The following is a 113,619-nucleotide window of genomic DNA, read 5'->3' on the forward strand; positions in this document are numbered from 1 at the left end:
TCCTACCGGCCGCCCTTTTTCTGTCCGGAGTTCCGGTTTATGCCTGTGGCCGTGGTTATCGAGGTGGGTCTTCATGCGTTTCTTTCTGGCTGTCTGTGTCGGCGTCCTTCTCGTTGCTGTGGGGTTTGTCTTCTTCATTCTGCCGGCCCGGATCGATGCCAACATGAATGTTGTCACGCCCCACGAGCCCTATGTTCTGACCGCTGAGGCCGAGGCGCTGCACGGCACGCTCCGGGTCGGCGACCTTCACTCCGACATGTTGTTGTGGATGCGTGACCCGACCCGCTGGAATGATCGCGGTCATACCGATCTGCCGCGCCTTCGGGCCGGGCAGGTCGCCTTCCAGGTCTTCTCCAGCGTGACAAAGACGCCCTCTGGCCAGAATTACGATAGCAACACCGCTGACAGTGACGACATCACGGCGCTTGCCATCGTTCAGCGCTGGCCGATGCGGACCTGGGATTCGATCCTGGAACGCGCGGTCTATCATGCGGATCGCCTGAACCGTCTGGCAGAGCGCGATGACAGCTTCACCGTGGTGCGGACCCGCGCTGATCTCGAAGCGGTTCTGGCTGCGCGCGAAACCGATCCGGACGCCATGGCGGGCCTGCTTGAAACGGAGGGGGCCCATCCGCTTGAGGGTGAGATCGGGAATGTTGATGTGCTCTGGGATGCCGGCTATCGCATGCTCGGCCTGCAGCATTTCTTCGACAATGCGCTAGGTGGCTCCCTGCACGGTGTGTCCGATGCCGGGCTGACAGATTTCGGTCGCGAGGTCATTCACCGCATGGATGAGCGTGGCCTCATCATTGATGTTGCGCACTCGTCCCCGCAAGTGGTCGAGGATGTGCTGGCCATGACGGACCGCCCTCTCGTGGTTTCCCATACCGGCGTGCACGGCCACTGCGCAGTGAAGCGGAATATTCCCGACGCCCTCATGCAGCGGATCGCAGCGGGTGGCGGCCTGATCGGGATCGGCTTCTGGGCCGATGTCACCTGTGATGACAGTCCCGAAGGCGTGGCGGCGACATTGCTGGCCGCGATCGATCTGGTTGGTATCGACCATGTCGCGCTTGGCTCCGACTATGACGGTACGGTCACGACAACATTTGACGCGTCTGAGTATGCCGTTCTCACCGACCGGCTGCTCGCCGCCGGTCTGGGCGAGGGAGAGGTGCGCCAGGTCATGGGCGAGAACATGATCCGCTTCTTCCTTGAGAATCTGCCGGCCGAATAGGCGCCAACCGAACGGGCGCGAACCCAACGGGCAAGGGCGGCGTCTACTCCGCCGCCACCGCCTCGGCCTCAAGGCGTTCCACCAGTTTGACACCGGCCTGCGAGCAACTGAGCGTTCCGCCCAGATCACCTGTCCATTCGCCGGCTTCATGCATCGCATTGACCGCGTCTCTCAGTCGTTTCGCCGCCCCGGTTTCGTCGAGGCTTTCCAGCAATTGTGCGGCGGCCTCGATGGCCCCGAACGGGTTGGCCTTGTCCTGTCCGGCGATGTCCGGCGCGGAGCCATGGATGGGCTCGAACAGGCCCGGCTTGCTGTCGCCCAGCGACGCCGATCCCAACAGTCCGATCGAACCGGGCAGCATGGAGGCTTCGTCGGAGAGAATGTCACCGAACATGTTTTCGGTGACGATCACATCAAAGCTCGCCGGTGCACGCAGCATGTGCATGGCGGCGGCATCGACATACATGTGGTCGAGCGCGACATCCGGGAAATCGCGGGCGCCCATCTCGCTGACGACATCGCGCCAGAGACGGCTGGTTTCCAGCACATTGGCCTTGTCGACCGAGGTCAGCTTGCCGCGGCGCAGTCGGGCCTGCTGAAAGGCGATGCGCGCCACCCGCTCAATCTCGCTGCTTGAATAGGTGCATTTGTCGCTGGCCGTATCGGCAGTCCGTTCACGTTCGCCGAAATAGATGCCACCGGTCAATTCGCGCACGATCAGCACATCCGTGCCCGCGACGAGGTCCGGGCGCAGGGGTGATTTTCCGGCCAGAGCCGGGTGCACGGCGGCAGGACGCAGATTGGCAAAGACGCCCAACGCCTTGCGCAGGGACAGAAGACCGGCTTCCGGCCGGGCATCGGCCCGGTCCCATTTCGGCCCTCCTACCGCGCCAAGAAAGACCGCGTCGGCCGCCCGGCAGGCCGACAGTGTCTGGTCTGTCAGGGGCTCCCCAAACGCATCGATGGAGGCGCCGCCAAAGGCGCAGGTCTCAAACTCAATCCGGAAGCCTTCCAGCGCGGCGACATGTTCGAGCACGGCGCGGGCGACTGCGGTGATTTCCGGTCCGATCCCGTCGCCGGGCAGGAGGGTGATGCGATAGCTCATGCGATGTCAGCCTCGTAAGCGTCGATGGCGTCGGAATGGCTCATCAGGAAGCCGAGCGGGTCCGTGCCTTCCATCAGGCAATGTTTGGCAAAGGGTTCGATCTCGAAGTCGAAACTCGGGCCATTGCCCAGATCGACATGTTGGCTGGCCAGATCGATCTTGATTGAAATGCCGGGATTGGCGAGCAACCAGTGATGAGCGGCCTCCGGCGCCACGATCGGAAGCAGTCCGTTGCGGGCAGAGTTCGAGCGGAAAATGTCTGCGAACTCGCTGGAGATGACGGCCCTGAAGCCGAAATCATGCAGGGCCCAGGGCGCATGTTCGCGCGATGAGCCGCATCCGAAATTGCGACCGGCAACGAGAACCCGACAGGCAGAGGTGTCGAGGCTGTTCAGCGAAACGGCGTCTAGCGGCTTGCCGTCTCCGTCATAACGCCAGTCATGAAAGGCCAGCCTGCCAAGCCCATCCCGTGACGTAGTGGTCAGGAAACGGGCCGGAATGATTTGGTCGGTATCAATGTCCTCCTGATCGATGACGAAGGTTCGACTGTCGATCTGGCGGATATCATCCTGAGTCTGTGGAGCAGGATCAGGCATGGGCGGGCTCCATCAATTCGGCGGGTTCGATGACATGCCCGGCAATCGCGGCCGCGGCGGTTGTCGCCGGGCTTGCCAATATGGTGCGGACGCCAGGACCCTGACGGCCTTCGAAATTCCGGTTCGAGGTCGAGACGACCAGCTGGCCGGGTTCGCCCCGGTCGCCGTTCATCGCGATACACATGGAGCAGCCGGGCTGGCGCCATTCGGCGCCGGCCTCGATGAAGATCCGGTCGAGACCTTCCGCCTCGGCCTGGGCCCTGACCGCGACCGAACCGGGCACGATGAGCGCGCGAATTCCGTCCGCCACCCGTCGACCGCTCATGATGGCCGCCGCCTCGCGCAGATCGGTGATGCGGGAATTGGTGCAGGAGCCGATAAAGACCTGATCAACGCGCGCGCCGGCCACCGGCTTTCCGGCCTCGAGGCCCATATAGGCGAGCGCCTTCTTCTGGGATGCGGTGCGTGGCGCCGGAATCGGTGTGTTGACGGCGATGCCGGTATCCGGCGCCGTGCCCCAGGTCACCATCGGCCGGATTGATGCTGCGTCAATCATGACCTCCTGGTCAAAGCGGGCTCCCGGGTCGCTGCGCAAAGTCGCCCACTTGGCGACCGTGGCGTTCCACTCGGCACCTTTCGGACAGTGATCGCGGCCTTTGAGCCAGTCGAAAGTTGTTGCGTCCGGCGCGATCATGCCCGCACGGGCGCCAGCCTCGATTGACATGTTGCAGACCGTCATCCGGCCTTCCATGTCGAGAGCTTCGATCGCGCTGCCCGCATACTCGATTACGCACCCGGTGCCGCCATCGACACCGAGTTCGGCGATGATGGCGAGGATGATGTCCTTGGCCGAAATGCCCGTCGCGGTCTCGCCATCAACGGTCACGCGCATGGATTTCGGCTTGCGCTGCAGAAGGCATTGCGACGCCAGGACATGGCCGACTTCCGTTGTGCCGATGCCGAAGGCGAGGGCCCCGAAGGCGCCATGAGTGGCCGTATGGCTGTCACCGCACACAATTGTCATGCCCGGTTGTGTCGCACCCAGTTCCGGCCCGATCACATGCACAACGCCGCGATGACCGCTGCCCCAGCCGTGCAGGGTGATGCCGTGCTTTTTCGCATTGTCCTGCAGCCGCTCGACCTGGCTCTGCGCAGCTTTGGTCGCATAGGGCGGCGTCTCGCCCGGCGCAAAGTCGAGCGTCGGCGTGGCATGGTCGATCGTTGCCAGGGTCCGGTCGGGGCGACGCACGCTCAGCCCGCGCTCATCGAGCACGGAGAAGGCCTGGGGTGAGGTCACTTCATGCACGAGATGCAGGTCGATATAGAGCAGGCCCGGCGTCTCCGCCGTTTCGTCCCGAACCTGGTGCGCTTCCCAGACCTTGTCGAACAGGGAGCGCGGGGCCTCGACCGAGCGCTCAGTCTCAGGCGACATGCTGAACCTCCATCGCATTATCCTGGACCGGCTGCAGCCAGCCATGCCGATCCGGCGTATCGCCGGAGAACAGGCCGAAGAATCGCTCCTGCATCAGTTCCGCTATCGGCCCCCGACCGCCTGCGCGAACGACATGCCCGTCGACCGAGCGGACCGGGGTGATCTCTGCGGCTGTGCCGGTGAAGAAAATCTCGTCAGCGAAATAGAGGCTCTCGCGGGACAGGGTCTGCTCACGGACATCGAAACCTTCCGCCTCGGCCAGTTTCATCACCGAATCCCGGGTCAGGCCTGACAGGATGGAGGCAGAGCTCGGCGGGGTACGAATGACGCCATCGGAGACGACGAAGATGTTCTCACCGGCGCCTTCCGACACCAGACCATTGACGTCCAGACCAATGCCCTCGTCGAAGCCACGCGAGTGGGCCTCGTGGCTGATCAACATGGACGACAGATAATTTCCGCCCGCCTTGGCCCCGGTTGGAATGGTGTTCGGGGCCGGGCGGCTCCACGAGGAAATGCAGCAATCCACGCCCTTGGTCAGCGCTTCCTCACCGAGATAGGCGCCCCAGGGGAAGGCTGCGATGCAGATTTCAGGCTTGCTGTCGGCACCTGGCAGGACACCGATCCCGCCATAACCGAAGAAGGCGACCGGGCGAATATAGGCGTCCTTCAGATGATTGGACCGGATCACCATCCGGCAGGCTGCTTCGACCTCCGCTTCGGTGTGCTCGATCGGCATGTGATAGACCTTGGCGCTGTTGAACAGTCGCTTGATGTGGTCGGTCAGCCGAAAAATGTGCGGGCCGGTCGGCGTGTCGTAGCAACGGATCCCCTCGAAGACGGAGGAGCCGTAATGCAAAGCGTGGGAGAGAACATGCGTCTGGGCTTCATGCCAGTCGATCAGTTCGCCATTGCGCCAGATGAAATCGGTTTCCTGGATAGCCATTTTACTGTGTCCTGTCAGACGGCCTGAGCCGGTTGTTTCTGGGTCATGTCGGCCCGGCCATAGGCCTCACCGCGATCGAGTGTGAAGAGCAGCGAGTCGATGGCCGCGGTGACGACATCCGGGCCGCGAGCGCGCCCCGAGAAAGCTTCACCATTGATGTCCACGCTAATGTCGGCGACGAATTCCCGACCTGTCGTGGTCGACCGCATGCGCGTTTCCAGGCCGATCACTGTCGCATCCGTACCGGTGATCCGCTGGACAGCCGCGAAGGCTGCAGCCATGGGACCGTCGCCGGAGGCAATGTCGGAGACGCGGCCACGATCGGGATGTTCCAGTTCGACCCGCGCAAACTGTTTGGGCTGGCGCCCGGCGGTGGTGCGCAATTCCGTCCGCAGAACGGTCCAGCGCGAACCACTCGGCGAAAAGCCTTCCATCATGGCGACCAGGTCGGCGTCATTCACCTCGCCGAGTTCGTCGGCCAGATGTTTGAAGTCCTTGAAGACGGTGTTCAGTTTCTCGGGGTCCGGCTGATAGCCGAGCTTGGCCAGTCGCTGGACCAGGGCGTGCTTGCCTGAGTGCTTGCCCAGCACCAGGGCAGAGCCTGGCGCTCCGACGCTTTCCGGTGTCATGATCTCATAGGTCCGGCGGTCGGAAATCATGCCGTGCTGATGGATGCCGGCCTCGTGGGCAAAGGCATTCTTGCCGACGACGGCCTTGTTGGGCGCGACCGCGGTGCCGGTCACCCGGGCCAGGCGCTGGCTGGCCGACCAGATCTTGGTGGCGTCGACATGGCTGACAGCCGGGAAGATGTCGGCCCGGACCTGCAAGGCCATGACGATTTCCTCCAGCGAGCAATTGCCGGCGCGCTCGCCGATCCCGTTAATCGCGCATTCGACCTGGCGGGCCCCGCCCTTTACGGCGGCGAGCGAATTGGCAACGGCCAGTCCCAGATCATTGTGGCAATGGGCGGAGAAGATCACATGGTCCGGGCGTTTGACCTGGGCGACGAGTTTCTCGAACACGGCGCGGATCTCGTCCGGTTCGGAATAGCCGACCGTGTCGGGAACGTTCAGGACATCGGCGCCATGGGCGGCTGCACAGGCCATCGCCTCGACCAGGAAATCCGGCTCGGTGCGCAGGGCATCCTCGGCGGAGAATTCGATTTCATCGAACGTGCCGGCGGCGTGCCGGAGGCAATGCTCGATCGTTTGCAGGACTTCGCGGCGCGACATGCGCAGCTTGGCCTCGCGATGGATGGGACTGGTCGCGATGAAGATATGGAGGCGTTTGCGATGAGCCGGTTCGAGCGCATGGGCAGCCGCATCTATGTCTTTCTCATTGGCGCGCGCCAGCGAGCACAGGGTGGAATTGCGGATCTCCGACGCAATCAGGCGAATGGCCTCGCTGTCGCCGGGCGAGGCCGCAGCGAAGCCGGCCTCGATCGTGTCGACCCGCATGGCCTCGAGCAGGCGTGCGATTTCCAGTTTTTCCGCCGGGTTCATGGAGAAGCCCGGAGCCTGTTCACCATCGCGCAGCGTGGTGTCGAAGATATGCAACCGATCTGGCTGCGGGGCGTTCACAGATGTCAGTGTCGGGGCGGGCATGCTTGCCTCCATCGATGGGGCGTCCCGGCTGCTTGGGCAGCGATTTCCGGGGCAATCTGGGGCTCGATATCGGGCGTGAAGACGCCGCGCACGTCGAGCAGGCGCGCGACCTGACGGGCCAGCACGTCCATATTGCGAGCGTCATCGCGGGCATCGAGCGACATGGTCACTGTGGACTGACCGTTCAGTGAGGCCGCCTTGTCGAGCGTGGCAATGGTGAAGCCGCGGCGTTCGACAAGACCGATAAGGCGCATCAGGGCGCCCTCTGCGTCAGCGATATCAATACGAAGCAAAGTGCGCATGATCAGTTCTCCATCATGTCGGCATTGGACGCGCCCGGCGGCACAAGCGGCCAGACATTCTCACGCGGGTCGATCAGGACGTGCGCCAGTATGGGGCCGCGTGCCTTGAGCAGGCGGTCGATCGCCGCGGGAACTTCCTCGCGGCTGTGAACGGTGAAGGCCTCGATGCCGAAGGCATGGGCAACTTCCGCGAAATCGGGGTTGTCGTAGAGGTCGATCTCGGAAAAATTCTGGTCAAAGAAATATTCCTGCCACTGCCGGACCAGACCCAGCGAGGCGTTGTCCAGCAGCAGGATCTTGACCGGCACGCCATAGCGGCGGGCGGTGGCCAACTCCTGGATGTTCATCATGATCGAGCCGTCGCCGGTGATGGTGACGACCTTGGCATCCGGCCGCGTCATCGCAGCGCCGATCCCGGCAGGCAGGCCATAGCCCATCGCGCCCAGGCCCGCTGAGGTCAGATGGTGTTCCGGGCGCGAGAAACGGCAATGCTGGGCCACCCACATCTGGTGCTGGCCGACATCGCAGGCGGCGATGAAGTCATCGCCAGCGACTTCCGACAATTCCTTCAGCATGGCCGGGGCGTAAACGCCGGAGCCTGGCGCGTCATAGCGGAAGGCATGACGGTGCTTGCGCTCGATACAGGTGTCGCGCCACTCCGCAATATCCAGCCAGTCATTGGTGATGCCGGCGAGGATTGCCGTGATGTCGCCGGCCAGGCCGATCTCGGCCCGGCGCAGCTTGTCGATCTCGGCTGCATCGCCGTCGATATGAATGATCCGAGCGCCGGGTGCGAAACTGTCCAGACGGCCTGTCGCCCGGTCATCGAAGCGCGCTCCGCAACAGATCAGCAGATCGCTTTCATCGACCGCCACATTGGCCGCCCGCCCGCCATGCATGCCCAGCATGCCCAGATAGGTCTCGCTGTCGGGGTGAGCACAGCCCAGGCCCTTCAGTGTGGCGACTGTGGGTATGCCGGTGCGCGCCATGAAGTCGCGCACGGCGTCGACGGCACCGCCCAAAGCAACGCCGCCGCCGATGTAAAGAACAGGGCGTTCCGATTGAGCCAGCAGGGCCGTCGCGCTCGCCAGGTCTGATTCTGACGGGCTCGACGGCCCGGCCTCAGGCCGAGACCCTGGGGGAAAGGTGGGGTACGCCTCGGCTTGTAGGACATCCTTCGGCAGATCGATCAGGACCGGGCCGGGGCGCCCGCCCTCCGCAATCTGGAAGGCTTCCGCGATCATCTCCGGGATCCGCATCGGATCGCGGATAATGATCGAGTGTTTCACGACCGGCATGGACATGCCGAAGACATCGACTTCCTGGAAAGCGTCGGTTCCCATCAGTCCGGACGGAACCTGGCCGGTGAGGATGATCATCGGGACGCTGTCCAGATAGGCATTGGCGATGCCGGTCAGGAGATTGGTGGCGCCGGGCCCGGACGTAGCCAAACAGACGCCGGCCTTGCCGGTCAGGCGCGCCTGGGCATCGGCCGCAAAGGCGGCGGCTTGTTCGTGGCGGACCAGGATATGCTTCAGGGACGAGCCGGTCAGCGCGTCATAGACCGGCATGATGGCCCCGCCCGGATAGCCGAAGACCCGGGTCACACCCAGCGCTTCCAGTGTCCGTACGACCGCATGCGCCCCGGTCTGGCGGGTACGCGTCTGTGCGGTGTCGGCAGCGGAGGTCGTGTCGTCGATCTCGGTGGCGGGCAGGGCCGTCATCACATCTCGTCCTTCTTCTCGTCGTGCGCCGGTCAGGCGTTCGCGCCGGGCTGCAGCCACGGCATGTCGGCGCGCAGGGCAGCGCCGGTTTTCTCGATCGGATGCTCCAGGTCCTTGCGCAGAAGGGCCTGGTATTGCGGCTTGCCGGCCTGGTTTTCGGTGATCCAGTCGCGCGCAAATGTGCCGTCCTGGATGTCCTTGAGAACCTCGCGCATGCGCGCGCGGGTTTCGTCATTGATGACGCGGGGCCCCGAGCGCAGATCGCCATAAATGGCGGTCTCCGAGATGAATTCATGCATCTTGGCCATGCCGCCTTCATAGAGGAGGTCGACGATCAGCTTGAGCTCGTGCAGGCATTCGAAATAGGCCACTTCCGGCTGGTAGCCGGCATCGACCAGGGTCTCATAGCCGGCCATGACCAGCTCGGTTGCGCCGCCGCACAGGACGGCCTGCTCCCCAAACAAATCGGTCTCGGTTTCTTCGGCGAAGGTCGTCTCGATCACGCCGGAATTGGCGCCGCCAATACAGGATGTGTAGGCCAGTGCGCGTTCCCGGGCTTCGCCCGTCGCATCCTGCTGGACGGCGAACAGGCAAGGCACGCCGCGGCCGATTTCGTATTCGCGGCGAACCAGATCGCCCGGACCTTTCGGGGCGACCAGCATGATGTCGACGCCTTCCGGCGGGGTGACTCGGCCGAAATGGACCGAGAAACCGTGTGCGAACAGAACCGCATCGCCGGGAGAGAGATTGGGTGCGATGGATTCGCGGAACAGGGCTTCATGGCTCATGTCCGGGGTCAGGATGGCGATCAGCTTGCCGGCTTTGGTGGCTTCTTCCGGCGTCGCTGTCTTCAGGCCGTCAGCCTTGGCTTTCTTTTCGCCGGCACCGCCGGGGCGAACACCGACCGTGACGTCGCAGCCGCTGTCCTTGAGGTTCATGGCATGGGCGCGGCCCTGGCTGCCATAGCCGATAACGGCGACCGGTTGGGCCTTGAAGGCTGTGGTGTCGACCTCGAAAGCGGCACGGCGGGACGGGGTGGAGGCAGTCATGCGGGCATCTCCTGCTTGGATGATGTGTGTGTGGGGCGCACCGTCGCAGCAGGCGGCGGAGCAATGAGGGTGGTGGCACCGCGCGCGGACGAAGAGACCAGGGCGGCATATTTGGCGAAGACCCCGGTCGGCGCAGGCCGGCCGGACGAAGAGGGTGGGCGGTTGGCGAGGTCTGCCTCGACATCAATGCGGCGCGCGGCTACATCGATGCGGATGATGTCGCCATTGCGGATGCGGCCGATCGGCCCGCCATCGGCAGCTTCGGGGCTGACATGGCCGATGACGAAGCCTTTGGAGGCACCGGAAAAACGGCCATCCGTGATCAGGGCCACATCGCCAGCCAGACCCTGGCCAACCAGGGCAGCGGTGACCCCCAGCATTTCACGCATGCCGGGACCGCCCTTGGGGCCCTCATTGCGGATGATGAGGATGTCGCCGGCCTTGACGGCATTGGCTTCGACTGCGGCGAAGGCATCCTCCTCGCATTCAAACACCCGGGCCGGACCGGAGAATTCGGTGCGGTCATGACCGGACAGTTTGAGCACGGCACCTTCGGGTGCCAGGTCACCTGTCAGCACCCGGAAGCCGCCGTCGGCCTTGACCGGCCTGGCGACCGAATGGATGACACGCTGATTGAGGCTTTCCTCCGCACTTGCGCATTCGGCGTGCAGGCTTTTTCCGGTGACGGTCGGTGTGTCAGCCAGCAGGCCGCCGTCGATCAGGCGTTGGCCGAACAGGCGGGAGCCGCCGGCCAGAAACATGTGGTGGGCCAGGAAGCGGCCGCCCGGTTTCAGGTCGGTGATCACCGGCGCGGTGCTGGAAATCCGGTCGAAATCGGCAATATCGAAGTCCAAGCCTGCCTCCGCGGCGATCGCGGCGACATGCAGGACGGCATTGGTCGAGCCGCCCGAGGCCGATGCGGCGATAACCGCATTGCGCAGGGAGTCTTCGGTGATGAAGCGACGCGCGGTTGTGCCCGCTTTGGCCAGCTCGACAGCCAGCCGGCCACAGCGCGCGGCCGCCTCCGGCTTGTCCGGATGCGGGCCGGGGATATCGTTCACCCCCATGGGAGACAGGCCCAGCATGGTCAGGATCATCGCCATCGTATTGGCGGTGAACTGGCCGCCGCAGGCGCCCGCGCCAGGGCAGGCGGCCTTCTCGACTTTCGCCAGACCGGCATCATCCAGTGTTCCGGCGGCATGGGCGCCGACGGCCTCGAACACATCCTGGATCGACAAGGCCTGGTCGCCCAGCTTGCCCGGCATGATCGTGCCGCCATAGAGGATGCAGCCGGGCACATCCATGCGCGCCAGCGCCATGGCTGCGGCCGGGATGGTTTTGTCGCAACCGACCAGGATGACCACGCCATCCAGGCTGTGGCCGCGGGTCGCCAGCTCGATCGAGTCGGTGATGACCTCGCGCGAAATCAGCGAAGCGCGCATGCCTTCGGTGCCCATCGAGATGCCGTCGGAGACGACGATGGTGTTGAAGTCGACCGGGTGGCCGCCGGCGTCACGGACCGCCTCGCGGACCGGTTCCGCCAGGTCAGCCAGATGCATGTTGCACGGGGTGACAGTGGTCCATGTGTTGATGACACCGATCAGCGGCTTGTCGAAGTCGGCGTCCTCCATGCCGGTGGCACGCATCATCGCGCGGGCCGGCGCGCGGGCCGGTCCGGCAGTGATGGCATCTGAGGTCTTGCGGGTGTCGTGGGTCATTTGGTGTTCCGTGGCTCGAAACACAAAAAACCCCGCTCCGGGTTCCGGGAGCGGGGTTTTTTGTGTCTGCCGGTTGGCGAGGTCTCTCGTCAGGCAGGCGCGTCTACCGCTCCCGTTATGGTCGGGATAATAAGTACAAGTACGAGGAGGAGTAGGCCGAGCGCGTTCACCCGCTCGCCCGTCAGGGCAGCGGCCGGGGCAACCGGCAGGGCGTACGCATTGATCATCAGATCGGCTTTCCAGAACTCTATTGCGGTGCAACGTGACCCGGCTTTTTGGTTAAGGCAACCCCGGCTTGGAAAAAAACTGCATCAAAAAGCAGGTTTCGGTGATGTCGGGCATAATTATCTCGCAGCGCAGGGTTTTGCGCACAAGAATACTACGCGCTCGCGCGCGTGAAACAGTCTAGCTTGGCCGTATGTGGATGAAGCGACTGATTTGGCGGGTGTTCGGCCTGGTGTGTGTCGGCCTGGCAGTTGCCGGTGTGGCCTTACCGCTGGTGCCGGCCACGCCTTTCCTCTTGCTGGCGACCTTCGCCTTCGCAAGGTCCTCACCCCGGCTTCATGCCTGGCTCCTCGCCCACAAACGTTTCGGTCCCTTGATCCGGAACTGGCAGGCGAATGGCAGTATCGATCGCAAGTCCAAGCTTCTGGCCGTTGTCGCCATGCTCATGGCGTTGGCGTTGAGTATCGCCATGGGCGTGAGTTTGATGGTTATCGTGATCCAGATCCTCGTCCTCTCCTGTGCTGCCCTCTTTATCCTGACCCGTCCGGATGGCCCTTGAGCTGACGCCGGACGCGGTGTTTGAACCCGATGTCACCTTGCTCCATCACCGGGCAGGGGCGCTCAATTCCGTGCAGTCTGACGGCTCCGGCCAAAAAACGTCATGAAGCGGTTGACGGAAATTTGTGCGCGCGCAGCAAATTTTCCGGCGACATCCGATCATGTCGCGACTCTGTGGATTGAACTGCTGGCGGCGGCCGACGCCAGCCTCTTTCACAGGCAAAAAATTCCAGATCGGATCGATATCGGGACTCCCGATGAAATAAAATGCCGCCCAAGGCGCACTGAAAGAAAATTGTTGCGATGCAGCAAAGTGCGTCCTAGGCTCTCGAAATCAAGAGTCGCCACAAGGTGACCTGACCGCAGAGCGCAATTGATTGGATCCGCCGTCACACCTGTGTGACGCGGATCGTGAGTGATCGACCGGGCATCATGTTCCGGTCAGGGCGCCCCGCGTGGCGACCGCTACCTCATTGATCCTGAAACGAGTTTTCAAGTGCTGCAGGAAGTCTGCAGCCCTGTTCGCGACCTGATGACAGGCCGGATGGTGAGGGGCAGTTGCCAGAAACGGGGGGATCCCAATGATTGGCAAGACACAAATGAACAAGACACTGGCTCGAGGCGCGCTGTGCGCTGTGGTGGCAGGCGTCGGTTTGACCGGAGCCGCACAGGCTCAAGTGTCAGAGGAAACAGCCTTTGTTTTCAATACGCTGTTATTCCTGATCGGGGGTTTCCTGGTCATGCTCATGGCGGCCGGGTTCGCCATGCTGGAAGCCGGTTTCGTGCGCACCAAGCACACCGCGGCCATCTGCCTGAAGAATATCGCCCTCTACTCGATCGCCGGCATCATGTTCTACCTGGTCGGCTACCAGGTCATGTATGGCGGGCAGACACCGTATTTCGGAATGCCCGCGATCTGGGCGCCATCCGAACTCGCGAGCGACGAGGCGATCGATCTGGGGACGGGCTATGCCGCGGCCTCGGACTGGTTCTTCCAGATGGTCTTCGTGGCCACCGCAGCCTCTATCGTCTCCGGTACCATTGCCGAGCGCGTGAAGCTCGGCCCCTTCTTCATCTTCGTGGTTATCCTTACCGCGTTGATCTACCCGATCCAGGGTAGCTGGGAATGGGGCGGCGGCTGGTTGGATGCCGACTTCGGCTTCTCTGACTTCGCCGGCTCGACCCTCGTTCACTCAACCGGTGGCTGGGCCGCCCTTGCCGGTGCCATTCTGATTGGCGCGCGTTCCGGTCGCTTCGGCCCGGACTCCAAGCCAATGACCCCGGGGTCATTGCCGCTGGCAACGCTGGGTACCTTCATTCTCTGGTTCGGCTGGTTCGGCTTCAATGGCGCTTCGCAACTCGCACTGGGTTCCTCTGCTGATGCGGTCGCCATCTCGCAGATCTTTGCCAACACCAACATGGCGGCGGCCGGTGGCGTCGTGACGGCCTACCTCCTGTCCATGCTGCTCGGGGGCGGCAAGGCCAATCTCGCCTACTGCCTCAATGGGGCCCTGGCCGGACTGGTGGCCATCACGGCCGAGCCGCTCACGCCGACAATCCTGCAGGCCATTGCCATTGGTGCGGTGGGTGCAGTGATCGCAACCTTCGGCGCCAAATTGCTCGAAACTGTCCGGATCGATGATGTTGTCGGGGCTATCCCGGTCCACCTCTTCGCCGGCATCTGGGGCACGATGGCCGTGCCGCTGACCAATTCCGACGCGACCTTCTTCGGCCAGGCCGTGGGCGTCGGTGCCATCGGTGCCTTCGTCTTTGCAACCAGCTTCGCTGTCTGGCTGATCCTCAAGATCACGGTCGGTATCCGACTGTCGCCAGACGCCGAAAATGTCGGTGGTGACCTGTCCGAGCTCGGACATGATGCCGGCTCCATCTTCGCCAGTGACGTGGGAAAGACTTCAGCCCCGGCGCAGTAACGGCTCAAGCGGCCGGATCCGGAAAGCCTGCCTTTCCGGATCCAGGCCCGCCGCCGGACGGGGCCGTCCCGGAGCCAAGCCAGACTACGTTATCAACCGGTGAGCGTCGGTCTTCGCCGAGCCACCCACAGACACTGAAATCCGCACCGGTCATCACGCGGTCAACGGGGGAGCTGCGCTCCCGTCCTGCCGACCGGAGCTTCAGGAAATCCAGACCATCCACACTCGATCTTCCACCCAGGAGTAAGTCATGAAAATCAAGTATCTCGCATTGGGCCTCGCTGCCTGCGCCTTCACCGCCCCGGTTGCCGCCCAGGAAGTTACCGGCAATGTCGCGCTCGGTTCGGACTATGTGTTCCGCGGTATCACCCAGACGGACGGCGGCCCGGCAATTTCCGGCGGCTTCGACGTTGAGGCCGAGGGCTTCTATGTCGGTGTCTGGGGCTCGAGCGTCGACTTCTCGGACGACACCACGATGGAGCTCGACCTCTATGGCGGCTACGCCTTCTCCGGTGCCGGCTTCGATTATGATATCGGCGTGATCTATTACGCTTACCCCGACAGCCCGAGCGCTGGCGGAGACCAGAATTTCGTCGAATTCTATGGCGGTATCGGTCGCTCCTTCGGCCCGGTCGGCTGGGATGCCAAACTGTCCTATTCGCCGGAATTCTATGGTGAAACCGGTCAGGCCTGGTATCTGGAAACCGGTCTCGGAATGGAAGTGTTCGAAGGTATCAGCGTCGACGGCCGCATTGGGGCGAGCCGCTTTGATGACTTCCCGGGCGCCGACTATGAAGACTATCAGCTTGGCGTGTCCGGCACGGTCTTCGGCAATGTCGGTTGGGACCTGCGCTATCATGATCTCTCCGACGGCGGAGATGAGAGCGTTGTCGTGACCTTCTCGCAGAGCTTTGGCGACTGATCATTCGTCAAACTGATTGTTGTGGTGCGTGAACGGGCCCGGCGGTTAGCCGGGCCCGCTTTCATTGGGGCCTTGCCCGCCAGATGCCGCCATTCGCACCGATGATCCAGGCGCTTTCGCCTGAGGGTGAGAAGGCGATCGCATTCGGCGCTTCGACCGGCCAAGCGCTCGCCTGCCAGCGGATCTGGTCGTCCTGCAGCACACCCGTGTCGATGCCATTGGTGCCGACTGTCAACCAGCGGCCCGCGCTCGCGACAACGTCCGAGCGGTAACCACCGGGCGCGGCGAGGGCTGGAGCCCAGCTGTCCCCTTGGTCATGCGACAGCGCGAAATTCCCTATCGTGGCGTCGGGTTGTTGATAGTCACCGCCGCTGATGGCGAGCAGGCCGTCCTCGCTGATCGCGACGCCGAATATGCCTGCACCGCCGCTTCCAGCGGCCATCGGCGTCTCGAGCGCGGTCCAGCTGTCGCCGAAATCGCAACTGCGCAATATCCGGGCGACGGCACCGCCTCCGGTCCCGATATAGGCGCATCCATCGGCGCTCAGAGCGATCGAGGAGTTGGAGGCCGCAAATCCCGCTTCACCTTCCAGCGGAGTGGGCATTGCCGGCAGCGCTGCCCAGCTCATGCCGCCGTCGAGCGTTCGCAGGACCAGGAATGCGCCGTCGACCGGATCGGAAAAGGCCAGGCCGCGCTGGTCATCCCAGAAAGCGAGGCTGTCAAAGAAGGCGGATCCCGTTTCATCCTCCCAGATCAGCTGGAAAGACGCGCCGCCGTCTGCGGTACGCAGGATCCGTCCCGGTTGGCCGGCGGTGACGAAGAGGGCTGTTTCGGCGTCGAAGCCATGCGCCGAGCGCAGGTCGGCGCCTTCGGCGAAGTCGGTTGTCAGAACCTGCCAATGCGCGCCGCCATCGACCGTACGCAGGATTTGCCCGTCCGGGGCACCAATCCAGACGACGTCATCGGACACGACGCTCAAACCTCTCAAGGAGGTAGAAACGCCACTCTCCTGGAGCGTCAAAGACCAGGATGCCGGGGCCGGTGTCCCCTCTGGTGCCGTGCAGGCCGCCAGCACCAGAAAAGAGCCGGCTCCACCGGCAATGCGAGCCGTGTCCGTCATTCGAGGCCGAGCAGGCTGGCGCTGTCGCAATGCCAGCACGTGTCCGCCCCGATCGGGCTGCCCGGCGGGATACGCGTCTCGACCAATTCCGGTGTCTCTCCCGCATCGTGGCGATCCAGCCCGGCTTGAGCCGCCCGGGCCAGCCAGAGCTGGTGTGCCGCTGCGGCGTCGTCACGCCGGCGGGAGGGCTCATTGCGGGCAATGGCCTCAAGCCGCAGCCGCGCCGCGGCTGCCGGGACGGTCGGGTCAGCGGCCATGATTTCCATCAATTGAGCGACATATTCCGTCTGCAGGGCGTGCCGGATCGGGGCCAGTCGGGCCGCCTCATCGCGCGGCGCCTCGAACAGCTGACCCTCAACGGCGTCCAGCAGCCGGGCGAGGTCCATCCGGCTGTTGTCCCGGGCTGCCTGTTCGGCCAGGCGTGATAGCCGGGCCGGGTTGAGCAGGGCCTGCAGCGTGATGCGCCCGGATGCGGCCGCCGCGCCGCTGCGGGAGAAGGCCGGATAGTCATTGGAGCGGAAGAGCTCGCGGGTCGCTGCGGCGTCGTAATCGGCGAAAGCGGCCGGCATCATCAGCGCCAGGATATCGTCTGAAAGATCGAGAGCCTGAGGGTCAAGCGTGGAGAGCAAGGCCGCAAGCGCCCGGTCCTGATCACCGGCGGAGACCGGCTCCATCCGGACCAGGTCAGCGCGGTTGAGGCCGTATCCGAAGGTGACGCCGCCAATGGATTTTGCCGCCGCTTCAACCTGGTAGCGGTGATAGAGATAGATGGGCGAAAGGACCTGGCGCAGCGAGCTGGCCGGTTGGCCATGGGCGAGCACATTCTGCCCGAAACCGGCGAGTGCCCGCTCGCGCACCGCCATCGTCTCGATCAGCATGTCGACCGGATCGGCGCCATTGTCCCACAGATTGGCCAATGGATGCCCGCTGGCATTGCCGCGGGCATGACGGTCAGTGATGTAGAGAAGGCCGTTGGCACCGGCGTCGGTGAGGATGCGGTCGAGCGCGGCGGCTTCGGCCGGACCGTCGCCGAATTCGCCATAGAGCCAGGAAATGGCGGTGCTGTCCCAGGCGCCAATGCCGGTGTCATAGGCCTGGCTGGTATCGATCTCACCATCGCCATCAAGGGTGACCAGCGGGGCAGGATAATCCATCACCGAGGCCCGGTCCGAAATGCTGGCCGCGAAATTGTGTGCAAGACCGATCGTGTGCCCGATCTCATGCGCGGAGAGTTGTCGGATTCGGGCCAGGGCCAGTTCAAGGGGGTCATCAGCGCTGCCACTGCCCGTATTCTCGACCCCGACCAGTCCTTCGAAAATCATCCGGTCCTGGCGCACGCGTTGGGAGCCCAGGATGACATGTCCCTTGAGGATCTCACCTGTACGGGGGTCGACGACGGAGCCGCCATAGGACCAGCCGCGGGTCTGCCGGTGCACCCATTGAATGACATTGTAGCGAACATCGAGCGGGTGAGCGCCCTCGGGCAGAAGTTCGACACGGAAGGCGTCTTCATAGCCGGCGGCCTCGAAAGCGTCAGTCCACCAGTTTCCGCCCTCGATCAGGGCGTCGCGGATCAGGGGTGGTGTGCCGCGATCGAGATAATAGATGATGGGTTCGACAACCGGGCCGGATTGTGCTGACGGATCAACGCGTTCGAGACGATGACGCAGGGCGAGGGAGCGCCGGACGGGATCGGTCAGAGGGGTCGCCATGTCGTAGAAACTGCGCGTGATCGCGCCGGATCGGTCATCCGCCTCGCGCGGTTCATACCCGCCATCCGGCAGGGCAACAAAGGAATGATGGACGGTCAGGGTCACGGAATTCGGGGCTGGGGTCACGGCCCGGACTTCGGATCCCGGACTGGATCCTGTCAGCGTCAAAAGCGTATCAATTTCAACATTTTCCGGGAAAACGAAAGTGCTGTCTGTGATAGGTGCGGACCGATCCTCTGCGATCGAGAAACTGCCCTGCCCGCTAGTGCTCAGCCGGCTGATCGTGCCGACCGGGTCGCGCTTGAGAAAGCCCGACAGATCAATGAGAATCTGCCCGTCTTCCTCCGCGAGTATGGGGGTCGACCAGACGATGGAACGGGCAAAGGAATTGCGGGTGGCCGCCGCTTCTTCCGGACCGGCGCCGTCGGCGCGGTAGCCGGTGTTTTCAAACTCGGCGAAGACCTGGTCGTTCACACGGAAAAAGCGAAGGATTTCAGAGCTTGAGCCCAGGCCGCGATCAATTCCGATCGGGTTGGAACCGAGCCCGGAAGTCATGCGGGCCGTATAGATCATGCGGCCCAGATCATCGCCTTCCCCGGTGCCCAGACGGGCGAGAATGCGGCCGTCGGATGCATCGATGTAAAGCGGGATAAACCCCTCGCGCAGCTCAAGATTTTCTGTCGTCTCCGCCCAGCTGGCGGTGTCCTGGGCGGCCGCGATCGGGGTCAGGGCCGAACAGGCCAGCGCGCAGGCGGCGATCATCGTCAGCATCTTCGTGGTGGTCTTCATGGTGGTCATCTTCCCCTTCTTTGTGGCGACGCTAGACGAGCTTGGCGGGAGTGTCACCCGACCGGCTTGACCAAATTGGATATTGTATCCAATTTGGGAATCATTCGATTTCCACCGCCGGGAGTGACAGGCTGAAAGTGATCGGGCCGGCTGTCAGTCGGACCCGGGCCAGAACAAGGCGGGACAGGGATCAGGGCGCGGCCTAAAGGCCGGCTCCGGGTCGAGAAGGGACACACCATGACCACAGCAAACTGGAGCGGCGTCTTTCCGGCGGCGACAACACAATTCTCCGAGGACTTCTCGGTTGATCTCGATGCGACGGCCGCGGTGGTGGCCGGCCTTGTCGAGGACGGTGTGCATGGCCTCATCGCCATGGGCACGGTCGGCGAGAACAACTCCCTTACGGCCGAGGAAAAGCGTCAGGTTCTCGCCCGGATCGTCGACACGGTCGATGGCCGCATTCCGGTCCTGACCGGGGTGTCCGAACTGACCACTGACCTCGCCCGGAGCTATGCCGTGGACGCAGCCCGCATCGGCGCCGACGGGTTGATGCTGCTCCCCGCCATGGTCTATGTCCCGACCGAGGCCGAGCTGGAAGCGCATATTCGCACCGTCGCCGGCGCCACTTCCCTGCCGGTCATGCTCTACAACAATCCGCCTGCCTATCGCGTTTCGATCTCCCTCGACACGCTGGAACGGCTGGCCGATGTCGAGACTCTGGTGGCGATCAAGGAGAGCGCCCCCGATCCACGGCGGATCACCGATATTCTCAATCGCTGTGGCGATCGCTATCTCGTCTTCGCCGGTCTGGACGATGTGGCGCTGGAGGAGATTCTGCTTGGCGCGGTGGGATGGGTATCCGGCCTGACCAACGCATTCCCGGCCGAGTCGATCGCCCTCTGGGAGGCCGTGGAGAGCGGTGATCTGGAAACCGCCCGCGCCATCTATCGCTGGTTCATGCCGCTGCTTCATCTCGATGCCGAACATGATCTCGTGCAATCGATCAAACTGGCTGAACAGGTAATGGGTCGCGGTTCGGAACGGGTCCGCATGCCGCGCATGCCGCTGACCGGCGACCGCCGGGCGGCGGTGATCGGGATGGTCGAGACCGCGCGCGACACCCGACCGCTCAAACTGCCATCAGTCCTGGCCCACTAGGCCCGGAGCGGAGCGCCCCATGCGCCATGTCTTTCAATGCCTGGACGGTCATGCCTGTGGCAATCCGGTTCGTCTGATCACCGGCCCGCTGCCCTTCCTCAAGGGGGAGGACATGGCCGCCAGGCGCGTGGACTTCATGGCACGCCATGACTGGATCCGCCGCTCGCTCATGTTCGAGCCGCGCGGTCATGACATGATGTCCGGCGCAATGTTCTATCCGCCCTGCTCCGAGGATGCGGACGCCTCGATCCTGTTTATCGAGACGTCCGGCTGTCTGCCCATGTGCGGCCATGGCACGATCGGCGCGCTGACCCTGGCGCTGGAAAATGGCGTTATCACCCCCGCTGACCGGCAATACGTGAAGCTCGACGCTCCGGCCGGGCGGGTCGAGGCCGAGATTGACTGGCAAGGCGACCGCGTCGCCGGCGTGCGGATCCGCAATGTCGCCTCCTACCTCGCCGTCACTGGTCTGCTCCTGGACATTCCTGGCTGGCAGCCCGTCACTGTCGATATCGCCTATGGCGGGAATTATTACGCGATCATCGAGCCCCAGCCCGGCTATGCCGATCTCGACGAGATGAGCGTCGCCGACATCTTGCGCCTCAGCCCACTGGTCCGCGCCGCCGCCAATGAGGCGGTCTCGCTGAGCCATCCGGACGATCCCCGTGTCGGCGGCGTGAGCCATGCCTTGTGGACAGGGCGGCCGCGCGACCCCAAAGCCCAGGCCCGCAACGCCGTCTTCTATGGCGAACGCGCCATCGATCGCTCGCCCTGTGGCACGGGCACCAGTGCCCGCATGGCCCAGCTGGCCGCGCGCGGCGACCTCAAGCCTGGCGACGCCTTCGTCCATGAAAGCATTATCGGCAGTCTGTTCGAGGGCCGCATCGAAGGCACCACCACAGTCGGTGGCCATGCCGCCATCATCCCCAGCATCAAGGGTTGGGCCATCCAGACCGGCATCAACACGATCTGGGTCGATGATCGCGATCCCTATGCGGACGGCTTTTCGGTGGGGTAGGGGCGCTGATGTCTCCTCCCTGGTGAAGGCGGACAAAAAAGCCGCCGCCTCTCCGTCACCGCGTTCTCAAACCGCGCCACATTTTTCCCGGCCGGAGCCCCGCGAAGGCGGGGTTGAGAACCGGGATCGACCTGACTATCCGGCATGGGAGGATTGTCCTTCAGGTCCGGGACGGCGCTGTGCGCCGGCATTCCTGCGCCAGCCGCCCCTAGCCCGCGAACGCCTTTTCCAGCGCCTGCCGCGCTGTTGCGATGTGCTGGACCATGCGGTTGGCACCGGCGATCGGGTCGCGGCTTCTCAGCGCGTCCAACAGGCCATCATGCTCGCTATTGGCGGTTCTGCGGGCATTGGCGCCGAGCGAGAGCTGGAGGCGGACATAGCGATCGATATGCTGATTGAGGGAGCGCACGATGGCCTGGGTGCGCGGGCGGTCTGCCGGGGCGTGCAGGGCAGCGTGGAATTCGCGATTGAGGGCGCCGAGCCTGGCCGTGTCGCCATCAGCCAGGGCCGCGGTTTCGCGGGCCCGGATCGCCTCGACCGCCGCGACATCGCTGGCGCTGGCGCGTTCGATGGCCCGGGCGAAAAGGCCCGGTTCCAGCTGTTGTCGGATGTCGAAGAGTTCGGACATCTCGGCCGCAGACACTTCCGAAACGGTGACACCGCGATTGGGGTGAAAGACGACGAGGCCTTCCACTTCCAGCCGCCGCAGCGCTTCGCGGATCGGCATCCGGGAGATCTTGTAGGCGTCGGCGAGAGCTTCCTGCCGCAGGGCTTCGCCAGGCTTGAACTCATTGCCCAGAATGCGGGCACGAATCCGCGCCGCCAGCTGGTCGACAACCGAAGCCGGAGTGATGGGGTCGGAAAACTGGATGTCGGTGCCGGGCACGCGGCGCTCCGAATCTGACGTGGGACAAGCCGCCAGACTAGGCGGGCCTGCTCTCGCTGTCATGCGGCCCCTGCCATGCGGCCTGTGAACGGGCTCAGTCGAGGACAAGAATATCGACCGGTTCGCCGGCTTGCAGTGCCGGGGCATCGATCGGGCGCGGGATGAGGAGTTCAGCCCTTGCGAGGGCCGAGACGAGCCCGCTTTCCTGCCGGCCGGCCGGGCGAACCCCGCCTGTTTCGGCATCGAAACGACCGCGTATCCAGGTTTCACGCGGACCATTGGCGGCCAGACCGGCAGCCAGTCGGGCCGGCCGCAGCCGGGCTCGGGGCGTCTCGCCCGACAGGGTCTCGACAGCGGGTCTCAGCACCAGCTCCGCGACGACCAGAGCCGAAACGGGATTGCCGGGCAGACCGAGGACAGGCGTGTCAGGCAAGTGTCCGAACCAGGTCGGCTTGCCGGGTTTGAGCGCGATTTTCTCGAAGGCGAGCGAGCCGCCCATCTCGGTGAAAACCTGGCGCAGATGATCATGATCGCCGACCGAGGCACCGCCGATGGTCACCAGGAGATCGAGATCACAGGCCTGCTCCAGCGATGCCCGGACCGCGTCCGGTGTATCGCGGGCAATGCCCAGATCGACCGGCTCGGCACCCCATTGGGTCAGGAGCGCCGCCAGGGCCGGCGCATTGGAATTGATGATCTGTCCCGGGCCCGGCGGGGCGCCGGCCGGGACCAGCTCGTCGCCGGAGGCCAGGACTCCGACGCGTGGTCGTCGGGTGACGCTCAGCCCGGTTGCACCACCGGCTGCAGCCAGGGCCAGGCGGGCCGGTGTCAGCCGGGCGCCAGCATCCAGCAGTGTGTCGCCATCGATGAAGTCCTCGCCCATGGCGCGAACATGCCGCATCGGTTGGGGCGTGTCGTTCAGCGTGATGATGTCATGCTTGCGGACGGTGTTCTCCTGGATGACGACTTGGTCGGCGCCTTCGGGCAGGGCCGCGCCGGTGGATATCCGGACCGTGGTCCCGCCGCGAATGGCCCGGTCGAGGCCGTGACCTGCCGCAGACTCGCCATCCAGGGTCAGATTGACCGGAGTCTCGCCCAGATCACCGGACCGGACGGCATAGCCATCCATGGCCGAGGCGTGAAAGGGCGGTTGGGTGAGCCGGGCTTTCACGGGTTGCCAAAGGACGCGGCCAGCGGCCTCGCCCAGGCCGATGGTTTCAGGTTCACAGGCGGTCAGACCGCTGCGGACGCGGGCTATCGCGTCCGTCAGGGGGATCACGTCGCGCCCTCGCGCTGCCAGTCGCCGGACTTGCCGCCCTGCTTCTGCTCCAACTGGATCGTCGTGATGCGCATGGCCTTGTCGAGTGCCTTGGCCATGTCATAGAGCGTCAGCGCAGCGACCGAACAGGCGGTCAGCGCTTCCATCTCGACGCCGGTCTTGCCGTCGGTACGCACAGTGGCTGTGATTGCAAAAGCGGCCTCGCCTGCGACGGGTTCGATCGTGACCTCTGCCTTGGTGATCGGCAGGGGGTGGCAGAGCGGGATAAGGTCTGATGTCTTCTTTGCGCCCATGATGCCGGCGAGCTCGGCGGTCCGGCAGGCATTCCCTTTCGGCCCCTGGCCGTCGCGGACGGCGACAAAAGCCTCGGTGCTCATCTCGATGCGGGCGCTGGCCGTCGCGGTGCGGCGGGTGACAGTCTTGTCGCCGACATCGACCATGCGAACGCGACCCTCCGCGTCCTGATGGGTCAAATTGCTCATCAGCTTTCTCCGAGGCGCGGCAGGATCTCGACCAGATTGCAGGGCTTGTGCGAGGCGTCGAACTCCTGTCGCAGAATGCCGTTCCAGGCATCCTTGCAAGCGCCCATCGATCCCGGGATGGCGAACACATAAGTGGCCTTGGCGATCCCTGCGAGCGCCCGCGACTGCAGGGTCGAGACGCCGACCGACTGGAAGGAAATCTGATGGAAGACGACCGAGAAACCGTCGATCTCCTTGTCGAGCATCGGCCTGACCGCCTCCGGTGTGACATCGCGACCGGTCAGGCCTGTTCCGCCCGTGGTGATCACGGCATGGATCGCCGGATCATCGAGCCAGGCCTGCAGCTGCGCGCGGATGGTCTCGACCGTGTCGGGCACGATGGCATGGTCGATCACGGCATGGCCGGCATCGCCGATCTGCTCACGCAACCAGGGCCCGGTCTTGTCGCTGGCGGCGTCTCGCGTGTCGGAAATCGTCATAACGGCAAAGCCGAGTTGCCGGTCGGGCATCAGGCATCCTCCTGGGCGATCTGGTCGCGCCAGTATTGCGACGCGGTGGTGTCGCTGTCACGGGCCTCGACCCAGTGGCGACCGCTTGCGGTGTGAGCGCATTTCCAGAACGGCGCTTCGGTCTTCAGGCGATCAATCAGGAAGCTGACCGCTTCCAGGGCGGCGCGGCGGTGGGGTGCGCTGGTGGCGACAAGCACAATGGTGTCGCCAATCTCCATGCGGCCGACTCGATGATGGATGATGGCCTGGCTGAGTGACCAGCGCGCTATGGCCTGCTCGCGCAGGGCGCTCAACGCGGCTTCGGTCACGCCGGGATAGTGTTCGAGTTCCAGCGCGACCAGGTCGCCATCGGCCCGGACCTGGCCGACAAAGCTGGCGACAGCCCCATCATGCGGGCTCTGGCCGGTGAGGGCGGACAGGCATTCGGCGGTGACAATCGGTTCCGCACTGACCTGAATACCCCACAGCATGGCTCAGCCTCCGGTGAAGGGCGGGCAGAAGGCCAGGCGGTCGCCATCTGCCAGTGCGCTGGGGCGGGTGACGATGCGGTCATTGCGGATCAGGCGAATCTCCGGCGCCGCCAACGCCGCCGCGGCGGCATCGGATCGGGTCAGGTGCGCGATCAGGGATTCGCTGTCGGTCACGTCGGCCGGCAGGTCGTGAGCGGTCTCGCCATCGCCAAGGCGGTCGCGCAGGGCGGCCATATAGCGGATGTGAATCTGCATGATGTCAGCCCCCCGTTGTCGCCATGCTGCGTGTCACGGACGGCGCGGCGCCGGGACGAACGTCGAAATCATGGGCTTCCGGCTTCTCGGCCACGGCCTGGTCCAGTGCCGCATGGAGGCCCGCCAGGCCGCGCTCGCGCAGGGCGCTGCGCAGATCGACGGAACCCTCCTGGCCCAGACAGGCATGCAGCTGACCGGTGCAGGTCAGGCGGACGCGATTGCAGCCGGCGCAGAAATTACCGGTCAGCGGCGTGATCAGGCCCAGCTTGCCGCCGGTTTCCTCGACCCGGTGGTAGCGCGCCGGTCCGCCGGTCGTCTCGGCCAGCGGGGTCAGGGTCCAGTCTTGCTCGAGGCGCTCGCGCACCGCGGTCAGTGGCAGGAATTGAATGGCGCGGTCCAGGCCGACATCGCCGATCGGCATGACCTCGATCAGCGTGACATCATGACCCTGGTCATGGGCCCAGGCGATGAGATCCGGCAATTCGTCCTCATTCTCGCCCTTCATGGCGACTGCATTGAGCTTGACCTTGAGACCCGCCCGGCTGGCGGCGGTCAGTCCGGCCAGCGTGTCTCCAAGCTGCCCGCCGCGTGTCAGGCGACGGAAACGGTCCGGATCGAGCGTATCGAGCGAGACATTGATGCGGCGCATGCCGGCGCTGGCCAGGCGGTCGGCAAAGCGGGGCAGCTGGGTGGCATTGGTGGTCAGGGTCAGTTCGTCCAGCCCGTCCGTCTCACCGAGACGCCCGCCGAGGCGTTCGATCAGGGTGACCACATCGCGCCGGACCAGGGGCTCGCCGCCGGTAATACGGATCTTGGAGACGCCGCGATCAACAAAGGCTCCGGCGACCTGCTCGAGCTCTTCCAGACTCAAGAGCTCGGATTTCGGCAGGAAATCCGGCTGCGCCTTCATGCAATAGACACAGCGCAGGTCGCAGCGATCCGTCACGGACAGGCGTAGATAGCGAATCTGGCGACCGAAGCTGTCGATCAGCGGCTGTCTTGTGGCGGCGGGGCTCATGGGGTGAATTTGGGGGGTGTGCTGCTGCTGGGCAAGCCGTTTTGGCGGAGCAGGCTGGTCCGCCACGCGATTGTGACCGGCCGGGAGCCGTCCGCCGGGCTGACGTCCTGCGACTTTCCCGATCGGCGCATGCTGTCCCCAGCTCGGGCGAGTATCAGGCGCAAATCTGCGGCATTCGCGAGCAGGCATGCACCATTCTTGCGCGTTGCCGCTTTGGCTCGCGGGCCAATTGAGCGAAGTATTTGCGGGATTGGCGTTATCGGCGCTATTGTTTGGCAATGACATTCCCTGAAATGCTGTTTCAGGGCATAAAATCCCATTTCGCCGCAGGGTCGCCGACTTGTGCGAGTGCGAAGTGTGTGCTGCATTAGCGAACTTTTGAAACTGAGACGGGGGCGGGATTGCTCAGATTTGTGGACATCGACCAGGCCTATCCGGACAAGCGCTCGGAGAGCGAACGGCGTAAGGATTTCAATGAGATCTATCGCGGTTTCTCGACCGATGCCGCGGCCGACCAGGCTTCGCGCTGTTCGCAATGTGGCGTGCCCTTCTGCCAATCCGGCTGTCCGCTCCAGAACAATATTCCCGACTGGTTGATGCTGGCCGGAGAGGATCGTCTGCGCGAAGCCTATGACGCCTCCGCGGCGACCTCGACCATGCCGGAGATCTGTGGGCGAATCTGTCCGCAGGACCGCCTCTGCGAAGGGTCCTGCGTGGTGGAGAAGTCCAAGCATGGCGCCGTCACCATCGGCGCGGTCGAGCAATACATCACCGATACAGCCTGGAAAGAGGGGTGGGTCGAGCCGCTCAAGCCGGGCCCGGAACGGGGCCAGAGTGTCGCTATCATCGGATCCGGTCCGGCCGGTCTCGCCGCCGCAGAACGACTGCGCGAAGGCGGTTTCGCCGTCACCGTCTATGAACGCGCCGACCGCGCTGGCGGGTTGCTGATGTATGGCATTCCCGGCTTCAAACTGGAAAAACACGTTGTCCAGCGGCGGCTCGACCGGCTCTCCAGGGGCGGGGTTGTGTTCAAGCTCGGCTTCGAGGTCGGCCGGGATGCCAGTCTCGACGACATTCGCGAGCAACATCATGCGGTCCTGCTGGCCACAGGTGTCTATCAGGCCCGCCAACTGACCTGTCCGGGCTCAGGCGATGGTGTGCTGGCAGCGCTCGACTATCTCACCCGCTCCAATCGCGATGATCTGGGCGATCCGGCTGCCAATGACAGTGAACTGGACGCCGGTGGCAAGGATGTGGTCGTGGTCGGAGGCGGCGATACCGCCATGGATTGCGTGCGGACCGCAGTGCGACAGGGCGCCAGGTCGGTGACCTGCCTCTATCGCCGTGACCGCGCCAACATGCCGGGCTCGGCCCGCGAGGTGAAGCATGCCGAGGAGGAGGGCGTCGTCTTTGAATGGCTGTCCGCGCCGCTCGCCGTGCTGACCAGGGGCGAGGCGATCTCCGCCGTTCGCGTCCAGGGCATGCGTCTGGGGGCTCCCGACGCTTCTGGCCGACGCGCTCCGGAGGCTGACCCCGGCAAGACCTGGGATCGTCCGGCTGACATGGTGATCTCTGCGCTCGGCTTCACGCCGGAAGACTTGCCCGTCCTCTTCGATGCGCCGGACCTGTCCGTGCATCGTGACGGTCGTGTCGAGGCGGATCGCGATACCCGCATGGCCAGTCTCGACGGCGTCTTTGTCGCCGGTGACCTGCACCGTGGCGCTTCGCTGGTGGTCTGGGCGATCAAGGACGGGCTCGATGCCGCGCACTCGATTGAGTCCTACCTCGACAATCGCATCCGTGTTCTGGGAGCGGCCGAATGACAGACAAGACCTGGTCCGAAGCCGCCCATCGCCAGGGGCTGAAAACCCTCACCCATGCCGGTCTGATCGACCCGCGTGACGAGCGTGACGCCTGCGGTGTCGGCCTCATCGCGGACATGAAGGGCCGCGCCCGCCGCGATATCGTCGAGCTGGCCATCGACGCGCTCAAGGCGGTCTGGCACCGCGGGGCAGTGGATGCCGATGGCCTGACCGGCGACGGTGCCGGTCTGCGGGTCGGCGTGCCTCAGGATTTCTTCAAGGCGGCAGTGTCGCGCACGGGTCACGAGCCGGAGCGGGGCGATGTGATTGTCGGCATGATCTTCCTGCCGCGGACTGACTTCGCTGCCCGCGAACGGGCGCGCGCCATCATCGAGGCGGAAATCCTGCGCGAGGGTTTCGCCTTCTATGGCTGGCGCCAACCGCCGATCGACACGTCTGTTCTGGGTGACAAGGCCCGGGCGACACTGCCGGAAATCGAGCAGGTCCTGTTCCGCGATCCGCGTGATCGCGACAGCGAAGCCGTCGAACGCGTTCTCTACATCGTGCGCCGCCGCATCGAGCGCCGGGCCCGAGAGGAAAACCTGCGCGATCTCTATGTCTGCTCCCTGTCCTCGCGTGACATCATCTACAAGGGCTTGTTCCGGGCCGAGGATATCGACGCGTTCTATCGCGACCTGCAATCGCCGGATTTCGTCTCGCCTTTTGCGATTTTCCACCAGCGCTACTCCACCAATACCTTCCCGGAATGGCGGCTGGCCCAGCCCTTCCGCATGCTGGCGCACAATGGCGAGATCAATACGATCCGCGGCAATATCAACTGGATGCGCAGTCATGAGGTCCACATTGCGGAGACGGCCTTCGCCGACGCCGAAGCCGATGTGAAACCCGTCATCCAGCAGGGCGCTTCTGACAGTGCGGCGCTTGATCAGACCTTTGAAATCCTGGTGCGGGCCGGGCGGTCGGCACCAATGACCAAGACACTCCTCATACCGGAAGCCTGGTCCAAGCGGGCCGATGTCATGCCCGAGGGCTGGAGCCGGATGTATGAGTATTGCAATGCCGTGATGGAGCCCTGGGACGGGCCGGCGGCAATTGCCGCCTTTGACGGACGCTGGGCGATCGCCGGTCTGGATCGCAATGGCCTGCGCCCGATGCGCTATGCGCTGACCAATGATGATGTGTTTGTCGCCGGCTCGGAAACCGGGATGGCACCGGTTGATCCGGTCACCGTCACCGAGCGTGGTTCGATCACGCCGGGTCGCCTTATCGCGCTGGATATCGTCGAGGGAAAATTCTATCGCGAACAGGACATTCTCAACGAGCTGTCCGAGCAACATCCCTATACGCGCTGGTTGGGCGAGATGGAGGATCTGGAGACGGTCGTTGGTCCGGGCGCGGAAGACCAGGTCTTCTCCGATGCCGACCGAACGCGGCGTCAGGCGGCGTCCGGTTTTACCTTCGAGAATATCGAGCTGGTCATCAAGGCCATGGCCGAGGATGGCAAGGAGGCCGTCGGCTCGATGGGGGATGACGCGCCGCTGGCCGTGCTTTCGGAAAACTACCGTCCGCTCTCCCATTTCTTCCGCCAGAATTTCTCCCAGGTCACCAATCCGCCAATCGACCCGCTGCGCGAAGGCCGGGTGATGGGGCTGAAGACCCGTTTCCGCAATCTCGGCAATATCCTCGGTCAGGGCGAAGCGCGCGCCAGCGTGCTCGTGCTCGACAGTCCGGTTCTGTCCAATGGCAGTTATGAGCGCTGGCGCGGCCATATGGGCGGCGCGGTCAAGGAGGTCGATTGCCTCCTGCCAATCCGGGACGCCTCGGGCGACGGCCAGACCCTGCGCCAGGCCATCGATGACGTCATCACACAGTGTGTCGCAGCTGTGCGGGATGGCGCCGCCCATCTCGTCCTTACCGATCATCGTCAGGACAGCGAGCATGCGGCCCTGCCGATGATCCTGGTGGCCGGGGCCGTCCATTCAACCCTGACCCGCGAGGGTCTGCGCAATTTCTGTTCGCTCAATGTGCGCGCGGGCGAGTGTTTCGACGCTCACTACGCCGCCGTTCTGATCGGGCTCGGTGCGACGACGGTGAACCCGTATCTTGCCTTCGACACGGTCACGGCCGGTCGCGAGAAAGCCGGGGGCGAGAACTGGGCCCGTGCCCAGGCGGCGCGCCTGAAAAATGCGCTCGACGGTGGCCTGCTGAAAATCCTCTCCAAAATGGGAATTTCAATCATTTCCTCGTATCGGGGCGGCTGCAATTTCGAAGTGCTCGGCCTCTCTCGCGCGCTTGTTGAAGCCTATCTGCCCGGCGTGGTCAGCCGGATATCCGGCATCGGCCTGCCGGGGCTGGAAGCCCGCACGCTCGATCTTCATCGCAAAGCCTGGAATGGCGAGGCGCGCCTGCCGATCGGCGGCTTCTACCGCCAGCGCTCCAGTGGTGATCGCCACGCCCTGAACGCGCCGGTGATCACCGCATTGCAAGGCGCGGTCCGTGATAATGACCCGGTCGCCTGGAAGTCCTACCGCGAAGCCGTAAAAGCCCAGGGTCCCATCCATTTGCGTGACCTCATCGACATGCGTCCGCTCGGGCCGTCAGTCGGTCTGGACCGGGTCGAGTCAATCAATGGCATCCGCCGTCGCTTTGTGACGCCGGGCATGTCACTCGGCGCGCTGTCGCCAGAGGCGCACGGTGCGCTCAATGTCGCCATGAACCGGATCGGCGCGAAATCCGTGTCGGGTGAGGGCGGGGAGGACCCGGTCCGCTACAGGCCGATGCCGAATGGCGACAACATGAATTCGGCGGTCAAGCAGATCGCCTCGGGACGCTTTGGCGTCACGGCGGAATATCTCGGCCAGTGCCGCGAGATGGAGATCAAGGTCGCCCAGGGCGCCAAGCCCGGCGAGGGCGGGCAATTGCCCGGTTTCAAGGTCACCGACTTCATCGCCCGCATGCGTCTGGCGACTCCGGGCGTCAGCCTGATTTCACCACCGCCACATCATGATATCTACTCGATCGAGGATCTGGCCCAGCTCATCTATGACCTCAAGCAAATCAATCCGACGGCCCGGGTCGGGGTGAAACTGGTCGCGGCCGCCGGTGTCGGTGCCGTGGCGGCCGGCGTGGCCAAGGCCAATGCTGATATCATCAATATTTCCGGTTCGGTCGGCGGGACCGGGGCTGCGGCGTTGTCCTCGATCAAATTCGCCGGTGGACCGCTCGAGCTCGGCCTCGCGGAAGCGCATCAGATGCTGTCTCTCAACGGGCTGCGCGAACGTGTGACCCTGCGCGCTGATGGCGGTATCCGGACCGGTCGCGATATCGTCGTTGCCGCCATGCTGGGGGCCGAGGAATTCGGCGTCGGCACCGCCTCGCTGATTGCGCTGGGCTGCCTCATGGTGCGCCAGTGTCATTCCAATACCTGCCCGGTCGGGGTCTGCACCCAGGACGATGATCTGCGTGCCCGTTTCGGTGGCGCGCCCGACCATGTTGTCAATCTGATGACCTTCCTGGCCCAGGATGTCCGTGAGATCCTCGCTGGCCTTGGCGCCACCTCGCTGGAAGATGTGATCGGGCGGGCTGATTTGCTCGACCAGGTCTCGCGCGGCTCGGAATCGCTCGACGATCTCGACCTCTCCGCGATCATGTCGCGGGCCGATGCGGTGGAGCGGCCGGCCCGCTCGACCCGCATGTTGCGCAATGATGTGGCGCCCGCCCTCGACGAGCAGATCATCACCGATGCGGCGCCCGCTTTCGATCGCGGCGAGAAGATGCAGCTGGATTATGGCGTCAAGAATACCGATCGCGCTGTCGGGACACGGACCTCGGCCGAGATCGTCCGCCGCTTCGGTCCGGACGGGCTGGGGGCTGACCATCTCACCCTGCGCCTGCGCGGTTCTGCCGGCCAGTCGCTGGGGGCCTTCTCGGCCAAGGGCCTGCGTATCGAGCTCGATGGCGATGCCAATGACTATGTCGGCAAGGGCCTGTCTGGCGCTTCCATCATTGTCCGCCCCTATGGTGGCGCGACCGAGGCCAATGAGGCACACGCGATTATCGGGAATACCTGCCTCTATGGCGCGACCGCTGGCCGCCTTCTGGCGGCCGGCCGTGCCGGGCAGCGTTTCGGGGTGCGCAATTCCGGCGCTGACGCGGTGATCGAGGGCTGCGGCACCAATGGCTGTGAATACATGACGGGGGGGACGGCGGTGATCCTGGGGCCGGTTGGCGATAATTTCGCGGCCGGTATGACGGGCGGCGATGTCTTCATCCATGACCCGAGCCGGCGCCTCGACGCCCGCCTGAACCGCGAAACCGTTCTGGCTTTCGAGTTGGAAGGCGAGGCCGAGCGACGTTGCCTGGCCATGATCGAAGCCCATGCGAAAGAGACCGGATCGCGCGTGGCGGCCCGTCTTCTGGCCGCCTGGTCGACGGAGCGGGAGCATTTTGTGCACTTGCGTGGCGAGGAAGTAGTCAAGCGTGAACGGGCAGCCCTCGCAGCGGCCAATGACAGCCAGACGGCCTGATTGGTCCAGTTTTCGCACCTCAAGAATTGATATTGCGGCGCAACACAGGCATTGGTCGCGCCAGAGATCGGGCGTAAGACATCGCCCGGACCAGTCGCAAGGAGCATGTGATGCGGATCGACAAAATCTCCGCGGGCGAAAATCCGCCTGAAGACATCAATGTCATCATCGAAGTCCCGGTCGGCGGCCAGCCGGTCAAGTACGAGATGGACAAGGATGCGGGCACGCTCTTTGTGGACCGTTACCTGCACACGCCGATGAGCTATCCGTGCAATTACGGCTTCATGCCGCACACCCTGTCGGAAGACGGTGACCCGATCGATGTGATGATTGTTGGCCACACCACGCTGGTGCCCGGCTGCGTCGTGCGCGCCCGTCCGATCGGCGTGCTGCTGATGGAAGACGAGAGCGGCATGGACGAGAAAATCCTGGCTGTTCCGCATCCCAAATTGTCGCCGCTTTATGGCAAGGTCAACGAGCCGGACGACATCCCGGAACCGCAACTGATGCGCATCAAGCACTTCTTCGAGCACTACAAGGATCTCGAGCCCAACAAGTGGGTCAAGGTGATTGGCTGGGGCGATGCGGCCAAGGCGCGCGAGCTGATCGTCGAATCGATCGAGCGTGAGAAGGGCTAGACCCGCTTGCTTCGCTGACATGAAGAAGCCCCGGACTGGCTGGTCCGGGGCTTTTCTGTGCGCCGGCGCGCCTATCCCATCCGCTTGCCGAAATCCTTCAGGATTTCACGGGCGGCATTATGGCCGGGCGCACCGGTGACTCCGCCGCCGGGATGGGTGCCGGAGCCACATTGATACAAGCCCTTGATCGGACTGCGATGGTCGGCATGACCGAGCACCGGGCGTGCCGAGAAGAGCTGGTCCAGGCTCAGGGCACCGTGGAAGATGTCACCACCGACCAGACCGAATGTGCGTTCCAGATCCTTCGGCGTCAGGGCCTGGTATCCCAGCACGCTATCCTTGAAGCCGGGCGCCCAGCGCTCGACCGTGTCGAGCATGACCCGGGCGACGTCGTCACGATGATCATCCCAGTCGCGCCCGCCCGACAGCTCCGGCGAGACGTGTTGACAGAACAGGCTGGCGACATGTTGGCCATGCGGTGCCAGGGTCGGGTCCAGCGTTGAGGGGATCAGCATCTCGATGATGGGGGCCGTCGACCAACCATCGCGGCGGGCGTCGACATAGGCCTGTTCCATATAGGCGAGGGACGGCGCCATGATGATGCCGGCGGTGAGATGATCGCCCTCGCCCGGCAGGGCTGTGAAGCTCGGCAGCCGGTCCAGCGCGACATTCATCCGGAATGTGCCCGACCCGCAGCGATAATGGCGGATGCGCTCGCTGAAATCATCGGGCAGGGCCGCCGGGTCGATCAGTGATCCGAAGAGGAGTTTGGGGTTCAGGTTGGAGACGACCGCCCGGGCGCTGAGCGTCTCGCCGCTTGCCAGTCTGACCGCGCCCGAGCGTCCGGCGTCATCGACCAGGACATCGTCGACCGCGCATCCGGTGCGGATCTCGACGCCGCGGGCCTCGCAGCAGCGCGCCATGGCCTGGGTAATGGCGCCCATGCCACCGATGGCATGACCCCAGGCGCCCTTCTTGCCATTTACCTCGCCGAACAGATGGTGCAGCAGGACATAGGCACTGCCCGGGGTGTAGGGGCTGGCGAAATTGCCGACAATGCTGTCGAAACCGAACAGCGCCTTGATGGCGTCGCTCTCGAACCAGCCATCCAGCCAGTCACCGGCCGATTTGGAGAAGAGGTCCAACAGGTCACGGCGCGCCGTCATCGACATATTGCCCAGTTTTCCACCCAGATTGGCGGCCTTAAGCAATTCCGGAATGGCGCCCAGGAAACTCCCCTCCGAGAGGTTGGGCGGGGTCTCCAGGACCAGCGCGCGCAGCGTGTCGGCGACGACTTCAAGGCGTGCTTCATACTCCCCCAGCCGTTCGGCATCGCGGGGCGAGAACTTGGCGAGATGCTCGCGGGTCAGTGCGTCACCGGCCAGCAGATAACGATCGTCTTCCAGCGGCAGGAAATTGCCGATCCGGCGTTCGACGATCTCAAGGCCATGCCCGTGCAGATCGAGATCGGCGATCACTTTCGGGTTGAGCAGCGAGACCGTGTAGCTGGCGACGGAATTGCGGAAACCGGGATGGAATTCTTCGGTGACCGCGGCGCCGCCGACCGTGTCGCGGCGTTCCAGCACGGTCACTTTCAGCCCGGCCTTGGCCAGATAGGCGGCACAGACCAGACCATTATGGCCGCCACCGACGATGATGATGTCACGGTCGGGACGGGCGCCGCCGGCAGGGGTGTGGGCGGTTTTCTTGAGGGCGTTCATGGCGCAGGAGATTGGCCGCGAACCGGAAAAAGCACAATGCAGAGTGAAAGTTGTGTCGACGGGCCTTGGCTCAAGCCGTGTTTGCAAAGGCGCCGGCAACATCACGGGCAAGCACGAGGGCGCGCCCTTCGGCGATGATTTGTCCGCTTTTGGTGACGCAGGTTGTGGCCAGATCGACGAGATGCTTGTCAGCGCGCAGGCGCGTAATCTCGATTCGGGCCGTCAGTTCGTCTCCCAGCGGCGCCGGCGCCAGGAAGCGGGTTTCCTGCTTGAGATAATTCGTACCTTCACCCGGCAGGTCGACGCCCAGAAGATAGGAGAAGAGACCGTTGATCAGGGCTTCCGGCACGGTGTCGCGGGCGAGCGGAGCGCCGGTGAGTGTGTGCAGGGCGTCAGCATCCTGCGGCGAGAAGGTGCGCCGTGTGATCGCGCTCTGACCGATCGCGAGTGGTTGAGTCATGCCGTCACCTCGGTCTGGCCGAGGCAGGTGATGACGCCGTCCGAGAGGCGTGTGACTTTCAGTGCGATCACGACGCCGTGGTCTGTTTCGGCCACCGTTTCGGCCTCGAAATGAAGGACCTCGCCAGCTGGGCTGGGTGCCGGGTATTGCGTGGTCTGACTCAGCTGGCGTCCACCGGGCATGATCGTCTCCACCAGGCCGCGCAGGACAGAGCACAAAAGCGCGCCATGGGCGACGGTTTGACCGAAACGGGTCCGGGCCGAGAATTCCGGGTCGACATGGATCGGGTTGTCATCGCCCGACAGGCGGGCGAAAGCGTTGAAATCGGCCTGGCTGAAGGTCCTGTCCAAAGCCGCATGATCACGCGCCGGGACTGGTTTCGGGGCCGTCATTCAACCCCCTCCGGTCGAGGCAGGAGATGCTTTTGGACCTTGCCGGCGGCGGTGCGCGGAAAGTCGTCGGCGCGCAGGAAGTGTCGGGGCATCTTGTAGCCTGCCAGCCGTTCCCGACACCAGGCGCGCAGGGCCTCGTCGGTCACGGACTTTCCCGTGTGCAGGATGAGATGGGCACAGCCGACCTCACCCCATTTCTCGTCCGGCACGCCGGTCACCGTGGCTTCAAGGATGGCGGGGTGTTCGTCGAGGACATTCTCGACTTCGGCCGGATAGACGTTTTCGCCACCGGAGATGTACATCTCCTTGATCCGGCCTGCGATGAAGCAGTAGCCATCGGCGTCGAAACGGCCCAGATCGCCGCTCTTGAGCCAGCCATCGGCGGTGAAGAGCGACGCGGTTTCGGCTTCGCGATGCCAATAGCCCGGCGTCAGGCCCGGTCCGAAGAATTGGACCTCACCGGTCTCGCCCGTGGGCAATGGCGCACCGTCTGGTGTGGCAATGCGCGCTTCGATGAGGAGTTGCGGCTTGCCGACAGAGCCAATCTTCGCCAGCGCATGTTCGCGATCCATCAGAAAGGCGGTCGGACCGGTCTCGGTCATGCCGAAACCGTTGCAAACCACCGCCCCGCGGGCAGCAAAGGTCTCGATCAGCACGTCCGGCATGGGCGCACCGCCACAGGCCCAGTGGCGCAGGCGCGTCAGGTCCGCGCTCTCGAAGGCCGGGTGGACGGAGAGTTCGCGATAGACGGCCGGAACACACAACATGACATCCAGGCGGCCCTCATCGATCAGTTTGAGAACCGCGCCGGCATCGAAGCCGGACAGGATGTGATTGAGCCCGCCTGCCATCAGCACGGGCAGGGTGTGAAGATTGATGCCCGCCGTGTGGAAGAGAGGCAGGAAATTCACCGTTGCATCGCCGTCACGCAACCCGATCGCCTGGGAGATGTTGACGTAGTTCACCAGCGCCATGCGATAGGTCTGGATCACGCCCTTGGGGCGACCGGTCGTGCCGGATGTATAGATCAGATACCACGGCTCATCACCGGGCCAGGCCGGGCGCCCCGGGTGCGGCGGCGCTGCATTGCGCGCGCTTGGCCAGTCCTCTTCCAGATCGACGCAGGTCAGCCCGGTCGGAGCCGCAGCCTCGGCGGCCGCTTCGGCATCCTCCGCACCGGCCAGAAGCAGGACCGGATCACAATCGGCCAGCAAGTCGCTCAATTCACGCGCCGGCATGCGCCAGTTGAGCGGTGCGAGAATGGCGCCCAGCTTGGCACAGGCAAACAGCGCCTCGAAAAACTCCACCCGGTTGCGGCACAGGATGGCGACGCGGTCCTTGGCTTTCACCCCGCGTCCTGCCAGTACGCTGGCTGCGCGTGCGCAGCGGTCTTCAAGGGCGGCAAAGCTGACCGTCTCGCCGGTTTCAACCCTATGGAAGGCGGCCCGGTCGGGCGTCAGCGCCGCGCGCCTTGCGGTGATGTCGGTGATCATATCCATCAGCCGGCCTCCGCTCTCGGGCCGAGGAAGGCCGCCATCCGCTCACGCGTTTCGGGGCGGATGAGGAGGCGGGTGAACGCCGCCAGCTCGCGGTCGAGACGGGTCGACAGCGGGTCCCGGACATCGCGCGCTTCGAGCAGGCGGCGGGCGGTCACGGCGACGACCGGGTCGTGGCTGGCCAGTCCGGCGAGGAGTGTTTGCACGCCGTCAGTGAAGTCAGCGGCCGGGTAGAGCTTGTCGGCCACGCCCATCTCGAATGCCGCCAGAGCGCTGACACGGTTGTCGAGCGCAAGCCAGCTGGCCGTCCGTGCCGTACCGATCCGCTCCGGCAGGAGCGCGGTCCAGCCGCCATCGGGCGCGAAACCCATTTTCGCGTAGTAGGGCTGGATGAAGGCATCCTGGCTCATCACCGTGATGTCACAGGCCAGCATCAGGCCGATCGCCCCGCCGGTCACCGGTCCGTTGACCGCGGCCACGGTGGGGCATGGCAAGGCGCGCAGGGCCAGAATGGTGTGGTTGAGCGCTGAGACAACGGCCGTGCCGAACGCCTCAAGCGCCGCCGGATTTTCGGCGCGGGCGTGAAATTCGCGGATATCACCGCCCGACGAGAAAGCCCGGCCTTGCCCGGTGAGCACAACCGCGCGGGCATCGTCACAGCGCGACAGCGTTTCGGTGAGGGCGTCGAGCAGCTCGGGCGTCAGGGCATTGCCGCGGCCGGGACGGTTCAGGCGGATCCAGGCCGTATCGCCGTCCCGATCGAGAATGACCGGCGTGATGTCGGGCATTTCATTCATGGTTTCAGGCCATTGGCGATGAGGTCGGAGACAGTGCGGGCGACCTCTTCCGGGTCCCGATCGCCTTCCCAGATACCGTATCGGAGTCCCATGAAAACGCTCATCCCGATCAGGGCCCAGGCGCGTGTTCCCTGGTCACCGGCCCGGACCTCGCCCCGCGACGCGGCGTCTTCCAGATTGCGCTGATAGCGTTCCAGAAAGACGTCGTAGTGAGCCTTGTAGGCGTCAGGCGCGACGAATTGGCTTTCTTCGATGATCCGGTAGAGATTCGGGTGGGCGCGGGCGAATTCGATATAGGCGACCAGACCGCGATGCTCGGTCTCCAGACGGTCTGGCGCGCCCTTGACCCGTTCGGCGATCCAGCCACGCGTCATGTCGCCCATATGCGCCACCAGGGCGCGGAAGATTTCGTCCTTGGAATCGAAATAAACGTAGAAAGTCCCCAGAGCCACCGAGGCGCGGCGCGTAATATCGCCGATCGAGGTGGCATGAAAACCATTCTCCCCGAAAGCGCCTTCAGCCGCATCCAGCAACCTGTTCCGGGTCCTTTGACCGCGTGCGGTCTTGGGTCGTTTATCGACCGTGCTCGTTTCAGAAGTTGACATATGATTCAGTTTTCACAAAATGGATCCTAAATCAATATGGCACGATCCAGCGAAAATTGGACGGTCGAGGGGAGTTTGAGTTTTGGCCAACCCGCAACCGCAAGGTCCGGAAGACGGTGAGCGCTTGACGCATCACCTCACCCTGCGTGACGGGACGGTTCTGGCCTATCGCGATATCGGGAGCGGCCCGGTGCTCCTCCTGGTGCATGGCTGGGCGGCGTCGGGTGTCTTCTTCGAAGACATCGCGGCCCGACTGGCTGACGAGTTCCGCGTCATCATTCCGGACCTGCGCGGTCATGGCGATACGCCAGCCGGGCCCGGGAAGGCCACAATCACCGACCTTGCCGACGATATGGACGAGCTGATCGCCATGCTGGGCATCGCCCCGATAATTGCGCTCGGCTGGTCAATGGGGGCCACGGTTCTGTGGTCGATGATCGAGCGCCATGGCCATGACCGGCTGGCCGGCATGGTCATTGAGGATATGAGCCCGCGCATTCTCAATGATTCGAGCTGGACGCTTGGCATGTCCAGCGGCATGGATGTCGAGGCTTCGGTCCGTGCAACCGCCGCCATGCGAGCCGACTGGCCTGCCTATGCCGCCGCCTTTGCCCCGCGCATATTTGCCCGCGACCGTGCCGCTCGCGAGCCGCAAATCGTCGCGGAAGCCCTGACACTCCTGGTCGCCCGAAACGCCAATGCCATGGCGGATCTGTGGGCGTCCATGGCGCAGCAAGACCTGCGCGCAACACTTCCGGGAATGGCCATCCCGGCGCTGATCGCCTTTGGCGAACGCAGCGATGCCTATGGCCCGGAGACGAGCCGCTATCTCGTCGAAACCCTGCCCGCCGCAACGGCGCACGGGTTCGCCCACTCCGGGCATGCACCGCATCTCGAACAACCGGAAGAATTTGTCGACGCGGTTAGAAACTTCGCCCGCCAGGCCCTGGCGCAGGCGGCATCCAACGACACCATCGAGGGGAGTACCCAATGAAAAAGTTCAAGACCCTGACGGGCAGCGCGCTCTTGCTGAGCACTGTTGCCACTTCAGCCCTGATCACGGCTCCGACCGTGGCCCAGGACAATGGCGCGTCCCAGGACCGCGAAGTCATCACCGTGACGGCTCGCCGTCGCGAGGAAACACTGCAGGACGTGCCGTTGTCTGTCTCGGCCATGTCCGGGGACGATCTCGAGCGCATGGGCGCGCTCGACATTGTCGCCATTGCCGACACCACACCGAATATCACGCTGGAAGTTTCCCGCGGCACCAATTCGACCCTGTCCGCCTTCATCCGCGGCGTCGGTCAGCAGGATCCGGTTGCCGGTTTCGAAGCTGGTGTCGGCATTTATGTCGACGACGTCTATCTCAACCGGCCTCAGGGCGCTGTGCTCGATATCTATGATGTCGATCGCATCGAAGTCCTGCGCGGCCCGCAGGGCACGCTTTATGGCCGCAACACAATCGGTGGTGCCGTCAAATACGTGACCCGCCGCATCGACCCTGATGAGCCGACCCTGTCGACCCGGGTCAGCGTTGGCAGCTATGGTCAGCTCGATACCGTCCTGTCCGGCAGCGCACCGCTCGACGACACGTTCCGCATCGGCGCGACAATCGGCCGTTTCACGCGCGATGGCTTCGGTGAGAACCTGAATACCGGCGAAGAAAACTACGACAAGAATGTCTTCGGCTACCGCGTCTCTGCCGAATGGGAACCGACCGACACCTTCTTCGTTCGCCTCGCCTATGACAGCGTCTCTGACACATCGAATGCGCGGGGCGGTCACCGCCTCATTCCGGGCGCCCTGTCCGGTGCACCGGTCCTGTCGAATGTCCATGACACCCGCGCCGGCCTGAATGTCGTCGACCAGGAAGTCGAAGGCGATGGCGTCGCCCTGACTGCTGAATGGGAGATCAATGAGAACTGGACGATCCGCAATATCCTCGCCGATCGCTCCGACACCTCGATCACCCCGATCGATTTCGACAACCTGCCTTCCGGCGACCTCGACGTGCCGGCGATCTACGAGAACGAGCAGTTCTCCGAAGAGTTCCAGCTGCTCTACTCCGGTGAGCGTCTGAACGGCCTGGTCGGCTATTACTATCTCGACGCCAATGCGACGACGGTTTTTGATGTGCTGCTCGAAAACCTTGGCGCCGCGATCGCCCTGCCGGGCCTGAACGCCCAGACGTTCGGCGATGTCGACACCAAGACCTGGTCGGTCTTTGCCAACTTCACCTATGACCTCACCGATGAGTTCTCGCTGACACTCGGCGGCCGTTATACCGAAGACGAGCGGACATCGACCGTTCTGCGTCGGACCTATATCAACGGCTTCTCCGAGTTCTTTGGTGGTGCGGGCATTCCGATCGCCACGACTTCGGACTTCACCGGCACCAATTCCTGGGATGATTTCTCGCCGACCGCTTCGCTTGCCTGGCAGCCGAATGCCGAGAACAATTTCTATGTGACCTACTCCCAGGGTTTCAAAGGCGGTGGTTTCGATCCGCGCGCCCAGACGACGGGCACGCCGGACTTTGACCAGAACGGCACGATCGAGGCCGATGAAGTCTTCCAGTTCATGAGTTTTGATCCGGAGACGGTCGACAGCATCGAGATCGGTTGGAAATATCAGGGCAATGGCTATCGCCACAGCCTGGCCGTCTTCAACATGGACTATACCGACATCCAGGTGCCGGGTTCTGTGGGTATCGATACCGATAATGACGGTATCAACGACACCTTCACCGGCGTCACCACCAATGCCGGCGCCGCCACCATTCGCGGTATCGAATATGAAGGCTCGCTGGATCTCGGTCAGGATGTGTTTGCCCAGGGCGACATCATGACCCTCGGCTGGGCCATCGGCCTGCTGGATGGCGAATACGACCAGTTCATCAATGCCTTCGGGGTTGATGTCTCTGATCAGGTCGTGATCCAGAACACGCCGGACACCACGGCTTCGGCCACGCTGACCTACATCACGCCGCTGCATGGTGGCGATCTGTCGGTCATCAACACGATCAGCCATCGTGGTGACTCCAGCCAGTTCGAATTCCCCTTCCCGCTGCTTGACCAGGGTGCCTACACCCTGTGGAACGCATCAATGGTCTGGGAAGGCGAGGACGGTCACTGGCAGTTCGGCCTGCATGGCCGCAACCTGACCGATGAAGAGTATCGGGTCTCCGGCTATGACTTCGTCAACAACACGACGCTGGCTCCGGAACTTGGCCTTGAAGGTACGCTGGTTGGCTATTACGGCCCGCCGCGCACGGTGACGGCCACGATCTCCTGGCGCTACTAGGCCTCCAGGTTCGGCGGACGGGACCCTCCCCCGTTCGCCGGTTCCGGACTATCCTGACGGCGGCGCCCAGACCGGGTGCCGCCGTTCTTGTTTTCTCAACTCACGGGGTCTGCCATGCGCGTCCTGCTTGCTCTTCTTCTCGGTGTCTTTTTCCTCGTGGGTGTGGGCGTCTATGTCCTGACCCAGATGCGTCAGGACGCGGCAGGGCCCGCCGATAGCGGCGCGGACCTGGCGGAGGGTCCCGGCATCGACTCGCCCTGGTGGAATGAGGCGGACCGCCTGGTCGATGTCGCCGGTCAGCCAACGCGGGTCCGTATCGAAGGCCCTGACACCGCCCCGGTCCTGATCCTGGTTCACGGTTTCTCGCACTCCCTGGAAAGCTGGGATGCGTGGGCGGCGGATCTGTCGGCCGACTACCGGGTTGTCCGCATGGACCTGCCGGGTCACGGGCTGACCGGACCGGACCCGCAGGCGCGTTACTCGGTTCCGCAGACGGTCGAATTTGTTGATGGATTGATGGAAGCGCTCGACATTCCCGACGCGACCCTGGTCGGCAATTCCCTCGGCGGGCTGGTCAGCTGGCGCCTCGCTGTTGCGCATCCGGACCGGGTCAACCGGCTCGTCCTGCTGGCACCCGGCGGCTATTCCATCAATGGCGTGACAGAAGAGCCTGTCGACGTGCCGATCCCGGTCCGCTTCTTCCTGACCCAGGCGCCGGAACCGGTGATCAATGCGGCAACCCAGGCCCTGTTCGCAGACCCGGCCCGCATGCCCGAGGGCATGTCCGGACGCGTCTATGAATTGATGCGCGGGGAAGGCGTGGGCGAGGCGATGGTTGAGCGACTGGAAGTCTTCACCCTGCCGGAGCCATCGGCCGATCTCGCGCGCATTGCGGTTCCGACCCTGATCGTGTGGGGCGAAGCTGATCGCATGGTACCGCCCTCGCACGGCCCCCTGATGGCCGCCACTATTCCGGACGCGCGATTGGTCACCTATCCGGACCTCGGACACGTCGTGCATGAAGAAGCGCCCGCTCGAACGCTGGCTGACATGCGGGAGTTTCTCGAGGCGCCCTAGGGCTCAGGCCTTGCGACGCTGAGCGATCTCGGCCTGCAGATCGGCCCAGTCCTTGGGGTCGACATCGCTTTCGCGCAGAACCACCACGCCAAGGCCAGTCTCGCCACCGGCGTCCTCGCCGCACAGGAGGCGGCCGAGGGCATGGGTGCGGGCCGTCTCGCGATTGAGGCAGGGACGATAGACGATATTGCGACCGGCCTGCTGACGCTCGACGGCACCCTTGCGGCGCAGGCCGTGCAGGACAGCCAGCGTGGCGTCGGCCGGCTGGCGGGTCGCCATGGCGAGCTCGCTCACGGAGGCACCGCCACGATCCCAAAGGATGCGCATGGTGGCGTTCTCGTCGTCAGTGAGGCGTTCGCTCTGGCTCATCATCATCATCCTTCCACATTTTCGGCCTGACCTGAAACGTGACAGGTCTGGTGTGTTAAGGATTTGTTTGCAAAGCTCGCGCCGCAGATCGCCATCAAAGTCATGCGATCAGTCTGGGGGAGCACATGGCACAAGACAAGTCATCCGCGCGCAAGGCCTATTGGCGCGCCAATCTTGGCCTTATGGGCGTTCTGCTCGCGATCTGGTTTACCGTATCCTTCGGCTTCGGCATTCTTTTGCGTCCCTGGCTGGATCAGGTCTCGCTGGGCGGCGCGCCGCTGGGATTCTGGTTCGCCCAGCAGGGATCCATTCTCGTTTTCATCGTGCTGATCTTCTACTACGCCTGGGCCATGAATCGGCTCGAGGCGCGCTTTGCCGACCAGCTTGGCAGTGATGACATAACGCGCGTTGCCGCCACGGACGCGCCTGAGCAGGAGGACGCGTCATGACGCCAACCCTGTTCTGGACCGGCTTCTTCGTCATCACCTCTTTCGCGCTCTATATCGGTATCGCGATCGCCTCGCGGGTAGGCTCGACCGATGAGTTCTACGTTGCCGGCCATCATGTCCCGCCGGTCTTCAACGGCATGGCCACCGCCGCCGACTGGATGAGCGCCGCCTCCTTCCTGTCCATGGCCGGCCTCATTGCCTTTTCCGGCTATGACGGGTCCGTTTTCCTGATGGGCTGGACCGGCGGATATGTCCTGCTGGCCCTGCTGCTCGCACCCTATCTGAGGCGGTTTGGGAAGTTCACCGTGCCGGACTTCATCGGCGACCGCTATTATTCCGACACCGCCCGTGTGGTCGCGGTGATCTGTGCGATCTTCGTCTCCTTCACCTATATCGCCGGACAGATGCAGGGCGTCGGTATTGCCTTCTCGCGCTTCCTGGAAATCCCCATCGAGGCCGGTGTCGTGATCGGCGGGCTGGTGGTGCTGATGTATGCCACGCTCGGTGGCATGAAGGGCATCACCTATACCCAGGTCGCCCAGTATTGTGTGCTGATCTTCGCCTTCATGACGCCGGCGATCTTCATCTCGCTGCAGTTGACCGGCACGCCGGTCCCGCAGCTTGGCTTCATCGGCAATGCCAGCGATGGCATGCCGCTCCTCATGAAGCTGGATGGCATGCTGACCGAGCTTGGCTTCGCCCCCTATACCGACGGTTCCAAATCGACCTTCGACGTCTTTGCCATCACCTTGGCCTTGATGGCGGGGACGGCAGGTCTTCCCCATGTCATCGTGCGCTTCTTCACCGTGCCCAAGGCCGCCGATGCCCGCAAATCGGCTGGCTGGGCGCTCCTCTTCATCGGCATCCTCTATGTCACCGCACCGGCGGTTGCCGTCTTTGCCCGGACCAATTTCATCGAGACGGTGAATGAGAGCGTCTATGACGCCGAGACCACCGCCCTGGTCGAGGGCGAGAGCGAGACACCGGACTGGTTCCATCGCTGGGAGACAACCGGGCTTCTCGGCTTCGAGGACCGTAATGGCGATGGCCGTATCCAGTATCGTGCCGACCCCGAGGCCAATGAGGTCACCACACTCAATCGGGATATCTTCGTGCTGGCCAATCCGGAAATTGCCAATCTGCCCGCCTGGGTGATCGGCCTTGTCGTTTCCGGCGGGATCGCCGCGGCCCTCTCGACCGCTGCCGGCCTCCTGCTGGTGATCTCATCCTCGATTTCGCATGACCTGTGTCGCAAGGTCCTGTTCAAATCCATCACCGACAAGCAGGAACTCCTGATCGCCCGATTATCGGCGACGGGGGCGGTGCTGATTGCCATCCTCGCCGGCATCTATCCGCCGGGCTTTGTCGCCTCGGTCGTGGCGCTGGCCTTCGGTCTCGCGGCGGCCAGCTTCTTCCCCGCCATCCTGCTGGGCATTTTCTGGCAGCGCATGAGCAAGGAGGGCGCGATTGCCGGCATGGTGACGGGGCTCGGGGTCACCGGCGCCTATATCCTCACCTACAAGATTTTCGGCTGGATCCCGAACAATGCGGAGCATTGGATACTCGGTGTTTCGCCGGAAGGCTTCGGTACGATCGGCATGGCCATCAGTTTTGCGGTCTCGGTGACGGTCTCCCTGCTGACGCCGGCGCCGCCAGCCGAGGTGAGAGAGCTGGTCGAACGGATACGGGCACCCTAGGTTCATGGCATGATCCCCTATCTCCTCAATCTCGCGGTCATCCTTGGTGTCATGGTCCTGACATGGCCGTTCAGCGTGCCCCGCAAGGATCCGTCCTATATCGACGCGATCTGGCCGCTCGGCTTTCTGGTGCTGGCGCTGTCTTCGCTTCTCTTCGCCGGGGCGGATGGCTCGACCTGGTATGTGGTCCTGGTGGCGATCTGGTCCCTGCGCCTGGGAAATCATCTCTTCACACGCTGGCAGCATGAGGGGCCGGACAAGCGCTATCAAAAACTCCTGGAGCGCTCGCCGCCGGGCAAGGAAGCGATCTTCATGCTGGTCGCGGTCTTCCTCCTGCAGGGTGTTCTCCTCTGGGTGACGGCCCTGCCGGTCCAGCATGCAGTCATGGAGGGGGCCAGCTATGCCGCGCCTGTCGCGATCGCCGGGATTGTCGTCTTCGTGGTCGGCCTTGCATTCGAAGTGATCGGCGACCGCCAGCTCGCCGCCTTCAAGGCCGACCCGGCCACCAAGGGCCAGGTCATGGATACCGGTCTGTGGCGTTATACCCGCCACCCGAATTATTTCGGCAATGCCGTCCTGTTCTGGGGCCTGTGGCTGATCGCCATCGCCGACGGGGACGGTTGGTGGACCATCATCGGCCCGCTTTTCCTCACCTTCACCCTGACCCGCTGGACCGGCGCCAAAATGCTGGAAGAAGGCCTGCACGAAAGCCGCCCTGGCTATGCGGATTATGTCGCGCGAACGTCGGGTTTTGTGCCCTGGTGGCCGAAGCGGGGGTGAGCCGCAGAGCGGTCTGATACCCGCCATCAATTCGACCGGATCGGTCAGCTATACTTTCCGCAGACTGATAGAGGGGGAGTGCATGCGGTTTCTGGTTTTTATCGCGCTGGCAGCCTTGGCCGCTCACGGCGAAGTTCTGGCGCAGCCGGTTTCCGGCTCCGACCGGCTTGATGCGTTCTGGCGCGATTCAAATGGGACGGCTGCCGCGCTGTATGAGTGCCGACTGTATGCCGACGATTTGACGACGGAAGAGGTGGGGTTATGCGCAGAGCATGAGGCCGCGTCCCTTGCAACGCATGCGGAAGGTCCGGAGGATCTCGAATATCACCTGGTGAATGCCATCATGATCGGAGGCGGCGAAGCGGCTGTCATTGGGCGCTTTGCTGACGAGCTCGGGGTTTCCGTTGAGGCGGCGGCTTTGGCCATCGATCTGCAGATTGAAACACGCAGGTCTCGCGCTATGTGCGCCTATATATATATCGGCTGTGTGTGGCCCGATGACAGTCCTCTGCCAACACTCTGGGAGAATGTCGCCACGCTTGAGGAGGCGCCACTGCTGTATGCGGGTCTGGGCAGGCAGCAGTCGTTTGAACTCAATTTCGATCGAATGAGTGGCCGCTGGCGATCGACGCCGTCGACCCTGACCTTCCTGCGCGACCATTACAGGTACACACAGGATCTCCGTCTTCTGGTGGCAATGGGTGAGCATGCGCTCGCCTTGGATGTCTTGCAGTCCGCTTTCTCGCGGCCACCAGGTGACGTGGGGGCCGTCGACCAGTTTGCCTACTTCACCTGGTTGTTGGACCAAACGCTGGCGCAGGAAATGCGGCGCGATGAACGACTGGTCTTGACGGCACTGGCCATGCGCAGCGCGATCCGGGTCGGACATCAGGCACGCGCCTTTGCTGATTATGTGGCACTGCGTCCGTCCGAGCGCCGCCAACTCTGGTCCCTGACGGCTGCGTCACCTGTCAACGCGGCTGAGTCACTCAAGGCGCGACAGCAAACCTACGAGTTGATGGTCTGGCTCGCGGCTGCCGCGATAGATCAGGCTCGGCCCGATATGGCGGCCGACTTGCTTGAGCAAGCGGATGTCATCGCCGTTTTTACCGATGAAGATGTTGCGATTGCCGAGGCCCACGCGTCAACGCAACGCTATCCGAACTTGCGGACCCGGATCGCAAGTCACACCGATGCGGCGCTTGGGGCCATGCTGCAGGAGGCCATACAGCCACAATACTCGCCGGGGGAGCGCTACAATCTGTTTGTGCTGGGCGGGCCAACGCGTGATCTCGTGCGCCCCGACGTGCGCGAAATGCTCAGGGCGACGGCGGGCTGGCTCTGGCTGATCCCGAGCGCACCCCCGGTTTTTGGTGATATCGCTCTCGATTTGCTGGAGGGCACTGAAGATACGGAAGCCTTGGCGGCGCATCTTGTCCAGGCCGACGCGGCCTGGGGTGGCGACTGGAACCAGGACGTTGAGTTGGGCTTGGACAACCCTGTATTTCTCGCGTTGCGAGCGTCCGCTGAACCAAGCCAGGCACCCACGACTGTCGAAGAAGGTCCGGAAATCGCGCCGGTACCTCGCCTTACGGTCTTTGAGGAAAGACCCCTACCCGAGGGAGCCAGCACGGAAGCCGCCATCATGTTCTCGGAGCCGACACCGATCCCGGCCGGGATCGTCCTGCCGGTCAGTGAATGGCAGGTTGTCCGGTTGGAACCGCGCGGTGAGGTCTGGGATCTGATCTATACCTCCACCGAGCTCGACCCGACCGGCGAGGTCTCTGCCGGCGGGTATTGGTACGTTCAGAGCGAACCCGGTGGAACCGAGTGGCAGCAGCCGGTCTATCTTGGTCTGCAACCGCTCTTCCCCTACGTCATCCTGCCGGGGTCGAGTCTGCCCATGATCGCCGGTGACCGCCTTCAGCTGGCTGTCGTGGTCCGCCAGCTGGATCCGGCCAGCATCACCTTCCCGCCGATCGGCATGGCGCTGAATCGGGAGGAGGATGATCTGATGATCACGGCGCCGCTATCCGCTCTGACACGAGACCGGGACGAGGATGGTCTAACGGATGTTTTCGAGCACCGGATCGGGTTGGACATGTCGAACCCCGACACTGATGGCGACGGGTTTGATGATGGAATCGACGGTTTGCCGCTCACGCCTTTCGATCCGGCGCGCATGCACGACGCCGAGCTGATGCGCCTCATGATCGGCGAGGTCTTGGGCCATGATGCGGCCGCCATCCGGGTTCCGGTCCAAGAGCAGGGTGCCGGACTTGAGGAGGTCATGGCAAGTGTACTGGCGGGTCGTTCGGTGCCACCCTCGAGCCGATCCACGCTGATTCTGAAGGGCGAACCGGATCTGTTTGCGGGCGTGATCAGTGACCAGCGTCTGATTGTCCTGGATGACGCCGCGGAAGCCCGGATGAGTCCCGAGTATGGCATTACCTATCCGTTGGGCTTTTCGGTCATCCTGCCGAACAGTGACCACAGTCAGGTTTATGTTGTATGGAGCGCCGGATGGACGGGGGGAGAATTCTATATTCGTCGAGATGGTGCTGGCGCCTATGAATTGACCGTCACGAGTTCATGGATCACCTGACCAGGTCTGGCTTGGTACGCCATGCGACGTAAAGCGCAGGTGAGGGGTGCATAAGTGGGCGCGCTTGGCGCGGAGCCGTCCATACATCACTTGTCAGCCAGTGGGCCGTATCGGGTTCTCGAGGTCAAGGGCGCCGCAGGCGCCGCTTCGCGGGCAGGCCCCTTGAGCTCGAGAACCCGATACGGCGATCTCTCGGCAAGTGTTTTATGGGGGCGTGTGCGCGGCCGCCTGCCTCTTTGTCACGCCTCCAATTTCTCATCCCGGACGGAGGCCCCGCGAAGGCGGGGCGCAGATCCGGGACCCATAGGCTGGCCATGGCAGCGGTACTGCCCGCCCCCCTCAATGAAAGTCCCGGCTCTTCGGCAGGATGTCCTCCAACCGTTCGCCCTGCATGACGCGGCGATAGAGGGCGACGGTTCGGGGGTCGGCATTGGGGCGGGCGATTTCGTCGGCATGGGCGACGGCGTTTGAGAATTCGGCCCCGTCCGTTCCGTCAGCCCCATCCCCGCCGTCAGCAAGGGCCGCGAGGCGCCAGGAGTGGTCGACCAGGCGGTTGGCGACGACATGGATGACGCGGCCCTCCTTCTGTACCCGCCCGGTCACGCCCATCAGCTTGGATGACATGACGAGACGGCGATGGCGTTCGAAACAGCTGGGCCAGACGATGATATTGGCGATGCCGGTCTCGTCCTCCAGCGTGGCGAAGATGACGCCCGAGGCCGAGCCGGGGCGTTGGCGCACCAGGACCAGCCCGGCCAGGGTGACCCAGCGGCCATCGCGCATGTCAGTGAGCGCGGCGCAGGGCACATGGCCGGTTTCGGCGAGCTCGCCGCGAAAGAAGCTCAGCGGGTGGGCCTTCAGCGACAGGCGCAGCGTGGCGTAATCCTGGGCGACCTGTTCGCCGCCGGTCAGTTCGGGCAGGGCGACGGGATGTTCGGCGCCCCAGCTGTCGGCATGCTGGAAGAGGGGAAGCGGCTTGCCGGCTTCGGCCAGGGCGGTCCAGCTCGCCTTGCGCCGGTCCATGTCCAGGGAGCCGACCGCATCGGCATTGGCCAGCCGGTCCAGGGAGCCCTTGTCCAGCCGGGCCCGTCGGGCGAGATCGGCCAGGCTTTCGAAACATCCCTCGGCCTGGCGTGCAGCGACCAGGCGGGCGGCGGCGGGCTCTTTCATGCCCTTGATCTGGCGCAGGCCCAGCCGCACGGCAAAGCGCATGCCGGTGCCGTCGCGGCGCGGGATATCGGTCTCTTCCAGCGTGGAATCCCAGTCGGAATGGTTGATGTCCGGCGGGCGCACATCGACGCCATGCTCGCGGGCGTCGCGGACCAGCTGGGCCGGGGCGTGAAACCCCATGGGCTGGCTGTTCAAAAGGGCGGCGAGGAAGACGTCGGGATAATAATGCTTCAGCCAGCAGGAGACATAGACGATGAGGGCGAAGCTGGCGGCATGGCTCTCGGGAAAGCCGTATTCGCCGAAGCCTTCGAGCTGTTTGAAACAGCGCTCCGCGAAGTCCGGCTCATAACCATTGGCAATCATGCCATGCATGAGTTTCTGGCCCATTTCATGGATTGTGCCCGAACGCCGGAAGGCGGCCATGGAGCGGCGCAGCCGGTCGGCCTCCGACGGGGTGAAACCGGCGGCAACAATGGCGATCCGCATCGCCTGTTCCTGGAAGAGTGGCACGCCGAGTGTCTTGCCGAGCACGTCTTCCAGCGCCTGTGACGGATACGCCACCGCTTCCTCGCCGCGGCGCCGGCGCAGATAGGGGTGGACCATGTCGCCCTGGATCGGTCCGGGCCGGACGATCGCGACCTCGATCACCAGGTCATAGAAATTGCGCGGCCTGAGGCGCGGCAACATGGTCATCTGGGCCCGGCTCTCGATCTGGAAAACACCAACCGTGTCAGCCTTGCAGATCATGTCATAGACGCGTGGATCCTCGGCCGGGATGCTGGCCATGGTCAGATGGCGGCCATGATGCGTGGCCAGCAGCTCGAAGGCGCGGGCGACACAGGTCAGCATGCCCAGGCCCAGCACATCGACCTTCATCAGGCCGAGCGCGTCGATATCTTCCTTGTCCCACTCCAGCATGGTGCGTTCGGGCATGGCGGCATTGTGCAGCGGCACGATTTCGTCGAGTCGGGCCCGGGTCATCACGAAGCCGCCCGGATGCTGGGCGAGATGGCGCGGAAAGCCCATCAGCTCGCGGGCATAGCGCAGCGTCATGGCCAGGGCCGGGCTGTCCGGGTCCAGGCCCAGCTCGTCGCGGATACGGCTCTCCCGGATTTCGCCGGACGACCAGCCCCACAGGCTTTTCGACAGGGCGGAGATGACATCGCCGGACAGGCCGAACACCTTGCCGACCTCGCGGATGGCGCCGCGCGGGCGATAGCAATTGACCGTCGCCGTCATGGCGGCGCGGCGGCGTCCGTATTTCTCATAGACATACTGGATCACTTCCTCGCGGCGATTGTGCTCGAAATCGACATCGATATCGGGCGGTTCGCCGCGTTCGGCCGAGACGAAACGTTCGAACAGGAGATCAATCCGGTCCGGATCGACCTCGGTGATGCCGATGGCGAAACAGACAGCCGAATTGGCCGCCGAGCCGCGCCCCTGGCACAGGATGCCGCGTGAGCGGGCAAAGCGGATCACGTCCTGGACGGTGAGGAAGTAGGACGGGTAGTCGAGCTGTTCGATCAGGTCGAGCTCGCGCGCAACCGCCGCGGCGATCTTGTCCGGTGCGCCGCCGGGATAGCGGGTTGTCAGTCCCTCGGCGGCAAGACGGCGCAGGGTCTCGTTCGGGGTTTCATTCTCGCCGATCACCTCGTCGGGATAGTTGTAGACCAGCTCGTCGAGGGAAAAGGTGAGGCGGCGGGCGATCTCGACCGAGCGGGCCACCGCATCCTCATATCCGTCAAACAGGCGATAGATCTCGGCCGCGGGTTTGAGATGACGTTCGGCATTGGCGGCCAGGTGGAAGCCGGCCTCGTCAATGCGGACATGCTCGCGGATGCAGGTGACGACATCGGCCAGGGGTTTGCGGCCGGGGGCGTGATAGCGGGCATCGGTGCTGGCAATTGTGGTGAGGCCCCAGGCGGTCGCCAGTCCGGAGAGGCGGTGCAGGCGTTCGCCATCGCGGCCGTCAAACCAGCGCGTCAGGACCAGATGGGTTTCGCCTTTCAGTGTCGGCAACAGGGCGGTAATCCGGGCCTGCCAGTCCCGATCCGGTTCGCGCGGCGGGATGACAAGCAGGATCTGACCCTGCGACGCGGCGGCGACGTCCCCGGCGTACAGCTCGCAATCGCCCTTGCTCGCCGCGAAATTGGCGTCGGTGAGCAAGCGGGTCAGGCGGGCCCAGGCGTCGAGACTGGTTGGATAGGCGGCGATCTCCAGTCCGCAGCGGGTGACCAGGCGGGTGCCGGGAGCCAGTGCGATACCGGCATCCTTGGCGGCCAGATGAGCGCGGACCATGCCGGCAAAACTGTTGCGATCAGCCAGTCCGATGGCGGCCAGACCCAGCGCCCGGGCCTGGGCCACCATCTCGTCAGGATGCGAAGCCCCGGTCAGGAAGGTGAAATTGCTGGCCGTGAGCAATTCTGCGAAGTCATGGCTCATCGCGCTGCCTTCGCAAGGCGGGGGACGTGGCCCGGCGCATTGCGGCGGGGCGATGGGGGTGTGTCAGCCAGCGCGCGGCGAATATCAGCCACAACCCGAGCAAAGTCCTGAAACACGGCCTCATCGGACACGCGGATAACCGTCCAGCCCTGGTCGATCAGCCAGTCCGTCCGCGCCGCATCATACAGGACCTGTCCGGGGCTGAGGTGTGGCGGGCCATCAACCTCGACGACAAGCCGCGCCGACAGGCAGGCAAAGTCGACGATATAGCGTCCCAGCGGATGCTGGCGCCGAAAGCGGAACCCGTCGAGGCGGCGTCCGCGCAGGCCCTGCCAGAGGCGGACTTCGCTTGTCGCCATGTTCCGGCGCAGGTGGCGGGCTTGTTGGGGGGTGCGTTCGCGGCCTTCGTGCATGTCTGTCTCCTTTCTTTTCCCACCGTCTAACTGCGCTCGACACCTCCCCCGCTTTGCAGGGGAGGGTCATGACGCGCCATGGACGAACCATTGGGGGCGGGTGGTTTCGAGGCCGTAGAGGCCGTCGCGATAGAGCCAGAAGCGGCGGCCTTCGCGGGTTTCAACGTGGAAATAATCGCGGGTGCGGGCCGGGCGTTCGGTCTGCCAGACACCCTCCCGCCACCAGTCCGGGGCGAGGCGTTCCGGGCCTTCAGCACGGTCGACCTGATGGCGGACCCGGCGCCAGATGAAGCTGCGCGGCGGGCCGTCGGGGATTTCAGCGACCGCTTCGGCCGGTTCCGGTCGGGCCAGGATGAGCAGGGGGCGTTGTGGCGGTGGCAGGAGCATGGATTGCGGCGCGGGCTCGGCGACAGCCAGCATGGCGGAATGGCGTGGGGCGGCAGGGCCGGGCGGGGCTGTCATCGCCGGGCGCCAGAGAGCGGCGCGATCAGGCTGATGGCTGGCCCGGCGGGCCGCGCGCTGGACCTTGTCCTCGCCCAGGCGCACGACCAGGCGATCGGTCAGGCGGGCCAGATCGGTTTCGTCGATCCGGCCATCATCGACCAGCCCCTCCTGGCATTCGCCCAGACGCTGGGTGGCGCGGGCGGTCAGTTCGATCATTTCGATCCCGAAACCGATATCGATCTCGGCCCGGTCGAGCTTCTCGTTGAACAGGCGGGCGAGATGACCGGCCTCGCGGGCCGGGGCGGCGGTGCCCAGGGTGAGGAGATGGGTCTTGCCGTCGACGCGGAAGAGGTGGAGGTCGAGCCGGGTGACGCCACGCCCGGCGGCTTCCAGCGCCTCGCACAAACCCTCGGCCGTGTCCTTCACTCCCTGTTTCAACCCGTCCAGCAGGAGGAGCGCATCGACATAGCGGGTGCGGGCGCGAAAGGGCGTCACCGGTTGCAGCGGATTGAGGATTTCGCGGACCCGACCGGTCGCTTGATCGAGCCGGTCGACCAGCGCGCGACCGAAGCGACGAACCAGGCTGGCGCGCGGCAGGTTGGCGATATCGCCGACCCGTTTGAGCCCGAAACGGCGCAGGGTGGCGGCGGTCTCGCCAATGCGCAGGGCGGTGACGGGCAGCGGGTTGAGGGCGGCGATGTCCTTGACCACGACCTGGCCACCCGGTGCGTCGGGGGCGGTGTGACGGGCCAGCCCCCAGGCCAGGCCGAGTGTCGGCGCGATGGCGCCATGGGCCTTGTGGCCCTGGCGGCGCAGGGCGGTCAGCGCTTCGGTGAGCAAGGCCGCCTCGCCACCGAACAAATGGGCGCAACCGGTGATTTCCAGCAGGATGCCGTCCTCGCCGGGCTGGCCGGGATCGGGGGCGGTCCAGGGCGACCAGCGGCCACAACCTCGCGCCAGCGCGGCCAGACGCCGGATATCGCCAGTCGGATCAGCCGGGCGCAGCTGCAGGGTCGGCTCGAGCGCCTTGGCATCGGAAACCGCCTGGCCGGGCTGAAGTCCGCATCGGGCCGCTTCGGCATCGAGCGCATAGAGGCGTTCGCCGCCTGTCGTGGAATGGACAAGGGCGAAGGGGGGCTGCCGGGCAGACGCCTCGGTGTTGTCCAGCTTGCCTGATCGCGCCGTTGGGCCCGGCTTATCCGGTAAGGCGGATGAGTTGGCCGGCCGGGGCCGGGCTGGCGGGTCGGGTATAGGGCTCGGCATTGCGCTTTGGCGATGCCGGTCGGTCGGCCAGCGGGGCAGGCTCAAGGACATGAAACGACGCATGTTTCCACTCGATCTCGTAATCCTGTGGCGGGCCGCCCCTGACCCGTTCCAGAGCGGCATGAAACCGCGGTTCTCCCAATCCCGGCAGCCCTCGTGCGCCGATCCACGCCCGTGCCGGGGACGGGCGGGCGGCGATGCGCCAGCGACTGAGCGCGGCGCTGGGCGCAAGGCCCTCATGTGGTCGTAGCACCAGGGCCAGCGCCCCGGCCCGCCGCGCCGCCTGGTCGAGCCGGCGCGTGGCGGTCAGGTCATAGCGGGCCGAGGGCCCGGTCTCGCCGATCACCACGGCGCCGGTCTTCAAACCCTCTTCCAGCGTCCACAGCGTGTCGGTCTCGCAACCGGTTTCGACCAGGATCAGCCGGGCCGGATCGAGCCCCCATTGCGCCAGCGCCGGCGGGTAGGGGCGACCGAAATCCTGCCCCGTCCCCATCGCCCGTCGGACCCACAACACCGGTCGCTCCTGCTCGCGGCGGCGCAGATGCGTCGCCATCAGACCGGCCTGGACCGCCAGCGCGGCGGGCGTGTCGAGATAGCCGGCCGGGCAGATCTCGTGCAGGCCGGGCACCAGCTCGAGCGGGTGATCGCCACATCGGGCCGCGTCGGATCCAGCCTTCCCGTCTCTCGCTGTCACCCCTTTTGCTGACACCTCTCCCGTCGCCGCCTCTCCCGTCGACATGTCTCCCGCCACTTCAGCTACAGGCCCAGGCCCAGGCCCAAGCTCAGGCACAGGCACGGCCTCGCCCAGATCCAGGGCCCGTATCTGACGGCGCAGCTCGGCAAGCTGCTGCCGCCGGTCAGGGTGTGACGGCACAGTCATCAGGTTTCGTTCTCGCTTGATGTTCTTCTTATGTTCTCATTTGAGGAAAAAGAGTCAAGCGGCGAATCCGAGCGCTTTCGCAGGGCCGGTCAATCGCGCTAGTCTCCCCGTCATGTGTGGACGCTATGCGCTTGGAAAGCTTGAGTGGTGGATCCTGCAGGAGACGTTCAAGCTCCAGCAGGGCGCGCTCAACATGGAGCCGCGCTGGAATATCGCGCCGACCCAGCGGGCGCCGATCATCCGGCGTGAGGACGGACGCACCGAAGCGGTGATGGCGCGCTGGGGGCTGGTCCCCTATTTCTGGCAGAAGCCGCTGAAGGACATGAAATACTCGACCTTCAACGCCAAGTCGGAGACGGCCGACACGGCGCCCAGCTTCCGCGTGCCGTTCCAGACGCGTCGCTGCATCATTCCGGCGGTCGGCTTTTACGAATGGACCGGCCCGAAAGGCGCCAAGCAGCCGCATTTCATAACCGTGAAGGACCAGGACTGGTTCGGCTTTGCCGGCCTGTGGGACCGGGTCGAGATCGAGGGCGAGACGATCGAGAGCTTCACCATCCTGACCACCCAGCCGAACGCGGCGATGGCCGCCATCCATACCCGCATGCCGGTCATTCTGGGACCGGAGGACTTCGAGGCCTGGACCGATACCGACAATCTGGAAGTCGAAACCCTGTTCAAGGGCCTGCCATCCGAAGCCATGGTCATCCGCGAGGCCAACAAGGCGGTCGGCAATGTGCGCATCGACGAGGACTGGCTGATCGAACCGGGCGATGGCCCGCAGCGGGTCGGACTGATTTAGGCGGGATGGCCTAGGGTTGATTGATCAACCCCTCTTCCAGCAAATCCTTGAAGTAAACAATGGACGAGGCGTTTTGTCCGGCCTCGATAATGCGTCGGCGCAGGTAGGGGATCAGAACATCCGAATTCCGGATCAGGGCGGCCGCACGCGTGATCGCGGCGTCATGTCCGTCAATCTCGCATGGGAAATCGAGCATGGCCTCCAGCGCGTCAAAGTCGCCGACGGCAATACTGATGTCTTCCCCGCAGGACCGGACGAGCGCCTCATGCAGGGCCGGATCGACCAAGGTCCGGAATGTCTCGCGATAGGGGCCGCTCTCGAACTCGGCCAGCAAGGCAGCTGCAGAGCTGTTGAAATACTCGACCGCGGCCTCACGCAGCGGATCATCGCGGATCAGGTTGATCGCACCGGTCGCGACAACCTCGTCATAGGTGACCCGGATCACGCCCGACCAGTAATACTGCGAGCTGCGAAAGGCACCGATCACCAATTGCTCGTCATCCAGCTCGGCACGTCCTTCCAGGACTGCGAGCGTCTGATTGCCGACCGTGACGACCTCGTTGAGATAGTTTTGCGTCGCGACGATCCGCCACTGCTCGTCACGCAGATCGGCAACCAGGCTCTCGGTCAGGGATAGCGCCCGTGCTTCGGCGGTCCGGTGCTCACTCCAGGAATTGACCTGGAAACCGATCACGATACCCAGCACGACAATCACGAACTCGATGCCGACGGCCAGCCAGTTCTGGTCTTTCAGGGCACGGGCGATACGGGCGAGGATCATGGCGTGTTCGCCTCCCGGTCGTTGCCGGCGCGGATCGCCTGGATCTGGTCTGCAAGGGCCAGGGCCCGACCGCGGCGACTGTCGAGCACGAGTGCAGCCACGTCCTGGGCCGACATCCAGAAGGTAAGTTCCTCGCGCAAGACCGCGGAACCGGTCAGTGCGGCGGCGGTTTCGGAGACTTCGGTGATGCCCGGCGGCGGCGGGCAGTCCAGGAAGGCCTGCCTGACATTGCCGTCTGCCTCGTAGCAAGACGCCCAGAGATAGCGTTGAATCGCGAGCGGGATCATCCCGCGTACATGGACCCGATAGGCAGGTACTTCGTTCAGCGCCACGTTCGCGGTGTTGGTATAGTATTGCGTCAGGGCGCCGCGCAGATCGCTGCTGACGATCAGGTCCAGCTCTCCGGCCCCGGTCAGTTCAACATAGGTGCTGTTGATGTTGGGGCGACCGCTCATTTGGCTGGCGTTCCAGAAGGCGCGCACCACCTGCCAGTCTTCCCCGACCCTGCCGGTTGCATCGGTTGTGGCCAGGGCCTGCTCGCCACTTGCCAGAACGGTCAGGCGGAAATCGCGGTCGATCGTGAAATGGTGTGCGTCGGTTTGGAGGTCGACCAGGATGCGGTCCAGATAAGCATCGGCACGGACCTGGCTGGCGCGGTCGGCATTCCACGCGGTGACCTGGAAACCAATCACAACGCCCAGGATGACAATCACGAACTCGATCCCGACGGCCAGCCAGTTCTGGTCTTTCAGGGCGCGGGCGATACGGGCGAGGATCATGGTGTGTCGGTCTCCCGGGCTTCGTCCGGAAGCGCCGCCAGCACCTCGCGGGCCCGGTCCAGCGTGCCTTCGTGCCAGACCCGGTTGGCGAGATTGGCGCGAATGGTCAGGCGGGCGGCGACCAGCAGGTCTGGCGACAGGCGCAATTCTGCCGGCGCCGCGGAGAGATGGGGCGGCAGGGTGTCGGTCTCTGCGACCGTCCAGGTGCTGGCCTCCAGCAGGATGCCGGCATTGTCGGTGATCAACCGGGCCAACGAGGCATAGGCCAACTCCTGGCGACGCACCTGTTCGTCAAACTCGACCAGGGCTGAGCGCAGGGCTTCCGACCGGATCAGGCGCATCTCACCGGAGGCCAGCAATTCGGCATAGGTGGCCGAGCGCCCGGCCGGAACCGGCGTGCCGATGGCGTTGACCATGGCGATGTAGAAGTCGGTCGGGTCAACCTCCTCGGGGGGCTGGACCAGCAGGGCCTCGAAGGCTGCGCCGGCCTCGATCCGGGTCTGCAACTGGGTGACGGTCTCAGCCGTTCGGGCCTCGATTTCATGGAAATCCGCGGCGAGCCGCGAGATCAGCAGGGCTTCCCGGCCGTGCTCGATGCGGGTTTCGCTCCACGCGGAAATCTGGAAGCCGATCACCACGCCGGCCAGCACGATGATGAATTCGACGATGACGGCGAACCAGTTCTGGGTCCGCAAGGCATGGGTGATCGAAGTCAGGATCATGGTGTGCCCTCCGTACGGCCCAACGCTTCGTCCAGCGAGGTGCGAAGCTCGTCGACCTCATTGATCAGGACGCGCACGAAAAGCGCAGCGGCGCGATTGAGATAGATCGAGTAGGCCAGATTATTGGCCAGTTCTGCGTCTTCATGCGTGAAACTGTCCGCCAGGGTGACCGAGTCCACGCCGAGGCCGTCCATCCTCACGCGAAGATGCGGGCGAAGGGTGGCGACGATATCAACCTGCTGGGCCTTGAGCTGGTCAATCACGCCATGGGCATCGGCCTCGATCAGAGGCAGGTCGGCGAGTTCCGCCCGCAGGTCCTCATTGCGGATGAGGCCGAGTCGGCCGCTGGAAATCAGCTCGTGCAGGGCGGCTGACTGGACCTGGACTTCCGAGACCCGCGTGATGGCCAGAAGCGCAAAGGCGCCATCCTCCATGGCCGCGCGATCGCCGGCGTCAAAGGCCGCCAGAAAGTGTTCAGCCTGGTCGCGGGCGTCATCGAGATCGCCGCCGAAATCATGCAATTCATCGCTCACAGCTTCGAGCTCACTGGCCAGGCGTTCCAGATATGCCTGTTCCAGCCCCCTTTCCTGGCGCGACTCATTCCAGGCCGACACCTGGAAACCGATCACAACACCGGCGATGACAATCACGAATTCCAGGCTGACGGCGAGCCAGTTCTGGTCCTTCAGCGCCTTTGTGATACGGGCGAGGATCATGGGGCCAGCTCCGCATTGATATGGTCGAGCAAGGCACGCGCCTCGGCTTGGCGCTGCACGGTGATGCCGATTTGCGCCACGGCGAGCTCCGCCCCGGTTCTCAGATAGGCGATGAATTCCGGATCGGCCCGACCGGCTTCCAGAACGGTTGCCAGGTCCTGCTCGGAAAAGAGGGAAAAGCCGTGCCGGTAGAGAACCGGAATGGCGTGGGCGCGGATTTCCCGGAAGATGCCGAGATTGCTCTCGAGGTCTGCATAGCCAGCATAATAGCGCTGGATCGCGGCTCGCAAATCGCGGTCCTCGATGAGTCGCAAATTGCCGCCATTGATGAGGGATTCATATCCTGTTCGCTGGCCGGTTATGCCACGCACGAGGTTGACCCTGGCCAGCAGGGTGGGGTGATCGTTCGGCGAAACCTCCGGCAAAAGCTCTCGATCCACGGGGATATCGAAGACCAGAAGCATGCCCGGCAGGCGGTCGGAGTCATCGAGGCCCGTCAGGATGTATTCGGCTGCTGCCAGGCGCCACAGGCTTGCCTCGCGGGTGATGTCGAGTGCGACAATATCCGCCGCAATATCCTCGCGGACCTCACGGAGTTGTTGGGCAATGATGACGCGTTCGGCGCGATCGGCATTCCAACCCGTGACCTGGAAACCGATCACCACACCGGCAATGACAATCACGAACTCGATCGCGACGGCGAGCCAGTTCTGGTCCTTCAGGGCCTTTGTGATACGGGCGAGGATCATGGTTTCAATCCTCTTCCCGGCTTCTGCCGGTTGCTGCGAGAATCGCGCGCACGCTTTGCAGCGCCTGCTCATAGGTAATTCTCAATGCACCTTGATAGATAACCAAGGCTTCGAGTTCTGATTCTGCGAGAGGCAGCAAATCCGGATCATAGGCATTCACGCGGCTCTCGGCGCGCAGGGAATTATATTCCACCGCATCGAAGAGTGCCCTGGATCCCGTCAGGTGATTGGCCGCCTCCGGCCATAGATAGGCATTGCGCTGAATCTCCTGATCGAACTGCGAGAGAGCGGTCCGCAACTCTTCTGGAAGGAGGGACAATTCCCCCGAGGCGATCATCTCGGCGAAGACGGCAGACCGGGCTGGCGGTCGACCGACATGGCGCGTCAGGCCCAGCCATTCCCGCATCAGAGCCGGCTCGGTTGTGGCCACGGCATCATTTCGGATTGCCGCAATCACATTTTCACTCGCAGCCTCATAGGCTGTGAGGAAGTGCAGATAGTCTGACAGGTGTGTCTCGGAGATAAGGAATTCTTCTTCAACGCGTTCAATCAGCACCGATGTTCGTATGGCTTCCGCGCGCTCGGCATTCCATGCCGTGACCTGAAAACCGATGACCACGCCAAGGATGACGATGAGAAATTCGACCGCCACGGCGAACCAGTTCTGTTCGCGGATGGCCTTTGTGATACGCGCGAGGATCATGGCGCGGCTTCATCGTGTTCCGGGCGCGCGATGCGTCGGGTGCGGACGACGAAGAAGAAGCCGAGCGAGCCGAGATAGGCAATGGCCAGCAGGATGGAGATCATGACGGGCATGGCGCCCATGCCCGCACCACCCGCGCCGGCCGGCCCGAGCCAGGCGAGGTCGGCAGACTGACGGGCGGTTTCGTGGATATGCACGCCCAGGGCGGCGAAGTCGGAAAAGGCAAAGAGCACGCCTGAGCCAGTCATGATGGCGCCAATCGAGTAGAGCGCGAGAAACAGGATCGCGACCCAGCGCTCCATCCGGTGCGCCAGGAAGAAAGACGCCGTCAGCATGGCGAAGATGAGCGCCATGAAGTTGGAAAATATGAAGTTGGCCGTGTTGAGATATTCCGAGAACAACAGCGCCAGTTCGAAATCAGACATTCCCACCGCCTCCCCAGCCGGTTGAGCGACACTTTTCAACAAAACCGCAAATGGTGAAAGGGGGATGGCGAGCTTGGCGGTCCCCGCTGAACCTGTCCGGGTTCAACGGGGGGGCTCGTTCAGGCCCGGTGCGGCAGGAGATTCCGGTTGCGCAGCAGGGCGGCCGAAACGAGGCTGACCAGGGCGCCGACCCAGATGCCGAATCCGACACAACCCAGCCCGACGAGTCCGACCAGCATTTCAATGCCCAGCTCGCGGGCCCAGAAGCGGTATTGCAGCCATTCCAGAAGAAAGACGGTGGCAGCGAGAGCTGCGGCATAGATCAAGATGGTTCGCCCCATGGCGGGCAGAATGGCCCAGCCGGGCATCGGCTTCAATCACTTCGCCGTCACCCCGGAGCAATGTGGCGGCAATCTCGATCCGCCTAGGTTTGCGCAAAGTTTGGCGGAGTTGATTGATGAAGACGATTTACCAGCATGGCGCGTTTGAGGGCGCTTTCCTTGTCGCCCGCCTCAACCGGTTGAGCCAGACGCTGGAGGAACAGGCCCAGGCCCTGGTCGCGCGGCGCGGTCTGACAGCTCCGATCCAGGCCAATGCCAGCCTCGTGACCATCGCCATCCACGGTCCGCTCTCGCTGGCCGAACTGGCCCGTCGAACGGGCGACCCGCATCAGCTGGCTGCCTATCGGGTCAACAAGTTGATCCGGCTCGGATTGGTCGAGAAGGGCATGGATGCGCGCGACAGGCGACGCTTCCCGCTGTCCCTTAGCGAAACGGGGCGGGTCGAGGCCGATATCCTGATCGCTCTGGCTGATGATATTGCGCGCGTCTATGACTCGGTCAGCGCGGAAATCGGTGTCGATCTCAATGCGGCTCTCGATGCGGCTCAATCCAGCTTCATGGCGCGACCGCTCGATCAGCGCGATCCCGTTATCCCATCCCGCTGACCGAACGGTCCGGAGCATCAAGCGGACCCGATCGGCCACGATCCGGATCGGCAAAAGAAAACGCCCCGACCTTGGATCGGGGCGCCAGTTTGGAGGACCGGAAAGAGTCCGGCTCTAGTCCTGCTCGTGCAGCCAGGCGGCGTGCTTGGGCGCACGCTTGGTCTGGCTCCATTCCTCGATCATCGGCTGGGCGACCCGCTTGAGTTCGGCCATCTGCGCGTCAGTGCCGGTGTTCGCCGCCAGCTCGAGACGATGCCCATTCGGGTCGAAGAAGTAGATCGACTTGAAGATGCCGTGATTGACCGGACCGAGCACGTCCAGGCCTTCCGCCTCGATATGGGCCTTGGAGGCCAGAAGCGCGTCCATGTCCTCGACTTCGAAGGCGATGTGCTGGACCCATTCCGGCGTATTGCCGTCGCGGCCCATTTCCGGCGAATTGGGCAGTTCGAAAAAGGCCAGGACATTGCCCATGCCGGCGTCCAGGAAGACGTGCATGTAGGGGTCCGGCGCCTTGGTCGAAGGGACTTCATTCTCGGCAATCGCGAGTTTGAAATCCATGCCCATGACTCGCTGGTAGAACTCGACCGTCTCCTTGGCGTCCTTGCAGCGATAGGCGACGTGGTGGATGCGCTTGATGTTGACGGACATGAGGTCCTCCTACTCGGCTGCTGCGATGACGCCGCGTTCGATCTGGTCGCGCTCGATCGACTCGAACAGGGCCTTGAAATTGCCCTCGCCGAAGCCTTCGTCTTCCTTGCGCTGGATGAACTCGAAGAAGATCGGACCAATCGCCTTGCCCGAGAAGATCTGCAGCAGCAGGCGCGGCTGGCCGCCTTCGGTGGTGCCGTCGAGCAGGATGCCGCGCTTCTTGAACTCGTCCGTTGGCTCGCCATGACCCGGCAGGCGGTCTTCCAGCATCGCGTAGTAGGTTTCCGGCGGCGCGGTCATGAAGACGGTGCCGGCCTTTTTCAGGCGGTCCCAGCATTCGATCAGGTTGTCGCAGGAAAAGGCGATGTGCTGGATGCCTTCACCCTTGTACTCGCGCAGATATTCTTCGATCTGGCCGACGGCGTCGGACTTCTCTTCGTTCAGCGGGATGCGGATCAGGCCGTCCGGCGCGGTCATGGCGCGCGACACCAGGCCGGTATACTCGCCCTTGATGTCGAAGAAGCGGATCTCGCGGAAGTTGAACAGGTCCTCGTAATACTTGGCCCAGTAATCCATCCGGCCCTTGTAGACATTGTGGGTCAGGTGATCGATCACGTTGAAGCCACAGCCTTCCGGGTGGATGTCAACACCGTCGAGATAGACGAAGTCGATGTCATAGATCGACTTGCCGTCCTCGAAGCGGTCGATCAGGTAGACAGAGGCGCCGCCAATGCCCTTCACGGCCGGGATGACGAGTTCGGAAATGCCCGGCTCGGTCAGGACTGGCTCGGCGCCGCGCTCAAGGCATTCTTCATAGGCCTGGGCCGCATCCTTGACGCGAAAACCCATGCCGCAAGCCGACGGACCGTGTTCCTTGGCGAAGAAGGAGGCTTGCGTCTCCGGCTCGTAATTGATCAGGAAGTTGATGCCGCCCTGGCGCCACAGCTCGACATCCTTGGAGCGGTGATTGGCGATATGGGTGAAACCCATCGCCTCGAAGACCGGCTCGATCACGCCGCGTTCCGGCGCGGTGAATTCAACAAACTCGAAACCGCAAAGTCCCATCGGGTTCTCGAACAGGTCTGCCATGTCTTGTCTCCAGGATTGCTGTGGGTCACGCCGTGCGACCGCATCGGGCCATTGGGTTTTTCAGGCGTGGCTTGATCTTGTGGTGTCTCAATATCGTACTGGTTGCTATTGCGTCAAGTTGTGATTGCAACTAATATTGCCGCATGACCCAGCCGCACACGCATCCCGACGCCCGGACCGACGAGCCTGAACCGCCCCACGTTTTGAAGGACCAGGCCGATCGAGAACCGATCCGGCTCACCGAGTACTGGCCCTACCAGATCACCGTTCTGGCCGATCGTATTGCCCGTCTGACCGCGGCGATTGTCAAACGCGAAGCCGGGCTGAACCTGTCGCAATGGCGCGTTCTGGCCGCCATTGCCGAAGCGCCCGGCCGCACAGCGGCGGAAGTGGTGACGGTGACGCCGATGGACAAGGGAATTGTCTCTCGGGCGACCAAGGCGCTGCTCGAGGCAGGCCTGGTTGTGCGCCGGGCCTCGCAGGCGGATGGACGGGTCAGCCATCTCTATCTCACCGGCAAGGGCATGGGCGTGTACGACCATCTGCGCGACGCGGTCGAGGCGGTCCCGATTGCGGCGAACCGGATGATGGATAGTGGCGAGCAGGACGCCTTCTGCTCGCTGGTCCGCCGGCTGGCAAATTCCGTGCCGGACGGCGAGCGCTAGGCGTCCGCGCCCGCTCATCAAATATCATCCAATGTTAGGTTCCTGCGTGTATAGGAAAGCCTTCAAGGAGGGGCCCCGTCTGTGCGCCAACTGGTCATTATTGCTGTTCACGTCCTGATCTCGCTGGCTTTCGCCGCGATCTCCGGCGTGGCTGCGCACAAGATTCTGGTGACCTCGCTGTCCACCGCCCGGGCAGAGATGCTGCAATCCTATATCCGGGTCCGCGCAGATCGCGAGCAGACGCTGTTCGATGAGGCCCGCACATTGACCGAGGCGGCCGAGTCCGCCTTCCTGCGGCGCCTGACGCTGATCGAGGGCGAGGACATTGTCGATGAGTTCGACACGCTCTTCCCGCCCTTCGGTGATGGCACACGCCGCAGTCATCCCGACCTGTTCGACGGGCGCTCCCTTCCCGGAGCGGATTATGTCTTCGGTATCGGCGCCTATATGGGCGATGGCGAACAGATGACGATCGAGGCGCGCCGCCGCTACATGGCCGGCTTCCATGTCGTTCGGGCGTTTGGCGAGGCCCATCTGGGCGAGTTTTCCAGCCTCTACTACTTCACACCGGATCGCCGCGTTGTGATTTTCGCGCCAGATCGCGAGGACCGGCTGGCCTTCTATCGCTATGAAGCCCCGGCCGATTTCAACCTCCAGGCCGATGAAGACCCGCGCCTGTTCAGTCTCGAGACCAATCCGGACAGCGTGATGCAGTGCACGCCCCTGTCCCGCTTCGTCTATACCGATGGCGGTGAACGCTCGGCCACGGCCTGCCGCAAGCCGATCCGGGTCGAGGGCGAGCTGATGGGCGCCTTTGGCACATCGATCGACATGACCGACCATCTGGCCTCGTCGATGGAATCGCCGCCGGCAGGGGGCGTCAATCTCGTTTTCGACCGCGATGGCAATGTCATCGCTCGCGGTCAAACGGTCCAGCAGGCGCGCCTGTTCGGGATCGACCCGGTCGAGATCATGACCTTGCTGCGCGATGATCCGCGGCCGCGCGGCGTGGTTGGCACGCCCGGCAGCGAATTCATTGTCGCGTTCAGCCGTATCTCAGGGCCTGACTGGTATTTTGTTTCCGTCAGCCATCTTGCCGAGATCAAGCAGACGGCGAACCGCTGGGGCTGGCGCCTGTTCTGGTTCATCTTCGTGGTTTCACTGGTGTTCACCAGTATCCGCGGCCTCCTGCGTCGCTCGCATCTGGTGCGCGCTTTCCTTGAGCCGCCATCCAGGACGCCGGCCGCGCGCCGCTATACCGCCGCCCCGGCTCGGCCTGGCGGGGATGATGAAACGCTGCCTCCGACCGGCGAGAACCCGTCGATTGAGCGCTCCCGGCCACAGGGCGACGCCTGACCCCACTGCCTTGCACGGAATAATCACTGGCCAGCCCCGCACTCTCGGCGTATGAGGGCGCGCCTTTTCACGACAGGAATGACATCATGAGCGCGTCCCTCGACAAGCTGCGCAATATCGCCATCGTGGCGCACGTTGACCACGGCAAGACCACACTGGTCGACCAGCTGCTGCAACAGTCCGGAACGCTCGGCGAGCGCGCGACTGTGTCCGAGCGCATGATGGATTCCAACGATCTGGAAAAAGAGCGTGGCATCACCATCCTGGCCAAGAATACAGCGGTCACCTGGGGTGACTGGAACATCAATATCGTCGACACGCCCGGTCACGCCGACTTCGGCGGCGAGGTGGAGCGCGTCCTGTCCATGGTCGATGGCGTCCTCCTGCTGGTCGATGCAGTTGACGGTCCGATGCCGCAGACCTCCTTCGTGACCAAGAAAGCGCTGGCCCGCGGTCTCAAGCCGATCGTCGTGATCAACAAGGCGGACCGTCCCTCGGCCCGTCCGGACTGGGTTGTCGACCAGACATTCGATCTCTTCGACCGCTTGGGCGCGACCGATGAGCAGCTCGACTTCCCGGTTGTCTACGCCTCTGCCCTGCAGGGTTGGGCGGCCAATGAGGCCGGGACTGTCGGCACCGACATGGAACCGCTCTTCGAGATGATCACGGCCCATACGCCGCGTCCGGATGTTGATCCTGACGGTCCGCTGCAGCTGCAGGTCTCGGCGCTGGACTATTCCTCTTTCACCGGCGTGATCGGTATCGGCCGCGTGGCCCGTGGTCGCGTCGCCCGCAACCAGCCGGTCACGGTCGCCAAGGCCGATGGCCGCGAAGTGAAGGGCAAGGTCCAGCAGATTTTCGGCTTCCACGGTCTCGAGCGCGTCGAGCGCGAGGATGCCCAGGCCGGCGATATCATCACCTTCACCGGCATCGACAATCTGAAAATCTCGGACACGCTGTGCGATCCCGAGACGGTCGAGGCCCTGCCGCTGCTCTCCGTCGACGAGCCGACCCTGTCCATGACCTTCCAGGTCAATGACAGCCCGTTTGCCGGTCGCGAAGGCAAATATGTGACCTCGCGCAATCTCAAGGAACGCCTCGAGCGCGAGCTGATCCACAATGTGGCGCTGAAGGTCGAGCAGCAGGACAATCCGGACAAGTTCACAGTCTCCGGACGTGGCGAACTGCACCTGTCCATCCTGATCGAGACCATGCGCCGCGAAGGCTTCGAGCTGGCCGTCGGCCGTCCGCGTGTTGTCATCAAGGAAGTCGATGGCGTCCTGTGCGAGCCTTATGAGACCCTGACCGTCGACCTCGAGGAAGATCATCAAGGTGGCGTCATGGAAAAGCTCGGCCAGCGCAAGGCCGAGATGAAGAATATGGTGCCGGACGGGCATGGCCGGGTCCGCATCGACTATGTCATCCCGACCCGCGGCCTGATCGGCTTCCGCTCGGAATTCCTGACCCTGACCTCGGGCACCGGCCTGATGTTCCACTCCTTCGATCATTACGCCCCGAAGACCGGTGGCGAGATCGGCCAGCGTCACCACGGGGCCATGGTCTCGATGATTGACGGCAAGGTCTTGGGCTTTGCCCTGTTCAACCTGCAGGAACGCGGCAAGCTCTTCGTCGGCCATGCGGTCGAGGTCTATGAAGGCATGATCATCGGCGTGAACTCGCGCGATGACGACATGATCGTGAACCCGACCAAGGGCAAGAAGCTGACAAACATGCGGGCCTCGGGCACCGACGAGAACATCGTCCTGACCACCCCGATCAAGCTGACCCTGGAATACGCGCTGGAATTCATCAATGACGACGAACTCGTCGAGGTGACCCCCCAGACCATCCGCATCCGCAAGACCTTCCTGAAGGAACACGAGCGCAAGAAGGCGTCGCGTTCCAAGGAATAGGGATGCGGGAGGCAGGCAGATTGAAACCATGCCTCTCTCAACCCAAATCACATTTTTCCCGGCCGCAGCCCCGCGGAAGCGGAGTGGAGAGCCGGGACCGACTCGACCCCGCGTCAGGCGATGAGTCTCCTGTCGGCCCCGGATGGCGCTGCGCGCCTCCGGGAAGAATGAAGAAAGATGGATGTGGGGAATGACCACGCCGCCTGCGGCGTCCCGCCCTGTCGGGCGATCTTCCTCCCCTAGCCTGCGGGGACCTGCTTCCTAGGTCGCCACGAACGCCTTCTCGACGACGAAATCCGCCGGCGCTGCATTGGAGCCTTCGACGAAATTGCGGTCGAGGCAGATTTGTTTGACGTCTTTCAACAGACCTTCCGAGCCGCAGATCATCACGCGATCGACTGCGGGGTCGAGCGGCGGGACGCCGAGGCGGTCGAACAATTCGCCGCTTTCGATCATGTCGGTGACGCGTCCCTTGACCGGGCCGTCCTCGCGGGTGACCGAGGTGAAGTGGACGAGTTTTTCGCGGGCGAACTCGCCGATCAGCTCGTCGTCCTTCACGGCCTCGACCAGTTCGACGCCATAGGTCAGCTCGGCGGCTTCGCGGCAGGTGTGGGTGAGGATGACCTGGTCGAATTTTTCATAGGTCTCGGGGTCGCGGATCAGGCTGGCGAAAGGCGCGATACCGGTGCCGGTCGAGACCATGTAGAGGCGCTTGCCGGGCTTGAGGGCGTCGAGCACCAGCGTGCCGACCGGCTTGCGGCCGAGCAGGACTTCATCGCCTTCCTTGATGTGCTGGAGGCGCGAGGTCAAAGGCCCGTCCGGAACCTTGATGGAGTAGAAATCCAGGGCTTCATCCCAGAAGGGGCTGGCGATCGAATAGGCGCGCAGGAGCGGCTTTCCGTCCTCCTTGGGCAGGCCGATCATGATGAATTCGCCCGAGCGGAAGCGGAAGGCGTCCGGCCGCGTGATGCGGAAATGGAAGAGCCGGTCGGTGTAATGCGTCACCGACAGCACGGTCTCGACCGTGTAGGGGCCGGGCTTGGCGGAAACGGCATTTTTCTTGGCAGGCGCGGTCGCGGTCATCGTCATCATCTCGTACTCGATTGTCAGGGTGAGGCCGTCCGGGAATGGATTGTCAGGCCGTCACGCGCGGCGCTTCGGTATCGGCCCAGGGCGGAACAGGCAAGCCCCGCGAGGACAGGAAGTCCGGATTGAAGAGTTTGCCGGCATAGCGGGCACCGCTATCGCACAGCATGGTCACGATGGTCTTGCCCGGCCCCAGATCACGGGCCAGGCGCATGGCGCCGGCGATATTGATCCCGGCCGAGCCGCCCAGGGACAGGCCCTCGCCTTTCACCAGGTCGAACAGGATGGGCAGCATCTCGGCGTCTTCAATCCGGTAGACGTGGGAGACCTCAAGGCCTTCCAGATTGCCGGTTATGCGATTGACGCCAATCCCCTCGGTGATCGAGGAGCCTTCGCCCTTGAGCTCCCCCCTGGTGAAATAATTGAACAGGGCCGCGCCAGCGGGGTCCGCTGCGCCAATGGCGATGTCAGGCTTGTGGGCGCGCAGGGCGTCGGCGACGCCGGCCAGCGTGCCGCCGGACCCGACCGCACAGATGAAGCCGTCAATCCCGCCGCCCGTCTGCTCCCAGATTTCCGGGCCGGTGGTCAGCGCGTGGGCGCGCTTGTTGGCGAGATTGTCGAACTGGTTGGCCCAGATCGCCCCCTTGGGCTGGCTCGCATTGAGTTCCTCAGCCAGGCGTCGCGAGTAATGGACGAAATGGTTGGGGCTCGAGAAGGGGGCGGCGTCGACCTCGATCAGGCGCGCGCCAAAGGAGCGGATCGCCGCTTTCTTCTCTTCCGACTGGGTGCGGGGCATGACGATGATGACGTCATAGCCCAGCGCGCCGCCAACCAGGGCGAGCCCGATACCGGTATTGCCGGCCGTACCCTCGACGATGGTCCCGCCGGGCCTGAGCGTGCCGTCAGATTCGGCTTCACGCACGATATTGAGCGCGGCGCGGTCCTTCACGGAGCCGCCCGGATTGAGGAATTCGGCCTTGCCGAGGATTTCACAGCCGGTCGCGTCGGACGGGCCATCGAGCCGGATCAGCGGGGTATTGCCAATCAGGTCGAGCACATGTTGGGCAGACACGGGGCAGTGTCCTTTCGTCAGTTCTTCTTATTCGGCCGCGATCGGGGCGGCGGTGTGAATTCCGCACTCGGTCTTGGACTGGCCGCGCCAGCGACCGGAGCGAATATCGCCATCCGCCTCGACCGGCGCGGTGCAGGTCCAGCACCCGATTGAGGCATACCCCATATCGCTCAGCGGATGTCGCGGCAAATCGAAGCGACGGAAATAGTCCTCGATCGCAGTGGCGTCCCAATTGGCCAGCGGATTGACGCGGACGCGGCCATTGATCCGCTCGACCACCGGCAGGCGCATCCGGCCGCCGCCGTGGAAACGTTTGCGGCCCGTGATCAGGGCGTCGTACTCGCCGATCACCGCGTCCAGCGGCCGGACCTTGCGCAGGGCGCAGCAGGCATCGGGATCGCGACTCCACAAGCGGTTGTCACCATCTTCGTCGGCGACAGCATCACTGTCCGGCGTCAGCACACGGATCTGTGTCAGGCCGAGCTGTTCGGTGAGCTGGCGCTGATACTGCTCGGTCTGTGCAAAGAGACGGCCGGTATCGAGGAAGATGACCGGCGTGGCCGGGTCGATCTGGGCCATCATGTGGAGGCCGACCGCGGCCTCGGCACCGAAGGAGGAGAGAATGGCGAGCTTGCCGACCCATTCCTGCTCGATCGCATCGCGCAGGATGTCCTGCGGGCTCATCTCACGATAGCGGGCATTGATCGCGGCGAGATCGTCCACCGGCTGGTTGTGACGGTGACGGAAGAGCGGTGTGACATTGCCGCGCCCGGGTTGATAGGCGTGGGTGAAACGGGTGCGCGCGCGCGCCCAGTCGGCGTCCAGCCCCTTGCGGTCCGGATCGACATCATCAAAGCCGACGCGGATCAGGTGTTGGGCCTGATCGGGGATGAGGTCGCCCACGGCGCGCAGCTTGCCGGTATAGCCAACCCGCTCGCGCAGCTGGGCGGCCAGGGTGAAACCGCGGCCATCATTGAATTTTCCAAAGCGGATATCGACCCTCACGGCGCCGGCGATTTCAGCCTTGGCCTCGCGCCAGTCAGCATCGCCGGGCAATTCGACAATGAGTCCCCCGCCGGCGGCCAGCTGGGCGTCGGCGACGGGATGGGTGTCGGGTGTGCGATCAAGCGTCAGCATAGATGGCCTCCTTGAAGGCGTCGGATCCGACACGGCGCAGCGTGTCGATGAAGCGCTCGTCGTCAGCGCGAATTTCAAGATAGGTGTGCAGCAGGCGGGCAATGGCGGCGGGGACGTCCTCGCCGGCCAGACCCTTGCCGATGATGGAGCCGATGGCGGCATCGGTCCCGAAGGCACCGCCCAGCGTGATCTGGTAGAATTCCTCGCCGCGCTTATCGACGCCGAGCACGCCGATATGGGCGACATGGTGGTGGCCGCAGGCATTGATGCAGCCATCAATCTTGATGGTCACATCGCCGGCTTTTTCCGACAGGCCGGTCTCGTCCAGCAGGTTGGAGATCGCCTGGGCGATCGGGATGGAGCGCGCATTGGCGAGATTGCAATAGTCCAGTCCCGGGCAGGCCACGATATCGGTCGCCAGACCGGCATTGGCGGTGGCCAGCCCGGCCTCCACGAGACCGCTCCAGACCGCTTCCAGATCGCCATTGCGAACATGGGGCAGGATCAGATTCTGGTCCGGCGTGGCGCGGATTTCGTCGAAACCGTAGCGCTCGGCCAGATCGGCCACGGCCTCCATCTGGGCGTCGCTAATGTCGCCCGGTGTGCCGCCAATCGGCTTGAGGGAAATGACCAGTGACGACAGGCCGTCGACCGCATGGTCGCGTCGATTGCGGTCAAGCCAGCGCGCGAAGGCGTGGTTTTCCGTGACCGGAACGGGTGTTGGCTCGACCTGTTTCGGCAGGTCGAAAAAGCGGCGGATGCGGGCAATCTCGGCTTCGGGAAGTTTCAGCTCGCCCTCGCGGATCACGCTCCACTCATCGGCGACCTGGCGGCCATAGGCCTCCGGACCCAGCGCCTCGACGAGAATCTTGATCCGGGCCTTGTAGAGATTGTCGCGACGACCGTGCTGGTTGTACACGCGCAGGCAGGCTGTGAGGTAGGAGAGGAGGTCTTCCGGTGCCAGGAAGGGCTTGATCAGATGGCCCAGGCGCGGCGTCCGGCCCTGACCGCCCCCGACCCAGACTTCAAACCCGGTTTCACCGGCCTCATTCCTGACGATCTGAAGGCCGATATCATGGACGCGGATGCCGGCGCGGTCGGCCTTGGCCCCGTTGACGGCAATCTTGAACTTGCGCGGCAGGAAGGTGAATTCCGGGTGGAAGCTCGACCATTGCCGGATGATCTCGGCCCAGGGGCGACCATCTTCCAGCTCGTCGGCTGCGGCACCGGCGAACGGATCCGCCGTGACATTGCGGATGCAATTGCCCGAGGTCTGGATGGCGTGCATTTCGACTGCGGCGAGGCGGTCGAGAATGTCCGGAATGTCGACAAGCGCGGGCCAGTTGTATTGCAGGTTCTGGCGCGTGGTGAAATGGCCATAGCCCTTGTCATGATCCCGCGCGATTCCGGCGAGGGTCCGCATCTGCTTGCTGTTCAGTGTGCCGTAGGGGATGGCGACCCGCAGCATATAGGCGTGCAGTTGCAGATAGACGCCATTCATGAGGCGCAGCGGCTTGAACTGCTCCTCGGTCAGGCGGCCATCGAGACGACGCGTCACCTGGTCGCGAAACTCCGCGATCCGGTCGGCCACCATGGCGTGATCATAGGTGTCATACTTGTACATCGGTCAGGCCGTCGCTTGCACGTGGGTGGAGCCGGTCGTCGGACCGGTGAGCCGAATGCCTTCGCGGCGCCATTTCTGGCCACCAGGCAGGTCCTGGGCGAGCTCGATCAGATAGGCGCCGACGGCGATATGGCTTTCACCGGAGGCGAGCTCGAGGACGGCATCAGCCTCATCGGCGTCGAGCCGGGCGGCGTCGGCCAGCTCGGTCGTCCATGCACCGGTCGCGGCGCGGTAGATCACCCGGCCATCGGTGAGGCGGTTGGCGGTCACGGTCTTCATGCGAATTGCTCCCGGCCGGTCGTGGTCGTGGTCGTGGCCTGGCTGATGGCGGTACCGGCGACGTCGCCGACGATCATGATGGTGGGGCCGCTGATGGCGTCGCGGGTCACCAGACCGGCGAGATCGCCGAGCGTGCCGTAGACGCGCCGCTCCGTGTCCAGCGTCCCGTTCTCGATCAGGGCGACCGGGGTGGAGGGATTCCGTCCGGCCGCAACCATCTTCGCCTGGATATCCGGCGCGGCGCCGACGCCCATGTAGAAGACAGTGGTTGAATTGGCGGCCGACAGGGCGCGATAGTCGGGGTCCGGCCCGTCCTTCTTGACCACACCCGAGGCAAAGGTCACCGATTGGGCGTGGTCGCGATGGGTCAGCGGGATTCCGGCAGAGGCGGCGCAAGCGACTGCGGCGGTGATGCCCGGCGTCACCTCGACCGCGATCCCGGCGGCGCGGACCACATCCAGCTCCTCGCCGCCGCGGCCGAAGACAAACGGGTCGCCGCCCTTGATGCGGACCACGCGCTGACCCTTGCGGGCCTCGCGGACCAGGATTTCGCCGATCTGCTCCTGCGAGACAGGATGATGGCCCTTGGTCTTGCCGACATCGATCCGCAGGGCGTCGCGGCGGGCCAGATCCATCACACCGTCGGACACCAGACGGTCATGGACGATGACATCCGCTTCGCGCAGGAGACGGGCGGCCTTGAGGGTGAGGAGATCGGGATCACCCGGGCCAGCGCCGACCAGATGGACAATGCCGGTAGGTTCGGTGGTCTCACCATTCAGCTCGCGCAGCATTTCGCGTCGGGCACCGGCCTTGTGGCCGGCGAGCGCGAGGTCACGGGCCTTGCCGCGCAGGGCGCGTTCCCAGAAGGCGCGGCGGTCGTCGAATTTGTTGAGGACCGATTTCACCGTACCACGCAGCTCGCGGGCGAGATCAGCGATGACCCCGACGCGTGCCGGCAGGATTTGTTCGATTGCGGCGCGGATATCGACCGACAGGACCGGCGCGGCCCCGCCCGAGGCGATGGAAACGACGATGCCGTCGCGGTCGACAATGGCCGGAGTCTGGAAATCCGAGGCGGCAGGGCTGTCGACGATATTGACCAGTGCACCCTGGCCGCGCCCCCAACGGGCCAGCTTGTCGAGCGCGCGCGCTTCGCCGCCGGCGAGGAAAATCAATGTCGCGCCACGAAAGTCCCGCCGTGTCGGCACACGGCGTATGATCTTCGCATACTGGGCAATATCCGAAGCAACAGGATCGCTGGACTCACCGGTGAACCAAAGCAACCGGGCTGGGGATGACGCGAACAGGCGTGCCTTTGGCTCGGCCATCGGGCCTTGCCCGACGACGATCACCGTCTGCCCATCCAAGGGTATGGAAGCAGGGAAAACACGCATGGTCACTCGTCCAATCCTGCGCCTTCATGGCGCGACGAGTTCAATATTTCTATTCGATGCAGTGATTTCAAACGACGATTATTGGCTTTTGGCGTTAGAAAAACTAAACTCATGCCATGGTCCAGACGTCCCGCCTTCCCCCCCTCAATGCCCTGCGCGCCTTCGAAGCCGCCGCAAGGCTTGAGAGTTTCGCCCGCGCCGCTGACGAGCTGGCGGTCACACCGGGGGCCATCAGTCAGCAGATACGGCAGCTGGAAGAGCATGTCGGCGCGCCGCTTTTCGTCCGCCAGGGACGCGGTTTGAGCCTCACCGAGGCGGGCCGCGCCGCAGCCGGGGTGACATCGGAAGCCTTCGAGACGCTCGAACGCGCGGTTTCCCTGATGCGTCAACCGGTCCATCGGCGTGCGCTGACGGTCTCGGTCGCGCCGTCCTTTGCCGGCAAATGGTTGGCGCCGCGCCTGTTCCGTTTCCAGGAGGAAGTGCCAGGCGTCGAGGTCTGGATTGCGGCCACGTCCGAGCGGGTCGACCTGGCCGCCGGCGCGGCGGATCTGGGCATTCGCTACGGTCCCGGCGGGGACATGACGTTGAATGAGGAGGCCCTGCTGGCCGAGGAAGTGCTGCCGGTCTGTTCGCCGGACCTGTTGCGCGACGGACCCGCGCTCGCCCGCGCTCAGGACCTGCGCGGCCAGACCCTGCTGCACGACGCCTCACCGGAAACCGAGGTTGATGGTGCCGACTGGGCCTCCTGGCTGAAGGCCCGCAATGTGCGCGGGGTCGATGTGGCTGGTGGGGTGCGTTTCAACCAGTCGGCCCTCGTGATCGATGCCGCCGTTGCCGGCCGCGGCGTGGCGCTGGCCAAGCGGGCCCTGGTCCAGAACGACCTCGCTTCGGGTCGCCTGGTGGCGCTCTTCGCCGATGGCACGACACCGGTCCGTTCGGCCTACCACATCGTCACGGCGAGAAACCGCCCGCTCAGTCCGGACGCGCAAGCCTTCATCGCCTGGCTGAAGGCGGAGGCGCGGGTGCATGAGCATTCAGTGGATGAGTTGTGAGGGGGGGTGAAAAGGAGCGCGAAGGCGCGCAGCTGCCCATTCATCGCTTGCCGAGAGTTCGCGCTATCCGGTTTTCAAGGTCAAGGGCGCGAAGGTGCCGCTGCGCGGTTTTACCCTTGAGCTTGAAAACCGGATAGCGCCCGCTGGCTGACAAGGCATGAATGGGTAGTTCCGCGCGAGGCGCCTCCAATCCAAACTGTATTTTTCCCGGCCGGAGACCTGCGCAGGCAGGTCGGAGCGCCGGGACCAACCCGCCTTTCCGGTTGTGATGAGTCTCCCGTCGGCCCCGGATCGCGCGATGCGCGTCCGGGAAAAATGCGGGGGTTTTAAACGCCAGCCTGGCAGTCGGGTTTGTACCCGGCGGCAATCGCCTTCACCGTCGGTTCCGGCGTGAGGACTTCAACGTATTCCGGCATGGCGCGCGACCAGCTTGAATACCCCTCAAACGACCATGCCCACACACATCCTTGCCACCGCACCAGCGCATCCGTCCCCACCTGAAAGAACACACCGTCCGGCAGATCCGCCAGTGCGGCCTCATATGTCACCTGCTTTCGCGACCGTGACGCCACCCTGGCTTTGTGCAGCAGGCGATCCATGTCCGGCGCGCTATGTGACAAGTCCGGATGTGCCTTGGCAAAAGCATCCCGGAAGCGATTGAAATCCGCCCGCCGGCATTCCGCGCAGGGGCGGTGTCCGGCGGCGAGGGCGACGGCTTCGTCGGTGAAGAAGAGCTCGGTGTAGTTGCCGGGCTTCATCAGCGGGCGGCGGACACTCTTGAAGCTGAGCGTGCAGGTGACCCAGGCCTGGTGCTTCCAGCGCGCCGTGCCGAGTTGTTGGCGGCCATCATGCAGGATTCCGCGATTGCCCATCAGCGTGCCGCGGGCCGCGTGGGCGCAAATCTCGCCGGTCGGGGTGACGCGATTCTGGAGGGGTGTTGGGCGTGTCATGTGAGGAGGGTGGGCGATGTGCTTGGTCAGCACAATCCGGTTGTTGCGTGAAGACCGCGCCCCGGGTCCTTCCCCTTGATGGGGAAGGTGGCCCGTAGGGCCGGAAGGGGTGAAACGCGCTAGCGTTCGGTCACCCGCCGTCCATCACCCACTCCGTCTGGTCGCTGCGCGCCCAGCCACCTCGCCCATCGAGGGCGAGGACCTGAGCATCCGTCCCTGTTACCGTCACCATGATGCAATTCACTCGCACTAACAAACAAACCCGTTCGCAAACGGTCGCTTAAGGGGGAAATCGCTTGACCCTTGCGGCGTTCACCATGTGAGAATGGCAGGAATTCTGCGGCCCTTGACGGTCGCCGGCCCATAATACGGAACGGGTGAGAGCCCGGGGTGAGGAGCATGAAGCCGACCGATACGCGCGATCCCGACTATTATCACAAGGTCGTGGATTGCCAGTGGGCATGCCCGGCGCACACGCCGGTGCCTGAGTATATCCGCCTGATTGCGCAAGGTGATTTCACCGAAGCCTATCTCGTCAATCGCCGGTCCAATGTCTTCCCGGGCATTCTCGGCCGGGTCTGTGACCGTCCCTGCGAACCCGCCTGCCGGCGTGGCCGGGTCGAGGAAGAACCGGTCGCGATCTGCCGTCTCAAAAGGGTCGCAGCCGATCATCGCGACGAGGTGAAACATCTCGTGCCGCAAAAGCCGGCCAGCACCAATGGCAAGAAGATCGCCCTGATCGGGGCTGGGCCGGCCTCGCTGACCGTCGCCAATGACCTGGCACCGCTGGGCTATGAGTGCACGATCTTCGAGGCCCATCACCGTCCCGGCGGGCTGATGATCGCCAATATTCCCTCCTTCCGTCTGCCGGAAGAAGTGCTGGACGAGGAAATCGGCTATATCCTTGACCAGGGTGTCGAGCTGAAGACCGGCCATCGGATCGAAAGCCTCAAGGCGCTCTCCGAGAGCGGCTATGACGCGGTCTTCGTCGGTTCCGGCGCACCCAAGGGCAAGGACCTCAATATCGAGGGGCGCGACGAGGCCGATGCCAATATCCATATCGGCATTGACTGGCTGGAAAGCGTCGCCTTCGAGCATGTCGAGAAGATCGGCAAGCAGGTCCTGATCATCGGGGTCGGCAATACGGCAATGGATTGCTGCCGCACCTCGCTGCGTCTGGGCGCCGACGATGTGAAGGTGATGGCCCGCAAGCCGCGGCAATTCTTCAAGGCGTCGCCCTGGGAGCTGGAAGACGCCGAAGACGAGAATGTCGAAATCCTCGTCAATCACTCGCCCAAACGCTTCGTGGTCGAGAATGGCAAGCTGACCGGCATGGAATTCGAGCTGATGGCGTATGAGCTCGACGACGATGGCCGGATCACCGACACGAAGGTCGCCGGCACCAAGATCATCCCCTGCACGGACGTCATCCTGGCCATCGGTCAGGAAAACGCCTTCCCCTGGATCGAGCGCGATATCGGTATCGAGTTCGACAAATGGGGCGTGCCGGTCGTTGACGAGACGACCTTCGAATCGACCCGGAAGGGCATCTTCTTTGGCGGCGACAGTGCCTTTGGTCCCAAGAATATCATCTGGGCCGTCGAGCATGGCCATCAGGCGGCGATCTCGATCCACAAGCATTGCGAGGCGACCGACATGACCGCGCGGCTGCCGCGCGGGGTCAATCTGCAATCCGCCAAGATGGGCGTGAATGAGTGGATGTATTCCAACAGCTATACCGGCGAGCATCGTCGGCAGATGCCGTTGGCCGAGCTCAAGGCGCGCCTGTCCAATCGCAAGATGGAAGTGGAGACGGGCTATACCGCCGAGCAGATCGCGACCGAGGTCCAGCGCTGTCTCAATTGTGACGTCCAGACCGTGTTCGAAGCGCCGCTGTGCAAGGAATGCGATGCCTGCATGGATATATGCCCGGTCGATTGCCTGTCCATTGTGCCGGTTGCCGAAGAAAGCGAGCTGCGGCAATCGCTGCGGATTCCCGCCACCAACAAGGACCAGGACCTGTTTGTCTCCGAACCGCTGAAGGATACGGGGCGGGTCATGGTCAAGGACGAAAATCTCTGCCTGCATTGCGGTCTGTGCGCCGAGCGCTGCCCGACGGCCGCTTGGGACATGCAGGATGCCGACATCTTCATTCCGCATGTCGACGATGAAACGAAGAAAGTGGCTGCCGAATGAAGGATCTCGTGGACGTGTCAGACGAAGTCCGGGTCAACGACTTCGTCATCAAGATCGGCAATGTGAATGGTACCGGGTCAGCCTCGGCCAATGGTCTGCTGATGAAGGCGATCTTCCGCATGGGCGTGCCGGTGGTCGGCAAGAATCTCTTCCCTTCCAACATCCAGGGCCTGCCGACCTGGTATGAGATCCGCCTGACCAAGGACGGCTATATGGCCCGCTCCGGCACGGCGGAATTCATCGTCGCCATGAATGCGGAGACCTACAAGCAAGACCTCGCTGATGTCTCGCCGGGCGGCTTCCTGCTCTACGACTCGACCTGGCCGCGCCCCGACCTGCATGCGCGCGAGGATGTCACCGCGATTGGTGTGCCCCTGGCCCGTCTGGTCAATGCCGCCTTTGACAATGCCCGCACCCGCGTGCTGATGAAGAATATGGCCTATGTCGGCGCTGTCGCCGGCCTGACCGGGCTGGATGTCGACGTCATCCGTAACCTGGTCAAGGAGATGTTCGGGACCAAGGACCATCTCATCGACGCCAATATGAAGGCGATCGGGCTGGGCCTGGATTATGTGCGCGAGCACTATCCCGATCCGCTGCCGCTGCGGATCGAGCCCATGGACAAGACCGCCGGTCACATCATGATCGACGGCAATACCGCCGCCGCGCTGGGCTGCGTCTATGCCGGCGCGACTTTCGGCGCCTGGTATCCGATCACGCCTTCGACCTCGCTGATGGACGGTTTCAAGGCCTTCTGTGAGAAGTTCCGCGTCGACCCGGACACCGGCGAGAAGAATTTCTGCATCATCCAGGGCGAGGACGAGCTGGCCTCGATCGGCATGGCGATCGGCGCCGGCTGGAACGGAGCGCGCTCCTTCACGCCGACCTCCGGGCCGGGCATCTCCCTGATGAGCGAGTTCATCGGCTTTGCCTATTATGGCGAGGTCCCGGTGGTGCTGTTCGACGTCCAGCGCGCCGGCCCCTCAACCGGCCTGCCGACGCGGACCCAGCAATGCGATATCACCTTGGCGGCCTATGCCAGCCATGGCGATACCAAGCATATCCTCCTCTTTCCGGCCAATCCGAAGGAATGCTTCGAGATGGCAGTACAGAGTTTCGACATTGCCGAGCGCTTCCAGGCGCCGGTCTTCTTCATGACCGACCTCGATATCGGCATGAATGACTGGATGATCCCGGAGCTGGAATGGGATGACAGCTACCAGCCTGATCGCGGCAAGGTCCTGACCGCCGACGAAATCGAGAAACTGGAAAAATTCTACCGCTATGAAGACCGTGACGGTGATGCCATTCCCTATCGCACCCTGCCGGGTACCCATCCCAAGGGCGCCTATTTCACGCGTGGATCGGGCCATAACTGGAAGGGCGGCTACACCGAGGACAGTGACGAGTACAAGGAAGTGCTCGATCGGCTGACCACCAAGTGGGAGAATGCCGCCAATGCCGTGCCGGCCCCGGTCATCACACGCTGCGGCCAGGACGCCCGGCGCGCGATCATCTCGGTCGGTGGTTGCGATGGCGCGGTCCTGGAAGCGCTGGACCGCTTCGCCGAAAACGGCGTGAACCTGGATTATCTGCGCGTTCGTGGCTTCCCGTTCAATGCCGAGGTCGACCACTTCATTGACCAGTATGACGAGGTCTTTGTGGTCGAGCAGAATCGCGATGGCCAGCTTCGTTCGCTGCTCGTCAACGAGACCGAGGCGCCCAAGCACAAACTGGTCTCCATCCTCGATTATGCCGGCATGGCGGCCAATCCGAAATTCATCATCGAGGGCATTTCGGCCCATCTTGAAGCCCTGGGAGACGTCGCATGACCTCCATGAGCAAGCCGTTCATCGACAAGCACCTGCCCAAGAACAAGCTGGGCCTGTCGGTCCGCAATTATGAAGGCGTGATGTCGACCCTGTGTGCCGGTTGCGGCCACGACTCGGTCACCGCCGCCCTGGTCCAGGCCTTCTGGGAACTCGATCTCGCGCCGGAAAGCGCGGCCAAGGTGTCAGGCATTGGCTGCTCGTCCAAGACGACCGCCTATTTCATGGGCCAGTCGCACGGCATCAATTGCGTGCATGGCCGGATGCCGTCGGTCGCGACCGGCGCAAATGCGGCCAATGGTGATCTCAATTATATCGGCATCTCCGGCGACGGCGATTCCCTCTCGATCGGTTTTGGCCAGTTCGCCCATTCCATCCGGCGCAATCTCAACATGCTGTATATTCTTGAGAATAACGGCGTGTATGGCCTCACCAAGGGTCAGTTCTCGGCCGCGGCCGATTATGGGTCGAAATCGAAAAAGGGCATCGAGAATGACCAGATGCCGATCGACCCGTGTGTCCAGGCACTGACGCTGGGGGCTGGCTTCGTCGCGCGGGCCTTCTCGGGTGACAAGACCCAGCTTGTTCCACTGATCAAGGCCGGCCTCAAGCACAAGGGGTTTGCCCTGATCGACGTCATCTCGCCCTGCGTGACCTTCAATGATCACAAGGGGTCGACCAAGAGCTACGCCCATACCTACAAATACTATCATCCGCTCGTGCATACGGATTTCGTCGCCCATGCCGACGAGGTGACCGGCTCCTATGACAAGGACGGGGCGATGCGTGTGACGATGCAGGACGGTGGTGAACTCTTCCTTCGCAAGACCGAGAGTGACTACGATCCGCGCGACCGCGCGCAGGCGATCGAGACCCTGTTGATGAACAAGTCCGAAGGTGAGATCCGCACAGGCCTCTTGTATCTCAACAGCGATCTGCCGGACATGCAGGCGGCCAACAAACTGCCGAAAATTCCGCTCAACCAGGTCCCTTATGAAAGCCTGACACCGGGGAAGGCGGCGCTCGCCAAGCTTCAGGCTCGCTATCGCTGAATGGCAGGCCGAACCGGCTCTGGGGTCTCAGCTTTCGCTGGCGTTGAAGCGTTCGATGCGAGGTGCGGCGTCATTGGCGGCGGCGCGGGCGGCGGGGCTGTCTTCGAGGCCGGCCAGGGTGACATGGACGAATCTCGCGCCTGTCTCGTCGCGGATCGGCGTGTAGCGGACCTGCCAGAAACGGTCGGTCGCATGTCGGTCGACCCAGACCGCCGAGGCCCCGAGGATATTGCCGTCTGAAAGGCCTTCCCGGCCCAGTGCATCGAGGTCGCTGATCAGGCGTTTGAGGGCGGGGGTCTTGATGACCTGTTGCGCGCCCTCGAGAAAGGTCTGCGTCATGATGAGGCTGGCAGCCTCGATTTTGAGATTGTCCGGACCGGTTCGCAGCAGCAGGCAGGGGAAGGGGCTGTGATCGACCGTGGCCCGCAGGTCGTCAAACAGGGAGCGAGTGCGCGGATTCTCGGCCAGGTTTGTAATGGCGTCCGCGACATGCGCCGGCGGGACCACCAGGCCAGCCTCGAGGCGCGACACATAGGTCTGCGAGACGCCGATGAGTTCTGCTATTGCCCCCTGCTTCAATCGTAATCTCATGCGGAGCGAGCGAAGCGTATGTGCCCAGTTTTTCTCCAAGATCGAATTCTAACCCCTTTTAATATAGGCGTTATCCTGCCTTTGCGCGCGGGCGAAGGCGCACTCATAAAATATGAACTTCCCACACCCATTCGGGTGGTGGACAGGGTTAGAGACCGAGGGATCGGGCGACATAGCTAGGCAGATCCGCCATCAATTCGCCAAGCTCGCCGCGCGCCCAGGCCGGCAGGAAAATGGCCAGGACGACGCTGATCATCAGGCCAAGCAAGGCCCGCATGATGTCCGAGGTGACATCCCACAGGGCAGCGAGCTTCGAGCGCAGGCCGGCGATATAGGCGATGGCGATTTCGCGGCCGGCAAGCATGCCGAGGAAGACCCAGGTCGTGCTCATCGGGACGTCATTCACTTCCTTGAAGATGTAGAGAATGATCCCGTAGATCAGGTCGATAGCGGTCGCGGCGCGGATGTCGGTGGAATTGGTCTTCGACAGGACGATTTTCTGGATCTCGCCCCCGCGATTGCGGAAGATGATGGCGTGCAGCGCCAGCATGACGACGGTCGCGAAGACCAGAAGGAGCGGCGAGAAGCTGACCTGGGTCTGCATCACCGCAACGCCGTCATTCATCAGCGGGAGGCCGGTCTCGTCCAGCACCGGGACGAGATCGGTGGTGCGTGGCAGGAAGATGAAGATATTGGCGAGGTCCTGCATCAACCACTGGGACCAGAGGAAGGCCGTCGCCGCCCATTGCGCGGCATACCAGGCCGGGTGATGCGGACTCTCCTTGGTGCGTTCGATCCAGCGTTCGAAAACCCGTGAGATCAGCAGGTAGACGAAGAAGGCGGCGCTGATCGCGACCACATAGCCGAGCGCTGACTTGGTCAGCATTCTCGGCAGCACGCCTTCGGTGTTGGCGCCGCCGGTCAGGGCGAAAATGGTCAGGACCAGGAAAGTGGTCGAGACGGGAATGCCATAGCGGGTCAGTATGAGCAGGAAGAGGGGCGGGATGGCGTGCCACCACTGCACGCCGCCTTCAGGGTAGGGCAGCGAGTTCAGTCGGCCGAAGGCGATGTCACCGCCTCCGCCATAAAACCCCCACAGCATCACCGCGACGATGATCGAGCAGGCATAGGCCCACAACACCCACCAGGGCCGTTTGGCATTGGAGCTGAGGAAAGTGCCGAGCGTCTGGATCGCATCATTGGCGACAATCGAGTAGGCGGCGATCAGGAAGCCGAGGACCGAAAAGGCCCAGACGGCTGTGCTCAAATCGGCCATGGCGGGGCATCCTCTTGGAGACAAAACACCAAGGGCAGGTAGCAAACACCCGAGTGTGCGATCAATCCGCTTCTTTTCTGTCGGGTGCATCTTCACACAAGGGTCGCAGACGCTCGAGCGATTCCGTCCGTCTGGTTGCTTTAGGCATCAGTCTTCACAAATTGCCCCGGTTGGGTTATAAAATATAACCGCCGCTGCCCGGCACCGGCGCGCCCTCTGAATACGGAGAAGCGCAAATGTCCGACCCGACGATCAGCCTTGATAGCCATACGATTCACTGGCCGTCCGTGATCCGTCACTACCGGCTTTCCAAAGGCCTGAAACAGGCCGCAATGGCGCATGATCTCGGGGTCACCCAGACCATGATTTCCCGTTGGGAATCGGGTGCCGCCATACCGTCAGGACAGATCCAGGAGCGGGTCGCTGACCTTTACTGGGCGTCCCAGACATCCGTGTCACGCTCTGCCTGGCTCGACCGTATTGATCGCCATCCGGCGGTCGTCGGCGTGATCAATGGCGATGGGCGCATCCTGCGGGCCAGTCGGGGGTTCCGACGCAGCCTCGACTGCAGACGCCATGATCTGGAAGGTCGCTATATCCATGAGGCCTTTGAAGGCGACTGGCCGCCCCTGTTCGACGCTCTGGTCTCTGCCGGACTGTTCGAAGGGCGATTGGCCTCGGCCGAGAGCATCGACGCCATCACCTTTCTGAGCCCCGACGGGGAGCGTCGGCCGCGCCATGTTCACGGGCTGCATCGCCCCAGTTTCCTGCCCGGCCCGGAAATCGTGTGGTTGCTGTCCGGCGCTGATGTTTCTGAGCGGGTCCATGCGGAGGTGAAGGCGCGGCTGGGCGGGCCCATGGTTTTGCGAAAGGCGATCTAGGGCATGGCGAGCGCGCCGACAGCGACCGGGGCCACTGCGAACATCTGGCGCACGCTCCTGCGTCGCTATCGCTTCACCCACAATGTCAAACAAGCGACCCTCGCTTATGATCTGGGCGTGACCCAGGCCATGGTGTCGCGTTGGGAAGCCGGAACGGTCCGGCCGGCGGCAGACATGCAAGCGCGGATCAGGGCCCTGACCGGATCGACCGACGACATGTCGGCCCCACTGGTCGGCTGGCGCAAGCATGTCGCCTGTCAGCCGGACATTGCCGCCGTGATCGACCGCGATGGCCTTATCGAGACGGCCAGCACAGGACTGGCCCGCGAAACGGGCCTGTCGCGTGACAGGATCGAGGGCCGGACGCTCGCAAGTCTGTTCGCGGGAGACCTTGTGGCTTTGCAGGGCCGTCTCATTGACCGGGGATTTTTTGACGGCGCGCTCGAAAGCGTTGAAAGTGCGGATCGGTATTGTTTTGCCAATTCACATGGTAAACGCGATATAGGTCCGGTGCATGGCCTTCATTGGCCGCATGCCGGCGAAGACAACACGGTCAGGTGGATGCTGACCGGGGCAAAGGTGACGCGGGTGGAGTTTGACCATCTGCGCAGCGAGTTCGGCGGGCAAGTGGGAAGGTCCGGCCAGGATTGAGCCCACAAGGGGGACGGATTTGGTTGAAGATATCAAGTTGTCGATGACATCGAGCAAGGTCAATTGGCCGTCGGTCATCCGCAATTTCCGGATGTCCAAACGTCTCAAGCAGGCAGCCCTGGCTGCCGATCTGGGCGTCACCCAGGCCATGATCTCGCGCTGGGAAAATGGCGATAGTGAACCGCCCGAACGGATCAAGCGCCGCATGGCAGAGCTGGTTCAGGATGCCTTTGTCATTGCACCCGCGCCGACCTGGGTCGATCTGGTTTCGCTGAATCCGTCAGTCGAATTCGTCACCGACTCCATGGGCATGATCAAGGCGATCTCCCTGGGCGCGCTCGATCTCTTCGGTGTTCGCCGGAGCGAGATCGAAGGCCGCAATATCCGTAATTTCCTCGGAGGCGATTTCACCGACGCGCTGGAGCAATTGCGCGCCGAAGGCATGTTCCAGAACAATCTCGCTTTCGCCCAAACCATGGGCAGCCTCGAGGTCAATGTGTCTTCGGGCATGCAGTCATTGTTGTGCGACTTCATTCACTGGCCGCGGATTTCCGAGGCTCGCACGGTCTATTGTATCCATTCTGGCGCGACGCTGGATGAGAAGCGGTATGCCGCTCGTCTGGAAGAGCGCGGTGACAAGGTCGTTTTGCGGCGCACATTCTGAGTTGTCAGTCGATCCAGTGGAACACGAAAGGGCGACCCGTCGGGCCGCCCTTTTTCATGTGATGTGAAGCGCTGTTGTGACGCGCGCCATGGCCTGATCGGGCACGGTCATCAAAGACCCTGATAGATCATCTCGTGGACATAGGGCGCGTGGTTGTCGCCGACCCAGCAGTTTTTCTCGGACGGCGTGGACAGGTCGATCGTCTCACCGACCGCGTATTCGGGCCAGGTTTCGCAATGGGTCGAGGCCATGAAGCCAGGGTCGATCGTCACGGCGCCGGTCTGGTTGTCGACTGTCCAGCTGCCCACCATTTCGGCATCCGGGCCACCCGCGACCATCATGCTGACAATCCCGCTGGTCGTCGTGCTGTCGCCCATGCTTGCGTTCGGGGGTTCGAAATGGGCCCAGAAGTATTCCGGATCGTCCGGCAGGCTGCCGCCGACTATCCCCATCTGGAAACGCTCGCCCTGAGGCGTCCGGACTTCCTGGGCATGGGCCGAAGCGCCAAGCCCCAAAGCCATGCCGGCAACGCACACTGCAACAGCCGTGACCTTCATCTCAAATCCCCTGATTGATCGCGTGTTCAAGACCAGGATGACGTGAAGGCTTTAAAATCTTGTGAGGCGCAGGCCGGATTGTTGTCCGCATCGGCGTGCAGTGGGTCAGCTTGGCTGTGCCGCACAGCGGAGCCCGCAGGAAAAAGGGCGACCCGACGGGCCGCCCTTTCCTGTTTCCTCGCAGGCGTGGGCCTGGGTCATTCGCTCATTTGCGCGTCACGCAGGGCGCGGAACTCATTGCCTTCATACCAGTTCGGCCAGTCGTCCGAATTGGCCAAGCGTGAGCCGACCGTAAAGAAGAGCGCCGTGTCTTCGACCATGCCCTCCATGTTCCAGTCCTCGGAGTATTCGTCCGCGGGCCCATGATAGCGGTTGGCGCGATAATCCTCGCCGATCGCCATGCCGGCCTCGTTTCCACCTTCGCGCAGGTCGAAACCGCCATCCGCATACAGCATCGGGACGCCATGCTTGGCCAGCGAGATATGGTCCGAGCGATAGAAATAGCCGGCCTCGGGATTGGGGTCCGGGACGATATAGCGGTCCTGTTCAGCGGCGGCCTCGGTGAGGAGGTCTTCCAGCTCTGAGGCGCCATGGCCGACCACGACAACGTCGCGGGCGCGCCCGGTCGGCAGGATGGCATCGATATTGAGTCCGCCGACAGTCTGGTCGTAGGGCACGATCGGGTTCTCGCCATAATAGGCCGAGCCGAGCAGGCCGGATTCCTCGGCGGTCACGGCGAGGATCATCACCGAACGCTCGCCCGGATTGGCGACGAAGGCTTCGCCGATTTCCAGGATGGCGGCCGTGCCGGTCGCATTGTCGACGGCACCGTTGTAGAGGCCGTCCTCGCCCTCGGGCACGTCACGGATACCGATATGATCCCAGTGCGCGGTGTAGAGAATGTATTCGTCCGGACGCGTTGTGCCCGGCACCACGCCAACCACATTGCGCGAGTCCATGGTCTCGGCCGAATTGACCAATTGGCCAGTGGCGGAAAGTCCGCTCATTTCCACCGGCGTGAAGCCCGGCTGCGAGGCAGCAGCGGTGAGGGCGTCGAAGTCCAGTCCGGCGAGATCGAACATCTGGCGGGCCCGGTCCTCGGTGACCCAGCTCTCGACATTGGCGAACTGGCCCTCACCGGGTTCCCGGGCGAGGTCCAGCTGGGTGCCGCTCCAGGACCCGGAGACGACATTCCAGCCATAGGAGGCCGGGGCGGTCTGGTGGATCAGGATGACCGCGGCAGCGCCCTGCCGGGCCGCTTCCTCATACTTGTAGGTCCAGCGTCCGTAATAGGTCATGGCATTGCCATTGAAGAGGCCGCTGTCGGGATTGGCGTAGCCGGGATCATTGACCAGCATGACGACCGTCCGGCCCTCGACATCGAGGTCGGCGTAATCATCCCAGCCATATTCCGGAGCCACGACGCCATAGCCGACAAAAACCAGATCGCTGTTCTCGACGGTGATGTCGGAGGCGTTGAGCTTGGACCAGTAGACAATGTCCTCGCCCATGCTCAGGCCCAGCGGCTCGCCCTCGAAGGAGACGTCAAAGCTTGAGGCTTCGGCGTCGAGCGAGACCGCGAGCAGGGAGACGGGCTGGAAATAGCTGCCCTCATAGCCGGGCTCGAGGCCGATCCGGGCCATCTCGTCGGCGATCCACTGGCTGGCCGCGATACCGCCCGGCGTGGCCGGCGCGCGACCCTCGAAGGAATCATCGGCCAGGGTGGCGATGCGATGGCGCAGATCCGCTTCCGTGATGTCCGCTCCCGTGATGTTCGGGCTGGTCATGCTTTCGGTATGTGAAGCTGCCGTGTCTGTTGCCGTGTCGGCCATGGTGTCCGTGCCGGTTTCGGCTGACGGAGAGCAAGCTGCGATCGACAGTCCGATCAGCGCTGCAGGAAATCCGGTATGTTTCATCTCAACCCCCTAAGAAATATTGGGCTTGGCCCGTTTCTGTGCAACATCGTGCATTCGTCGCGTCGCGGTGCAAGCTATCGCACACAGACGCGGCATGGAAATCGGGTTTGACCAAACCTGAATGACCATTCATGTTTGCGTCGTCGGAGAGAGACGCATCGCACGGTCGAATAATGACCGGCAGGCCTTGAGGGGAAATGTCATGGCGAATGAAAGTGGGAGCGGCGCATCCGGTGCCACCCAGAAAGTCAGTCCCGGCTATCGCAGCCTGGTCATGCTTCTGCTGTTTCTGGTCTATGCGTTCAACTTCCTGGACCGCCAGATCATTTCCATCCTCGCCATCCCGATCAAGGAAGACCTCGGCCTGACCGATGAGCAGCTTGGCCTGCTGGGCGGTATCGCCTTTGCGGTCCTCTATTCCACTCTCGGCGTCCCGATTGCCTGGTTTGCCGACCGCATGAGCCGGACCTGGATCATGACGGTCGCGCTGACCGTCTGGAGCGGCTTTACCGCGGTCAGTGGTTTTGCCCAGAACTTCACCCAACTCTTCCTGGCGCGGGTCGGGGTCGGGATCGGCGAGGCTGGCGGTGTCGCTCCCGCCTACACGATCATCGCCGACTATCACCCACCGGCCGAACGGTCGCGAGCCCTGGCCATCTATTCGCTGGGCATTCCGGTCGGGAGCGCCTTCGGCGTGATCGCCGGGTCCCAGATCGCCGGTGGCGGTATTTCCGACGCGCTCGACTGGCGCTCTGCCTTCTTCATTGTGGGCATTGCCGGCGTCGTGCTCGCCCCGATTTTCAAACTGGTCGTGAAAGAGCCCACCCGTGGCCAGTTCGACAGCGTGCCGACCCAGAAGGCCGAGAACAAACAGGTCGTTGGCATCTATTCGGACAACAAGTCCCGCATTCTCTCGATCGCGGGCGCCGTGATCTTTGCGCTTCCGAGCCTGCTGTCGATCTTCAATATTCTGGTCTTCGGCGCGACATCGATCCAGTCCGTCCCCCTCCTCGCTGTCGCCGCCCTCGTGGGGGCCGTGTCCGGTTGGATGGGCGGGCGCTGGGTCGCGCGGACAACCAGCCCGGCCATGCTGATGGTCGGCCTCGCCGTCCTGATGCCGCTGTCCGCGCTGGTCGCCTGGATCGTTCCCGCGCTTGGCGGCGCCGGCTTTGGCACCGCCGCGATCGGCTGGCTTGTGGGTCATGTCGTGGTCGGCGGCCTGCTGGGCGCCTTCTTTGCGGCCTTCCGGGACTTCATGTCACTGGCGCTGGAGAAACCAAGCTTCTGGCTGATGATCATGGGGGCTTCGGCCTCCTCGATGATGGGCTATGGCGTCTTCTTCTGGCTGCCCTCCTTCTTCTCGCGCAGCTTCCAGCTTGGCCTGGTCGAGACCGGCTGGCTGTTTGGTGGCGTCCTCTTTGTCGCCGGCAGCCTCGGAATATTCCTCGGCGGTGTGATGGGCGACCTGATGGGCAAGTCCAAGCGCTCGGCCTTTGCCACCGTACCGGCGATCGCCTTCCTGCTTAGCGCCCCGCTCTATTGGGCCGGCATCATGGCGCCGTCGCCGATGATGGCCGTGATCATCCTTTTCATTCCGACCGCACTGGGCCTGGCATGGCTGGGACCGGTCCTGTCCGCTTTCCAGCACCTGATGCCGCCGCACATGCGCACCAGCGCATCCTCGGTCTTCCTGCTGATCAACAATCTGCTTGGGATTGGTGGCGGCGTGTATGTGCTGGGCCGGGTCTCGACCGTGCTGGAGCCGACTTTCGGCGATGGCTCCCTGCGCATCTCGATCGTGATCGGGGCCAGCCTCTACCTGGTCGCCGCCTTCTTCATGTTCTGGGCGTCGCGCTATCTGGCCAAGGATTGGGAAGCGGACGGGGAAAGCGCCCCCGTGCCGAACGCCGAACCATCGTCGGAGGCCGATCCGTCCTGATGACTGACGCGAACTACACCGATCACCACTTCACCACGACGGATGGTCCGCGCATTCACTGGCGCGACTATCCGGCTGTGGGGCAGGAAACCGGCCTGCCGGTGATCTGCCTGCATGGCCTGACCCGCAATGTCCGCGATTTCGAGGACCTGGCGCCGATGATCGCGGCCCTGGGACGACGGGTCATCGTCGTCTCGGCCCGCGGGCGCGGCCTGTCGGATCATGACCCGGTGGCAGTGCGCTATCAGCCGCCCACCTATGCCGCGGACATTCTCGCACTGATGGCGTCAATCGAGCTGCCGCGTGCGGTCTTTGTGGGCACGTCCATGGGTGGGCTGATGACCTTCATCATTGCCAGCCTCCAGCCCGAGCGGATCGCTGCTGCGGTGATCAATGATATCGGGCCGGAAATCGCCCAAGCCGGACTCGACCGGATCAAGTCGAATGTCGCCGGCCGCGATCCGGTCGACAGCTGGGAAGCCGCGGCCGCCCGCACCCGCCAGTCCAATCTCGCCGCCTTTCCCAAGCGGGCTGACGACGCCGCTTTCTGGGATGATTTCGCGCACAAGATCTGGGTCGAGCGCGAGGACGGCAAGATTGCCCTGGCCTATGATGGCGCGCTGGTCGAGCAGATGGACGGCACGGCTCCGCCGCCGGACTTGTGGGGTTTCTGGACACCTTTCGCCGAGATTCCCACACTCGTCGTGCGCGGGGGTATCTCCGATTTGCTGACCCCGCAGACGGTCGCGGAGATGCAGCGGCAAAAGCCGGATCTGCGTACGGTCGAAGTGCCGGATGTCGGGCATGCGCCCTTCATGACCGAGCCGGAGGCCTGGACCGAGCTCGAGGCTTTCCTCGGCGATTGCGAGTGATTGGGGCGGGCAGGCCGGCTGGCGCGCGCCGCCAATCCTACCAAGCGGTTTCCGATCTTTAACTGGAAGAATGAGGCGCCTCGACCTTAGGTGCACGCCTTGCTGTTTGGAGGGAGTGTCATGAAGCTTGGGGTCGTGATCGGGGGTGTTCTGGGACTGATGTCCTCGGCCCATATCGCCGCGCAGGAGACGTCTGACAGTGACTTTGTCATTGCGGTGCCGGAGACCGTGGAGCTGGCATTCGTCATCGCCGCACTCAGCGAACTTGACCGCGAGGACGGCGCGCAAATCAATCGGCGCGGGGACTATTTCGCCGACATCGCCGCCCATTTTGAACCCTATATGGACCTCCCGGCCGTCGCGGATCTTCCGCCCGCCTTTAACCTGCCGAGATTCGCCGGAAATGCGGCGGATTATGCGTTCAATGCGCGCGGAGAGCTGGTCGAGGTCGATGACAGTGGATCGCTGTGGCGCGACAGCGAGGGTGACCGCTTCCGGGCGATGCTCGGCGAGCTGGAATCCTTTGCGATGACGTCTGGTTTTCGTGAGTTTTACCGGTCCCGGGAAAGCCTTTATTCCGCGAATATCGACGCGACGCGCCAAATGGTCGATCCCGATGACATGACCGCCTGGCTGGTGGCCGAGTTCAGCGCCCGTGAAGCACCGATCCGCATCTATGTGTCGCCCCTGACGGGCGGGCTCAACTGGACAACGCTGTACAAGCCCGAGCAGCGGATGTGGTTGCAGGCCCCTGACGCTGACAATGTGGCGCAATCCACCGTCCTCGATCGCATGCGCTTTGCTCGCTCGGTCTTCACCGAGCTGGACCATAGTTATGTGAACCCGGTTTCGGCTGGACTGGTCGATGAGGTGAACGCCGCGTTCAGTGACGCGACAGTCTGGGCCAGCCAACAGGCGATCAGCCAATACCCCACGGCGGAATTGCAGTTCAACGAGTACATGACCTGGGCGGTCTTCCTGCTCTACGCATCCGACCGCCTGGATGCGGCGGATTATGAAACCCTGCGACCGGAAGTCGTGAGCTTCATGGAATACCGCCGCGGTTTTCGCGCGTTCGGGGCCTTCACCAATGCCCTGGTCGAGCGCCGTGCCGACACGGGCCAACGCATTGAAGATCTGTTTCCGGCAATGCTCGAGTGGAGTGCGACCTGGCAGGCGAATTATGTCCGCCCGACGAAGAACTAGCCCGTCTTGCGGGGGCGGGCCTCGGTTGTGATCCGTCGGTCAGCTGAAATAGCGGCGGATCACCGCCGCGTTCGGCGCCTCGTTCCAGCAGATCCGCGTGCCGCTTTCGCTGTCGAACCGGGCCCCGCAGACATGGCCGGTCTTGACCTTGGCATTGGCGTCCGAACCGGCGAGCGCGGCATGCATGTAGCGCAGGATACCGTTTGACGTGATGACCACAGCCAGGCCGTCGGTCATCGCGGCGTCAGCCATGGCGGCCAGTGCATTGGCCTTCAGCGCCTCGTCCGGGGGCGACCAGTCGACGCCGTCCGGGCGGGTATGACGCTTGTCCCAGCAGTCGAGCGTGTCCTGACCGAATTCGGCGACAATCTCGTCATTGGTCTTGCCGCCCCAGGATCCGTAATCGATCTCGGTCAGGCGCAGGTCGATCTCGATTTTGCCTGTGAAGTCGGTCAGCCCGGCCACAATCTCGGCGGCGCGGCGGGTGCGTTTCAGCGGACCGCAGATGAGGCGGGCCGGGGTCAGGCCGGTCTCGGCGAGGGCAAGGCCGAGCGCGCTCGCCTGCGCTTCACCGCTCTCGACCAGGGGCAGGTCTTCCTTCGCGCCAACCCAGACCGGTGTGTCGCCGGGGCCGAATGTATTGCCGTGGCGGGCGAGCAGGACGCGTCCCATCAGACCAGCTCCCCTTCGCGCCGAATGATGTCCTCGACCCGGACGGCATCGTCCGGGGAGTCCACCGACCAGGCCGACCGGCCACGATAGTCGGTCAGGACGATGCGGATCGGGATGCCATTTTCCAGCGCCCGCAATTGTTCGAGGCTTTCGGTCAGTTCGAACGGGGTCGGCTCGAGCGCGACCAATTGCTCGAGGGTGTCGCGGCGATACCCGTACAGGCCGATATGCTGATAGGTCGGCGCGCCCTCGTCAGGCTTGCGGCGGAAAGGGATGACATTCTTGGAGAAATACATCGCATCCATCGACTTGTTGAAGACGACGGTGGTACCCGACGCCGACCCATTTGCCTTGTCGGCCCGCATCCGGGCCTCGGTCTCGCCGGGCAGGGCGATGGCGGGCGTTGCCATCTGCAGGGTCGGGTCGGCGCGCAGGGTCTCGGCCACACCGCCGATCACCCAGGGCGGGATGAGCGGCGCATCGCCCTGCACATTGATAATGATCTCGGCATCGCTCTTGAGGCGGTGGACCGCGTCGAGTGCGCGCTCGGTTCCATTGCGGCAGGCCTTGTCGGTCATCACCGCTTCGCCGCCGGCGGCGCCCACAGCCTCCATGATCCGGGCGTCATCGGTCGCCACAACGACCCGGTCGACACCTTCGGCTGCGGCGGCAATGCGCCAGACCCGTTCGATCATCATCTGACCGGCAATCTTCGCCAGCGGTTTGCCGGGAAAGCGGGTGGAACCGTACCGGGCGGGAATGACGGCGAGAACGGACATGGGCGATCCTCAATTCCAGTGATCACCGGCTTGTTCCACACACGCGCGGCAATTTCCACTCCCGCTTCAAGTGTGATGGGGGCGGATGCTGGAATTTTCCGTGCGCGGCGTGCACGGATGTCCTAGAGAGTTCGGGCGCGCGGCTAGGTCTGCGCACAGATTCACCCCTCAACCCGCCAGAAGGACAGGACATGCGCCATTTCCTTTCGACCGCAGATTGGACCCGCAACGAACTTCAGGGCCTGCTCGACCGAGCCAGCGTCTTCAAGTCCGGGGCGGTGAGCCGATCGCTCGAAGGCAAGTCGGTCGCCCTTGTCTTCTTCAATCCGTCCCTGCGCACCCGGTCCTCCTTTGATATCGGCACCCATCGTCTCGGCGGGCACGCCATCGTGCTGGATGCCAAGGGTGCGACCTGGCCACTGGAATTTGGTGAGGGCGCCATCATGGATGGCGATGAGGAAGAACATGTGCGCGAAGCCGCGCGTGTCCTGTCCACCTATGTCGACCTGATCGCCATTCGCTGCTTCCCGCAATTCAAGGATTGGCAGTCAGAGCGCGAGGACCCGATGATCGAGGCCTTCGCCAGGCACGCCACCGTGCCGGTCATCAACATGGAGACGATCGTCCACCCCTGTCAGGAACTGGCGCACATGCTGGCCCTGCAGGAGCGTATGGGTCCGATCGCGGGCAAGAATTATCTCCTGACCTGGGTTCCCCACCCCAAGCCGCTCAATACAGCGGTGGCAAACTCCTCCTTGCTGATCGCCTCCAAATTCGGCGCCAATGTCCGCATCCTGGTACCGGACGAGGTCTATCGCCTGGACGAGCGTTACATGTCGGCGGCCGAGCAATTCACCGCTGAAGGCGGAGGTTCGGTGAGCCTGACCACTGATGTCGAGGCGGCCTATGACGGCGCCGACGTGGTCTATGCCAAGAGCTGGGGCGCGCTGCCCTTCTATGGCAATTGGGGCGAGGAAGCGCCCTTCCGCGCCAAAGGGGCGGATTTCATGATCACGCCCGAGAAGATGGCGCTGACCAACGATGCGGCCGTCAGCCACTGCCTGCCGATGCGGCGCAATGTGAAAATCGCCGACGCCGTGGTCGACAGCCCGGCCTTCATGGGGATCGAGGAGGCAGCCAATCGCCTGCCGGTCCAGATGGCGGTGATGGAAACCCTCGCCAAACAGGCAGGAGGGGTGGAATGACGACGAATGGTCCGGGCGTCCGGCAGACGATCGTCCAATTGCTGTCGCATATGCGCGATGGCAAGGAGATCCGCGAATACCTTCACCGCTTCTCCGGTATCGACCAGGAACGCTTCGCCGTCATCAAGGTCGGTGGTGCGGTGATCCAGGACGATCTTGAGGGCCTCGCCTCCGCGCTCGCCTTCCTGCAAACGGTCGGGCTGACCCCGGTCGTGGTGCATGGCGGCGGTCCGCAGCTCGATGCGGCCCTGTCGGATGCGGACATCCCGACCGAGCGCGTTGACGGGCTGCGGGTGACCCGCGACGAAGCCATTCCGATCATTCGTGACACGCTGACCCAGGCCAATCTGACCCTGGTCGATGCAATCCGTGACGCCGGCGGCCGTGCCGCAGCGGTGCCGCGCGGTGTGTTCGAGGCGGATATTGTCGACGAGGCCCGTCTGGGCCGTGTCGGCGAACCGCGCCGCATCCATCTGGATCTGGTCGGGTCTGCAGCCCGGGCCGGTCAGGCCGCGATCCTTGCCTGTCTGGGTGAAACGCCGGATGGCAAGCTGGTCAATATCAATGCGGATGTGGCCGTGCGCGCGCTCGTGCACGCCTTGCAGCCCTACAAGGTCGTCTTCCTGACCGGTACGGGCGGTCTGCTGGACGCTGATGGCGACATCCTGTCGTCGATCAATCTGGCTACCGACTTCCCGGATTTGATGCAGGCAGGCTGGGTCAATGGCGGGATGCGATTGAAGCTGGAGGAGATCAAGCGATTGCTCGACGATCTCCCGCTCTCCTCGTCTGTCTCGATCACCCGCCCGGCCGAGCTGGCACGCGAGCTCTTCACCCATGCCGGTGCCGGCACGCTGATCCGTCGCGGCGAACGGATCGTCTCGGCCGATGACAAGGCGGCGCTCGATCTGGAGCGGATGGACAAGCTGGTCACCGCAGCGTTCGGACGCTCAGCTGTCGCCGGATACTGGGACCAGCTGGTCGTGGACAAGGCCTTCGTCACCGAGAGTTATCGCGCTGCGGCGATCACGACGCAGCTGGATGGCTGGGTCTATCTGGACAAGTTTGCCGTCCTCGATGAGGCGCGCGGCGAAGGGCTGGGCCGAACCGTATGGAACCGTCTGGTGGAGTATGCGCCGCAGCTGATCTGGCGGTCGCGGACCAGCAATCCGGTCAATGCCTTCTATTTCGAGGAATGCGACGGGGCGATCCGGCGCGATGAATGGACGGTGTTCTGGCGTGGCGAGATGCCAGCGTCACAGATGGCCGACGTCGTCGAGAAAGCCTTCGCCCTGTCACCGACGCTCGAGGCCCCGCAATGAGCGCCCGGCGTGTCGGTCTGGTAGGCGCGCGCGGCCATACCGGACGTGAACTTCTCCGCCTGATCGCAGACCGGGATGATCTCGAGCTCGTTTTCGCCAGTTCGCGTGAATGGGCCGGGCGCGGCGTGGCCGAGATGGCGCCCGAGATTGCGACGGACCTGGCGTTCGAGGCGCTGACCCCGGCGGACATCGCAGCGCGCGATGTCGATGCCGTCATCCTCGCCCTGCCCAATGGCGCTGCGGCGCCCTTCGTCGCAAGCCTTGCCGACGAGACCCTCATTGTCGATCTGTCGGCGGATTACCGCTTTGACGACAACTGGACCTATGGCCTGCCGGAGATCCATGGCCGGGAGGTCCTGGCCGGCGCCAAGCGGATTTCCAATCCGGGCTGCTATGCGACGGCCGGCCAGCTGGCGATAGCACCGCTGCGCGGTCGGCTCGCCGGTGATGCACATGTCTTCGGTGTATCAGGCTATTCCGGAGCCGGGACCACGCCGTCGCGGAAGAATGACCCTGCGGCATTGGCCGATAATCTCATGCCCTACGCGCTGACCGGTCATCTGCACGAGCGTGAAATGACCCGGCATATGGGGCAGGGGGTGCGTTTCACCCCGCACGTTGCCGCCTTCTTCCGCGGTATCGTCGCGACGACCCATCTCTCACTGGACGCGCCGGCGAGCCTCGCCGAGATCGAGGCGCTATATCGGCGGACCTATACAGGCGAGACGCTGGTGGCCGTGCTCGACCGGATCCCCGAGATCCGCGATGGCGCGTTCCAGCCGGGGGCGGTCATTGGCGGATTCGCGCTTGACGAGACCGGCCGCAAACTGGTCGTGGTCTCGGCGCTGGACAATCTGCTCAAGGGTGCCGCGGTGCAGGCGATGCAGAATCTCGCCCTGGCGCTGGACCTGCCGGAGGGCGTCTACTCGCCCTCGCCGCTATAGCCGCGGAGCGGGGTCGTTGTATCGGCCTGGTCATGCGCCCGCCAGCGGATCTCATAGGCTTCGTCGCGTTCAACCCGCTGATGACCCTGTGCGGCCCAGAGGCTGAAGTCGCGCGTAAAGCCGTCATCCAGCTCGATGGCGAGCTCCCCGACCGGTTCGAACTGCCTGAAATCCTCGCGGAGGCGAGCGACTTCGCGCGGCCGGTTCGAGACGATCAGCAGACGACCGTCCTGGTCCTCAGACAGCGGCCACACATCCTCGGCGTGATTGGCCGGTCCGGCGAGCCGCAGCCACATCGCCATGCGCCCTTCAAGCTCCGGCGCATAGCGCTGCATCTGGTGGAAGGCATTGCGGTCGTCAAACACAACCATCGCGTAATCATCCGCGTTGGCCGCCTCGACGATCGCGATGGCGGTTTCGTCCCAGGCCCGGATGCGCTTGGTCGCGTCGCCAATACCCATCGCCTCGACGAGGGCCGGACTGCCCGCCACGGCAACCACCAACAGGCCAAGCGCACTGTGCAGGCCGATCGAGCCGAAAAGGGCCCAGCGGCGCCATGTTGCGCCGCGCAACAAAAAGCCGATGACCAGAAGGGTTCCGGCGACATAGGTCGCTGCGGCCCAATTGGCATGAGCGCGCGATATGAAAGCCTGCAGGGCAACCACGACCAGGGGCGGCACGGAATACAGCACCAGCAGGCGCTGGTCGGCATCGACCCGGAAGAAGCGGCCGAGCGTCAACCAGAAGACGGTAATGAGTACGCCGAGAGTGATGGGTCCGAAGACGCCCAGCTGGGCCAGCAGGAACTCGCTCATTTCGGCGAAATGGAACAGGTCGCCACCCCAATTGGCATTGGCCGCCGTATGGCTGACGGTGGCGAAATCATTGGCTGCATTCCAGGCCATGTTGGGGGCGAGCAGGGTTGCGAAGATCGCCAGGGCCAGTCCGCCTTTCAGGCCGAGCAGGGCTTCGCGGGTCGGCCGGTCGAACACGATGGCCAGCCCGGTCGAGACCAGGAAGTAGATCATCGCGTATTTCGAAAGGAAGCCGAAACCCAGTGCAAGGCCGAGCCCGGCGGCGCTCCACCAGCCGCCATCATTTCGCAAGCGAAGCAGCGCGTAGAGCCCGCCTGACCAGGCGCAGAAGAGCAGGGCATCCGTAGATATGACGAATCCGGAGACCCAGATCGCCGGCAGGGTCAGGTAGAGCGTGGCGGCCCAGAAACCGGCGCGTTCGTCCCACAGGGTTCGCGCGCCCAGCATCAGGAAAATCGCGGTCCCGGTATGGAGAAGCGGGGCTGGCAGGCGGATGGCGAAATCGCTGTCGCCGACCAGCTGGGTCGACAGCGCAATCAGCCAGGCGATCATCGGCGGCTTTGAATAATAGCCCCAGTCGAAATGCCGCGACCAAACCCAGTACTGGGATTCGTCCTGGTAGAGGGAGACGGGACTGATCGCCAGGGCGACAATCCGCATGATCGCAAAGCCGGCGATCAGAACGAGTGCTGCCTGTGTCCAGGAAAAACGACTCGGCATTAGCGAGGGGTGCGACTCAGTCATGTCCGGTCCGAAAGCCTGTCAAAAAGTGTTACATTTTCGCCGCAGCCTATGCGCTTTTCGACTCCGACCGTAAAGGGCTACGTGGATAAAAATCTGCGTCGAATTTTTTTCGGAGTGGCGGATTTTGAGGTTTTGTGCGGCTGCACACACATATCTTGCGGTTTGCTGCGGCTGCGAGCGCAATCTCTGCCGCTCTGCAACACGCTCTCTGTCACAAAAGCTTCTTTTATGTGTCTTGGAAAGTTCGACTGCCCGGCGTAGACGGCCCGTGCTTCGTTCGGGGAACGCCTCCCCGCTCTTCGGTCTATCGGGGGACATGCTCAATGTCTTTTATTAAGAAACTTTCTCTCGGCACGGCGACTATCGCCCTGCTGGCTGCGGCGCCTGCCGCGGTTTACGCCCAGCAGACAACCGGCTCGATCTCGGGCTCGGTGGCTACCAGCAGCGGTAGCCCGGTCAATGGCGCTACGGTCACCGTCCTGCACCAGCCGACCGGCTCCGTGCGGACCACGTCGGTCAGCGCCTCCGGCATTTTCGCTGCCGACAACCTGCGCCCGGGTGGCCCATACATCGTCACCGTGACGGCTCCGGGTTTTGCCGGTCAGCGCGTTGAAGGTGTCTTCGTCGAACTGGGTGCCTCCACGGAACTCGCCCTCAGCCTCGATTCCGAGTCTGCTGATGTCATCGTCGTGACCGCGTCCGCGATCAACGCCGTTGAAGTCGCTGTCGGCCCGTCGGCTGTCTTCACCCAGCAGGACCTCGAGCGTCTGCCGTCCGTGAACCGCACGATCAACGACATCATCCGGACTGACCCGCGCGTCTATGTCGACGAAGCTGATGTCGACGGCATCCAGTGCGCCGGCGCCAACTCGCGCTTCAACTCGCTGACCCTCGACGGTGTCCGCATCAATGACGGTTTCGGCCTGAACCGGAACGGCTTCCCGACCGAGCGTCAGCCTTTCCCGTTTGACGCCCTGTCGCAGGTCGCTGTCGAGCTGGCTCCGTTTGACGTTTTCTACGGCGGCTTCTCGGCCTGTAACATCAACACCGTGACCCGCTCCGGCGGCAATGAGTTCCATGGTGGCGCCTTCTACGACTACACCAGCGACTCCCTGCAGGGTGACAGCCTTGAAGGTTCCGGTGTCCAGGCTCCGGAATTCGACGAGCAGCGCTACGGCTTCCACGTTGGTGGCCCGATCATCGAAGATCGTCTCTTCTTCTTCGTGAACTACGAGCACCTCGAAGGTGCCAACACCTTCACGCGCGGCGTTGAAGGTTCTGGTGCCCTGAACGAAGTCGCCGGCTTCACGCAGGCCGAGTTCGACGAGATCCTCGACATCGCCCGCACCATCTACAACTACGATCCGGGCTTCGCACCGTCGAGCTTCCCGAACGAAGACGACAAGCTGCTTGTTCGTCTGGATTGGGAGATCAACAACCAGCACCGCGCTGACTTCGTTTATCTCTACAATGACGGCTACAACATCACCGCGTCTGATGGTGACCCGAACGAGTTCGAATTCTCCAACCACCTCTATGAGCGTGGCGCCGAGCTGAACCGTTATGTGGGTTCGTTGTACTCGGATTGGACCGAGAGCTTCTCCACGGAAGTCCGCATCGGCTTCACCGATCTGGTCAACCGCCAGAACTCGATCGGCCAGGACGGCTTCGGCGAGATGCGCATCACGGACAGCAACTCCCTCGCCACCGACGGCACGGGCCAGCGCAACACCATCTATATCGGTGAAGATGACTCCCGTCAGTCGAACGAGCTGAACTACACCGTCTTCAACCTGACGGCGCGCGGTTCCTACACGTGGGAAAACCACACCTTCTCGTTCGGTTTCGAGCGTGAAGAAACGGACATCTTCAACCTGTTCGTTCAGCACACGATCGGCCAGTACGATTTCGACAGCATTGCCGACTTCCGCAATGGTATCCCGGACGATATCGACTACAACAACGCACCGAGCCTGAACCCGACCGACGCGGCGGCTGACTGGTCCTACGCGTCCAACGCCCTGTACGCTCAGGACGAGTGGGATCTGGGCAATGGCGTCGTTGTCACCGCAGGCCTGCGCTACGACTTCTACACCTCGGACGACACGCCGGCAGAGAACGCCAACTTCCTGGCGTCCTACGGCTACTCCAATGCCCAGAGCATGGACGGTCGTGACCTGCTTCAGCCGCGCCTCGGCATCCAGTGGGACGTCAATGACGACCTCTCCCTGCGTGGTGGCTTCGGTCTCTTCTCCGGTGGTGATCCGAACGTCTGGCTCTCCAACACCTACTCGACCGACTTCATCTCCCAGTTCGGCGTGAACGAGCGTGAATTCTTCAACGCTGGCTTCACGACCCTGTTTGATGCGGGCGTTGTGTACCCGGATGGCCCCGGACCGGGCTACTCGGTTCCGTCGCAGCTGATCGACGCCGTTGCGGCCGGGTCTGGTTCGCCGGGCTTCGAGATGAACAGCCTCGACCCGAATTTCGAGATCCCGGGCGAGTGGAAAGTCTCCTTCGGTGGTACGTATGACCTCTACCTTCCGATGGACAACTTCCTCGGTGGTGACTACCGCATCAATGCCGACCTGCTCTGGTCGCAGGACCACAACGCCGCGATCATCACGCGTCGTGACCTGGTCGAGACCGGCACCGGCCCGGCTGGCTTCCCGCTGTACTCTTCGGTCAATTCGCCGGGTACGCTGGAGCTGACCAATACGGATGTTAAAGCGGAAAGCATCAACTTCGCCTTCACGATCGAGAAAGACTATGACTTCGGTCTGAACTGGATCTTCGGCTACGCCTACAATGACGCCGAAGATGTCCAGCCGATGACCTCGTCGGTCGCCTTCTCGAACTATGTCAGTCGTTCCTTCGTCGGCGTGAACGATGAAGTGGCCTCCTTGTCGAACTACAACATCGAGAACCGCTTCACGCTCAACGTGAACTACGAGCACGAGTTCGTTCAGGACTATTCGACCCGCTTCAGCCTCTTCGCGATGGCCACTTCGGGACGTCCGTTCAGCTACACCATGAACGCCAATGGCGGTGGTGACCTGACGAACTTCAACCCGTTCCTGTCGGGCGATAACTGGCTCCTCTACGTGCCGACCGATCCGACCGACCCGAATGTCGACCTGTCCGCCCTGTCGGCGGCTGAAGTCTCGGCCTTCTTCAACTTCATCCAGGATGCCGGCCTGAGTGGCCAGGCGGGCGGCTTTGCCGAACGCAATGGCGACCAGGGTGGTTGGTGGACCAAGGCAGATCTGCGTATCTCGCAGGACCTGCCGGGCTTCATGGAAGGTCACCGTTCGCAGGTCTTCCTCGACATCGACAACTTCACCAACCTGTTGAATGACGAGTGGGGCATCCTCAATGAGGCTGGCTTCCCGCGTCGCAACCGGGTTGTCGATGCGGAGCTGAATGGCACCAACACGCAGTTCGTCTACTCGGACTTCAACGACCCGACGACCACGACACGTGTGGGCGGAGCCTCGCTCTGGTCGGTTCGCGTTGGTCTGCGCTACAACTTCTAAGCCGCAGCATCATCTGACACTTGGGAAGGGCGGCTCTCGGGCCGCCCTTCTTTTTTGCGCGAGCCATCAGTCCTTTTGCATCTCGCCAAGAATCCGGCTGCGTGATAGAGGCGCGGCCATGACAACCGACCTGCCTCACGAAACCGCCCCCCAGGCGCACCTCTTCACCTGCTGGCCCTCCGATGGCGCGCTGTGGGAAGCGGATCTGGAGCCGGCCCAGGCTGAGTTCGCCCGCTTTCTCAAGGCCGCGATTGCGCCGTCTGCGACCGGTCGGACCCTTGACCTCACCATTCTCGCCGCCACGGACCAGGCTGAAGCCTCCGCCCGAAAGGCGCTGGGGCGCCAGGCGCGCGTGGTGAGGGCCCCGTTCGGTGACGTCTGGGCCCGCGATACCGGGCCGGTTTTCCTGCGCCGTGACGGCGAGGCGGTGGCGGTGCGTTTCCGCTTCAATGGCTGGGGCGGCAAGTATGAACTGCCCGGTGATGACACGATTGGCGGCGTGATCGCGAAGCTGGCCGGTGCGCGCCAGGAGAAGGTCGACCTGGTCGCCGAAGGTGGGGCGCTGGAGTTTGACGGTGAGGGTACGCTGATCACGACCCGGCAATGCCTGCTCAATCAGAACCGCAATCCGGGCCTTGGCGAGGCTGCGGTGGAAGCCCGCTTGAAGGCGGCCCTGGGCGTCGAGAAAATCCTGTGGGTTGATGACGGTCTGGTCGCCGATCATACCGATGGTCATATCGACAATATCGTCCGTTTTGCCCGGCCCGGTGTCGTGGTCTGCCAAAGCCCCCGGGGCGATGATGATCCGCAAGGCGCCGTCCTCGAAGCCATCGCCCGCCAGCTCTCCGGCATGATCGATGCCCGGGGCCGTCGCCTGCAGGTCCGCCGCATTCCCTCGCCGGGTCGGGTCGACCTGGGCGATGGCGAAGTGGTGCCGGCCAGCCATATGAACTGGGTCATCGGGCCGCGCAATATCGTGGTTCCGGTCTATGGCACCGAGAGCGGCGCAGCCGCGATCACGGCCTTGCGCAGGATTTTTCCGGATCGTGAGGTGGTCGCAGCCTCAGCGCGTGCCATACTCAGCGGTGGAGGGGCCTTCCACTGTGTGACCTGTCACCAAGCCGGAGAATAAGGATTGATCCGATCCATCCTGACAGCCTTGACCTGTTGTGTGGCGACCTTGCCCGCCGGGGCCCAGACGCCAGCGATTCCTGACGCCACGGCGGCGGCCTTTGCCGACCCGCGTGCCAGCCATCCCTATCTTGAAACACTGGGCTCCCGTCTCGACGCGGCGATGGCCGATCCGCGCATTGTCGGCCTTGTGGCGGCGGTGATCGAGAATGGCGAGCCGGTCTATGTCTATACCCATGGCGAGACTGCTGCGGGGTCCGGAGAGGCGGTGACCCGCCAGACCCTGTTTCGTGCGGCCTCCGTGTCCAAGACCTTCACCGGCACCCTGCTCGGCCTGCTGGAGGCGGACGGTCTGATCGATCTGTCAGCGCCTGTTCCCGGCGATGTCCTGCGCGTGCAGGGCGGCCGTCAACCGACGCTGGAGGAGATTGCCAGCCACCGCACCGGCCTGCCGCCCAATGCCTATGATCTCGACCTGGAGGCCGGCCAGGCGCCATCGCGCATTCGCGCCCGGCTGGCCAATGTCGACCTGCTCTGCCCGGTCGGCGATTGCTACACCTACCAGAATATCGCCTTCTCGGCGCTTGAGGGCGTCGTCAGCGAGGCCACCGGCGAGGATTTCGAATCGGTGATGCGCAGCCGTCTGATTGACCCGCTGGGTCTGCCTGCGGCTTCGGTCGGGACTGTTGCGCTGACCGGGTCACCGTCCTGGGCGCGTCCGCACAGTGGCTGGCGGCGGCAGACCAACCGGCCCGGTGATCCGTCGACGCCCTACGACACCATCCCCTCCGCCTCCGGTCTCAACTTGTCGCTTGATGACATGATCCTCTGGGCCCAGATCCAGATGGGGGCCCGGCCCGGCCTGTCCGATACGGTGCGGTCACGCATCCATGCGCCGCTGACCGATACGCTGAGGGAGACACGGCGACTTGGTGACTTGCGTCAACGCGTCGATCAGACCTGGTACGGGCTGGGTTGGCGCATTTATGACTGGGAGGGCCGCACGCTGGTTTTGCATTCCGGTTATCTCTCCGGCTATGGCGCGCAAATCGTGCTTGAACCGGAGACCGGATTCGCTTTTGTGGCGCTCTGGAATTCCGACAATCGGCCAGCCTGGTGGCTGTGGCCGACCGTGATGGATCTGCGGACAGGGGACGGGCCCGGACATTGGCTCGACCGCTTCCTGGAGGACTGACGCCCATGGCAAGAACACTTACCGTTGCCGGCCTGCAGGCCGCATTTGGTGTCGATATGGCGGCCAATATCGCCACGGTAAGCGGGTTGATCCGCGAGGCTGCGGGCCAGGGCGCCCAGGTCATCCTGCCGCCGGAACTCTTCCAGGGCCCCTATTTCTGCAAGGTCCAGGACGAGGCGTTCTTCGCGACGGCCTATCCGGCTCTGGAGCATCCCTGCGTCACGGCATTGCAACCGCTGGCCGAAGAACTCGGCGTGGTCATTCCGGTCTCGATCTATGAGCGCGACGGGCCGCACTACTATAATTCACTGGTGATGCTCGATACCGACGGATCCGCGCTGGGTGTCTATCGCAAGAGCCATATTCCCGATGGTCCCGGCTATATGGAGAAGTTCTACTTCCGGCCGGGCAATACCGGTTTCAAGGTCTGGGAGACCAAGGTCGGCCGGATCGGAGTCGGGATCTGCTGGGACCAATGGTTCCCCGAGGCGGCGCGGGCGATGACCATGATGGGGGCCGAAGTCCTGCTTTATCCGACCGCGATCGGCTCCGAGCCGCATGATGACAGTCTCGATACGGCGGAGCGCTGGCGGCGCGCCATGCAGGGGCATGCGGTGTCGAATGTGATCCCGGTGATCGCGGCCAACCGGATCGGCGATGAGGGCGGGCAGGTCTTTTACGGCTCATCCTTTGTCGCCAGTCATACGGGCGAGGCCGTCTCCGCGCTGGGGCGTTCAGAGGCCGGTATTGTCTCCGGCACATTCGATCTGGACTTCCTCCAGCGGCATCGCGCCGCCTGGGGTTTTTTCCGTGATCGTCGGCCGGACCTCTACGAGCCCTATTTCTCGACCCGCTCGTCCTGATCGCGCGGCTCGCGGCGCGTGGTCTGACGACGACGTCCGGTCGGTAAAAGCATGATGATTATGAAAGCGACGGCGATGGCCGGCCAACCAAATGCGATGGCCTGGTCCGTCTGACCCTGGGTCAGGCTGAGAGCGGATGCCGTCAATCCGCCGGCAGATACGGTCGCTGCGGTGAGCAGCATGGCAAGGCTGTAGCCCATGCATTCCTCCATCACCCCCGCGTGGTCGTGAGTATCGACCCCTCTATGGCCTCAGAATGGCAGAATAGGGCTAACACTTGGTTTCCGTCCTCGCTGTTGGGCGGACGTCGGGCGCGCCGACCGCTTTCGCCACGGGCCCCAGGGGTGGACTCCGGTGCTCTGAATCCCGCTCGATAAAAGAACTTTGTGATGTAAAGTGCATGACATCAATCAAGGAGATCGACATGCCTGTTTCACACGTTCAAACCCGTTCCAAGTCCGACCCGGGGTCTGCCATTCGTATCGCCGCAATCAGCGTGGCGACAGCCCTGAGCCTGGCCGCGCCGGCTCTGGCGCAGGAGGCAGCGCCATCACAAACGCCCGGCGATGCCCTGGCCAGCATGATCGGAAGCTGGGAAGGCTCGGGTTGGTCGACCATGCCCGATGGCAGCCGTGAGACGTTCGACATTTTTGAACGCGTCGAAAGCGTTGGCGGCGGCAATGCGGTGATGATCCGCGGGATGGGCTATGCCCCGGCCGGTGCCGGTCGCGATGGGCGCCTGGTTCACGATGCCGCCGGGTTTGTCAGTCGCGAGGGTGCGGCTTACCAGATGTTCGCGGCAACCGCGCAAGGCGGTCCGGAGCGTTACGAGATGACCATCACCGAGACCGGCTATGTCTGGGAGATTCCGCTGGGGCCCCAGGCCCGCATGGTGTTCACCGCGAACATTGATGCGCAGACCTGGACCGAGACCGGTGAGTATTGCCAGTCCGAGGGGCCGTGTTACCCCAGCATGTCCATGACGCTGACCCGGCTTGCCGAATAGCCGTCAGACCGGCGCGTTGACCAGGGCGCCCAGAATGCCGTCGATGATGAATTGGGCGGCGAGGGCAGCCAGGATAACGCCGAGGATCCGGGTGATCATGGCGGCCATCGAGTCGCCGATCACCCGCATCACCGGGCCGATGGCCAGGAAGGTGATCAGGCAGATGACAAGGATCACGCCAGCGGACCCGAGCACAACGCCCTTTTCCATCCAGCCACCCGCATCGGACATGTAGAGCATGACCGTGGCGATGGCTCCGGGCCCGGCGAGCATCGGTATGGCCATCGGGAAGACCGAGATGTCCTCCCAGGTTTCCGGATGGGCATCATGTTCGTCCATGATCGCATCGGCCCGGCCTTCGCGGCGCTCGGTGCGCTTCTCGAAGATCATCTCCAGCGCCATCAGGAACAAGAGCACCCCGCCGGCGATGCGGAAGGCGTCGAGACTGATATGCATCGCATTGAGCAACCAGCCGCCGCCCAGCGCAAAGCCCAGCAGGACGCCGGTCGCAATCACGACAGACTTGATGGCCATGGCCCGTTTGTGCGCGTTCGGCGCGCCATTGGTCAGCGAGGCAAAGATCGGCGCGACACCGGGCGGGTCGATGGCCACGAAAAACGTGACGAGGGCGGAGGTGAAAAGCTCGAGCATGGCGAAAGTCCTGTTTGCAAGGCCCGCATAACCGGGACGGTGAGCCGGGTCACGATATTTTTGATGCATGGATTGGCAAGTTGGGTATGCAAAAAGGCCGGCCCGCCAACTCAATGGCCGTCCGTTGGCCCGTCGCGGCCTCCCTCTACCAATTCCCAACTCTCCGGCCAACGCGGTTCGGGCTCGGTATGGCCCGCTTCCCGGGCGTGGCGGATGCGTTCGGCATCCTCCCTGATCTGCATGTCGAGCTCGATCTCCTCGACCGACAGGCCCGCCGCGTTGTACCACGCGACCTGCGCGTCACGCTTGGCGACTTCGGTTTCCGCCGTCAGCCGCAATTGCTCACGGGCCATGGCGATATCGGCGCGCGACAGGGCGATGAAATCCCTGGCCAGGCCCAGCAGCTTCTGCGCCGCCGCATCATCACCGGAATTGAGCGCTATCGCGGCCGCGCCGAGGCATCGGCGTCCGGTTGTCGGCCCGTCACCAAAGCTCGGGTCGGGCGCCTCCCCCGCCGTTCGGAGGCGTGGATGCGCCGACATGGCATTCCGACGGTGTTGGCAGGGAAGGCGACGTGACATGGCAGGTCCTTTCGCTGACTGGATGGATAGCAAGCCCGGCCGCGCCATGGCGGGATCGCCTGGCGGTTGGGGCAGTTGAGGGGTGCGAGGTGCCTTGCCGGTGCCTTGCTATGGAAGTTGTATGGGTGGCGCCGGGGGCACCTCGCACACGGAGATTTACTCAGGGCCGTTGCCGGCCCCGTCTCGAAACCGATGGGATAAAGCGGTCGAGCTTTGTGCCGCCGTCCCATCGATGGCCACGCCGGGTTGGTCTGGCGGTGTTTCCAGGCAACCGGACGAGCTCCGTTCTCCCAACGCCCCCGGATCACCAATCCGGGCCTCGAGTGACGCGGGACGGGAGGAGTATGCGATGGGTGCGAGGGGGTGGGGACAAGTTTTTGTGGAAGCCGCGTGTTTGCAGTGGGTTAGGGTGGCGGGCCGGGGGATAAACGGCCTCTCCCCGACCGGGGAGAGGTCCCGGAGCGCATCGCGCGAAGGGGGTGAGGGGCGCGCCGCAACGCGGCGCAATCAAGAGTCTGATCGGGCGCTGACGCGCCGCCCCTCATCGGCCCTGCGGGCCACTTCTCCCCAAGAGGGGAGAAGCAGGGATACAACCGGTCCGATCCGCGCGTACCAAGGGCGAGGATGCGTAGAGCGAGGAAGTCGTCGCCCCCCGATTGTCATCCCGGAAGCACAAGGCTTATCGGTCCCGGATCTCCGCCCTGATCAAGTCAGGGCTCCGCCTGGGGTGACAACGAGTAGGGGATTGAAAGTCAGCCGCCACCGGCGCCCGCTTCGCCATACAGCCTTTGCCGGGAGTGCGCCGTATCCGCTCCAACGCCGTCACCCGCAATCCCCAACACACCGTCATCCCCCGGATGCCCGCTGCGCAGGCACCGTGGGATGACGGTGTGTTGGGAGTGTTTCGATGAGAGTGCTGGCGCAAAACAAAAAAGCCCCGGCGTCCCCGCCAGGGCTTTTCCGTGAACCATCGAAAATCCTAGTCCTCGAACATGTCCCCAAACCGCCGACGCGGGCGCTTTTCCCAGTCGCGGCGGTGGTAGACGTCCGAGGCGATGACCGGGGCGACGGTCGAGGCTTCGGCGAAGACCATCTGTTCCAGGGCCACGTCGACCTTGCCCCAGGAGCAGGCTTCCTTGAGCGTGGACGAGGAGCAGGCGCCGTCGCGCACATCGGCGACGGTGATCTGGACGGCATAGGCGTGCATCGGCACTTCGACGCCGAGAATCTCGGCGCAGACGACGGTGTCCTGGGCGAAGTTTTTCGGGACGCCGCCACCGACCATGAACAGGCCCGTCTTGCCGGCCTTGATCTTGATGTCGGTCAGCTCGCGGAAATCGGCGACGCTGTCGATCGAGAGATAGGGCTGTTTGGCCTTCATCCGCTCGACCTGGTGTTTGACGAGGCCGAAGCCGGCCGAGCAGTCCGAGAAGGCCGGGCAGAAGATCGGCACGCCGTGCTCATAGCATTCCTGCACGAGCGAGCCCTGCTTCTTGGCATTGCCGTCGGCCAGCCATTTGCCCATCGCCTTGATATAGGAGCGCGAGGAGCGCGGGCCGGGTTCCAAGAGGTCGGCAATCTCCAGCGTCGCGGCGTCGCAGGCCTGCAGCTCTTCCTCGTCGATATAGGTGTCGTAGATGCGGTCGATATAGAGATCGCGCAGCTCGCGGTCGTCGGGGATTTCGCGGGCCTGGTAATGCTTGAAGCCGAGGGCTTCAAAGAAATCCATGTCGACGATGGAGGCGCCGGTCGAGACGATGGCATCGACCATGTTGTTGCGCACCATGTCGCGCCAGACATGCATGCAACCGCCCGCCGAGGTCGAGCCGGCGAGGGTCAGGATGACCGAGCAATCCGGATCGGCGACAGCCTGCTGCAGGATGCGCGCCGCTCGGGCGGCATCACGCGAGGTGAAGGACATCTTCTCCCAGGCGTCGATCATGGGGCGGCCGTCAAAGGCGGTGATGTCGATATGCTCGACCGGATGGGCCAGAAGCTCGGCCTTGCGGTTGGATGTATCGCTCATGTCTGTTTCCTCAAGCTCGCCGTTTCAGGCGCGGACGGCGCCGGCGGGCGCGGGCGAAACTGATGACCTTGGCGTCGTCATCTTCAGCCAGGTCGGATTGGGCCTCGAACATAGATGGCCAGGGCATATCCTCAACCACGACCCATTCAACGGCACCGAAGCCGTTGAAGTCGGTGGCCAGGGCGGTGCCATAGGCACCAAGCATGCCGATCTCGATGACATCGCCCTCGCGGATATCGGCGGGCAGTTCGAACGGGCCGGGAATGGCATCCAGGCTGTCACAGGTCGGGCCAAAGAAGCGGAAGCTGGCGGTCTGCTCGCCGGCCTCGTCGCGCGGCCCGCTGGTGCGCGGTCGATGCAGCCGGACCGGGAAGGGCCATTTGGCGTGCGCGGCGTCAAACAGGCGGCCATAGGCGCCGTCATTGAGATAGAGGGCATCGCCCTTGCGCAGCTCGACACGGGCCAGGACGGACTCGGCCTCGGCCACCAGGACCCGGCCGGGTTCGCACCACAGATCGGCATTCTCGAGCACCATCATCTCCTCGAAGGCGTCCTCGATGGCGGCGACATAGTCTTCCATGGGCGGCGGGGTCATGCCTGGATAGATAGAGGGGAAGCCGCCGCCGACATCGACAATGTCGACCGTGACACCGGCCTGAACGATCAGGCGCGAGGCTTCCTGCATGGCCGAGCGATAGGCCGAGGGCTGCATGCATTGCGAACCGACATGGAAGCTCACTCCTAGCTCATCGGCATGGGCGCGCGTCTTGCGGATCAGCTCGGCAGCCTCATAGGCGGGCGCACCGAATTTTCCGGCCAGCGAGAACATCGCCCCGTCATTGGACACGGCCAGACGCACGATCAGTGTGACATCCTCCGCGTGATTGGTTTCCTCGAGGATTTTGCGCAGCTCGGCTTCGCAATCGAGCGCAAAAATCCGCACGCCGAATTCATAATAGGCCCGACGGATGGATTCACGGCTTTTCACCGGGTGCAGGAAGGCCATGCGACTGCCGGGGCAGTGCGCGGCGACAAGCTGGATTTCCGGGATCGAGGCGACGTCGTAGAAACGTGTGCCCGCCTTGTGCAGCGCCTGGAGGATCCAGGGCGCCGGGTTGGCTTTGACAGCGTAGAGGACTTCGCCCGGGAAGTTATCCTGGAACCAGCGTCCTGCCTCGGCAACGCGGTCCGGCCGTACACAGACGACCGGATTTTCTACGTGCCGCGAACGGACCAGGTCCAGGGGAGTATGGTACGTGTGCAATTCACGTGACCCCCTGCTCGTTGTTAACCCAATCCGGCATCGTCACCTCCGCCGGGAAAAGCGCGATTAAAGTCAATTTTCGGGCGTGTAAAGCAGGAAATTTCCGGCGCGCGAATTTTGGCGCCGACCGGGCGTCCCCCGTGTCGAGGCAGGGATGTGCGCGAGACCGGTCAGGCCCGATGGTCGGCCACACAACCCTCTCCCCTTCAGCCATCCGTGCGCCTGCACCCATGGGCGGGTCGTCGCCTCGGTATCGACAGTCCGGGACAGGGGCAGCCCGTCAGAATGCGACGTAGAGACCCGGACCATAGGCCCGGTAAATCCAGCCCGCCAGGAAGCCCAGGGCCAGCCAGGGGCCGAAGGGGAAGGCCTGCGCAGAATCCAGCTTTTCCCTCCGGATCACCGCGCGCGTCAGCATGAAAGCCAGGGCGGATACCGAGCCGACCAGGATGATCAGGGGCAGCAACCAGCCTCCGCACCAGGCACCGGCGGCCGCGACCAATTTGGCATCCCCGCGCCCCAGCCCGTCCCGACCCCGCAACCGCCGATAGCCGATTTCTATCGCGACGAAGCTGCCATACCCCAAGCCCGCCCCGACAAGTGACGCCCAGGGTGTGCCGAGAACAAGGACGTTGAGGAGGACACCGGCGGCGATCAATGGCAGGGTCAGGATGTCGGGGAGGCGCATGGTGCGCGCGTCGATCCAGGCGAGGCCCGCGAGACAGGCGATCAGCCCGGTTGTTGCCAGCTGAATGTGAATCATTCCCGTCCTGTCACAAAAGTGTAATACGCATGAGCCACAAGATCGGGGCTCAACAAGGGGTAGATACAATGACAGACGCCGCGCTGGCGCTCCACGCTGAAAATGTCCGGATGACATTTGGTGAGACGAAGGCGCTCGACGATGTGAGCCTGGATGTCAAACCAGGTGAAATGGTCGCGCTGATCGGTCCGTCCGGATCCGGCAAATCCACCCTCCTGCGCGTTGCCGCAGCCCTGCAGGTCGCCGACGAGGCCAGCGGGCCGGTCTCGGTGATGGGGCGGACCATGCAGCAGCATGGCAAGTTGTCCAATGGGGTCCAGCGCAACCGGATCAAGCTCGGCTTCATCTTCCAGCAGTTCAATCTGGTCGGTCGCCTGTCCCTGTTCCAGAACGTGCTGGTCGGCGCGCTCGGTCGCCTGCCGACCTGGCGCGGCGTGTTGGGAATCTTCCCCAATGAGGTCAAGCAGACCGCCATGGACGCGCTGACCCGCGTCGGTGTCGACAGTTTCGCGGCGCGGCGGGCCTCCAATCTGTCCGGTGGCCAGCAGCAGCGCGGCGCGATTGCCCGGGCCCTGGTCCAGGGTGCCGAAGTCCTGCTTGCCGACGAACCGATTGCCTCGCTCGATCCGGTGTCGGCCCGCAAGGTGATGGAGACGCTGCGTGAGCTCAATCAGGACGACAAGCTGACAGTGGTGGTGACCCTCCACCAGGTTGATTATGCCCAGCGCTTCTGTGACCGCATCGTGGCGCTCAACAAGGGCCGTATCGTCTATGACGGACCGGCCAGCGAGCTGAAGCGTGACAAGTTGATCGAGATTTACGGCCCCGAGTTCGAAACCGCCTTCGAAGGGGGAGACGCGTGATGAAGTCCGTCCTGAACCAACCGCTCCGCAGCCTCGCCAAGGCCTGCCTCCTTCTTGCCGCCCTGACCCTGACCGCCTGTTCCGGCTCGGCGGACCAGCCGCGTTCCTCGACCGGAGCCGCCAGCAATGCCGCGGCGCCGGGCGAAGAGCGCCGCGTGCTGAATTTCGGCATCATCGCCACCGAGTCGTCCTCGACCCAGGAGGTCAATTGGCGGCCCTTCATCGATGCCATGTCCGATTGGACCGGCTATGACATCCAGCCTTACTACGCCTCCGACTATGCCGGCGTGATCCAGGCCATGCGCTATGACAGCGTGCAGTTCGCCTGGTTCTCCAACTTCTCCGGCCTGCAGGCCGTGCGCCGTGCCGGGGGTGAAGTCTTCGCCAAGGCGACCTATCCGGACGGATCGGAAGGCTATCACTCGGTCCTTCTCGTCCCGAATGACAGCCCGATCCGGACGGTTGACGATATCCTGACCTGTGACCAGAGCCTCGATTTCGGGATGGGCGACCCCAATTCGACCTCGGGCTATCTGGTGCCCTCGGCCTTCATTTTCGCGCCGCGCGGGATCGATCCGAACGAGTGCTACAACTCGGTCCGCAATGCCAACCACGAGGCCAATGCGGTCGCGGTGGCCAATGACCTGATCGATGTCGGCACCAACAACACCACCAACATGATCCTGCTCGAGCGCTCGCGCCCGGACATGCATGCGCGCCTGCGCGAGATCTGGCGCTCTCCGATGATCGGCACGGACCCGATCGTCTGGCGGGCCGATCTTGATGTCGAGGCCAAGCAGCGCCTGCAATACTTCTTCATGAATTACGGTCGTATGGGCACCGCCGAGGAAATTGCCGAAGCGCGGGCCGTCCTCGACCCGCTCTATTTCGGCACCTTCCTGCCGGCCTCCAATGCGCATCTCGATCCGATCGTTCAGCTTGAGATCGTTCGGGACCTGACCAATGTCCGCAATGACCCGGACCTGACGGATGAGGAGCGCAGCACGCGCATCGCCGAGCTGGAAGCCCGCCTGGCCGAAGTCGAGGCCGGCAATACGGGTCTGACCAGCCAGGGCAATTCCTTCGAGCAGATCACCAATGAGGCGGCCGACCAGCCGCGCGCCGAAGCCGGAGGTCCGAACTGGATCATGGGTGGGGTTCTGCTGATCGTGGCCGTGGGCGGTGTGGTTCTCTTGCTGTGGGCCTCTGCGCCGCGCGGCCCGGGGCCGAAAGTGCCGCTGATGGAGCGCGTCGCCAATGCGGTGATCGCGGCCGGTACAATCGTCGTTCTGGTCTGGAGTTTCGATTCCGCGGACATGGACCGATCCTATCTCCTGGTC

Annotated in this window: 101 protein-coding genes (1 of these 101 running past the window's edge); 42 read left to right on the forward strand and 59 right to left on the reverse strand. The window is 63.7% G+C overall.

What is annotated here, in order from left to right:
- Positions 1–73 precede the first annotated feature (73 nt).
- Positions 74–1,237: a dipeptidase gene (locus tag JXQ94_RS11320; RefSeq protein ID WP_421923901.1), complete on the forward strand. Its 1,164-nt coding sequence runs from the start codon at positions 74–76 to the stop codon at positions 1,235–1,237.
- A gap of 43 nt (positions 1,238–1,280) precedes the next feature.
- On the opposite strand, the gene leuB is transcribed toward JXQ94_RS11320, so the two are convergent.
- The 9 genes from leuB to JXQ94_RS11365 are packed head-to-tail and all read right to left on the reverse strand — an operon-like array spanning position 1,281 to position 11,713.
- Positions 1,281–2,342 carry a 3-isopropylmalate dehydrogenase gene (leuB, locus tag JXQ94_RS11325; RefSeq protein ID WP_421923902.1) on the reverse strand — a complete coding sequence of 354 codons (1,062 nt, stop codon included), beginning with the start codon at positions 2,340–2,342 and terminating at the stop codon, positions 1,281–1,283.
- Positions 2,339–2,938 (reverse strand): 3-isopropylmalate dehydratase small subunit, encoded by a 600-nt coding sequence (gene leuD / locus JXQ94_RS11330; protein ID WP_421923903.1) that lies wholly within the window; start codon positions 2,936–2,938, stop codon positions 2,339–2,341. Before leuD ends, leuB begins: the two co-directional genes overlap by 4 nt.
- A complete protein-coding gene (leuC, locus tag JXQ94_RS11335; RefSeq protein ID WP_421923904.1) occupies positions 2,931–4,370 on the reverse strand; it encodes a 3-isopropylmalate dehydratase large subunit in 1,440 nt (479 codons plus the stop codon). The genes leuD and leuC overlap by 8 nt, the downstream gene beginning before the upstream one ends.
- Positions 4,360–5,316: a branched-chain amino acid transaminase gene (locus tag JXQ94_RS11340; protein WP_295691232.1), complete on the reverse strand. Its 957-nt coding sequence runs from the start codon at positions 5,314–5,316 to the stop codon at positions 4,360–4,362. Before JXQ94_RS11340 ends, leuC begins: the two co-directional genes overlap by 11 nt.
- Before the next feature lie 14 nt (positions 5,317–5,330).
- Positions 5,331–6,920: a 2-isopropylmalate synthase gene (locus JXQ94_RS11345; protein WP_421923905.1), complete on the reverse strand. Its 1,590-nt coding sequence runs from the start codon at positions 6,918–6,920 to the stop codon at positions 5,331–5,333.
- Complete coding sequence (locus tag JXQ94_RS11350; protein WP_421923906.1) at positions 6,902–7,222, reverse strand: ACT domain-containing protein; 321 nt, start codon at positions 7,220–7,222, stop codon at positions 6,902–6,904. Before JXQ94_RS11350 ends, JXQ94_RS11345 begins: the two co-directional genes overlap by 19 nt.
- A gap of 2 nt (positions 7,223–7,224) precedes the next feature.
- A complete protein-coding gene (ilvG, locus tag JXQ94_RS11355) occupies positions 7,225–8,946 on the reverse strand; it encodes an acetolactate synthase 2 catalytic subunit (protein ID WP_421924117.1) in 1,722 nt (573 codons plus the stop codon).
- 32 nt (positions 8,947–8,978) lie between these two features.
- Positions 8,979–9,995 carry a ketol-acid reductoisomerase gene (gene ilvC / locus JXQ94_RS11360; RefSeq protein ID WP_295691240.1) on the reverse strand — a complete coding sequence of 339 codons (1,017 nt, stop codon included), beginning with the start codon at positions 9,993–9,995 and terminating at the stop codon, positions 8,979–8,981.
- Positions 9,992–11,713, reverse strand: a complete 1,722-nt coding sequence (locus JXQ94_RS11365; RefSeq protein ID WP_421923907.1) for a dihydroxy-acid dehydratase — start codon at positions 11,711–11,713, stop codon at positions 9,992–9,994. Before JXQ94_RS11365 ends, ilvC begins: the two co-directional genes overlap by 4 nt.
- 424 nt (positions 11,714–12,137) lie before the next feature.
- Between JXQ94_RS11365 and JXQ94_RS11370 the strand changes: the two genes are divergently transcribed.
- The 3 genes from JXQ94_RS11370 (at position 12,138) to JXQ94_RS11380 (ending at position 15,349) form a co-directional block, all read left to right on the forward strand.
- Positions 12,138–12,497, forward strand: coding sequence for a YbaN family protein (locus JXQ94_RS11370; protein WP_421923908.1), 360 nt, complete (start codon positions 12,138–12,140; stop codon positions 12,495–12,497).
- A 598-nt stretch (positions 12,498–13,095) separates the two neighbouring features.
- Positions 13,096–14,427, forward strand: coding sequence for an ammonium transporter (locus JXQ94_RS11375; protein WP_421923909.1), 1,332 nt, complete (start codon positions 13,096–13,098; stop codon positions 14,425–14,427).
- 250 nt (positions 14,428–14,677) lie between these two features.
- Positions 14,678–15,349 (forward strand): TorF family putative porin, encoded by a 672-nt coding sequence (locus tag JXQ94_RS11380; RefSeq protein ID WP_421923910.1) that lies wholly within the window; start codon positions 14,678–14,680, stop codon positions 15,347–15,349.
- Between the two features lie 61 nt (positions 15,350–15,410).
- Here JXQ94_RS11380 and JXQ94_RS11385 read toward each other — a convergent pair whose 3' ends face one another.
- Both JXQ94_RS11385 and JXQ94_RS11390 read right to left on the reverse strand, forming a co-directional pair.
- The gene (locus JXQ94_RS11385) at positions 15,411–16,469 is read right to left on the reverse strand and encodes an oxidoreductase (protein WP_421923911.1); all 1,059 of its coding nucleotides are present in this window, start codon (positions 16,467–16,469) and stop codon (positions 15,411–15,413) included.
- Positions 16,466–18,979 carry a zinc-dependent metalloprotease gene (locus JXQ94_RS11390; protein ID WP_421923912.1) on the reverse strand — a complete coding sequence of 838 codons (2,514 nt, stop codon included), beginning with the start codon at positions 18,977–18,979 and terminating at the stop codon, positions 16,466–16,468. The genes JXQ94_RS11385 and JXQ94_RS11390 overlap by 4 nt, the downstream gene beginning before the upstream one ends.
- A 228-nt stretch (positions 18,980–19,207) precedes the next feature.
- Here JXQ94_RS11390 and JXQ94_RS11395 point away from each other — a divergent pair, with 228 nt between their 5' ends.
- Together JXQ94_RS11395 and JXQ94_RS11400 are read left to right on the forward strand one after the other, a co-directional pair.
- Positions 19,208–20,128 carry a dihydrodipicolinate synthase family protein gene (locus JXQ94_RS11395; RefSeq protein ID WP_421923913.1) on the forward strand — a complete coding sequence of 307 codons (921 nt, stop codon included), beginning with the start codon at positions 19,208–19,210 and terminating at the stop codon, positions 20,126–20,128.
- Positions 20,129–20,147: 19 nt separating this feature from the next.
- Positions 20,148–21,146: a 4-hydroxyproline epimerase gene (locus JXQ94_RS11400; RefSeq protein ID WP_421923914.1), complete on the forward strand. Its 999-nt coding sequence runs from the start codon at positions 20,148–20,150 to the stop codon at positions 21,144–21,146.
- A 208-nt stretch (positions 21,147–21,354) separates the two neighbouring features.
- On the opposite strand, the gene JXQ94_RS11405 is transcribed toward JXQ94_RS11400, so the two are convergent.
- The 7 genes from JXQ94_RS11405 to moaA form a co-directional block, all read right to left on the reverse strand.
- A complete protein-coding gene (locus JXQ94_RS11405) occupies positions 21,355–22,032 on the reverse strand; it encodes a GntR family transcriptional regulator (RefSeq protein WP_421923915.1) in 678 nt (225 codons plus the stop codon).
- 94 nt (positions 22,033–22,126) lie between these two features.
- The gene (gene glp / locus JXQ94_RS11410; protein ID WP_421923916.1) at positions 22,127–23,311 is read right to left on the reverse strand and encodes a gephyrin-like molybdotransferase Glp; all 1,185 of its coding nucleotides are present in this window, start codon (positions 23,309–23,311) and stop codon (positions 22,127–22,129) included.
- Positions 23,308–23,793, reverse strand: coding sequence for a cyclic pyranopterin monophosphate synthase MoaC (moaC, locus tag JXQ94_RS11415; RefSeq protein WP_421923917.1), 486 nt, complete (start codon positions 23,791–23,793; stop codon positions 23,308–23,310). The genes glp and moaC overlap by 4 nt, the downstream gene beginning before the upstream one ends.
- On the reverse strand, positions 23,793–24,302 hold the full coding sequence (gene moaB / locus JXQ94_RS11420; protein ID WP_421923918.1) for a molybdenum cofactor biosynthesis protein B: 510 nt from the start codon (positions 24,300–24,302) through the stop codon (positions 23,793–23,795). The genes moaC and moaB overlap by 1 nt, the downstream gene beginning before the upstream one ends.
- Positions 24,302–24,772, reverse strand: a complete 471-nt coding sequence (locus tag JXQ94_RS11425; RefSeq protein ID WP_421923919.1) for a molybdenum cofactor biosynthesis protein MoaE — start codon at positions 24,770–24,772, stop codon at positions 24,302–24,304. Before JXQ94_RS11425 ends, moaB begins: the two co-directional genes overlap by 1 nt.
- A gap of 3 nt (positions 24,773–24,775) precedes the next feature.
- The gene (locus JXQ94_RS11430) at positions 24,776–25,027 is read right to left on the reverse strand and encodes a MoaD/ThiS family protein (protein ID WP_421923920.1); all 252 of its coding nucleotides are present in this window, start codon (positions 25,025–25,027) and stop codon (positions 24,776–24,778) included.
- A 4-nt stretch (positions 25,028–25,031) separates the two neighbouring features.
- Positions 25,032–26,045 carry a GTP 3',8-cyclase MoaA gene (moaA, locus tag JXQ94_RS11435; protein ID WP_421923921.1) on the reverse strand — a complete coding sequence of 338 codons (1,014 nt, stop codon included), beginning with the start codon at positions 26,043–26,045 and terminating at the stop codon, positions 25,032–25,034.
- Positions 26,046–26,458: 413 nt separating this feature from the next.
- Between moaA and JXQ94_RS11440 the strand changes: the two genes are divergently transcribed.
- The 3 genes from JXQ94_RS11440 (at position 26,459) to ppa (ending at position 33,032) form a co-directional block, all read left to right on the forward strand.
- Positions 26,459–27,868, forward strand: coding sequence for an NAD(P)-dependent oxidoreductase (locus tag JXQ94_RS11440; protein WP_421923922.1), 1,410 nt, complete (start codon positions 26,459–26,461; stop codon positions 27,866–27,868).
- Positions 27,865–32,394, forward strand: a complete 4,530-nt coding sequence (gene gltB / locus JXQ94_RS11445) for a glutamate synthase large subunit (protein ID WP_421923923.1) — start codon at positions 27,865–27,867, stop codon at positions 32,392–32,394. The genes JXQ94_RS11440 and gltB overlap by 4 nt, the downstream gene beginning before the upstream one ends.
- A gap of 110 nt (positions 32,395–32,504) precedes the next feature.
- The gene (ppa, locus tag JXQ94_RS11450; RefSeq protein ID WP_421923924.1) at positions 32,505–33,032 is read left to right on the forward strand and encodes an inorganic diphosphatase; all 528 of its coding nucleotides are present in this window, start codon (positions 32,505–32,507) and stop codon (positions 33,030–33,032) included.
- 71 nt (positions 33,033–33,103) lie between these two features.
- On the opposite strand, the gene JXQ94_RS11455 is transcribed toward ppa, so the two are convergent.
- The 6 genes from JXQ94_RS11455 to JXQ94_RS11480 form a co-directional block, all read right to left on the reverse strand.
- On the reverse strand, positions 33,104–34,753 hold the full coding sequence (locus tag JXQ94_RS11455) for a phytoene desaturase family protein (RefSeq protein WP_421923925.1): 1,650 nt from the start codon (positions 34,751–34,753) through the stop codon (positions 33,104–33,106).
- A gap of 70 nt (positions 34,754–34,823) precedes the next feature.
- A complete protein-coding gene (locus JXQ94_RS11460) occupies positions 34,824–35,213 on the reverse strand; it encodes a phosphate acetyltransferase (protein WP_421923926.1) in 390 nt (129 codons plus the stop codon).
- The gene (locus JXQ94_RS11465; RefSeq protein ID WP_421923927.1) at positions 35,210–35,605 is read right to left on the reverse strand and encodes a MaoC/PaaZ C-terminal domain-containing protein; all 396 of its coding nucleotides are present in this window, start codon (positions 35,603–35,605) and stop codon (positions 35,210–35,212) included. The genes JXQ94_RS11460 and JXQ94_RS11465 overlap by 4 nt, the downstream gene beginning before the upstream one ends.
- Positions 35,602–37,104 (reverse strand): acyl-CoA synthetase, encoded by a 1,503-nt coding sequence (locus tag JXQ94_RS11470; protein WP_421923928.1) that lies wholly within the window; start codon positions 37,102–37,104, stop codon positions 35,602–35,604. Before JXQ94_RS11470 ends, JXQ94_RS11465 begins: the two co-directional genes overlap by 4 nt.
- A complete protein-coding gene (locus JXQ94_RS11475) occupies positions 37,104–37,898 on the reverse strand; it encodes an enoyl-CoA hydratase/isomerase family protein (RefSeq protein ID WP_421923929.1) in 795 nt (264 codons plus the stop codon). The genes JXQ94_RS11470 and JXQ94_RS11475 overlap by 1 nt, the downstream gene beginning before the upstream one ends.
- On the reverse strand, positions 37,895–38,503 hold the full coding sequence (locus JXQ94_RS11480) for a TetR/AcrR family transcriptional regulator (RefSeq protein WP_421923930.1): 609 nt from the start codon (positions 38,501–38,503) through the stop codon (positions 37,895–37,897). The genes JXQ94_RS11475 and JXQ94_RS11480 overlap by 4 nt, the downstream gene beginning before the upstream one ends.
- 82 nt (positions 38,504–38,585) lie before the next feature.
- On the opposite strand from JXQ94_RS11480, the gene JXQ94_RS11485 reads away from it, so the two are divergent.
- The 3 genes from JXQ94_RS11485 (at position 38,586) to JXQ94_RS11495 (ending at position 42,883) form a co-directional block, all read left to right on the forward strand.
- The gene (locus tag JXQ94_RS11485; protein ID WP_421923931.1) at positions 38,586–39,497 is read left to right on the forward strand and encodes an alpha/beta fold hydrolase; all 912 of its coding nucleotides are present in this window, start codon (positions 38,586–38,588) and stop codon (positions 39,495–39,497) included.
- Positions 39,494–41,806, forward strand: coding sequence for a TonB-dependent receptor (locus JXQ94_RS11490; protein ID WP_421923932.1), 2,313 nt, complete (start codon positions 39,494–39,496; stop codon positions 41,804–41,806). Before JXQ94_RS11485 ends, JXQ94_RS11490 begins: the two co-directional genes overlap by 4 nt.
- A 114-nt stretch (positions 41,807–41,920) precedes the next feature.
- The gene (locus JXQ94_RS11495) at positions 41,921–42,883 is read left to right on the forward strand and encodes an alpha/beta fold hydrolase (RefSeq protein ID WP_421923933.1); all 963 of its coding nucleotides are present in this window, start codon (positions 41,921–41,923) and stop codon (positions 42,881–42,883) included.
- Positions 42,884–42,886: 3 nt separating this feature from the next.
- On the opposite strand, the gene JXQ94_RS11500 is transcribed toward JXQ94_RS11495, so the two are convergent.
- Positions 42,887–43,252, reverse strand: a complete 366-nt coding sequence (locus tag JXQ94_RS11500; RefSeq protein WP_421923934.1) for a BlaI/MecI/CopY family transcriptional regulator — start codon at positions 43,250–43,252, stop codon at positions 42,887–42,889.
- Positions 43,253–43,377: 125 nt separating this feature from the next.
- Here JXQ94_RS11500 and JXQ94_RS11505 point away from each other — a divergent pair, with 125 nt between their 5' ends.
- The 4 genes from JXQ94_RS11505 (at position 43,378) to JXQ94_RS11520 (ending at position 48,783) form a co-directional block, all read left to right on the forward strand.
- Entirely contained in the window at positions 43,378–43,701 is a 324-nt protein-coding gene (locus JXQ94_RS11505; RefSeq protein WP_421923935.1) for a DUF4212 domain-containing protein, read from the forward strand.
- Positions 43,698–45,398: a sodium:solute symporter family protein gene (locus JXQ94_RS11510; protein ID WP_421923936.1), complete on the forward strand. Its 1,701-nt coding sequence runs from the start codon at positions 43,698–43,700 to the stop codon at positions 45,396–45,398. Before JXQ94_RS11505 ends, JXQ94_RS11510 begins: the two co-directional genes overlap by 4 nt.
- A 9-nt stretch (positions 45,399–45,407) precedes the next feature.
- On the forward strand, positions 45,408–46,178 hold the full coding sequence (locus tag JXQ94_RS11515; RefSeq protein ID WP_421923937.1) for a DUF1295 domain-containing protein: 771 nt from the start codon (positions 45,408–45,410) through the stop codon (positions 46,176–46,178).
- Between the two features lie 82 nt (positions 46,179–46,260).
- Positions 46,261–48,783 carry a hypothetical protein gene (locus JXQ94_RS11520; RefSeq protein WP_421923938.1) on the forward strand — a complete coding sequence of 841 codons (2,523 nt, stop codon included), beginning with the start codon at positions 46,261–46,263 and terminating at the stop codon, positions 48,781–48,783.
- 339 nt (positions 48,784–49,122) lie between these two features.
- Here the strand turns inward: JXQ94_RS11520 and JXQ94_RS11525 are convergent, their stop codons facing one another.
- From JXQ94_RS11525 to JXQ94_RS11540, 4 genes are all read right to left on the reverse strand, one after another.
- Positions 49,123–52,398, reverse strand: coding sequence for an error-prone DNA polymerase (locus tag JXQ94_RS11525; protein WP_421923939.1), 3,276 nt, complete (start codon positions 52,396–52,398; stop codon positions 49,123–49,125).
- Positions 52,395–52,811, reverse strand: a complete 417-nt coding sequence (locus tag JXQ94_RS11530) for an endonuclease domain-containing protein (protein ID WP_421923941.1) — start codon at positions 52,809–52,811, stop codon at positions 52,395–52,397. Before JXQ94_RS11530 ends, JXQ94_RS11525 begins: the two co-directional genes overlap by 4 nt.
- 66 nt (positions 52,812–52,877) lie before the next feature.
- A complete protein-coding gene (locus JXQ94_RS11535; RefSeq protein ID WP_421923942.1) occupies positions 52,878–54,518 on the reverse strand; it encodes a DNA polymerase Y family protein in 1,641 nt (546 codons plus the stop codon).
- Positions 54,451–55,398, reverse strand: coding sequence for an ImuA family protein (locus JXQ94_RS11540; RefSeq protein WP_421923943.1), 948 nt, complete (start codon positions 55,396–55,398; stop codon positions 54,451–54,453). The genes JXQ94_RS11535 and JXQ94_RS11540 overlap by 68 nt, the downstream gene beginning before the upstream one ends.
- 112 nt (positions 55,399–55,510) lie before the next feature.
- Here JXQ94_RS11540 and JXQ94_RS11545 point away from each other — a divergent pair, with 112 nt between their 5' ends.
- Complete coding sequence (locus JXQ94_RS11545; protein WP_421923944.1) at positions 55,511–56,200, forward strand: SOS response-associated peptidase; 690 nt, start codon at positions 55,511–55,513, stop codon at positions 56,198–56,200.
- A gap of 10 nt (positions 56,201–56,210) precedes the next feature.
- Here JXQ94_RS11545 and JXQ94_RS11550 read toward each other — a convergent pair whose 3' ends face one another.
- The 8 genes from JXQ94_RS11550 to JXQ94_RS11585 all read right to left on the reverse strand — a co-directional run bounded on the left by JXQ94_RS11550 (position 56,211) and on the right by JXQ94_RS11585 (position 61,416).
- Complete coding sequence (locus JXQ94_RS11550; RefSeq protein ID WP_421923945.1) at positions 56,211–56,981, reverse strand: hypothetical protein; 771 nt, start codon at positions 56,979–56,981, stop codon at positions 56,211–56,213.
- A complete protein-coding gene (locus JXQ94_RS11555; RefSeq protein WP_421923946.1) occupies positions 56,978–57,760 on the reverse strand; it encodes a hypothetical protein in 783 nt (260 codons plus the stop codon). Before JXQ94_RS11555 ends, JXQ94_RS11550 begins: the two co-directional genes overlap by 4 nt.
- Positions 57,757–58,482 (reverse strand): hypothetical protein, encoded by a 726-nt coding sequence (locus tag JXQ94_RS11560; protein ID WP_421923947.1) that lies wholly within the window; start codon positions 58,480–58,482, stop codon positions 57,757–57,759. The genes JXQ94_RS11555 and JXQ94_RS11560 overlap by 4 nt, the downstream gene beginning before the upstream one ends.
- The gene (locus tag JXQ94_RS11565; RefSeq protein ID WP_421923948.1) at positions 58,479–59,198 is read right to left on the reverse strand and encodes a hypothetical protein; all 720 of its coding nucleotides are present in this window, start codon (positions 59,196–59,198) and stop codon (positions 58,479–58,481) included. Before JXQ94_RS11565 ends, JXQ94_RS11560 begins: the two co-directional genes overlap by 4 nt.
- Positions 59,195–59,947, reverse strand: coding sequence for a hypothetical protein (locus tag JXQ94_RS11570; protein WP_421923949.1), 753 nt, complete (start codon positions 59,945–59,947; stop codon positions 59,195–59,197). Before JXQ94_RS11570 ends, JXQ94_RS11565 begins: the two co-directional genes overlap by 4 nt.
- Before the next feature lie 4 nt (positions 59,948–59,951).
- A complete protein-coding gene (locus tag JXQ94_RS11575) occupies positions 59,952–60,650 on the reverse strand; it encodes a hypothetical protein (protein WP_421923950.1) in 699 nt (232 codons plus the stop codon).
- Complete coding sequence (locus JXQ94_RS11580; protein ID WP_421923951.1) at positions 60,647–61,075, reverse strand: hypothetical protein; 429 nt, start codon at positions 61,073–61,075, stop codon at positions 60,647–60,649. Before JXQ94_RS11580 ends, JXQ94_RS11575 begins: the two co-directional genes overlap by 4 nt.
- A gap of 119 nt (positions 61,076–61,194) precedes the next feature.
- Entirely contained in the window at positions 61,195–61,416 is a 222-nt protein-coding gene (locus JXQ94_RS11585; RefSeq protein WP_421923952.1) for a hypothetical protein, read from the reverse strand.
- A 10-nt stretch (positions 61,417–61,426) separates the two neighbouring features.
- Between JXQ94_RS11585 and JXQ94_RS11590 the strand changes: the two genes are divergently transcribed.
- The gene (locus JXQ94_RS11590; protein WP_421923953.1) at positions 61,427–61,564 is read left to right on the forward strand and encodes a hypothetical protein; all 138 of its coding nucleotides are present in this window, start codon (positions 61,427–61,429) and stop codon (positions 61,562–61,564) included.
- Entirely contained in the window at positions 61,533–62,021 is a 489-nt protein-coding gene (locus JXQ94_RS11595; protein WP_421923954.1) for a MarR family winged helix-turn-helix transcriptional regulator, read from the forward strand. The genes JXQ94_RS11590 and JXQ94_RS11595 overlap by 32 nt, the downstream gene beginning before the upstream one ends.
- A gap of 114 nt (positions 62,022–62,135) precedes the next feature.
- Here the strand turns inward: JXQ94_RS11595 and JXQ94_RS11600 are convergent, their stop codons facing one another.
- Positions 62,136–62,669: a VOC family protein gene (locus tag JXQ94_RS11600; RefSeq protein WP_421923955.1), complete on the reverse strand. Its 534-nt coding sequence runs from the start codon at positions 62,667–62,669 to the stop codon at positions 62,136–62,138.
- A gap of 9 nt (positions 62,670–62,678) precedes the next feature.
- Complete coding sequence (hppD, locus tag JXQ94_RS11605) at positions 62,679–63,758, reverse strand: 4-hydroxyphenylpyruvate dioxygenase (protein WP_421923957.1); 1,080 nt, start codon at positions 63,756–63,758, stop codon at positions 62,679–62,681.
- A gap of 143 nt (positions 63,759–63,901) precedes the next feature.
- Between hppD and JXQ94_RS11610 the strand changes: the two genes are divergently transcribed.
- The 3 genes from JXQ94_RS11610 to typA all read left to right on the forward strand — a co-directional run bounded on the left by JXQ94_RS11610 (position 63,902) and on the right by typA (position 67,692).
- A complete protein-coding gene (locus JXQ94_RS11610) occupies positions 63,902–64,423 on the forward strand; it encodes a MarR family winged helix-turn-helix transcriptional regulator (RefSeq protein WP_421923959.1) in 522 nt (173 codons plus the stop codon).
- An 81-nt stretch (positions 64,424–64,504) separates the two neighbouring features.
- Positions 64,505–65,779, forward strand: coding sequence for a cache domain-containing protein (locus JXQ94_RS11615; RefSeq protein WP_421923960.1), 1,275 nt, complete (start codon positions 64,505–64,507; stop codon positions 65,777–65,779).
- Between the two features lie 86 nt (positions 65,780–65,865).
- Positions 65,866–67,692, forward strand: coding sequence for a translational GTPase TypA (typA, locus tag JXQ94_RS11620; RefSeq protein WP_421923961.1), 1,827 nt, complete (start codon positions 65,866–65,868; stop codon positions 67,690–67,692).
- A gap of 261 nt (positions 67,693–67,953) precedes the next feature.
- On the opposite strand, the gene JXQ94_RS11625 is transcribed toward typA, so the two are convergent.
- From JXQ94_RS11625 to cysG, 6 genes are read right to left on the reverse strand one after another with little or no spacing between them, the layout of a single operon-like run.
- A complete protein-coding gene (locus JXQ94_RS11625) occupies positions 67,954–68,781 on the reverse strand; it encodes a ferredoxin--NADP reductase (RefSeq protein WP_421924118.1) in 828 nt (275 codons plus the stop codon).
- 46 nt (positions 68,782–68,827) lie between these two features.
- On the reverse strand, positions 68,828–69,850 hold the full coding sequence (locus tag JXQ94_RS11630) for a cysteine synthase A (protein ID WP_421923962.1): 1,023 nt from the start codon (positions 69,848–69,850) through the stop codon (positions 68,828–68,830).
- Between the two features lie 27 nt (positions 69,851–69,877).
- Entirely contained in the window at positions 69,878–70,987 is a 1,110-nt protein-coding gene (locus JXQ94_RS11635) for a phosphoadenylyl-sulfate reductase (RefSeq protein WP_421923963.1), read from the reverse strand.
- Positions 70,974–72,611: a nitrite/sulfite reductase gene (locus JXQ94_RS11640; protein ID WP_421923964.1), complete on the reverse strand. Its 1,638-nt coding sequence runs from the start codon at positions 72,609–72,611 to the stop codon at positions 70,974–70,976. Before JXQ94_RS11640 ends, JXQ94_RS11635 begins: the two co-directional genes overlap by 14 nt.
- A 3-nt stretch (positions 72,612–72,614) precedes the next feature.
- Entirely contained in the window at positions 72,615–72,890 is a 276-nt protein-coding gene (locus JXQ94_RS11645; RefSeq protein ID WP_421923965.1) for a DUF2849 domain-containing protein, read from the reverse strand.
- Positions 72,887–74,287: a siroheme synthase CysG gene (gene cysG / locus JXQ94_RS11650; RefSeq protein WP_421923966.1), complete on the reverse strand. Its 1,401-nt coding sequence runs from the start codon at positions 74,285–74,287 to the stop codon at positions 72,887–72,889. Before cysG ends, JXQ94_RS11645 begins: the two co-directional genes overlap by 4 nt.
- Positions 74,288–74,403: 116 nt before the next feature.
- Here cysG and gcvA point away from each other — a divergent pair, with 116 nt between their 5' ends.
- Positions 74,404–75,339 carry a transcriptional regulator GcvA gene (gene gcvA / locus JXQ94_RS11655; protein ID WP_421923967.1) on the forward strand — a complete coding sequence of 312 codons (936 nt, stop codon included), beginning with the start codon at positions 74,404–74,406 and terminating at the stop codon, positions 75,337–75,339.
- A gap of 326 nt (positions 75,340–75,665) precedes the next feature.
- Here gcvA and JXQ94_RS11660 read toward each other — a convergent pair whose 3' ends face one another.
- Positions 75,666–76,289, reverse strand: coding sequence for a hypothetical protein (locus JXQ94_RS11660; RefSeq protein WP_421923968.1), 624 nt, complete (start codon positions 76,287–76,289; stop codon positions 75,666–75,668).
- Between the two features lie 399 nt (positions 76,290–76,688).
- Here JXQ94_RS11660 and JXQ94_RS11665 point away from each other — a divergent pair, with 399 nt between their 5' ends.
- From JXQ94_RS11665 to JXQ94_RS11675, 3 genes are read left to right on the forward strand one after another with little or no spacing between them, the layout of a single operon-like run.
- The gene (locus JXQ94_RS11665) at positions 76,689–78,485 is read left to right on the forward strand and encodes an FAD-dependent oxidoreductase (RefSeq protein ID WP_421923969.1); all 1,797 of its coding nucleotides are present in this window, start codon (positions 76,689–76,691) and stop codon (positions 78,483–78,485) included.
- The gene (locus tag JXQ94_RS11670) at positions 78,482–80,317 is read left to right on the forward strand and encodes a 2-oxoacid:acceptor oxidoreductase subunit alpha (protein WP_421923970.1); all 1,836 of its coding nucleotides are present in this window, start codon (positions 78,482–78,484) and stop codon (positions 80,315–80,317) included. The genes JXQ94_RS11665 and JXQ94_RS11670 overlap by 4 nt, the downstream gene beginning before the upstream one ends.
- Entirely contained in the window at positions 80,314–81,366 is a 1,053-nt protein-coding gene (locus JXQ94_RS11675; RefSeq protein ID WP_421923971.1) for a 2-oxoacid:ferredoxin oxidoreductase subunit beta, read from the forward strand. Before JXQ94_RS11670 ends, JXQ94_RS11675 begins: the two co-directional genes overlap by 4 nt.
- Before the next feature lie 27 nt (positions 81,367–81,393).
- On the opposite strand, the gene JXQ94_RS11680 is transcribed toward JXQ94_RS11675, so the two are convergent.
- Together JXQ94_RS11680 and JXQ94_RS11685 are read right to left on the reverse strand one after the other, a co-directional pair.
- On the reverse strand, positions 81,394–81,996 hold the full coding sequence (locus tag JXQ94_RS11680; RefSeq protein WP_421923972.1) for a helix-turn-helix domain-containing protein: 603 nt from the start codon (positions 81,994–81,996) through the stop codon (positions 81,394–81,396).
- 109 nt (positions 81,997–82,105) lie between these two features.
- On the reverse strand, positions 82,106–83,233 hold the full coding sequence (locus tag JXQ94_RS11685) for a hypothetical protein (RefSeq protein WP_421923973.1): 1,128 nt from the start codon (positions 83,231–83,233) through the stop codon (positions 82,106–82,108).
- Between the two features lie 236 nt (positions 83,234–83,469).
- On the opposite strand from JXQ94_RS11685, the gene JXQ94_RS11690 reads away from it, so the two are divergent.
- Genes JXQ94_RS11690 through JXQ94_RS11700 form a run of 3 tightly spaced genes read left to right on the forward strand, consistent with a single transcriptional unit; the run spans position 83,470 to position 85,429 of the window.
- Positions 83,470–84,114, forward strand: a complete 645-nt coding sequence (locus JXQ94_RS11690; protein ID WP_421923974.1) for a helix-turn-helix domain-containing protein — start codon at positions 83,470–83,472, stop codon at positions 84,112–84,114.
- A gap of 3 nt (positions 84,115–84,117) precedes the next feature.
- On the forward strand, positions 84,118–84,765 hold the full coding sequence (locus JXQ94_RS11695; protein ID WP_421923975.1) for a hypothetical protein: 648 nt from the start codon (positions 84,118–84,120) through the stop codon (positions 84,763–84,765).
- A 43-nt stretch (positions 84,766–84,808) separates the two neighbouring features.
- Entirely contained in the window at positions 84,809–85,429 is a 621-nt protein-coding gene (locus tag JXQ94_RS11700; protein WP_421923976.1) for a helix-turn-helix domain-containing protein, read from the forward strand.
- Positions 85,430–85,539: 110 nt separating this feature from the next.
- Here the strand turns inward: JXQ94_RS11700 and JXQ94_RS11705 are convergent, their stop codons facing one another.
- On the reverse strand, positions 85,540–85,986 hold the full coding sequence (locus tag JXQ94_RS11705; protein WP_421923977.1) for a hypothetical protein: 447 nt from the start codon (positions 85,984–85,986) through the stop codon (positions 85,540–85,542).
- 197 nt (positions 85,987–86,183) lie between these two features.
- A complete protein-coding gene (locus tag JXQ94_RS11710) occupies positions 86,184–87,902 on the reverse strand; it encodes a M28 family metallopeptidase (RefSeq protein ID WP_421923978.1) in 1,719 nt (572 codons plus the stop codon).
- Between the two features lie 202 nt (positions 87,903–88,104).
- On the opposite strand from JXQ94_RS11710, the gene JXQ94_RS11715 reads away from it, so the two are divergent.
- The 3 genes from JXQ94_RS11715 (at position 88,105) to JXQ94_RS11725 (ending at position 91,919) form a co-directional block, all read left to right on the forward strand.
- Entirely contained in the window at positions 88,105–89,841 is a 1,737-nt protein-coding gene (locus tag JXQ94_RS11715) for a spinster family MFS transporter (RefSeq protein WP_421923979.1), read from the forward strand.
- On the forward strand, positions 89,841–90,713 hold the full coding sequence (locus tag JXQ94_RS11720; protein WP_421923981.1) for an alpha/beta fold hydrolase: 873 nt from the start codon (positions 89,841–89,843) through the stop codon (positions 90,711–90,713). Before JXQ94_RS11715 ends, JXQ94_RS11720 begins: the two co-directional genes overlap by 1 nt.
- Before the next feature lie 120 nt (positions 90,714–90,833).
- A complete protein-coding gene (locus tag JXQ94_RS11725; protein ID WP_421923982.1) occupies positions 90,834–91,919 on the forward strand; it encodes a DUF4932 domain-containing protein in 1,086 nt (361 codons plus the stop codon).
- A gap of 39 nt (positions 91,920–91,958) precedes the next feature.
- On the opposite strand, the gene JXQ94_RS11730 is transcribed toward JXQ94_RS11725, so the two are convergent.
- Complete coding sequence (locus JXQ94_RS11730) at positions 91,959–92,591, reverse strand: histidine phosphatase family protein (protein WP_421923983.1); 633 nt, start codon at positions 92,589–92,591, stop codon at positions 91,959–91,961.
- The gene (kdsB, locus tag JXQ94_RS11735) at positions 92,591–93,370 is read right to left on the reverse strand and encodes a 3-deoxy-manno-octulosonate cytidylyltransferase (RefSeq protein ID WP_421923984.1); all 780 of its coding nucleotides are present in this window, start codon (positions 93,368–93,370) and stop codon (positions 92,591–92,593) included. The genes JXQ94_RS11730 and kdsB overlap by 1 nt, the downstream gene beginning before the upstream one ends.
- Positions 93,371–93,561: 191 nt before the next feature.
- Between kdsB and JXQ94_RS11740 the strand changes: the two genes are divergently transcribed.
- From JXQ94_RS11740 to argC, 3 genes are read left to right on the forward strand one after another with little or no spacing between them, the layout of a single operon-like run.
- Positions 93,562–94,575: an N-acetylornithine carbamoyltransferase gene (locus JXQ94_RS11740; protein ID WP_421923985.1), complete on the forward strand. Its 1,014-nt coding sequence runs from the start codon at positions 93,562–93,564 to the stop codon at positions 94,573–94,575.
- Complete coding sequence (locus tag JXQ94_RS11745) at positions 94,572–95,897, forward strand: acetylglutamate kinase (RefSeq protein WP_421923986.1); 1,326 nt, start codon at positions 94,572–94,574, stop codon at positions 95,895–95,897. The genes JXQ94_RS11740 and JXQ94_RS11745 overlap by 4 nt, the downstream gene beginning before the upstream one ends.
- On the forward strand, positions 95,894–96,841 hold the full coding sequence (gene argC / locus JXQ94_RS11750; protein ID WP_421923987.1) for an N-acetyl-gamma-glutamyl-phosphate reductase: 948 nt from the start codon (positions 95,894–95,896) through the stop codon (positions 96,839–96,841). Before JXQ94_RS11745 ends, argC begins: the two co-directional genes overlap by 4 nt.
- Here argC and JXQ94_RS11755 read toward each other — a convergent pair.
- On the reverse strand, positions 96,820–98,400 hold the full coding sequence (locus tag JXQ94_RS11755; protein WP_421923988.1) for an ArnT family glycosyltransferase: 1,581 nt from the start codon (positions 98,398–98,400) through the stop codon (positions 96,820–96,822). The genes argC and JXQ94_RS11755 overlap by 22 nt on opposite strands.
- A gap of 323 nt (positions 98,401–98,723) precedes the next feature.
- On the opposite strand from JXQ94_RS11755, the gene JXQ94_RS11760 reads away from it, so the two are divergent.
- The 4 genes from JXQ94_RS11760 (at position 98,724) to aguB (ending at position 105,125) form a co-directional block, all read left to right on the forward strand.
- A complete protein-coding gene (locus JXQ94_RS11760) occupies positions 98,724–101,936 on the forward strand; it encodes a TonB-dependent receptor (protein WP_421923989.1) in 3,213 nt (1,070 codons plus the stop codon).
- Positions 101,937–102,054: 118 nt separating this feature from the next.
- Complete coding sequence (locus JXQ94_RS11765) at positions 102,055–103,068, forward strand: agmatine deiminase family protein (RefSeq protein WP_421923990.1); 1,014 nt, start codon at positions 102,055–102,057, stop codon at positions 103,066–103,068.
- Positions 103,069–103,107: 39 nt separating this feature from the next.
- Entirely contained in the window at positions 103,108–104,262 is a 1,155-nt protein-coding gene (locus JXQ94_RS11770; protein ID WP_421923991.1) for a serine hydrolase domain-containing protein, read from the forward strand.
- 5 nt (positions 104,263–104,267) lie between these two features.
- On the forward strand, positions 104,268–105,125 hold the full coding sequence (gene aguB, locus JXQ94_RS11775) for an N-carbamoylputrescine amidase (protein WP_421923992.1): 858 nt from the start codon (positions 104,268–104,270) through the stop codon (positions 105,123–105,125).
- On the opposite strand, the gene JXQ94_RS11780 is transcribed toward aguB, so the two are convergent.
- Complete coding sequence (locus JXQ94_RS11780; RefSeq protein WP_421923993.1) at positions 105,101–105,325, reverse strand: hypothetical protein; 225 nt, start codon at positions 105,323–105,325, stop codon at positions 105,101–105,103. The two genes, aguB and JXQ94_RS11780, sit on opposite strands and share 25 nt — an antisense overlap.
- Positions 105,326–105,525: 200 nt before the next feature.
- On the opposite strand from JXQ94_RS11780, the gene JXQ94_RS11785 reads away from it, so the two are divergent.
- Positions 105,526–106,131, forward strand: a complete 606-nt coding sequence (locus JXQ94_RS11785; protein ID WP_421923994.1) for a hypothetical protein — start codon at positions 105,526–105,528, stop codon at positions 106,129–106,131.
- Positions 106,132–106,134: 3 nt separating this feature from the next.
- On the opposite strand, the gene JXQ94_RS11790 is transcribed toward JXQ94_RS11785, so the two are convergent.
- The 5 genes from JXQ94_RS11790 to JXQ94_RS11810 form a co-directional block, all read right to left on the reverse strand.
- Entirely contained in the window at positions 106,135–106,782 is a 648-nt protein-coding gene (locus tag JXQ94_RS11790; RefSeq protein ID WP_421924119.1) for a MarC family protein, read from the reverse strand.
- Positions 106,783–106,892: 110 nt separating this feature from the next.
- A complete protein-coding gene (locus JXQ94_RS11795) occupies positions 106,893–107,324 on the reverse strand; it encodes a hypothetical protein (protein ID WP_421923995.1) in 432 nt (143 codons plus the stop codon).
- Positions 107,325–108,342: 1,018 nt separating this feature from the next.
- The gene (locus tag JXQ94_RS11800) at positions 108,343–109,389 is read right to left on the reverse strand and encodes a 1,9-bis(guanidino)-5-aza-nonane synthase (protein ID WP_421923996.1); all 1,047 of its coding nucleotides are present in this window, start codon (positions 109,387–109,389) and stop codon (positions 108,343–108,345) included.
- Positions 109,390–109,399: 10 nt separating this feature from the next.
- Positions 109,400–110,653 carry a type III PLP-dependent enzyme gene (locus JXQ94_RS11805; protein ID WP_421923997.1) on the reverse strand — a complete coding sequence of 418 codons (1,254 nt, stop codon included), beginning with the start codon at positions 110,651–110,653 and terminating at the stop codon, positions 109,400–109,402.
- A 280-nt stretch (positions 110,654–110,933) separates the two neighbouring features.
- Complete coding sequence (locus tag JXQ94_RS11810) at positions 110,934–111,416, reverse strand: prepilin peptidase (protein ID WP_421923998.1); 483 nt, start codon at positions 111,414–111,416, stop codon at positions 110,934–110,936.
- A 68-nt stretch (positions 111,417–111,484) separates the two neighbouring features.
- Here JXQ94_RS11810 and phnC point away from each other — a divergent pair, with 68 nt between their 5' ends.
- Both phnC and phnE read left to right on the forward strand, forming a co-directional pair.
- Positions 111,485–112,279, forward strand: coding sequence for a phosphonate ABC transporter ATP-binding protein (gene phnC / locus JXQ94_RS11815; RefSeq protein ID WP_421923999.1), 795 nt, complete (start codon positions 111,485–111,487; stop codon positions 112,277–112,279).
- On the forward strand, positions 112,279–113,619 hold the 5' portion of the coding sequence (phnE, locus tag JXQ94_RS11820) for a phosphonate ABC transporter, permease protein PhnE (protein WP_421924000.1). It continues 699 nt past the right edge of the window; 1,341 of the gene's 2,040 nt are visible here — the first part of the coding sequence; it begins with the start codon at positions 112,279–112,281; its stop codon lies beyond the right edge, outside the window. Before phnC ends, phnE begins: the two co-directional genes overlap by 1 nt.

It is taken from the genome of Maricaulis maris (assembly GCF_049116555.1).
In the GTDB taxonomy this organism is placed as follows: domain Bacteria; phylum Pseudomonadota; class Alphaproteobacteria; order Caulobacterales; family Maricaulaceae; genus Maricaulis; species Maricaulis maris_C.

Excerpts from the sequence above, each read along its gene's own strand:
- JXQ94_RS11320 (WP_421923901.1), top strand. The coding sequence starts at position 74 with ATGCGTTTCTTTCTGGCTGTCTGTGTCGGCGTCCTTCTCGTTGCTGTG.
- leuB (WP_421923902.1), bottom strand. The coding sequence starts at position 2,342 with ATGAGCTATCGCATCACCCTCCTGCCCGGCGACGGGATCGGACCGGAA.
- leuD (WP_421923903.1), bottom strand. The coding sequence starts at position 2,938 with ATGCCTGATCCTGCTCCACAGACTCAGGATGATATCCGCCAGATCGAC.
- leuC (WP_421923904.1), bottom strand. The coding sequence starts at position 4,370 with ATGTCGCCTGAGACTGAGCGCTCGGTCGAGGCCCCGCGCTCCCTGTTC.
- JXQ94_RS11340 (WP_295691232.1), bottom strand. The coding sequence starts at position 5,316 with ATGGCTATCCAGGAAACCGATTTCATCTGGCGCAATGGCGAACTGATC.
- JXQ94_RS11345 (WP_421923905.1), bottom strand. The coding sequence starts at position 6,920 with ATGCCCGCCCCGACACTGACATCTGTGAACGCCCCGCAGCCAGATCGG.
- JXQ94_RS11350 (WP_421923906.1), bottom strand. The coding sequence starts at position 7,222 with ATGCGCACTTTGCTTCGTATTGATATCGCTGACGCAGAGGGCGCCCTG.
- ilvG (WP_421924117.1), bottom strand. The coding sequence starts at position 8,946 with ATGACGGCCCTGCCCGCCACCGAGATCGACGACACGACCTCCGCTGCC.
- ilvC (WP_295691240.1), bottom strand. The coding sequence starts at position 9,995 with ATGACTGCCTCCACCCCGTCCCGCCGTGCCGCTTTCGAGGTCGACACC.
- JXQ94_RS11365 (WP_421923907.1), bottom strand. The coding sequence starts at position 11,713 with ATGACCCACGACACCCGCAAGACCTCAGATGCCATCACTGCCGGACCG.
- JXQ94_RS11370 (WP_421923908.1), top strand. The coding sequence starts at position 12,138 with ATGAAGCGACTGATTTGGCGGGTGTTCGGCCTGGTGTGTGTCGGCCTG.
- JXQ94_RS11375 (WP_421923909.1), top strand. The coding sequence starts at position 13,096 with ATGAACAAGACACTGGCTCGAGGCGCGCTGTGCGCTGTGGTGGCAGGC.
- JXQ94_RS11380 (WP_421923910.1), top strand. The coding sequence starts at position 14,678 with ATGAAAATCAAGTATCTCGCATTGGGCCTCGCTGCCTGCGCCTTCACC.
- JXQ94_RS11385 (WP_421923911.1), bottom strand. The coding sequence starts at position 16,469 with ATGACGGACACGGCTCGCATTGCCGGTGGAGCCGGCTCTTTTCTGGTG.
- JXQ94_RS11390 (WP_421923912.1), bottom strand. The coding sequence starts at position 18,979 with ATGACCACCATGAAGACCACCACGAAGATGCTGACGATGATCGCCGCC.
- JXQ94_RS11395 (WP_421923913.1), top strand. The coding sequence starts at position 19,208 with ATGACCACAGCAAACTGGAGCGGCGTCTTTCCGGCGGCGACAACACAA.
- JXQ94_RS11400 (WP_421923914.1), top strand. The coding sequence starts at position 20,148 with ATGCGCCATGTCTTTCAATGCCTGGACGGTCATGCCTGTGGCAATCCG.
- moaC (WP_421923917.1), bottom strand. The coding sequence starts at position 23,793 with ATGAGCAATTTGACCCATCAGGACGCGGAGGGTCGCGTTCGCATGGTC.
- moaB (WP_421923918.1), bottom strand. The coding sequence starts at position 24,302 with ATGCCCGACCGGCAACTCGGCTTTGCCGTTATGACGATTTCCGACACG.
- JXQ94_RS11425 (WP_421923919.1), bottom strand. The coding sequence starts at position 24,772 with ATGCTGTGGGGTATTCAGGTCAGTGCGGAACCGATTGTCACCGCCGAA.
- JXQ94_RS11430 (WP_421923920.1), bottom strand. The coding sequence starts at position 25,027 with ATGCAGATTCACATCCGCTATATGGCCGCCCTGCGCGACCGCCTTGGC.
- moaA (WP_421923921.1), bottom strand. The coding sequence starts at position 26,045 with ATGAGCCCCGCCGCCACAAGACAGCCGCTGATCGACAGCTTCGGTCGC.
- gltB (WP_421923923.1), top strand. The coding sequence starts at position 27,865 with ATGACAGACAAGACCTGGTCCGAAGCCGCCCATCGCCAGGGGCTGAAA.
- ppa (WP_421923924.1), top strand. The coding sequence starts at position 32,505 with ATGCGGATCGACAAAATCTCCGCGGGCGAAAATCCGCCTGAAGACATC.
- JXQ94_RS11455 (WP_421923925.1), bottom strand. The coding sequence starts at position 34,753 with ATGAACGCCCTCAAGAAAACCGCCCACACCCCTGCCGGCGGCGCCCGT.
- JXQ94_RS11460 (WP_421923926.1), bottom strand. The coding sequence starts at position 35,213 with ATGACTCAACCACTCGCGATCGGTCAGAGCGCGATCACACGGCGCACC.
- JXQ94_RS11465 (WP_421923927.1), bottom strand. The coding sequence starts at position 35,605 with ATGACGGCCCCGAAACCAGTCCCGGCGCGTGATCATGCGGCTTTGGAC.
- JXQ94_RS11470 (WP_421923928.1), bottom strand. The coding sequence starts at position 37,104 with ATGGATATGATCACCGACATCACCGCAAGGCGCGCGGCGCTGACGCCC.
- JXQ94_RS11475 (WP_421923929.1), bottom strand. The coding sequence starts at position 37,898 with ATGAATGAAATGCCCGACATCACGCCGGTCATTCTCGATCGGGACGGC.
- JXQ94_RS11480 (WP_421923930.1), bottom strand. The coding sequence starts at position 38,503 with ATGTCAACTTCTGAAACGAGCACGGTCGATAAACGACCCAAGACCGCA.
- JXQ94_RS11490 (WP_421923932.1), top strand. The coding sequence starts at position 39,494 with ATGAAAAAGTTCAAGACCCTGACGGGCAGCGCGCTCTTGCTGAGCACT.
- JXQ94_RS11495 (WP_421923933.1), top strand. The coding sequence starts at position 41,921 with ATGCGCGTCCTGCTTGCTCTTCTTCTCGGTGTCTTTTTCCTCGTGGGT.
- JXQ94_RS11500 (WP_421923934.1), bottom strand. The coding sequence starts at position 43,252 with ATGAGCCAGAGCGAACGCCTCACTGACGACGAGAACGCCACCATGCGC.
- JXQ94_RS11505 (WP_421923935.1), top strand. The coding sequence starts at position 43,378 with ATGGCACAAGACAAGTCATCCGCGCGCAAGGCCTATTGGCGCGCCAAT.
- JXQ94_RS11510 (WP_421923936.1), top strand. The coding sequence starts at position 43,698 with ATGACGCCAACCCTGTTCTGGACCGGCTTCTTCGTCATCACCTCTTTC.
- JXQ94_RS11515 (WP_421923937.1), top strand. The coding sequence starts at position 45,408 with ATGATCCCCTATCTCCTCAATCTCGCGGTCATCCTTGGTGTCATGGTC.
- JXQ94_RS11520 (WP_421923938.1), top strand. The coding sequence starts at position 46,261 with ATGCGGTTTCTGGTTTTTATCGCGCTGGCAGCCTTGGCCGCTCACGGC.
- JXQ94_RS11525 (WP_421923939.1), bottom strand. The coding sequence starts at position 52,398 with ATGAGCCATGACTTCGCAGAATTGCTCACGGCCAGCAATTTCACCTTC.
- JXQ94_RS11530 (WP_421923941.1), bottom strand. The coding sequence starts at position 52,811 with ATGCACGAAGGCCGCGAACGCACCCCCCAACAAGCCCGCCACCTGCGC.
- JXQ94_RS11535 (WP_421923942.1), bottom strand. The coding sequence starts at position 54,518 with ATGCCGAGCCCTATACCCGACCCGCCAGCCCGGCCCCGGCCGGCCAAC.
- JXQ94_RS11540 (WP_421923943.1), bottom strand. The coding sequence starts at position 55,398 with ATGACTGTGCCGTCACACCCTGACCGGCGGCAGCAGCTTGCCGAGCTG.
- JXQ94_RS11545 (WP_421923944.1), top strand. The coding sequence starts at position 55,511 with ATGTGTGGACGCTATGCGCTTGGAAAGCTTGAGTGGTGGATCCTGCAG.
- JXQ94_RS11550 (WP_421923945.1), bottom strand. The coding sequence starts at position 56,981 with ATGATCCTCGCCCGTATCGCCCGTGCCCTGAAAGACCAGAACTGGCTG.
- JXQ94_RS11555 (WP_421923946.1), bottom strand. The coding sequence starts at position 57,760 with ATGATCCTCGCCCGTATCGCCCGCGCCCTGAAAGACCAGAACTGGCTG.
- JXQ94_RS11560 (WP_421923947.1), bottom strand. The coding sequence starts at position 58,482 with ATGATCCTGACTTCGATCACCCATGCCTTGCGGACCCAGAACTGGTTC.
- JXQ94_RS11565 (WP_421923948.1), bottom strand. The coding sequence starts at position 59,198 with ATGATCCTCGCCCGTATCACAAAGGCGCTGAAGGACCAGAACTGGCTC.
- JXQ94_RS11570 (WP_421923949.1), bottom strand. The coding sequence starts at position 59,947 with ATGATCCTCGCCCGTATCACAAAGGCCCTGAAGGACCAGAACTGGCTC.
- JXQ94_RS11575 (WP_421923950.1), bottom strand. The coding sequence starts at position 60,650 with ATGATCCTCGCGCGTATCACAAAGGCCATCCGCGAACAGAACTGGTTC.
- JXQ94_RS11580 (WP_421923951.1), bottom strand. The coding sequence starts at position 61,075 with ATGTCTGATTTCGAACTGGCGCTGTTGTTCTCGGAATATCTCAACACG.
- JXQ94_RS11585 (WP_421923952.1), bottom strand. The coding sequence starts at position 61,416 with ATGGGGCGAACCATCTTGATCTATGCCGCAGCTCTCGCTGCCACCGTC.
- JXQ94_RS11590 (WP_421923953.1), top strand. The coding sequence starts at position 61,427 with ATGGCCCAGCCGGGCATCGGCTTCAATCACTTCGCCGTCACCCCGGAG.
- JXQ94_RS11595 (WP_421923954.1), top strand. The coding sequence starts at position 61,533 with ATGAAGACGATTTACCAGCATGGCGCGTTTGAGGGCGCTTTCCTTGTC.
- JXQ94_RS11600 (WP_421923955.1), bottom strand. The coding sequence starts at position 62,669 with ATGTCCGTCAACATCAAGCGCATCCACCACGTCGCCTATCGCTGCAAG.
- hppD (WP_421923957.1), bottom strand. The coding sequence starts at position 63,758 with ATGGCAGACCTGTTCGAGAACCCGATGGGACTTTGCGGTTTCGAGTTT.
- JXQ94_RS11610 (WP_421923959.1), top strand. The coding sequence starts at position 63,902 with ATGACCCAGCCGCACACGCATCCCGACGCCCGGACCGACGAGCCTGAA.
- typA (WP_421923961.1), top strand. The coding sequence starts at position 65,866 with ATGAGCGCGTCCCTCGACAAGCTGCGCAATATCGCCATCGTGGCGCAC.
- JXQ94_RS11625 (WP_421924118.1), bottom strand. The coding sequence starts at position 68,781 with ATGACGATGACCGCGACCGCGCCTGCCAAGAAAAATGCCGTTTCCGCC.
- JXQ94_RS11635 (WP_421923963.1), bottom strand. The coding sequence starts at position 70,987 with ATGCTGACGCTTGATCGCACACCCGACACCCATCCCGTCGCCGACGCC.
- JXQ94_RS11640 (WP_421923964.1), bottom strand. The coding sequence starts at position 72,611 with ATGTACAAGTATGACACCTATGATCACGCCATGGTGGCCGACCGGATC.
- JXQ94_RS11645 (WP_421923965.1), bottom strand. The coding sequence starts at position 72,890 with ATGAAGACCGTGACCGCCAACCGCCTCACCGATGGCCGGGTGATCTAC.
- cysG (WP_421923966.1), bottom strand. The coding sequence starts at position 74,287 with ATGCGTGTTTTCCCTGCTTCCATACCCTTGGATGGGCAGACGGTGATC.
- gcvA (WP_421923967.1), top strand. The coding sequence starts at position 74,404 with ATGGTCCAGACGTCCCGCCTTCCCCCCCTCAATGCCCTGCGCGCCTTC.
- JXQ94_RS11660 (WP_421923968.1), bottom strand. The coding sequence starts at position 76,289 with ATGACACGCCCAACACCCCTCCAGAATCGCGTCACCCCGACCGGCGAG.
- JXQ94_RS11665 (WP_421923969.1), top strand. The coding sequence starts at position 76,689 with ATGAAGCCGACCGATACGCGCGATCCCGACTATTATCACAAGGTCGTG.
- JXQ94_RS11670 (WP_421923970.1), top strand. The coding sequence starts at position 78,482 with ATGAAGGATCTCGTGGACGTGTCAGACGAAGTCCGGGTCAACGACTTC.
- JXQ94_RS11675 (WP_421923971.1), top strand. The coding sequence starts at position 80,314 with ATGACCTCCATGAGCAAGCCGTTCATCGACAAGCACCTGCCCAAGAAC.
- JXQ94_RS11685 (WP_421923973.1), bottom strand. The coding sequence starts at position 83,233 with ATGGCCGATTTGAGCACAGCCGTCTGGGCCTTTTCGGTCCTCGGCTTC.
- JXQ94_RS11690 (WP_421923974.1), top strand. The coding sequence starts at position 83,470 with ATGTCCGACCCGACGATCAGCCTTGATAGCCATACGATTCACTGGCCG.
- JXQ94_RS11695 (WP_421923975.1), top strand. The coding sequence starts at position 84,118 with ATGGCGAGCGCGCCGACAGCGACCGGGGCCACTGCGAACATCTGGCGC.
- JXQ94_RS11700 (WP_421923976.1), top strand. The coding sequence starts at position 84,809 with ATGACATCGAGCAAGGTCAATTGGCCGTCGGTCATCCGCAATTTCCGG.
- JXQ94_RS11705 (WP_421923977.1), bottom strand. The coding sequence starts at position 85,986 with ATGAAGGTCACGGCTGTTGCAGTGTGCGTTGCCGGCATGGCTTTGGGG.
- JXQ94_RS11710 (WP_421923978.1), bottom strand. The coding sequence starts at position 87,902 with ATGAAACATACCGGATTTCCTGCAGCGCTGATCGGACTGTCGATCGCA.
- JXQ94_RS11715 (WP_421923979.1), top strand. The coding sequence starts at position 88,105 with ATGGCGAATGAAAGTGGGAGCGGCGCATCCGGTGCCACCCAGAAAGTC.
- JXQ94_RS11720 (WP_421923981.1), top strand. The coding sequence starts at position 89,841 with ATGACTGACGCGAACTACACCGATCACCACTTCACCACGACGGATGGT.
- JXQ94_RS11725 (WP_421923982.1), top strand. The coding sequence starts at position 90,834 with ATGAAGCTTGGGGTCGTGATCGGGGGTGTTCTGGGACTGATGTCCTCG.
- JXQ94_RS11730 (WP_421923983.1), bottom strand. The coding sequence starts at position 92,591 with ATGGGACGCGTCCTGCTCGCCCGCCACGGCAATACATTCGGCCCCGGC.
- kdsB (WP_421923984.1), bottom strand. The coding sequence starts at position 93,370 with ATGTCCGTTCTCGCCGTCATTCCCGCCCGGTACGGTTCCACCCGCTTT.
- JXQ94_RS11740 (WP_421923985.1), top strand. The coding sequence starts at position 93,562 with ATGCGCCATTTCCTTTCGACCGCAGATTGGACCCGCAACGAACTTCAG.
- JXQ94_RS11745 (WP_421923986.1), top strand. The coding sequence starts at position 94,572 with ATGACGACGAATGGTCCGGGCGTCCGGCAGACGATCGTCCAATTGCTG.
- argC (WP_421923987.1), top strand. The coding sequence starts at position 95,894 with ATGAGCGCCCGGCGTGTCGGTCTGGTAGGCGCGCGCGGCCATACCGGA.
- JXQ94_RS11755 (WP_421923988.1), bottom strand. The coding sequence starts at position 98,400 with ATGACTGAGTCGCACCCCTCGCTAATGCCGAGTCGTTTTTCCTGGACA.
- JXQ94_RS11760 (WP_421923989.1), top strand. The coding sequence starts at position 98,724 with ATGTCTTTTATTAAGAAACTTTCTCTCGGCACGGCGACTATCGCCCTG.
- JXQ94_RS11765 (WP_421923990.1), top strand. The coding sequence starts at position 102,055 with ATGACAACCGACCTGCCTCACGAAACCGCCCCCCAGGCGCACCTCTTC.
- aguB (WP_421923992.1), top strand. The coding sequence starts at position 104,268 with ATGGCAAGAACACTTACCGTTGCCGGCCTGCAGGCCGCATTTGGTGTC.
- JXQ94_RS11780 (WP_421923993.1), bottom strand. The coding sequence starts at position 105,325 with ATGGGCTACAGCCTTGCCATGCTGCTCACCGCAGCGACCGTATCTGCC.
- JXQ94_RS11785 (WP_421923994.1), top strand. The coding sequence starts at position 105,526 with ATGACATCAATCAAGGAGATCGACATGCCTGTTTCACACGTTCAAACC.
- JXQ94_RS11790 (WP_421924119.1), bottom strand. The coding sequence starts at position 106,782 with ATGCTCGAGCTTTTCACCTCCGCCCTCGTCACGTTTTTCGTGGCCATC.
- JXQ94_RS11795 (WP_421923995.1), bottom strand. The coding sequence starts at position 107,324 with ATGTCGGCGCATCCACGCCTCCGAACGGCGGGGGAGGCGCCCGACCCG.
- JXQ94_RS11800 (WP_421923996.1), bottom strand. The coding sequence starts at position 109,389 with ATGAGCGATACATCCAACCGCAAGGCCGAGCTTCTGGCCCATCCGGTC.
- JXQ94_RS11810 (WP_421923998.1), bottom strand. The coding sequence starts at position 111,416 with ATGATTCACATTCAGCTGGCAACAACCGGGCTGATCGCCTGTCTCGCG.
- phnC (WP_421923999.1), top strand. The coding sequence starts at position 111,485 with ATGACAGACGCCGCGCTGGCGCTCCACGCTGAAAATGTCCGGATGACA.